Raw genomic sequence first — 115,343 nt, 5'->3', positions numbered from 1 at the left:
CGACACTGATAAACGCGCAGAACCTGGCTAAATTCAGTAAAAAAAGTCGTCGTCAACCCTGTAAATCGAACCAGTATTGCTCGCGCCTGTGGGTTATCCCATTTTTCTGTGGATAACTTGGTGTAAGATCCTGTTCATTGCCGGTGACTATCAGCAGCCAGGCCCAGGAGCGCATAAAGCCTCTCGCTCTGAAATAATAAAAAAATGCTATATTTCATGTAATTATTTATACCTGGCCTGCAATTTTTTCTGTGAGTAATTTTCCACTGAGTTAATTGCCTATTTTTCAACCTATCACAAGGCATGACATGACTGGCGATATGACTCTTTTCCCGCCACCGAAAAGTGAACAGGCGCTGCTTGAAAGAGCACAGGCGTTAGCCGGTTGCAGCATGGAAGAGCTGGCAACGCGGGCAGGCATTGCTATTCCGCGGGATCTACGCCGCGATAAAGGCTGGGTTGGTATGCTACTTGAGCTATGGCTGGGTGCTTGTGCCGGTAGTAAAGCGGAGCCTGATTTTGCTGATCTCGGCGTTGAGCTAAAAACCATTCCCATCGATGGCCAGGGTCGCCCGTTGGAAACCACGTTCGTCTGCGTTGCGCCGCTTACCGGCAACACTGGCGTAGTCTGGCAAACCAGTCATGTACGCCATAAACTCAGCCGGGTACTCTGGATGCCAGTTGAAGGCGATCGCGCTATTCCCCTGGCACAAAGGCGCATTGGTTCACCAATACTGTGGAGCCCGACTCCGGAAGAAGAACAGCTGTTGCAAAGAGACTGGGAAGAACTCATGGATTTTATCGTATTGGGTCAGATCGAACGTATAACTGCCCGTCATGGAGAGGTACTACAGCTACGACCTAAAGCTGCTAACAGTAAAGCCCTTACCAAAGCCATTGGTGAACATGGACAGCCGATTATGACGCTGCCGCGAGGCTTCTATTTAAAAAAAACCTTCACCGCTCCGCTGCTTGCTCGTCATTTTTTATTGTGAACATCGGCGGCAATGTTGCGTATAATCTCCGTTTAACTTTCATTTAGGGATCCATAACCCGCATGTTTGATTGGATTGCCGATCCTAATGCCTGGATGGCCTTAGGTACCCTGATCATTCTGGAGATCGTTCTCGGAATCGATAACATTATTTTTCTCTCGCTAGTGGTAGCTAAATTGCCAAAAAGGCAGCAAAACGGCGCTCGCCGCCTCGGTCTGCTGGCAGCGATGCTTATGCGACTAGGTCTGCTTGCATCAATTGCCTGGGTCGTTCACCTGACGACCCCACTGTTCAGTCTTTGGCAGCACTCTTTTTCGGCTCGTGACCTGATTTTACTGGCAGGTGGCCTGTTTCTTCTCTGGAAGTCGAGCGCAGAAATTCATGAAACCCTTGAAGGCAGCGCTGAAAGCGGACGAAAAACCAATGTGCACTCTTTTGCTGGCGCTATCGTGCAGATAATGTTGCTGGATATCATTTTTAGTCTCGATTCAGTGATTACAGCGGTTGGCTTATCCGACCATCTGATCATCATGATGGCGGCGGTGGTCATTGCCGTGCTGATGATGATGTTCGCTGCGAGGGCTATCGGCGAATTTGTTGATGCCCATCCGTCGGTCAAAATGCTGGCTCTGGCGTTTTTGATCCTGGTCGGTTTTACGCTGATACTGGAGAGCTTTTCAATTCATATATCGAAAGGCTATATCTATTTTGCCATGTTTTTCTCTATGGCCGTTGAAAGCCTGAATCTGCTACGTAATAAAAAAGATCGGCATAATGAAAAAGGTCAATAGCCATTTTTGAATTATGAAAATTTCAGACTGTTACTATTAATACGCAGGCCTTGATCGGCGATGCTACACTAATTTTTAAATTGTGTGCATTTAGTGGGAGAGTAACATGAAGTGGATCGTCCCCGGCTTAATAGCGACCTGTGCGCTATTTCTGAGTGCCTGTAGCAGCAATTATGTTATGACGACCAAAGACGGACAGATGATCATGACCAATGGTAAGCCATTGATTGACAGAGAAACGGGTCTTGTCAGTTACCGGGATGAAAGTGGCCATGAAAAGCAAATTAACGGCGATGAAGTCTCCTCTATGGTAGAGCGCTAACCGATTACGCGGTGTCACAACGCGGGTAAAATAATAGGCTGCCCGCTAACTTTCAATGACTTCCCTCTTCACCGATAAGCGATGGGAAGCTATAGTCAGATTCCTGACTACATTTGTCTAAATCGCCTGAGAAGAAAAGGAAGACGGCAATGCACTACCACCGCATCCCCCATAGCACCCTGGAAATCAGCACGTTGGGTCTGGGCACTATGACGTTTGGTGAGCAAAACAGTGAAGCCGACGCCCATGCACAATTAGACTACGCCCTTGAGCGCGGTATCAACCTTATCGACACCGCAGAAATGTATCCCGTCCCGCCATGGCCGCAGACTCAGGGTCGCACTGAACAATACATAGGTAGCTGGCTGAAAGCACGCGGCAACCGTGAAAAGCTGATCATCGCCTCCAAGGTCGCTGGCCCGGCACGTGGCAGTGATGCTTCAATTCGCCAGTGCCAATCGCTGGATCGTAAGAATATCCGCGAAGCGCTGGATGCCAGTCTCAAGCGTCTTAATACCGACTACATCGATCTCTATCAGCTACATTGGCCGCAGCGTCAGACTAACTATTTCGGCAAACTGAACTATCAGTACAGCGATAACAGCGAGCCAGTCACTCTGCTTGACACTCTTGTGGCGCTGAACGAACAAGTTCGTGCCGGTAAAATTCGTTATATCGGTGTTTCAAATGAAACGCCCTGGGGCGTCATGCGCTATTTGCAGCTGGCTGAAAAACATGATCTGCCGCGCATTGTTACCATCCAGAATCCTTATAGCCTGCTTAACCGCAGCTTTGAAGTCGGACTGGCCGAAATCAGTCATCATGAGGGCGTGGAGCTGCTGGCCTATTCGAGCCTGGCATTTGGCGTACTGAGCGGCAAATATCTTAATGGCGCCCAACCAGCCAGTGCACGTAATACCCTGTTTAGCCGTTTTACCCGCTACAGCGGTGAGCAGGCACAGGAGGCTACCGCAGAGTACGTCGCGCTGGCACGCCAGTATCATCTGGATCCCTCTCAGATGGCGCTGGCGTTCGTACGGCAGCAGCCGTTCGTTTGCAGCACCTTATTGGGTGCCACCACGCTGGAACAATTGAAAATTAATATCGACAGCTTTGATCTGACGCTGAGTGAAGAGCTCCTTGAAAGGCTTGAGGCAATCCACCGCCGCTACACCTTCCCCGCGCCTTGACTTAACAGAAGCAAAACCCTACGGCAGCGTAAAAAATCGCTTGCCAGTGCACAGAGCAGGCAAGCGAAAGCGCTACAGACCCAACGGCGCATACAACTCATTACAACGCTGGTATCACCGCGTTTAAAGGTGCGCAGACTGGCGCCGCCGCCACAGCCATAGACTACCCACTGTCAGCGTAAACAGCATACCGAAGCTGATGCCAGTGGCAACCGGCGGCACGCCCAGTTTAATCGCCAGCGAATAAAGCCCCAGCATCATCAGCATGGCGGTATTTTCACCCAGATTTTGCACGGCAATAGCATTACCCGCACCGACTTCATCTCTGCCTACTCCCTGTAATAGCGCATTAAGCGGCACAACGAAAAATCCACCTGAGATACCAATGATTAGCAGCAGCAGCCAGGCACCACAGGCCGTGGTTTGCAACGCAAAAATGCTTACCGCTACACCGATTAATATCCCTACAGGCATACATCCGGCAACGGTTCTCAGCGTAATCAGGCGCGCGGCTAACCAGGCCCCGGGAAGAATACCGATTGCGACCAGCGCATTCAGCAGGGTTGGCGTTTTGTTATCGCTGATGCCAAGCGCAACCGGCACCCAGAGAATCAGCAGAAAACGCAGGGTAACGCCAGCTCCCCAGAACATGCTGGTGTTAATCAGTGAGAAGCGACTCTGCCCATCCTGCCAAAGAACCTTGCAGGCATGAAAAAACTGCGCTGACATCGCCCAAGCCGCCATAAACAAGCCGGACGCGCAGCAAGCAGTCTGGGGATTAGGGTATTAGCTGCCAGGGCCATCCCGTAAGCGACGATACAAACCACCAGCGCGTTCAACACATTAATATCCGCCAGCGCACCTCCGGTGACAGATCCCAATAAAATCGCAGCAATGGTGGATGCCTCCATTAAACCATTCGCTTTCACCAGCAGCTCATCGCGTGTCAGTTCGTTCAGTATACCGTATTTGGCCGGTGAATATGCCGCTGCGCCAACGCCCACCAGGCAGTAGCCGAGAAACGGATTTGCACCATAGAAGATGATGAGTGCGCCAAAAAACTTCAGATTATTGGAGAGCATCATCCCCCGTCCTTTGCTAAAGCTGTCAGCAATTTGGCCGACAAAGGGGGCGAGCAGAATATAAGTGGCAACAAAAACGATCTGTAAAATGGGCTGGCTCCAGTCCGGCCAGAACTGCTGTTTTAGCAGTGCCAGGATGGCAAAAAGCAGCACATTATCACCGAATGCCGACATAAATTGCGCTATCATTACCGCCATCATCGGTCTGGAGGCCAATGAGATTTTAGCGTAATCGAAATCAGACATTAGCCTCCTCTCGCTTCTCCTGTGGTGTCTGCCATTGCCTTCAAAGTGATGAAATCAGGTTTACCGCTGCCTAGCTGCGGCAGCTGCTTGATATAGCGGATATCTCGCGGGATTGCCAACTCTGGCATCCCGCACTCTTTAGCGGCGCGTTGCAGCGCCTCACGACTGAGATTGGCGTCAGTGGTAAACAACACCAGTGCCTCACCGCGATAAGCATCTGACTTAACCGTAGCGGCGTGCTGTGTTTCGGCAGACGCTCTCAATGCCATCTGCTCGACAAGGTCGAGTGAAACCATCTCACCGGCAATTTTTGCAAAGCGCTTCACCCGCCCCTGGATCTGACAGAAGCCCTGGTCGTCAAAACAGACGATATCGCCAGTGTCATACCAGCCAGGCTCCATCTCTCCTTCGCCATTATTTGCCGCCGGGATTTCAAGAAAGCCTGGGCGCTCATAACGCAAATAGCCGTTCATAATATTAGGGCCGCGCAACTGCAAGCGGCCGCCCTCTTCAATGCCTGGCACTGAAATCAAGCGTGAATCCATCGCCGGTAGTATGCGCCCGACGGTGCCATTGCGTGCCGCCATTGGCACGTTAATCGCGACAACCGGTGCGCATTCGGTCACGCCATAGCCTTCCAGAACGCGAATACCAAACTTCTCAAACCAGATATTGCGGGTGGCATCCTGTAATTTTTCCGCACCGGCCACCACATAGCGCAAGCGGGCAAAATCATAAGGCTGAGCAAAACGCGCGTAGTGACCAAGAAAGGTTGAGGTGCCAAAAAGCACCGTGCAGTTACGATCATAGACCAGCTGGGGCACGATGCGATAATGCAGAGGACTGGGATAAAGAAAAGCTTGCGCGCCCGTCATCAGCGGGATGAACAAGCCAACGGTCAGGCCAAACGCATGAAATAAAGGCAGCGCAGACATAAAGCGATCACGCGGGGTGAAATCCGCAACCGTGCGGATCTGCTCAACGTTAGCCAGTAAGCTTTTATGGGAATGTACTACGCCCTTAGGCTTACCCTCCGAACCGGAAGTGAATAACACTATAGCGGCATCTTCAGCCTTTTGGGGCAGTTGGGCCATACGCGGAAATAGCAAACGGCTTATAATCCACAGCTTATCAGCAGTGGTAACGGTATCACGGAGATCTTCCAGATAAACCCAACGCACCTGATTGAGCGCCTCCGGCAGGTGCCAGAGTTTACCTTTGTCCAGGAACTGGCGTGAGGTGAATACCGTGCGCACCGCTGAGGCCATCAAGGCCGCCTCAAGACCATTAACACCAGCGCTATAATTTAGCATTGCCGGAACGCGACCACGCATAGTGGCACCAATAATAACCGCGGCGGTAACGTTAGCATTAGGCAGCAAGAGGCCAATGTACTCGCCCTGACGGGTATAGCGTTCGAGAATACGTCCCACCCCGAGTGATTTCTTCAGCAGGCTGCGATAGCTGTCCGGTTTTAAATTGATATCTTCAAGGCAGGGCTTAGTGCGCCCATAGCGGATACCGGCCGCGAGAAAGGCTTCAAACAGAGTTTCTCGCGGACGCACTGCCATACGCGCCTCCATCATAATATGATGCAGATGCTCACCCGCTAGTCGTCGACGATCACGAGCACGCGGCGCATCGGGCATAGGTATGCTCGTGGGAGGCAAAATACTCAGGGTAATACGGGGAAAAAGGCGGCATTTGAAAACGCCAGCCAGGCGACCAAAATAGGTGAATTCAGCCCCTTCTATACGCAAAGGTACCACTGTTGCCTGAGATTTAGCCGCCAGAAAGCCCGCTCCCTCATAAATCTTCATCAACGAGCCGGTCACCGTGATGCGCCCTTCAGGAAAAATAACAACCGGACGCCCCTCCCCTACTAACCGTACCAGATGTTTAATCGACATCGGGCGGGTAGGATCGAGAGGAACGAAATCGATTATCGACTTCAACCAGTTGATGTACCACTTTTCGCTGATGCTTGAGTAGATAGCAAATACCGGTTTAATGGGTAAAAATAGCGCCAGCAAAATGCCGTCAAGGAAGGAGACATGATTGGGGGTAATCAGCAATTTTTCCCGTTTGAGTACCGAGAGATCGCCGTGCAGGCTTACGCGAAACAGTATGCGCAACAGAGCGCGCAGTAGATTAATAAGCATGCCTAATCCTATAGCGAACAATAAATTGCTACAGGATGCATGTTGCAGCAACCATTAGCAATATGCGATTACCGCCCGGTCGTTTTTATGCTTTATTTTGCGCACGGGGCTCATAAGCCAGTGTAAAGATGACAGGAGATAACCACGAAGTTTAGAAGTCAAAAGGACGCAAGAAACGCGCCCTCAGACAAAAATAATACAAGCGTCAGCTGTGACCAAACAGAGCATCCGGTGGTACGTTCATATGTTTAAGTACCGGGCCCATGATTTTACCAAAAACCGGCGCCGCTACTGAGCCGCCATAGTGCTTCCCTGCGGTGGGATGATTGATCATAACCACCAACGCCACCTGCGGATTGCTGGCGGGTGCAACCCCGGCAGTGTAGTTGATATAGCCGCCATCATATTTGCCGTTCTTACCAATTTTCATTGCCGTTCCGGTTTTAATCGCCAGCCGATAGCCTGGCACTGCCGCCAGCTCGCCGCTGCCGCCCGGTAGTGCGTCACTTTCCATCATATGGATTACCTCACGAACCGTAGCAGCATCTGCCACCCTTGTCCCCAGCACGGGTGGTGTCACTTTCGTGATTGAAAGCGGACGATAGATGCCATAAGAACCAATAGTGGCGTATTCGCGAGCGAGCTGTAGTGGTGTAACGCGGAATCCATAGCCAAAAGCGAACGTTGCACGTTCAATATCCACCCAACGCTTACGATTAGCCGGGAAATAGCCGGTGCTTTCACCCGTCAGGCCTAATCCGGTTGGCTTGCCCAGGCCAAAGCTCTGATAGGTCTTCACTAATGCATCCGCCGGCATGGCCAGCGCAATATGTGAAACGCCAATATCACTCGATTTTTGTAATATGCCGGTTATCGACAGACGTGGCCAGTTGCCAACATCACGAATGAGATGGCCGTTGACACGATAAGGCGTGGTATCCAGTACTGAATCCGGCTGTATAAGGTGACGCTCCAGTCCTTCGATTATTACTAATGGTTTAACCGTTGATCCCGGCTCAAAGCTGTCGTTTATCGCCACGTTGTTCATCTGCGAAGGTGCCACATTGGCAAAATTATTCGGATTGAACGAAGGATAAGACGCCATACCGAGAACTTCACCGGTATCAATTTTTATCAGCACCGCTGCACCCGAATCGGCTTTATTCAGCAGCACGCCGTCGCGCAGGGCGCTGTAAAGCGTGTACTGATCGAACTTATCAATGCTGAGCTGCACTGTCGGTGGCTGTTCCGGCGGCTCGTAATTTATCATTGAGATGATATTACCTCGGCCATCCTGCCGGTACTGCTCCATGCCCGGGGTGCCACACAGCAGCTTATTGTAGCTACGCTCAAGCCCGGTCAATCCCTTGTTACTCGCACCGACAATACCGATTAACGGTGCCGACGCGTTACTCATCGGATAAAAACGGCTGTCATCATAAACCGAACCGATACCTGGCAAATGCAAGCTGCTAATGTCTTTGGCAATACCCAGCTCGATTTTATGACCCAGATAAAGAAAGCGCCGGTTCGGATCGGCACTTATCTGTTGTGCTATTGCGCTCGGGCGCTCTCCCAGCGCATTAGCCAGATATGTCCATTTAGGATCGGTAAAGTCAGGATGAGATTTCATCACTCGCAGCGGATCGGCGATGATATCGCGCGAAGGGACGCTGAGCGCCAGGGGAGCGCCGTTGCGGTCCACCAGCGTGCCACGATTAGTCGGCAACACTACGGTACGCATCGAACGTTCATTGGCTTGCTTTACCAGCATCGGTTGATTAATCAACTGTAAGTCCGCGACCCGTAACATCAAAACGACCATGCACAGCAAAACGCAGAGGCAAATCAGACGAAAACGCATGGGACGAAACGGAGATTTAGCCAATTTCTTAGTAAGAGTTTTTTTTAATCTGGGCATAGCTCTATCAGGATATTTAGCGGTTAATCTGCGGGGAGTTATACAAAAAACAGACTGATGTTAACAGCGAAACTGTGTATCAGTTCGTGAGAGAAATGGCAGAAAAAAAAACCTGCGCATCCGCGCAGGTTGGTGTAACACGTGTTGATGTTCACCTATCAATACCTCTGGGATCTAAAATGTAGCAACCAGACCACAGAGTCTTCTACCGATGATTCGCAACCAATCCCCGCAAAGTGTAACCAGCTATGAGATTCATCAATAAGGGTGCAAAGTTTACCGACGCCGAACCTGCACCAGGCAGCTCTGTGCATTTGGTCCCTGGGTCAGCGAAGACGTGCCAATATCCAGCGTTAGAACGTTTGGATTCCCGGCCCGATCATAGCTACACCACCTGCCGCCAAAGCCCGGATCAAACCAGGCGCCCGTGGCAATAGCGATAACCTGTGGCGTCAAGCCATCAGTTATCCGCACGCCTGCTAGCATGCGCCCCCGCGCGTTATACACCTCAACCACATCGCCATCCGTTATCTGACGCTGAGCGGCATCATCAGGGTGCATGTATAGCGTTTCATGTCCGGCTGTTTTTGCCGCCTGCACGGAGGGTGTTGCATCCATCTGGCTATGCAGACGATCGGCTGGCTCATGGAGATCATATGTAAGGGAAAGCCGAAACTTCCCGCGTTGCCGAGCCACTCCTGTGGCGGACGCCATTCGGGATGAGGAGCAAAATCCGCCAGCTTAAACGCGCCCAGCGTTTCGCAGTAAAGCTCAATTTTACCGCTGGCGGTACGCAAGGGATGTCCTTTGGGATCGGCCCGAAAGTCCGCCATGTAGATAAAAGGTTTTGTCGCCGCAGGCGCTTCAACGTAGCCTTGTTGCCAGAAGGTTTCAAAGTCAGGCCAATAAGCACCTTTTTGCTGATGCGCAGCTGCACTTTGCTGATAAAGCTGGCGTATCCACGCCATTTCGTCACGATTTTCCGTGAATGCGCTGCGATAGTTTAGACGCTCGGCAAGATCGGCAAAAATATCAAAGTCATTGCGTGCCTGATGCTGTGGCGCTATCGCCTGGTGCATTGCCAGAACATAGCGATCGCAGGAAGATCCGCCGATATCGTTACGTTCCAGGCTGCTTGTGGCGGGCAGAACGATATCCGCCATGCGTGCCGCTGCCGTCCAGACGATATCCTGCACAACCACCGTATCCGGGCGCTGCCAGCCCTCCACCAGCCGGTGCAGCTGCTGATGGTGATGAAACGGATTTCCACCCGCCCAGTGGATTAGATGAATTTCGGGATAGTGACGCTGCTGGCCGTTAAATTGATAGCCCTGACCGGGATTAAGTAGCATATCGCTAATGCGAGCGACCGGAATAGCCTGTAACGCCAGCGGATTAACGCCGGTGGGCATACCGGGAACCGCGGCCTCCAGCCGTGGATTACCCACACCGTTCATTGAACCATGACCGAATGAAAAGCCACCGCCTGCAAGGCCCGGCTGACCGAGCATCGAAGAGAGCGCGATCATCATCCAGTAAGGTTGCTCACCGCGATGCGCGCGCTGAACGGCATAAGCGCAAGTGAGGAAACTACGCCGCCCGGCGAGCTGCCGCGCCAGGCGAGTAATGCGTGCAGCCGGAATTCCGGTAATCGCAGCGGCCCATTGCGGCGTTTTGCGGACATCATCGCTTTTCCCCAGTAGATAGCGCCGTAGCTGTGGGTAGCCAACACAGTGAGAGGCCAAAAAATCATGGTCTACGAGCTGCTGCACCTCCAGCTCATAGCCGAGCGCCAGCATGAGAGCCACGTCGGTATTAGGCCGAATAGGTATCCACTCAGCATTGACAAAGGATGGACAATCATCGCGTAAGGGGCTGATATTAATAATCGGCGTCCCCTTACGCGCCAGCGCTTCCAGCGCTGGCTTGAGGCTATGCTCTCCCGCCCCACCGGAAGCCACCTGACCGTTTTTTAACGCCAGACCGCCGAAGGCAATGAACAATTCACTATGCTGAATAACTTCCGGCCAGTCTGTCACCCTACCGGTCAATGGTTTGTAGCTGCCGATAACGTAAGGAAGAAAAAATTGTGCGGCTCCCCAACTGTAGTTACCCTGCTGGTCAATACCGCCGCCCCCGGCGAAGTAAAAGCGACGTAGCAAAGTGCGGGCATGATGCACGCGTCCTGCGGAAGACCAGCCGTAAGATCCGTTAAATATGCCTTCCGCACCGTATCGTTCACGCACGCGGGTGACCTCATCTGCGACAAGGTCAAGTGCGGTATCCCAATCCACGTTAACAAAGTCTTCCCGCCCGCGCAGGCTGCGATCGCTACCTTCATGGTCACGCAGCCATGAGCGTCGCACCGCTGGCTGGTGAATACGCTGCGGTGAATAGACCAGTTCAGGCAGCGTTTGCAGCATCTTTGAAGGGTCACGGTCGGCAAAGAAAGGTTCACAGCGCAGTAGCCTTCCGTGGTCTACAACTGCATTGAATGCCCCCCAGTGAGCAAGATGTGGCACCTTTTTCATTCGCTACTCCGCTTGCCAGTCAATATTGCTCAAGAATAACAGCTTTAAGTGGTCAACTCCCTCCTGGCTGCTGATGAGATTTAACAATATTCTGTCAGCTTTGCGAGCTCACCGGCATTATATTGGCTTGAAGTGTATGGAATTTTCCGCAACACTGGCACAATGTAAACGTTTACCCAGGAACTGATTAGCGCATGGCTACGATTAAGGATGTTGCCAGACTTGCTGGGGTCTCGGTGGCAACGGTTTCCCGTGTCATTAACCACTCACCAAAAGCCAGTGAAAGCTCACGCCAGTCCGTATTGATCGCGATGGAGGCATTACAGTACCATCCTAATGCCAACGCCAGAGCGCTGGCTCAACAATCCTCTGAAAGTATGGGCCTGGTGGTATGCGACGTTTCGGACCCCTTCTTTGGCGCGATGGTTAAAGCCGTGGAACAGATTGCCTATCAGACCGGCAATTTTTTGCTAATCGGTAATGGTTACCACAATCAACAGAAAGAACATCAGGCGATTGAACAGCTCATCCGCCATCGTTGTGGTGCGCTTATTGTGCACGCAAAAAAAATTCCCGATGCCGAGCTTGTTCCCCTGATGACACAGATCCCCGGAATGGTATTGATAAACCGTGCGCTGCCGGGGTTTGAAAAACGCTGCATTGCCTTAGATGACCGCTACGGTGCCTGGCTGGCAACCCGCCATTTGATTCAAATGGGCCATCAAAACATCGCCTTTATCTGCTCTAATCACGCCATTTCCGACGCTGAGGATCGCCTGCAAGGGTATTACGATGCGCTTAAGGAACATCAGTTAAGCGATAATGAGCGGCTGGTAGCATTTGGCGAACCGGATGAAGTGGGTGGTGAGCAGGCAATGACCGAACTGCTGGAGCGAGGTAAAACCTTCAGCGCTGTCGCCTGCTACAACGACTCAATGGCAGCTGGCGCGCTGGCGGTAATGAGTGATAACGGTATCGCCGTACCGGAAAATATGTCGCTGATTGGCTTTGATGATGTGCTGGTATCACGCTATGTGCGTCCACGGCTGACAACCATCCGCTATCCGGTAGTTAATATGGCGCAGCAGGCGGCAGAACTGGCTCTGGCCCTGGCGAATAGTAAACCGTTGCCGGAGGTGACAAATTTGTTCAGCCCGACGCTGGTAAGACGCCATTCGGTAGGCGGGCCGGGCTGATTACAACCTGCAGTGCTTCTTGTTAGTTGGATAATCCAGCACTTCCTCCCTGATCCGCACAGCCAAAGGGCGCTTAGCAATCAGTAAAAGAGGCATGGAGAGCAAGGTACCGTTCCAAAGATCGAGTTGGAATGGCTTTTCATACTGACTGAAAGACGATCATGTCTTTGCTCATCAGACGCGTCGCTATACAAGGGGAATTAAGCCTGACCAGTGCGTAGTGCACGCATCCTGAGTCGTTAATTGTGACTTACGCCTTCTTTAATTATAGCCTCAGGATCATCATGATTACGTGTTTGAGATTGTTATAATGACGTTCAATAATATTGCTTCTCCATATGTACTATAGGTAACCCACGTCAGGTTGACAGCAGAGGGTTATTAACAAACCAAAAAAATCGCCTGTGTTTCACATCGTTCAAAATCACTCTCTGAAACGTGAATAGAGCTTTTCTATTTTTGTTGATATTAAAAGAGCTCTGCGCTAAAAAAAATGCTGCAAACGCCTTCTTTTTTGCATTGCGATCGCATCAGGCTTCACCCAACAACCGCGTAAACTCAGCTTGAAACTGAAATGCCGGGCCTGAGTATTTCTGTTGAAGTGCTTGATCGTTATCTGACTACGCGTCTGATATTAATACTTTACCCGGCGACGCTGGAAGATGTGATAAACCACGGTGTCACCGTACTAAAAATAAGTGAAGCGGGTACTGGCTGCAATCCTTGGGGACACTCAGGCTATCATTCTTACGCCTTACTTATTTAAAATTTTTACGTAATGTATCATCCGGTAACAACCGCAGCGAACGGTCAAGTAACACTTCTACGGAATAGAGGCTAATTTAACCCAACTCACAAGCCTTTGTGCTGCTGCCTGGGTATCACAGCCAGTAACTGCGAGTCGATGCAATGGAGGTAAAGTTAAAGGGCAATTGACTGGTGCAGTGGATCGATTTAACGAGGTTCCTATCCCAGTCATTATTGCCGCTAGGAAACAATTTGGACATAAGGATTATACCTGTTAGTTCATGCACACCCATGGTAACACACGCACACACATGCGATGCTGCAAGATAACGACTCTAACTCTACAGGTAGGCTACTTGATTGACAGATGTGAACATTGAATGCTGACAGCAGGCAAGCGATTAATGAAAATAAGCTAGCGTGTAATTTCGCATTTCCATGTGCGTAATTATTAATGCAAGAATTCTAATTAGGTTATTGATTTTTATAGTAAAAAAACCATTTAAAAACTACCAGCGGCGCTGAAAATCTGCTATAGACAAAAATAGCTTTGGTATCATCATCCTACTGAGAAACAATATCTAACAAAATGATTTTGATCATACCAATAAGCGCAACTAACATCAGGCGCACTGAAAACCTGAATGTTTTTTTTCAAGTCAGGGCGCAAAGTAAAAAAAGCGCACAGCTTTACTAACATTAGTAACCAAATCACGGTTTACTGTGTCCTTCCAAAGGAAAATGGTGGAACCCCTCAACTAATGTTACGAGAAGGTTATAAAAATACCTCTTTATTGTTTAAACCAGCATGCGCATAATCTGAGCTCTTCCTGGTATATATTTTCCCTTAAATGATATTATTGCTTTGTATATTATTAATATACAAATTTTTAAACATGAATTCTGAATACCTAAATTAATTTATTATTTTAACCAGGGCGCAGAGTAATGAGAAACATACGGGAGAACGGCCACATATAATTCAATCATGCTCTCCTGCCTTATGCGGATAAATTAGTGGCCCCCGTTCACTATTATTGCAGGATGCTAAAAACATATCTTTTAAAAGATAAAAAACCATCTTGGATCTTTTCGCTTTAATCTTACCATCTTAAAGATTGTGTGAGTTTTAAGAACTCCAACGTGCATTTTTATCAACAATTATCATGATGACATGCAAGCATTATTTCTCAAACCCAGGCGCAGAATAAATAGAGACGCACGGCTCTACTACAAACAGCAAAATAATGCCTTCCTTTCTCATACCAAAGGAATATTGGTGAATACACCATAGGCACACGATTTTTAAAGAATTTCTTATAAATCGGTATGGATATAAATATGGATTTTTTTTGGTATTTAGCATGTCACAAAAAAGGTGTGAGAAATTTTTTTTTGGCTCAGATGTTACTTGAAAACATGGAGGTTAAAAGTTTTACCCCCCTCGTTATTGATAAAAAAAAACGATGTGGTGAACTTAGATCTGCAATAAAAAGTTTATTCCCTGGCTATTTTTTTGTTTATTTCAATCCATTGAAACAAAGAATTAGAGACATAGAATCTGTTCCAGGCTTTAGTCATTTCGTAAAATTTGGCGTGGAGCTCAAACCATTGAGAAGTGAAGTAATAAATCAGGTTATGGAAATGCAAAGTGCCTTAACAGACGATTACTTGAAAAAAGAAAGAATACCAGATGAAATACCCAATGAACTAGTTAATATTTTCCATATGAACGACGAACATGAAAAATTTTTACACTTTTGTAAGTATGCAAAGATATATTAGAAATACGTTATTTAATAGGATTTTTAGTAGGATAAGGAGTTTAAATGAAAAGATTATATTTATTATTCTCACTTCTTTTTTTTATGAGCATTAATTCATGGGGAGCACCCTCTATTGTGAAAACCAATAGTAATCCAGATAAAAAAAACAATCTGAATTCATTAAATAGTAAAGATAAAACTTTGCAAAAAGAATTGGAGGAGTTTGAAGAAATACAGCGTGAAAGTGAATACCTTAAAATTCTGATTAAAAACAAAAATCTCATGAAGGAATTGGGCATAAAGGATAGAGACGATATTTTTGATAAAGAAAATAGAGACAGGGAAATAAAAGATATTTACCTCGTGTCTACATTCAAAGAAGGAATTGGTCCTGAAAAAGCCACGATTTTGATAGCTGGAAAAGGAATGAAAATACTAAAAAAAGGAGATTTAATAACAAGAAAAATAGAAGTAACGAGCATAAAAAAAGGGGATGTGAAAGTTACTTTTCTACCATCTGGTAATAGTTACGATCTCAACTGCTTAAATTATTGATAAGTTTAAAAGGGTTGCATTTATGGCAAAGTTTAAAATTGATAATATACTATACATCTTAATATTCATCTATTCTGGTTACGCTTGTGCAGAAGTTACTTTACAAGATCCCCTAATGACAGCTATAAACTCTCAAGAGCTGAGTAATGTAAAAAAGAAAAATAAAGAGGAGGTAAACACGATTATAGCTAATCTGTCTGAAATAAAGAATACAAGTGATTTTCCGAACAAGCCTAAAGGAGATGACGGAAATTCAAAAAAAGAGATGAGTAGCACTTCATCGACACAAGCACAGGTTTTTTCAGAGCAGAATTCAGAAAATAAAATTAACTCTTCTATAAATCGAAAAAACAGCCAATCTATAAGTTCAAAACTAAGTAATAACAAACAAGATGCAGAAGTTATTCAACAGCAACTGAACTTATTAGAGGAAAAAAATATAAAATTTGAAAAAGAATTAGATTCTTTGATTAACATACAAAAGCTTAATTATGAAAACAGCATTATCTCCAAGGAGATAGATAAAGAGAAGGAAATCGAATTAAGTCCCGAACTAAAATACATGAATACATTCATAAATGAAAAAGGTGTGAGGAAGGACTCAACAGGATTTTACTATCACGTAATAAAAACAGGTTATGATAAAATCATCGATGGAGATTTTATAAATTTAACCGTTACAGAAGAAACAGATAAATACCGAAAAATTAGCAATGTTAGAAACATAATGCTGAAGTACAGCGATAAGCTGCCCCCGATAGTATATTATTCATTGAAAAACATTGGCTTTGGCGGAGAAGTTAAAGCTGTAGCACTTGCTAGTTATGAATATCCTGGCGGAAATTATCCTAAAGGAATTACATCTGACACACCTCTTGTTTACTTAATAAGTATAGATAGAAAATAATGCATAGAGGTTTTCGATGATTAATATTAATGAAGGAAAAGTCATAGATGAAAAAAATGCATCTCATCTATTCTCCAAGAAATTGATAACCTTGTCGGATAAGCGATTTAAAGTACCAGATAATCTCAAAAGAATTTGCATATTATTTTCAGATGGTGACATCATTGTAGAAATCAATAACAAAAAAAACCTAACACTAATTTCATTTTTAACTACATGCAATAAACGAGGATTTAAAATTAAAGATATTTTTTTTGCAAATATGTCTTTAATCAGAAAAATATATGAGACTAACTCGTATTCAGAGAGAGAGAGAATTACAGATGAGCAGCCGATGGAGAAGTCTGCTTCTGAGCTATTGAAAAGAGCATGCCAAGTAAGAGCCAGTGATATTCATATAGAAGTTAAAGAGCACGAAGCCACTATTTTCTTCAGAATAAATGGGGATATGTATAAGATAGGCGAAATAGCTTCTGGAGAGGCCCACTCATTGCTCGCCTCATTATATAATGCTGCCGACAACTCTGATGCGACCTACAAATTATATGCTTTTCAATCCGCAAGAATTTTCAATGGCGGACGAATTTTGATGCCCGCAGAACTACAGTCACTACGTTTGCAATTTAATCCCCTGGCGTCAGGTGGAAGGTATATGGTTGCCAGATTGCTTTATGGTGAAAAAAAATGGTTGCAGCGTACAGACATGTCTGGGATGGGATTCCATGAGTCACAAGTCAGAATTATAAATGATTTAATGATGGAGCCAGAAGGAATAAATCTTGTTGCCGGGCCTACGGGATCAGGTAAATCCACAACACTGAAAATAATACTAGAGAATATGTATATAGAAAAAGAGCAAACAGTAAATATTATAAGTATAGAAGATCCTCCTGAATATGACATTGAAGGCACTACCCAATTATCAGTAACTAATGTTGAGACAGAAGAGGAAAGAGGGATGGCTTATAATAAAGCAATTGTAGCAGCTCTACGATCCGATCCCGATATTATCATGCCAGGGGAGGCCAGAGATGCCTCTGTAATAAAGCTAGTTTTCACTGCGGCTATGACAGGCCACCAGGTGTGGACATCTATACATGCTAACAGTGCAATCGCTGTGATAAGCAGACTTAGAGATCAGGGCGTAGAAGAGTACAAATTAACAGACCAAAAATTGCTAACTGGTATTATTTCTCAACGGCTTGTGAAAAGACTATGCAATAATTGCAAAAAAAATTTTTGCACGAGTGCAACAAACACCAGATTTGGAATAAAAAAAGAAAGTATACTTGAGTATCTAGGTGGATATACTAATCATGTTTTTATTAACAATCCTGACGGATGTAAATGCTGCAATAATGGATATAATGGTAGAATTGTTGTTGCTGAAACAATCAAAACAGATAACAAATTATTAAGGCTCATCTATGAGAATAAGATAGAAGAAGCATATAACTACTGGACCAATGAATTAGATGCTCTGACAATGTATGAGCATGGTTGGTTAAAGGTTATAGAAGGAGTTATCGATCCCTTTGATGCAAGATTGAGAATAGGAACTGGATATATTAGTGAGGAAAGAAAAGAAAGAATTAGAAATATGGAAAGAAATATTTCCTCTGAAAACTGATAGCCCATAGCTCATAGCCCACAAATTCATTCGATGAGAGAATATGAAAACCCTTATAAATTATCAGTTTTTTAATAGAATTCAATTAACCCTTACTAAGAGATCCAGGATATATAGTAAATTAGCAAGGTTCACAGAAAATGGTGTTCCTTTAAATTTAGCACTGGATACGTTGTATGAACATGTTTCAAGGAAAGGAAAAAAAATAAAGAAAATAGAGTCTGTTGCAATAATAGCATGGAGAAAAAAAATTCGGAATGGAAGTAGCTTTAGTGAAGCTATTGCAGATTGGATAAGCAAGGAGGAAGCCTCTCTAATTAATGCCGGTGAGATGTCAGGAAAGCTTAGTGAAGCTTTAACAAATGCTATTGAAATTGGAAAAGCTAAAAAGCAAATTAAAAAATCACTTTTTGGTGTAGCTTATCCAATAGTACTTATATGTTGCCTGGTGTTTTATCTTTTCATTTTTGGTGCAAAAGTAGTTCCTGCTTTTGAGAAAATACTTCCAGTCAAATACTGGCACGGAACTGGAAAACAGATGGCATATCTTTCTCGATTTATTATGAGTGATTTGATTTATTATATGGCAGGTTTGATAGTTTTAATTTTGGCTATATTTATTTCTCTTCCTCGATGGACTGGAAAGATAAGAAGTTATATTGATTGTGCGCCTATATATTCAACTTATAGAACGATTATTGGATGCCAGTTCTTAGTTTCATTTTGTTCATTGCTGCAAGCAGGAGTGCCTACTCCAGAAATCATCAATATATTAACAAAATATTCTTCGCCATGGTATAAAGAGAGATTAGTTAAGGCTCGGAAATTTTTACTAGGAGGAGCTGCGAATATTGGAGAGGCACTTAGTAAAACCGAATTGAAGTTTCCTAGTGAAGAAATCATCATTGATCTGCAGACATATGCAGCTTTGGATGGCTTCGAGATTATGCTATCTGATTTATCAAAACAATGGTTAGCTATATGCGTTGCTGATATCCAATTTCAAATGGAGATTTTCAAAAATATAGTAATTGTGTTAATTGGACTAACATTTATGTGGATAATTGATGGCATGTTTGCGCTACAACAACTTATCTCTAGCTCTGCAATGACTATTTAGTTTAAAAAAATTGTCTCGAAGTTAATCTGATAGATAATCTCATTAGACTTCAAGCGAAAAATAGATGAAATTTATGATGAAGGAAAATTCAGTTCATCTATCTGTCAAATATATATTATTGGCATTCATAGTTTTTAGACAAAATTTATTTTTTAAGCATAATTACTATAAAAAAAACTAACAAAGAATTAAAGTAAAGAGAATATAAAAAATACTAAAATATGAAAATTACTAAACTCAAGGTATACGCATGGATATAAATAAAAGCAAAATTAGAGATCTATCTTTTTCAGATCTAATATTGACTGATGAGAATAGATTTTTCTTACGCTATTTATCAGGCTCTACCAGTCCAATCATCGAGATTATCAATAATAAAGCATTATTAGAGGAAATAACTGAACTTAAATATAAATTAACAGTATCGAAAGAAAAAGAGTTTTTATTCTTATGGGATAATATACCTTTCAGAGTGACCAAAATTATCACAATAAAAGGCGAACATTTTTTTTTGAGAAGACCATTTTATCCCGTGCCGGATTTAGTTAATCTTGGATATTTGGAAAATCAGTTAGTTAAACTCAAATCGTTATGTGGAAAAAGTGGATTAGTATTGTTTTCTGGTGCAACTGGCAGTGGAAAAACTACTTCTATGTATTCATTAATGACTGATCTAGTGAAAAAAAACGGAGACATAGTTATTAGTATTGAAGATCCACCAGAAATACCAGTCGAAAGCATTTATGGTAATGAAGGTCATGGGCTTTGGTACCAGATTGACGCTCAGATGGTTGGTGGGTATGAAAAAGCAATGATTTCAGCCATGAGATATAATCCCAAATTTATAATGATGGGAGAAATCAGAAGTGCCGATGCGGCTAATCAAGCGGTAAGAGCGGCAGTTAATGGCCATTTAGTATTAACAACAATACACGGCTCATCAATACAGGGGGCAATACTCGCACTACAACAAATCGCTGCTGCAGGTATGCAGTCACAGGATCTTGCGAGAGCGATAATATCCGATGGATTGACTGGCGTTATTCATCAATGCTTAGTACGCGATAAAATCACAGGTAAAAGAACTATGAAATCAAGTAGCTTATTTATTGATGGTGATGACGGAATTAAAACTAAAATTAGAAATGGTAAGCTAGAATTATTAAGCACAGATATATACAATCAAAACATTGCGAGTCGAGTGAATTCATCTACATATGTATAAAAAATATTTTATTAGATATATATACTGCAGAGTAAGTTTATGTATTGCAGCTTCATATTTGGCATAGACATAATATTTCTGCGTGAATTTCAAACTCGAGGGTTAATATGGAGCATATATAGTGAAAAAGATAATTTTATATCTGTCAATATTATCTTTTCAAGTGAGTGGTGCTAATCTTGAAAACATTCTACAAACATTGTCCAGACAGGAAACAAGCAACGTAATTTTTAATACACCCAAAAATGAATTAAATATACCACGTGAAGTGGAATCAACTCAAAATAGTATTAAAGATGAAATCGACACATGGAAGGTGGAAAAGAATAAAACCCTAAATCAACTATTATACCTTTGGGCAAAGAAAGCAGAATGGAATTTGGTATGGAATACGCAATATGATTATTCAATATCAACTAACGCTACTATACATGGCGATTTTTGTAACGCAGTAAAGCAATTGTTCCTGTATACAGGCCAACTTAATCCACCGATTTTTGTATCGTTGTATGAAAAAAATCGGGTGCTTAAAATATCATCCAATAAATAAATGAAGGTTGATTTATGGACATTATAAATTATTTATCGCTTTTTTGGTTTACAGCGATACTTGTCAGCTTTCTCAACTGCATCATATATCGATACGTCACTGTAGAAAGCTGTCATCTTAGAGAGTTCATAAAAAGTTCTCACTGTGATTATTGTAAAGAAAAAATAAATATTCAGTATATCTTACCTATAATAGGTTACTTACTATCTACTGGTAAGTGCAAAAATTGCTCAAAAATTATTCCATTATACTACTTGATGAGTGAATGTATTTTAGCGCTCATGGCTTTATACGTTTATTATAAATTTAGTCTGTATGGTGTTGGATTTTATTACTTAGTAATGGTGCTAATATCAATAACATACATTGATATAAAGAAAAATATAATACCACTCATATTTACCATTCCATTAGCACTATCAGGTATAATATTTATGTCACTTAAATACCATAGTATGAGCTATATTTATGGTGCTATGTGTGGTTTTTTTTTAGTAACATTCACGATGCTATTCGTATCGTATATTAGAAAAGAAAACGTGATTGCTGGGGGCGACATTGCACTTATAACAAGTGCCGGATCTTGGTTAGGTATAGTTAATATGCCTATGTTCATAATATTAACGTCCATCCTATTTATCGTACATGCTTTACCCTTCCGACTTCGTGGTTCGATATATACTCCGATGGGGCCATCAATTAGTTTAGGTTTTCTATTATGCCTAGCCTTGCATCTACTTTACTAACTTATTGTTTGATAAATGCGAGTCATATTAATCATGTTCCTCCTGACATAGTTGCATCAATATTAGACATTGAAGGAGGAAAAAAGGGGAGCATTACTATTAACAATAATGGGTCAGAGGATTTAGGGCCTATGCAAATTAATAACAAAGTATGGCTGAATATAGTCAGCCGTGCATTATTTAAAGGAGACAGAGTAAAAGCCTATCACGCTCTTTTATTTGATCCTTGCATGAATATAGAAATTGGCACTTGGATACTTTCAATAAATTACAAAAATAACAAAGGTAATATATGGAAAGCTGTTGGAGAATATCACTCGAGGAATAGTCAGCTAGCTAAAGACTATATAAGAAAAGTACAAAATATTCATAGCAAGCTTTTTCCAGATGTGTAGAGCTTTATACTATTTTTTTTGGTGTAATAATTAAGAGCAAGATAACAAATGAATATTGTGGCAGGAAATAAATTAGTTAAAAAAGCTCAGCCTCCTGATTTCTTGATAATACATATTGGATTAAGTTTGCTCGAAGTTTCAGTGAGTATATTATTAGTTACAATAGTGTTCATTATTACAATGAACTATTATACAAAAAAAACAACTAATGAAGTCGTTCAATTAGCATCGAAACAGATTACATCAGAATTAGATGGGATAAGGAATTATGTTAACCTCAACGGTGATCGCGGACTCAATTTCAATAATAATTGCATCGCTCAGATCAGCAATGACCAGTTGGATAACGAGATTTTGAATGTCATTAGCTCCAAAACTATTTTAAATGAAGATAGTACTTTTTATATAAAGAAAAAAAAATGCCAGGATCCTGTAACGAACAAAGGAGCTTATGATGTTTTATTATTGTTAAAGGATAAAAAATCTACTGAAGGAAGAATAAGTAGTTCTTCTCTACTTGACCTGATGCAGAGTGTTGGCTTTGTGAGTGGATTTTATAATGTCTCAGATAATTGCCTTGATGGTCAGAAAAACAGCTGGTCTGTGAATCTATCAGACTGGGGGATAGAACCTGAACACTACCAGGCCGGGTTCTATGAGAGTTTCATAAGGAAAAGTGAAAAGCATTTCGGCGCAGCGTCATTATCCAGCATTGAACTACATGAATTTTATGACGGAATACTATCAAGTCAGAATATTTTTAAAATCACTTCAGATAATGACAGGATAGAAGTCATATGGCAAGGCGCTAAAATTCAACTCACCAAAATAGTGATATCATTAACAAACAAAAAAAATTATATTAAAAAAATTACTGCTGAAACTTTGAATGGATCATATGGAGGTGATTATTACTTTAATCCTTATAATTTACTGCCAATAAACGCAGCAGGAAACTATACTCTTACGGTAAATATATCTGTTGCAGGTAAGAATGGCGTAATGAGTGATGACGAAACTCGTACCATAGATATTTTAGTTAAGTAAATTAGTTGTTGTAATAAACGATAGTAGAAGTATTCTAACGTATTGGATATTTAACAAATCCTTCTCAACAGCTTTAAATCGATTGAAATTGTCTATAGATTATATTTCGATCTCCTTGAAAATTGATATTCATGCATTTATTTAGGTATCTTTAGGTCACATTATTTTTCTGTAAATAGAGCATCACCTGTTAACTTAAATATTCTTTGGGTAAAATCTATTAAATATTGATGGCAATTAGCTTTTATATATAAGTATATAATTTTGAATACTCTATAACAGAGAAAGTGAAATTTTAAATTTCTGACTAAAATAAATTATTATCATGAATGGCCTTGCAGGTTTTTATAAAATTCATATATGAAAAAAATCTAGCGATTTATTTCATAGCTTATCTCTCCTTTAAATTAATGGAGCTCATGCGTGATCCATAAAACTTCATATAAAAAATCAACCATCTTAATAACTCTGATGATTTCTTTATCAGCTTGTTCAACAGAATATAAAAAAACTCAAAAGGAAGTTGATGCACAAATAAATAAAACAACCGTTTTATTCAGGAACGCTAATAATGGAGAATTTAAAAAAAACTATAACATGGTAACTTTTCATAAAAATGGTCTATATATAGGACTCAAACCTTTTATCGCTAAACAAGGTGAATCATTACCAGTGAATGTAGAAGCTGATGGTGTAAAACTTTTCTCCTCAAGAAAAATGAGTTTGAACGATATCGCCAATTTGATAACTACCTTTACGGGTATACCTGCCAGTATTGATGAAGGTACAGTATCTACTGAAAGTCGCGATGGAACCGACACTGATATGTATAAAGAGTTGAATGAAGCAGTCAATAAATCTATAACTCCGCAACAACAAGTTAATCTTTATGATAATTTACCCGGTATGACAGTTGACTATAGTGGTGAGCTTTCAGGATTTTTAAAGTTAGTATCTTCGCATTTCAATGTCTCGTGGCAGTACAGAGACGGTATAATTTTCTTTTCGAAATATGCTGTTAAAACCTTCACTATAAATACATTGCCAGTCAAAACAACGTCACAATCCAAGATGGATATGGGGCTCACTGCTGGTGGTTCAGGTAGCTCTGGTGGTCAGGGGACGGGAAGTAATAGTGATAGCTCGGGTGGAGGTAGTAGTTCTAGTGGTGGTAGTACAAGTAATAGTCTTTCTGCTAGTGACTCATCTAAATCGTCTCTTAATTTAGATTTTTGGAAAGATATCACACAAAATCTTGATGTCATATTACATGGAAATGGTAGTGTGAGTGTGTCAGAGGGGCTTGCAAGTATAACAGTCAGTACCTCACCTGACATCATGGTAAATGTTGAAAACTACATTAATCAACTTAATAGAAGTTTAAGGCAAGAGATTGCCGTTAATGTAAGCATTTATAATGTAACTTTAAATGATGACTCAGACTGGAATTACTCACTAACATCAATGTTCAGTGCTTTAAAAGGCAGAATTAGTGGTCACTTATCATTATTTTCAAAAGACCCTGGTGATCCTGGAATTGAGGGTACGACAGAGAATAATTCATCATTCATAGTTAATATGCTCGATAATCAAGGTAAAGTTAGTGTTCTTAACTCTGCTAACGTAATTACAATGTCAGGACAACCAGTACCCTTACAGGTTTCCAATACTCGCGGCTATGTATCCTCAATAGGAACAACAGTTAATAATAATACCTCTCAAACAAATTTAGATGTATCTTTAATCGATACTGGTTTCTTTCTCAATGTTCTTCCTCGGGTATTGCGTGATGGAAAAATTATGCTTCAGTATTCAATTAGTCTGTCATCATTAGCGGGTAATGATAACGGTTTCGATTCATTCTCTGTTGATAAGAAAAAAATACAACTTCCTGATATTAATCAGCGATCTTTTATCGAGCAAAATATACTGAAAAATGATAACACATTAGTAGTTGCAGGCTATAAAACGTCCAATCTGAATTCTTATGATGCAGGTATAGGAAATCCCAAATTCAAATTACTAGGAGGAGATAGCTCAGGCAAAGGAAGTAAGGAAATCATTGTAATTTGCATCACACCTACGACTTTAAACTTAGGAGAAAATTGAAATTAACCAACAAAGTATTTGATATTTCTTTTATCAATTTTTTAATCACCTTTAAAATGGAAATACTATAATGTACTATATCAACTCATTCAACTTTTCAAGTCTTAACAAATTTCGGCACTACAAAGAAAAAGTTCAAAAGGGACTTTCTTTGATAGAGGCAGCTATGGTACTAGCTCTTTCAGCCATTGTTGTTGCCGGCGTGATTGCTTATTATCAGTCAGCGTCAGATAACCAGAAAACCGAGGCAACGATATCATCCTTAACAGATTTAATATCAGTTATCCATAGCGTTTATGCATCACAGCCTAACTACCAAGGAATAAGCGCTGAAGTAATTGCCAAGACAGGTTCATTACCAACTTCAATGGTTGACGAAAATAACAACTTATTTACTCCTGGAGGATCTAAAATCTCAATTGGTATGGGAACTTTTAAAGACAGTTCACTGCAGAATTATTTCAACATAAGTTTTGGTGTTTCTAATCAAATGTGCCCTATTATGGCAAGATTAGATTTAGGCAGCTCGTTATCTGGGTTCTTCATAGGTAGCTCCAGTGGTACGAAATACACTGGGCCTTTGAACGTTGCCGACTCTGAAAGTGCTTGTGAAAATGCTCCTCATGGTGACAGTACGAAAGACCAAACGACACTGGACTATGAATTTCATTGATCATCTTTACAATAGATATAAGATTAAGAGTAAACAGCCAATTTTGTAATTTACTCAGACAATGATATATTTAATTTGTAACGATACTATATAATAGCGACTTCCCATTAGTGAAGTTCTGAAGTAATAACCGGGTAAATAACACCCGGTTATTACTCAATACAAATAGGACAACAATATCCTCTTAAGCGGTCGTTTCAAAAGACTTTTCTATTGGTACAGTGTTAAGCATAAAAATTGTTCATCATCATTCTTTTCACGTTAGCTCATTAAAATTTCATATTCTCGTTCCATATCAGTACTCATCTCAAAGTTATAAGGAAAAAAATAAGCGATCAAAAATAAACAGAAAAAATTTTTATATTTTACGTTTTAATTAGAGTATAACATGATGAGTAAAGCCTTCACCTTCATATCATCTTTATGAAGATTTTTAAACTGTAGTGATTTTATATGTTTATTTTTCGGATATAAAACATGGATATTTCAATTGATCAAGATATAGGTGTGGTGACTGTTAAAGGAAAGAAGTATGCAGTAAATTTAATATGGAATATTGTTGAAAATGAAGAAGACTTCATTGAAGTTATCAAAGTTGAAACAGAGCAGCTTGGTTCTAATTTATTTTGTAAAATGGCTCATTTAGAGGGAGGTATTTGTTATGGTCTCGCAGATGTTTCATTAGGACACTCTTCAGGGATGTCTGTTTTGCCCGCAGTTATTTCATCCCTTTTTGATAGCTCTCTCATTGGTGCGTGGCATTTAGATAATGATGTGTGGTATATAATTGCGATTGATTCTACTCGAAGTATTCTTATAGATAAAGCGTTTTACAAAGAAGATGAAGCCTTTGATAAATTTAGCTCCATCCAAAATCATATGAGTTGCAGTGAAATAATTTGTCCCGCCTCATGGGATTGGGAAAATAGTAAAAGTAATTTCATCCTCGATAATCTGCCAGATAAGAAACAATATAAAATTATAAGCAGGAAACTCAATTTCCAATTTAAATTCTTGCTTTATATTTTGGCATTTTCGTTAGCAATAACTATTGCTTTTTATTTAAAATCGAATTTCCATATCAAAAAACCCAAGAAATATAACACCCATGAAGTGATCGAGAAATACAACCCGTTTCCTGCTGAGAATGATATTTTACCTCGATACTTCATAAAAAATTGTCAGAATACTATATTAGAGTACCTCCCTGTCGCTTTCTCTCTGCCAGGTTATAGGTTGAATGATGCCGCTGTTTGCACTGTTAAGTCTGTCAATTTCACACTTACCAGATTATTCGGCTCATCCGACTATATTCCTAAGAATATTAAAAGTTTCATTAAGAATCAAGATGGATACATAGATATTTCAGATGAAAATTTTGCTAAAATCACTCTCCCACTGCAAGGAAAAAAAATTGGAGATATTGATGATGCTAATATGTCGCTCTCATTAAATAACATTCATAAAATGTTTGATAATGCCTTTATTCGTATTCAGACATCAAACAAAAGACCTTGCGGCATAAAATCTGATTATAATACTGTCTATAACAGAAGTTTCGTTTGCGTAAAATTTCGAATAGCTACAAAGTACAACCCCGAGCTGTTAATTCCCATCTTCGATAAAAACAGGAACTTAACCATTAAAAAAATGAGCTACAATATATCAGCTTCTTCATGGCTGATTGAGGGAGTTTATTTTGGTATCGGACAGAAAAATCCGAATAATAATTGAGGTGCATTATGAATGGTGGATTATATTTAATAATAATGGTTATGATGTTTTCTATAACGCAATACTCTTTTTTTGGAGACTCTTGTAAATATTTCGCTGCTGAAAACAAGAAATTTGCGCATGAGATAATCAATCAACAACTCTTTTTAATTTCCTATTGCGATATTAAAAAAAATTGCAGTGATATAAATCATCAAAATGGATATATACCAAGATCATATTTTATGCCTGACATATTTCAAACTAATAACAGTTTTAGTTCTAAGTACCTTTTATCATGTTATATCAACAATCATATCTATACCTTTTATTATTCCCATAAAACATCAGGTAATGATTTACCTCTAATAAATTTAGCTCAAATATTCTCTTATGTTAAGGAGTTCACAGAAAATAGGTTTTTTTTGATTACGCCGTCATCAAATTTGTATAGTTCAATTCCTAATAACTTGTGTTCATTTAATGAAAAAATCATTAACAAAAAGAATATCCCGTTTTTTATCGTCAATTACAATAATTAACTCGTTTAAATTTCCCTTCTTACATGAATGAAGGCTCAGATAGCATTTACAATCACTTTCAAATATGAAAGATCACTCAGAACAGTATCCTTAAAAAATATCATAGCTATAACTGTTTCAAACACGCAATTAGCATAACTGCGAGCAGTTGAAATTATCAGGAAATAAAAATCCGATGCTAAATACTTATCCTGAAAAGGTAGCACTTAAATTTTCAAACTTATCAAAATACAATAAAGGTATTTCTTTGCTGGAGGTGTCTTATTTTCTTATTTTAATGACCGGTGTAATTTTATTCGTAAACAACTATTTTTTCTTGCAGAAAGAGAGTTGCGAGTCAACCTTTATTACTCAACAAATAAAAAAAGTCACGACTTCTCTAAACTTATACATTAAGAATCTTCCATTTTCAGCGGATCAATCATTTCCTTATGAGGTCACTACTTCAGAATTGATCGACCGCGGTTTCCTTTCGAAATCGATCAATACTAATTCCTCCTTAGTTGATCATGAAGATAATTACATTTTGAAGTTTCAAACCGGAGATAACAGTCAACACTATGTAATAGCTGGTCTAACATTTTTATGTATGGATCATTTAAGAACAAAATCCGCAATGATCTTGAATCAGTTAGGGTTCAGTGGTGGTAGTCTAACTGATGAGAACCCATCAACACTTGTTGGTGGCTCGGGGGCATGGCACATTAATTTAGATGACTATAAAAAAATATACTCCAACCCTTTGATCAGAAAATTTCATAGCTGTATATTTAGTATTTCTTCCTACGAACCTGTAGTTAACAAACGTGGTGATTTTCTTAAGCCTAATATATCCTCTGGTGATCTCAATATAGTCGGAATGAGTGCGAATATTGATGCATCTCTTAATGATGGAGGATCCTGGCAACCACTATTTGAAAGTGATGCCATTATCATTAACAACAACAGCAACATCAAAAACGTTATAATCGAAGTTTACACTAAAAACACTAATAAATTATTGTCGAGCAAATACTACTCAGGAAATGAAGACAAAATATTCGTTTCTAATAAATATTTAGATAGGAGCTTATATTTGAAAGTGATACCTGTCGACTCCAGTGGTCATAGAGGTGACCCTGTTACTCTTCCACAAAATGGATATAGTATTAACGTTACTCCTTATGAAGGTAATTTATTCAAGAAAATAAATTATCTGGTTCAAGCGGATATATATAATAAAGACTTCTCACTACCTTTGAATCCACGTAATGATACAAGAAGCGACGTAGGTCAGTGTGGGGTAAAAGGAGTCACCACGCCGGCAGGTATTGATATCAAAGACTTACAATTGAATCTTATAACATCCTATGATAACTCTGCTTATTTAAAACCACATACCTTTGCTCTTATGGTTAATGGGGTAAATATTTTAAGCCTTAAAGTTATAAACCCATCTTTAGCATTAACAAGTTTAATAACTCTAAAATCCTATGACATTAGAAAAAATCACATTCTAGTCGCACCTGGGCTAACAACTACTGGTAATGGTTTCTATCTCATAAATAAATCATGCCAAAAAAATGATAGTGAGAAAATACATTTTTCTATTAGCATTGACAATATCACTCATTTTGTTGATGCGATAAATTGGGTTGGTACGCAACCTTTGTGGAAACCTGATTCTATATGTATAACAGATGACTCAGTAGCCAATGGTATCTATCAATGAATAATATTTTTAACAAAGGAATTTCTTTACTGGAAGTATCATTTGTCATGCTACTTTCCATATTAACATGTACTTCCGGATGTCTATATTATCGGGCAGTTATTTTTGAAATAAAGAATGAAAAGACATTTACCATAGTTTCTGAGTTACAAACCGCATTAGCATCTTATATAAAATTAAATTCCGATAATATTAAATATCAGTTTTATAATAATGGAGGGAATCCATGGGAATTAAATGATTCAGACTTATTGAAATATTTAAATTCAAATACAAACATATTATCAAAAAATGGTTTCCATGATGGCTACGGTAACACTCTTGTTGTACTGATAACTGTTTACAAAAATAATTCTTATGGATTGATAGTCGATGATGGCAACATAACTGAAATTCCTGCTGACTTTTTAAGTAGGTTGAAAGTTTCAATAGGTACGTCTGCGGGTAATTATAATAAAGTAACTTCCAGTCTGGACGGAATTGGTGCCAGCTGGACATTCCCCATTACTCCCTGGAGTGTACCTGATGTGAACATCAAAAATGCTCCCTTTGTTGCTCTTAACTATAATAACGCGTTAAAAATAGAAGCATTCAGTAATCTTGACGCCAGTAAATCTGAAGCAGGTACAGTAACCGACATAACTGGACAAAACACTATTCACTGGAATCCAGTATTCAAAGAAGACAGGCTAAGTTTTTCTTATACTAAAAACCCAAGTATAGATTACATCCAATATGCCCTATCCTCACCGTCACAAGGCATTATAAATCAAGGTAATCTTTTCAGTGATACACTGCTGATTAACCCATCCCCACAATGGATAATAAATGGTGCTCAACTCATCCTTAGTATTAAAGGTCATTATAAAGTATCAAATACGTTCACAAACAGCATGACTATTGATATTCTTATTGACAAGAAAAACGCCCAGAAGTTCTATGGTAGTATTCTTAGTGGAGCTGATGTTTCTTACTCTGTTCATGCGCTAAAAATGGCCGGTGAAGATCAATTTATTCCCTCTTCATGTAAGACTCCTGCTGATATTCTTTTAGCAAAGATATTTCAAGTTACCTTACGATCTAACAATACTTATTCTGGTCATTTCCTTATCCCGTTAAGGTTAAAAATAACCTATAGCAATCCCTATTCTTCTAACAATCCACTTTACTACTTTTATGCAAATTCTCCTTCAGATGTATATTACGAAGATCCTGATATTCTTACACAATCAGCCGACATATCCTCTGGAGAATGCTCAATCACATCTTCAGCTGAGAGATATAGCGTTCTTACACTTTACATTAACTCCCTATCTAATAATAGTTACTCTAAGGTTACATCAAAAGAGATAAGTTGGAATATTACCGGTCAAGCACAAAGTGATATACGATGGAATAGTGATAGCGGTGGATAGGGCTCTGTACAATACAGTTTGAAATAGTGTTATGTCAACATAAATCACCTTTGCTTTAATTTATGCTACTCAGCATTATCGCTAAACAAGATAATTATATCTTATTTTTTCTATTATAAAATATCAAAAAACTTGTGAGACTATATTCCTCATCTTTAATTGAAAAATTTAATTTTACATTCCGAATGAAGCAGATCGATAATTTTTATAATTTATTGAGGTTTAAAATGAGTGAGAAAAAAATATTTAGTGTTAAAAATTACTGGGCAGGCGTCATATCAGGGGGAAGCGTTGGAGGATTAGCATTTTTTACTGGCTTTTTTCTCCTTATTTCAAGATCACCTCAAACAGCATTAGATATCATTAAAATTTTTAAACCTATCATCGGCCTGTGACTTTGGGTTGTTAGTCTCAATTATATTTATTTTATATTCAACAGGTGTTATTATGAAAGTTAATTCCTTATATTTACATGAATTCTTTATTGGTTTCATTGCTGGCGCTACATCAGTTTCGATTATATCCTTACTTTTTTTAGCTGAAATAACGTTTACACATCCGGCCTTTTTCCTGGAGTGTTTAGTTCATTCAATGCATATGTTGCGTTTATTTTAAATATACTCTTGATCGTATTAGAAATTCATCTATTTTCCTTTCGACGACTTTGCATGAATGTTCATGTCTTTTGAGACTTTACAATATTCAAGCAGCGATCAAATAAAATGAGCACTAGCCCGTCAACCAGTTTCGGCAGGCTATGCTCACGAATATGCCTCACAAGGAAAGTCATGCCTGCCATACTGGGTTGGTCGGTATTTACACCTTTTTGAGAGCCATGATAACCATCGCTATAGTCTTACCGCAGTGTTTTCTCTGTCTGAATCGGTTCATCAAACGCATCAAGCTACTGAGGGATTTACTAACATGGGCTGATCTTATCGATATGAATAAATGACTAAATTTGCCCAAGATATTTTAGTATGTCTTGACTCAGGTTGGCGGCGCATGAACACCACTACTATGTATATCAGAAGTAAGCTACATATTTTAGTTGAGTTTACTATTCAGCACTGTCAGATTGATGAGCTCACTCAACGTCCATGAGATAAAGTGAAAAAGCATTCCGCTCAATGCAGTGATATAAACGCTGAGGTTTTACTGACCTCACTGCTAAACGCCACAATCCTCTGTTTTATTTAATCTATTAGGGTATACACTCTTAAGTTATCTGAAGGAGAGTTTAGTAGTATCAGTCACGATACTGTTGCGTCTCATCTTCACGCTTTTGATTTGCTTCACGTTTTATCACTGGTACGTTAATTTATCGCAGCCGGACCGCTCAGCCAGATCCTTTTATCGTTTTGTCTGCTCAACAAATGGCCCCTGATGTGCTAAAAGATTGGTGGCATACTGAGTGCGGCTGTTCCCTGCGATAGATTATTGTATTATCGATACTGACGCTATTTTTTGAAAAATCGTTATCAACTCAGAGAGCTATTTCACTTCTGAACTGTCAGCTTCAGGCTGTGCTCAATTATTTTATCACTGGTTAAAAAGACAGCTTAAATTCATCATTTCTGCAATCATCGGGTTGAGCACAACCCAGTTAACCGCCTAGTCCGCCCCTGTTTCGTCCGCCCACCATAGTTGCCAAAAAATCACGCGAAGTTTCATCGCCACACCTACGCAATTGCCACTCTACTACCGTAAATCGATAGTGAGACCCGGCATTCAACGGCAAAATTTTCCAGCGCTGATCCGCCATAGCTACCCGCTTTGTTTTCATGCCCGGTCAAAAGGTTGTGGTGGTATCTGAAGCACAACCTGGTTGAACGTTCAGCGCTCAAGAGCCAGCAATTCATCAATGCTCTGACGCCGACGGATCTGGCGGACCTGGCCCTGATCAAATAAGACTTCGGGCAACAGTGGGCGGCTATTGTAATTCGAGGACATTGAGGCACCATAAGCGCCGGTATCATGGAAAATCAGATAATCCCCAGGACGCACCTCAGGCAATTTCCTGGTTTCGACTTTGCCACCCTCCTGCTGAGTGAAAACATCGCCTGATTCGCACAGTGGACCGGCAACCACCGTCTCCAGCTTATTCACTCCATCAAGCGGCCGACCGTCTCCCGCCAGCGCCGAAATATGATGATAGCTACCGTACATTGCCGGTCGCATCAGATCGTTGAAACCGGCATCGACCAGAACAAAATGGCGACGCCCCATCTGTTTTACCGCCCGCACCTGGCTTATCAACACGCCAGATTCCGCCACCAGAAAACGTCCTGGTTCGATCTCCAGTTTCACCGGATGACCCAGGTGGTCGGTAATGCGCTGCCGAGCGCTGTCCCACAGGTCAAAGTAGTGCCGGGTATCAATCGTTTCTCCGCCTGAAAGATAAGGGACAGACAAACCGCCGCCGGCGGAAATAGCTTCAATATCGTGACTGCTGACGATAACATGCTCGACCATCGCCTCACAGACCTGGGCCAGGTGCCGGTAATCAACCCCCGAGCCAATATGCATATGAAATCCGATCAGCTTCAGGTTATAACGGCGGATCGCATCCAACGCTATGGGCAGGTCCCGGTACCAGATACCATGTTTGCTGTTTTCACCACCGGTATTCGTTTTCTGACTGTGGCCGTGACCAAACCCGGGGTTGATTCGCAGCCAGACCCTATGGCCCTCAGAGACCGCGCCCAGCTGATGTAACATATCCACCGACCCGGTATTTAGCGGGATTTTCAACTGATTAACCCGGGTTAGCGTCGGCGCATCAAGCACATCGGCGGTGAAGACGATTTCATCACTTTGCGCACCAGCCTGATAACCCGCCGCCAGGGCGCGTTCAATTTCACCCGCAGAGACCGAATCGACCTTCACACCGGCCTCACGCATCAGCCGCAGAATATGCAAATTAGAGCAGGCTTTCTGGGCAAAACGGATGACATCAAATTGACGCAACTTATCGATTTGCTGACGAATAAGCTGCGCATCATAAGCCCATACAGGACCATCGTACTGCTGCGCCAGCATCAACAGATTATGTCGATTGAGCTGACTATTAACATCTTCTAGCGGGCGTGGCATAAAATCCTCCTGGAAACATAGCGCTATTACGCCATAAAGATTTAATATCTGAAAATATCCTTTTTATGCAATACTATTCATATTTGATATGGTAAAAAATGGCCAGCGTTAGCCACAGGCATATAGAAATTTTTCATGCAGTCATGACCGCCGGTAATGTCACGGCAGCGGCCGCTCTGTTAAACAGCTCGCAGCCGACAATCAGCCGCGAGCTGGCCCGGCTAGAAAAGCTGCTGGGTCTGCAACTGTTTACTCGCAGCAAAGGGCGCCTGTTTCCAACCGCTCAGGCGTTACAGCTCTTCGAAGAGGTACAACGTTCATGGTATGGGCTTGATCGGATCCTCAGCGCCGCCGAAGGGCTACGCGCCTTCCGCCAGGGGGAGCTGTCGCTGGTTTGCCTGCCGGTATTTTCTCAGTCTTTACTACCGCTGCTGTGCCCGTCGTTTATGGCACAGTATCCCGAAGTCAGTCTGAATATTATTTCGCAAGAGTCTCCACTGCTGGAGGAGTGGCTGTCTGCGCAGCGTTATGATTTAGGGCTAACTGAAACCATGCAGACACCGGTCGGGACGCAGCGCACACCGCTGTTTACCGGCAATGAGGTCTGCGTTCTTCCGCCAGGACATCCGCTTGCACATAAGGCCGAGCTGACCCCACAAGATTTTCACGCTCAGAACTATGTCAGCCTGTCGCGCCAGGACAGCTATCGCCATTTGCTGGATGATTTATTTCAGCAGCATCAAATACAGCGCCGGATGATTATGGAAACCCACAGCGCGGCATCGGTTTGTGCAATGGTTAAAGCAGGCATCGGTATTTCGGTGGTCAATCCGCTAACCGCACTTGATTATGCCGACAGCGGGCTGAGGGTCAGGCCCTTAAGCATAGCGGTACCTTTTACCGTCAGCCTGATCCATCCCTCGCATCGTCCAGCCTCAGCGCTGGTCACAACCTTCAGCAACCATTTACAAACGCATATCGGTGCCGTAGAGCAGCGGCTGAGGCAGCTACTTAGTCCGTGCAAGCCATCACCGTAGCATTACCGCCCTGCTTACGAAAAGTTAACAGACAAAGGAACAGCCCTATTAATGCCATTACCGCGGCGGCAACCGGCACCGCGGTCAGACCAACCCCCCCCCCTATTACCGCACCGCCAAGCCAGGCACCGAGGGCATTGCCGATATTAAATGCCGCAATGTTTAGTGTTGAGACGAGGTTAGGCGCATCGGCACCGTGTCGTACCACATTAATTTGTAGCCCCGGAACTGTCGCAAAGGTGGCCATTGCCCAAAGAAACAGCGTTATTTCCGCCAGCCAAAGGGCATGGCTGGTCCAGCTGAAGAGCAGTGAAAAAAACGTAATCAGTGAAAAGCTAAGTATCAGGCTGAATGACAGACGCCAGTCGGCCAATCTGCCCCCCAGGACGTTACCCGCCGTCAGTCCGGCACCAATCAGAAGCAGCGTCCAGCTGACGCCGCGATTGCTGACCCCGGTGACCTGCAACAGCAATGGCGCAATATAGCTAAACAAAGCAAACATCGCCGCGGCGAAAAACACGGTCATCAGCAGCGACAGCAATAATTTACCGTTGGCTAATGCGCGAATTTCCCTCGACAGTTCAAGCGGTTTTTCCTCACGATTAACCGGCAGGCTAATGAGCAAGGCAATAAACGCCAGCAAACCGATAGCCATCACCGCCCAGAACGTTGCTCGCCAGCCGTAAAGCTGACCAAACCAGGTCCCTAACGGAACGCCGAGCACATTTGCCAGCGTCAATCCGGTAAACATCAACGCCACCGCCTGCGCCTGTTTGTTGGGAGCAACCAGCCCGGCAGCAACCACGGCACCGATGCCAAAAAAAGCGCCGTGACAAAGTGCGGTGATCACTCTGGCCAGCATCAGCAAATGGTAGCTGTAAGCCAGGGCGCAGAGCATATTGCCGATGATAAAAATAGACATCAGCAGCAGCAGCGTACGCTTGCGCGGCAGGTTAGCGGTCAGCAATGCCATAATCGGCGCACCAATGGCGACGCCAAGCGCATAGCCGCTAATCAGCCAGCCAGCGGAAGGAATCGATACTGTTAAATCACTGGCAACCTGCGGTAGCAACCCCATAATGACAAATTCAGTGGTGCCAATGGCAAATGCACTTAGTGCTAACGCTAACAAAGAAACAGGCATCTGACACGCTCCAAATCAGGTTTAAGCAATACAACCAGGCAGCCTTAGTTGCATAAAGAACAATTGTTGAACATTCTTTTGATCTAAATCACATTCGACAGGGATTTAAACACAGGAATGGGATCGGTTACAGCACGTTCGCAGCAAGAAAGTGCTGTCCCGGAGGCAATAATCCGTCGCGTTGCCACCCTACCGGACGACGGCATACCGCGGAATTAAGGCTGATCAGATGCGGATATCGGCTTTATCAGGTTCGACGCCACCAGAATTGGCCTGATTATCACCTGACTGATGGGGGGATAGCAGATTCTGCCTTACACCGGTAAAGCGACAACATCACCGGTTTCCAAGCGTCCGAACAATGTGTCAATTCTTCTTATCGGCTATGTTCAGGGTGTAGCTGCGGGAGAGGTGTACATTCATGATGTTTTGCTCAGGCTATCGGTGTGAAACGCTCCGCAGGGCGAATGATATTTATCATCCGCTCGCCAGTGGCAGACATTCGCTGCGGAAATACATAGAAAAAGGGGGGGTAAAACCACCCCTTATCAGGTCAGCGTAAGCTTATTTACCCAGTGGACGCAGCGCCGGGAACAGGATGACATCGCGGATAGTATGGCTGTTGGTCAACAGCATCATCAGACGATCGATGCCGATGCCGAGACCTGCGGTCGGCGGCATACCGTGCTCCAGAGCCACAACGTAATCCTCGTCATAGAACATCGCTTCATCATCGCCAGCTTCCTTCGCATTCACCTGCTGCTGGAAACGCTCGGCCTGATCTTGTGCATCATTCAGCTCGGAGAAGCCGTTGCCGATTTCACGACCACCAATGAAGAACTCAAAACGGTCGGTAATTTCAGGATCCACATCATTACGCCGCGCCAGGGGAGAAACCTCGGCCGGATATTCGGTAATAAAAGTCGGCTGAATCAAATTAGCCTCAGCGGTCTCTTCAAAAATTTCGGTTACTACGCGACCCAGACCCCAGCTTTTTTCAACCTTGATACCCAGCGTCTGCGCAATAGCCACGGCCTTATCGAAGTTATCGAGATCGCTAAGTTCAGTTTCCGGGCGGTATTTTTTTATCGCTTCGCGCATGGTGAGCTTTTCAAACGGCTTGCCAAAATCGAAGAGGTAATCGCCGTAAGTAACCTGAGTTGAACCAAGTACATCTTGTGCCAGCGTGCGGAACAGGCTTTCAGTCAGCTCAATCAGGTCTTTATAATCTGCATACGCCATGTATAGCTCCATCATGGTGAATTCAGGATTATGACGCGGTGAAATACCTTCGTTGCGGAAGTTGCGGTTGATTTCAAATACCCGTTCAAAACCGCCAACCACAAGGCGTTTGAGGTAAAGTTCAGGCGCAATACGAAGGTACATATCGATATCCAGCGCATTGTGATGGGTGATGAAAGGACGCGCCGCTGCGCCGCCGGGGATAACCTGCATCATCGGGGTTTCAACTTCCATAAAGTCACGGCCAACCATGAAACTGCGGATTGCCGCCATGATTTTTGAACGAATTTTGAAAGTAGCGCGCGATTCATCGTTGGCAATCAGATCAAGATAACGCTGGCGATAGCGCGTTTCCTGGTCGGCCAAGCCGTGGAACTTATCCGGCAGCGGACGCAGGGCTTTGGTTAACAGACGAAGTTCACTACAGTGGATAGAAAGCTCACCGGTTTTTGTTTTGAACAATTTTCCACGGGCGCCGAGGATATCGCCGAGATCCCATTTTTTAAACTGGTCGTTGTACTCGCCTTCCGGCAGATCATCACGGGAAACATAGAGCTGAACCTGTCCGCCAACATCCTGTAGGGTAACGAAAGACGCCTTCCCCATAATACGGCGGGTCATCATGCGTCCGGCTACGCTGACTTCAATGCCCAGCGCTTCCAGCTCTTCGTTCTGCTTATCATCCCAGGCTGCATGCAGCTTATCTGAGGTGCTGTCGCGACGAAAATCATTGGGAAACGCAATGCCACCTTCACGCAGCACGCTCAGCTTCTCACGACGAGCTTTCAGTTCATTATTAAGATCGAGTGCGACATCAGCACCTTGCTGTTGTTGTTCAGACATATCGATTCCTTATAGCCCTGCTTTTAGACTTGCTTCAATAAAACGATCCAGGTCGCCATCCAGCACGCTCTGGGTATTACGGGTCTCCACGCCAGTGCGCAGGTCTTTAATGCGGGAATCATCCAGCACGTATGAGCGGATTTGGCTACCCCAACCGATATCGGATTTGGTGTCTTCCAGCGCCTGCTTTTCTGCGTTCTTTTTCTGCATTTCAAGCTCATAAAGCTTTGCTTTCATCTGCTTCATCGCTTGATCTTTGTTTTTATGCTGAGAACGGTCATTTTGACACTGGGTCACGGTGCCGGTAGGAACGTGGGTAATACGCACCGCAGACTCGGTACGGTTGACATGCTGACCACCGGCCCCGGAGGCGCGATAGACGTCAATACGCAGGTCAGCCGGATTAATCTCAATATCAATATCGTCATCCACTTCCGGATAAATAAATGCAGAGCTGAAAGAGGTATGACGCCGACCGCCTGAGTCGAACGGACTTTTACGAACCAGTCGGTGGACACCGGTTTCTGTGCGCAACCAGCCAAAGGCATAGTCACCCTGAATACGAATGGTCGCTGATTTTATGCCGGCGACTTCACCTTCAGACTCTTCAATAACTTCCGTTTTGAAGCCTTTATCCTCAGCCCAACGTAGATACATGCGCAGCAGCATATTGGCCCAGTCCTGCGCTTCGGTGCCGCCTGATCCAGCCTGGATATCCAGATAGCAATCCGCGCTGTCGTATTCACCGGAAAACATGCGACGGAATTCAAGCTCACCCAGTTTCTTCTCAAGGAGATCGAGTTCGGCAACCGCTTCGTTGAAGGTCTCTTCATCTTCTGCTTCCATCGCCAAATCCAACAGGCCGGAGACATCCTCCAGCCCCTGTTTCATCTGATCGAAGGTTTCGACAATCACTTCCAACGTTGAGCGCTCTTTTCCCAGCGCTTGCGCACGTTCAGGCTCATTCCATACGTCTGGCTGTTCCAGCTCGGCATTTACTTCTTCCAGACGCTCTTTCTTAGCATCGTAGTCAAAGATACCCCCTAAGAACGTCGGAGCGTTCAGTGAGGTCCTGGATGCGATATTTTACCGGATTAATTTCAAACATGACTTTGGGATCTTTTTTGATGGTCGTTATGACAATGAAGTAACCGGTGATTTTACCCCAAAGTAGCGCAGGATTGTAGCGTTCTCATCACCGCAGGCAGGCGATGTGACGTCCTGATACAAATGTTCTATTCCCTCGTTACTTATTCGGATACAGCGCACTAAAACTGAAATCAATCAGAAATTTTCAGATCTACTGGTAAATAATACGACACCCGATTTTCAGGGAAGTTGGATTGTTTTGATGACAATATATTGAGTTTTGAAAATTTATATGACAATGATGAGTGTCATATTATCACCTTTATAAATTCAAACAAAGACAATAAAATTCAATTAGATATATATATCAATAAAGAGTCAGACAAACCTGTTTCCTTTTATAATGATCATTTTAATTGTTAAGTGTAATCATGAGAGAGAAGGCAGCAGTAAACAGACAAACATTAAATTTTACAAAGTGCCAATAATTAGTCGAAAGCAGTAGCCTGCATCTATCCGTGACACCGCAACAATTTGCCTTATCGTTGATTACTCATTGATAACAGAAAGGGATTTCGTCATAACGCGACAGGCAAACTGAGCATCACCGTATTGCAGACGGCAGAAACCGTCTGCCGCCTGCACCTTAGTCGCTTACAACGCCCAGAGATGCTCAACAATCAGCTGAAGGTTGCGATTACCGCGAAACTCATTGATATCAAGCTTATAAGCCATCTCAGCCCGTTTTATGCTGGGGTCGGGCCAACACGCGGTATCAACGTTAAACGCTATACCGTCCAGTAGAGGACCACCAACAATGGGTTCAATCATCATTTTGAGATGACGCCCTCCCACCAGGCGCTGCTGTAATATTTTGAATTTACCGTCAAATATCGGCTCAGGAAAAGCTTGCCCCCAAGGACCGCCTTCGCGCAGTGATTCTGCGGTTGCCAGCGTCATTTCACTGGCGGATAACTCGCCATCTGACCAGATGACGCCTTGTAAAGCAGCGTCATCCAGCAGCTGCTGCATCAGCATGGAAAAATGATGACGGAAATCATTAAATTTAGCCGCATCCAGTGACAGTCCGGCCGCCATGGCATGACCACCAAACTTGATAATCAGACCGGGATTTAGCGTATCCAGCCGCTCCAGAGCGTCGCGCATGTGCAGGCCCTGAATGGAGCGGCCCGAGCCTTTCAGTATACCCTCCCCTGCTGGCGCAAAAGCGATCACCGGGCGATGAAACCGCTCCTTCAGACGCGAGGCCAGAATGCCGATGACGCCCTGGTGCCATTCCGGATGAAAAATAGCCAGCCCGAGCGGTAACGCTTCGCTGCTCCGCTCGATGCTGTTACATAGCGCCAGCGCTTCAGATTGCATCCCCTTTTCTATTTCTTTCCGCGTCTGATTTAGCGCGTCCAGCTCAGCCGCCAGCATGCGCGCTTCGGCAAGGTCTTCCGTTAGCAACAGCGATACGCCAATGGACATATCGTCGAGTCGCCCGGCGGCATTAAGGCGCGGGCCTAAAGCAAAACCCAAATCGCTGGCAACCAGCGAGCGCATATCGCGCCTTGCAATCTCAAGCAGGGCGCGAATTCCCGGCCGACACTGCCCGGCACGTATTCGACTCAATCCCTGCCAGACCAGAATGCGATTATTGGCGTCCAGCGGTACAACGTCCGCCACCGTGCCAAGTGCGACAAGATCGAGAAGTGCAGCGAGGTTAGGCAATGGGTTGACGCCGCTGTCGCGCAGGCGCGCACGCAAAGCCAGCATCAGATAGAACGCAACGCCAACGCCTGCCAGCGCCCGTGAAGGGAATTTGCACGCCTCAAGATTAGGATTAACAATCGCCGCCGCCGCTGGCAGGGTATCACCCGGCAGGTGATGGTCGGTTATCAGTACCGGAATGTCTTTTAGATTTGCACATTCAACGCCAGCATGAGAGGAAATACCGTTATCGACAGTGACAATCAATTGCGCGCCACGGGCGGCGGCCTGTTCCACCACCTCCGGACTAAGACCGTAACCGTCTTCAAAGCGATTGGGCACCAGAAACTGTACGTTACGCCCGCCCATGCTGCGCAGCGCCAGTACCATCAGAGCGGTACTGGTCGCACCGTCAGCATCAAAGTCGCCCACCACCATGATGTTGAGATTATCTACCAGAGCCTGTTGTAAAACGGTGCAGGCACGCTCTACACCATGAAGGCTATGGTAGGGATGTAGGAATTTAACGCCTCGCTCAAGCTCGCTGGGCTGGGTGACGCCCCGCTGGGCATACAAGCGATGAAGCAACGGAGGAAGCGACGTATTCTGCCATCTGGCCTCCGCCGCCTGACGACGGCGAAGCTGCTTAGTAAAACCATTTGTCATTCGCTGGCACTTTTCTGGCTATCAAGGAAAGTTTTGAGCGCCTGTGGCCCCTGATAACCGGGGATTAACGTCCCATTTTGTAGCAGGATCGCTGGCGTTCCCTGTATTCCATAGAGAATTCCGAGTCTGTACTGACGGGCGAGATCCAGATTGCAAGAGACCGGCTGTGGTTTTGCCCCCTTCATCGCCTCGTCAAAAACTTTATTACGATCGGCAGCGCACCAGATAGACTTCATCTCTTTTTCCACTTCACCGCCAAGTCCTTCGCGTGGAAAAGCCAGGTAGCGAACGGTGATACCCAGCGCGTTATAGTCGGCGATCTGCGAGTGCATTTTACGGCAATAGCCGCAAGTGATATCAGTAAATACCGTAATAACGTGCTGCTCCTTTGGCGCTTTATACACGATCATATCGGATTTCAGCGCTTCAACTTTTTTATCGAGCAGCTGATTAGTGACATTCACAGGCTGGCTACCACTGACGTTATACAGCGGCCCCTGTATGAAATATTTACCGTCATCAGAGACATAAAGCACCCCGCTATCCGATAATACCGTTTTCATTCCTCGCAGCGGAGAAGGTTGTATCTCGGTTTGCTTTAATCCCAACTTGTGCAGCGACTGCAGGATCGCGGCATCATCGGCGTGAGCGACGCCGCTGGTCATCGCCATAAGAAGAGAAAGCAGCAAATAAGGTTTTTTCATGGTGGTTCCTTTATTTATACCTATATCGTTCTTTTGCGGCACGTCCATGCGCGCTACGCTCGGGGATGATGTTGTTGATGTAACCGTCGCAGTCGCTCGGTGGCGACGTGCGTATAAATCTGGGTGGTTGACAGGTCACTGTGACCTAACAACATCTGTACAACGCGTAAATCAGCGCCATGATTCAATAAATGAGTGGCAAAAGCATGACGCAATACATGAGGTGAAAGTTTATCACCGTCAATGCTCGCCAGTGTGGCGTAATATTTAATCCGATGCCAGAAAGTTTGTCGCGTCATCTGCTGTGCACGCTTACTGGGGAAAAGCACATCAAGGGGTTGCCCGTTAAGCAATAAAGGGCGCCCGTATGCAATGAACTGTTCGATCCAATAAACCGCTTCTTCTCCCAGCGGCACCAGACGTTCTTTATTGCCCTTACCTATAATGCGCACCACGCCTTGGCGTAAACTAACATCACTCAGCGTCAACGCCACCAGCTCGCTAACTCGTAAACCGGTGGCGTAGAGCAATTCCAGCATAGCTTTATCACGCTGTTCAATGGGATCGTCACTGCCTGGAGCCTGTAGCAATCGTTCGACCTGCGCTTCACTGAGATCCTTCGGTAAACGCTGAGGAAGCTTAGGTGACGCCAGCAATGCACAGGGATCGTCATCGCGTATTTTTTCGCGCCACATATATTGAAATAAACGCCGCATGGCGCTCAGCTGACGTGCTGAGCTGGTGGCTTTATAGCCGCCCTCCAGGCGTTCAGCGAGAAAGAGTTGCAGCGTTGCACTGTCCACCTCATTAAGTGTATGGTTCTGATAGGCCAGCCAGTCGGTCAGCGTGCGCAAATCCTGGCGATAAGCCGCAAGCGTATTTTGCGCAAGGTTTCGCTCAATCCACATCGCGTCGAGAAACTGTTCAGTGAGCGCGCGATCGTCCATTTGCTTTCCTCTACTTTGGTTACCGCCCGCCATTACTGTGGCGACATTCGTGCGCATTATGCCTCAGAAGCACGCGATTCTGATACACTCGGCACAGGCGTATGATTTACAGAGTTGTTTTACCATGAAAATTGGTCTGTTTTACGGTTCGAGCACCTGTTATACCGAAATGGCTGCGGAGAAAATCCGCGATATTATTGGCGAAGAGCTGGTAACGTTGCACAATCTGAAAGACGATCCTCCCTCCCTGATGTCGCAATACGATTTACTGATTCTGGGTATCCCCACCTGGGATTTCGGTGAGTTGCAGGAGGATTGGGAGGCTATCTGGACAGAGATCCCAACCCTAAATTTACGCGGGAAAGTGGTTGCACTTTATGGAATGGGCGATCAGCTCGGCTATAGCGAATGGTTCCTTGACGCGCTCGGTATGCTTCACGATCTGCTGACGCCAATGGGCGTGCAGTTTATCGGTTACTGGCCAAATGAAGGCTATGAATTTATCAGTACGAAACCGTTAACGCCGGACGGTAAGCAGTTTGTCGGGCTGGCGCTCGACGATGTGAATCAGTATGACCTGAGTGATGAAAGGCTGGCAAGCTGGTGTGAGCAAATACTGACGCAAATGGCCGCAAAGCTGTAGTTTATTGCTTTGCGGATACATTAAGCAGCTGCATATGCAGCCGCCGCCAATCGCGCGTAGACATACTATCCTGCATCAGCCAGAGATGCTCGCGTTCACCGCTCTCGCTGCGTAGTGTCAGTAAGATCGCCTGCTGACCTACCCAAGGGCGACCTATTATATTCCACCGCTGATTACGCCAGTACAGCTGCCTGTCCAACAGCAGCGCAATAGCACCCTCACATCTGCTAATGCGGTACTGACTGCGAACCGACTCTCGCACCACCAGAATCAGCAGAACAATCCACACTAAGGTATAATGATTCGGCCAGGGGGCCAGCAGCAGTGCCATCATCGCAACGCCATGCAGCACCAGCGACAGCCGCTGCGCTTGCCAAGAGACACGAAGATCAGATTGCCACAGCACCACGTTGCTTATTTCGCTCCCGAATCAGACAGACGATGCGTTTAAGCCCGGGCTCATCCGGTTCACCATGATTCATCAGCCAATTAAACAGGTCCGGATCCGGATGTGCCAGAAGCTGGATAAACAGCTGCTTATCGCTATCACTTAGGCCGTCATATTCAAAGCGGAAGAAAGGCATAATGGATATATCCAGCTCCAGCATCCCGCGTCGACAGGCCCAATGAATTCGTGCTTTATCGTTAATATCCATAACCCGCAGACTCCTTTTATACAAAACGATTACCAAGTGTAGCGTGCTTTTATTCGCGCAATGCAGGACAATCCCCTCTTTGCGCAGCCGGTCGCAAAGACCATGCCATTTAACGGCCATCATGCTATGTGTGCCACAAAGTGGGGAAACTGGTTGCAATGGCAGTCGGCTATTTTACCATTAAAGTAGATTTTACTCGCTTCCGATTGATTCAGGATAACATCATGACCCGTATCGTCTTTCCTCCTCGTCACCCCACAACTTCGGCGCGTTTGTCTCTCACGCTCATCTCCCTGGACGGGTGGGCGCTGGTTAACGTCAGCGGGCCGGATGCTGCCAACTACCTGCAAGGACAATTGACACTTGACGTCGTTGCGCTGCAAAAAAATCAGCATCGTCCGGTGGCGCACTGTGATGCAAAAGGTAAGATGTGGAGCAATCTGCGTCTGTTCTGGCGTGGTGAATATCTCGCCTATCTGGTGCGTCGGAGCGTAGTGGAGAAGCAGATAGCGGAGCTGAAGAAGTATGCGATTTTCGCCAAAGTTACCATCGTGCCGGATGAAGGCGCCGTAGTTCTTGGTCTTGCTGGCTCCGGCGCTCGTGAAGCACTAAGCCAAATTTTCAGCTCACTGCCTGATGCAGAAAATCAGGTGGTCACCGACGACGAAACCACGCTGCTCTTTTTCAGTCAGCCTGACGAGCGCTTTCTGCTGATTCTTCCCGTACAAAAAGCCGAGGAGTTTCAGAAAATGTTGGGCAAAGAGGCCCAACTCAATGACAGCCAACAGTGGCTGGCACTGGATATCGAAGCCGGACTACCGGTACTCGATGCGGCGTCCAGCGAGCAATTTATCCCACAGGCGGTTAATTTACAGGCGCTGGATGCCATCAGTTTTAAGAAAGGCTGCTACACCGGACAGGAAATGGTGGCACGGGCTAAATATCGGGGAGCGAATAAACGCGCGCTGTACTGGTTGAGTGGACAAGCCAGCCGGGTTCCACAAGGCGGTGATGCGCTCGAGATGCAGATGGGTGAAAACTGGCGTCGTACCGGCACTATCCTGAGTGCAGTAAGACTGGAAGACGGTGAACTCTGGCTCCAGGCGGTGCTGAATAACGATTTGGAGGCTGATACTATCCTGCGTGTACAGGGTGATGAGGGCGGCGCTCTGCGGATCCAGCCTCTACCCTACAGTCTGTCTGAGAACAGCTGAAATAAATGCGGGAGGCGTTCTCCCGGTTTATTTGACGTAAAGATAGATAGCAAAGAAATGACTGGCGCTACCGCCCAGTACAAAGCCGTGCCAGATAGCATGGTTATAGGGTATTCGTTCAATCACGTAAAAAATAACGCCCAGCGAATAGATCACCCCGCCAATAGCCAGCAGCCATACGCTCCACGGCGGCAGCTTCATCGCCAGTTGATATATCATGACAAGCGACAACCAGCCCATCGCCAGGTAGGTCATTAGCGATAACGTTTTAAAGCGATGGACAAATACCATTTTAAAAATTATTCCCATCAGCGCCAGCAGCCACACCACCACCATCAGCGCATACGCCAGGGGGGATTTAAGACCAACCAATAGAAATGGGGTATAGGTACCGGCAATCAGCAGGTAAATTGCGCAGTGGTCTGCCTTTTTCAACCAGCATTTAGCCCGCTGACAGGGGATGCCGTGGTAAAGCGCTGATGCCAGAAACAACACAATGATGCTGCCCCCATAGAGCGAATAGCTGACGATAGCCGTGGTCCCCTCTTTGAGTTCAACCGCCTGCTTCAGCATCAGTACCAGTCCTATCATTCCCAGCACGCAACCAATGCCGTGACTGATGCTGTTGGCAATCTCTTCAGCCAGAGAATACTCCTCTCCCAGTACAGAACTTTCAGCCATACACATCATCTCCACTTGATAGATTACTACAGCGACTGCCTGCCCGACTTCTGGCAGCCACATGAGCGGAACGTTCAAAACTGAACCAGCTTATCCGAGCAGCATTTTAGTGTACACGTGTACGCTAAAAATAGATTGTAAGTTTTCGATGCTATCGCTAACGCAGATAAAAAGATAAACACATACCCGCGAGCAATCCTTCAGCAGCCACACGCACTATCGCAAAAAAAAAAGGGAGTAAGGTTCCCACCCAGGCCACCACGAGGGTTTACGATTTATTAAGCGATGAGACAGCATAAGAGGTTGCGCTGATACTGATAATCGAATTGTTGCGCGCAGCGTTCAGGATTTCAGCGAGTCACTGAAGAAAAAGTCACGCCTTTGTTCGCCAGTCTGTTAAGGTCTGTACCGCTTATCATTGGATAACTAAACTATTCAGGTAGGAGATTAAGTCATTAAAAAGCCCGGATAAACCGGGCTAAATAGTGAATCAGCGCTTACTGATAATCACTCATCGGCACACAGGCGCAGAACAGGTTACGGTCACCGAATACATCATCCAGACGCTTAACCGTCGGCCAGTATTTATTCTCACTGCCCGCCGGAAACACTGCGATTTCCCGGCTATAAGGATGCGGCCAGTCGCCAACGATCTCCATTTGAGTATGGGGTGCATTCACTAAAGGATTGTCCTCAAATGGCCACTCACCCGCCGCTACACGATCAATCTCCATGCGGATTGCCAGCATGGCATCAATAAAGCGATCGAGCTCAACTTTGCTTTCGGATTCGGTTGGCTCAACCATCAATGTCCCTGCTACCGGAAAGGACATCGTTGGCGCATGGAAACCATAGTCGATTAGGCGCTTGGCAATATCCAGTTCGCTGATGCCGGTGCTCTCTTTCAACGGCCGAATGTCGAGAATACATTCATGAGCGACACGCCCGTCCTGGCCGGTATAAAGTACAGGATAAGCGGAAGCCAGACGCGTCGCGATATAGTTGGCGTTAAGTATCGCGACCTGGCTGGCCTTCCTCAGCCCTTCAGCCCCCATCATGCGAATATACATCCAGCTGATCGGCAAAATAGACGCGCTGCCGAACGGCGCGGCAGACACCGCGCCCTGCTGCGTCAGCACACCGTCGATCTGTATCACGCTGTGGCCGGGTACAAAAGGTGCCAGGTGTGCCTTCACACCGATGGGGCCCATACCTGGGCCGCCGCCGCCGTGAGGTATGCAAAAAGTTTTATGCAGGTTCAAATGCGAAACGTCGGCACCAATATAGCCGGGCGTCGTGATGCCAACCTGAGCATTCATGTTGGCTCCATCAAGATAGACCTGACCGCCGTAGTGATGAACTATCTGGCAAACCTCGCGGATGGTCTCTTCATACACGCCGTGGGTGGAAGGATAAGTCACCATAATGCAGGAAAGTGCATCGCCAGCAGCTTCGGATTTCAGGCGCAGATCGTGCAGGTCAATGTTGCCCTGTTTATCACAAGCGACTACCACCACGCTCATGCCAGCCATCTGTGCCGAAGCCGGGTTCGTACCATGAGCGGAACTTGGTATCAGGCAGATATGACGCTGATCTTCATGGCGACTTTCATGATATCGACGGATTGCCAGCAGTCCGGCATATTCCCCTTGCGCGCCGGAATTTGGCTGCATGCAGAGCGCATCATAGCCCGTCAGCTGCACCAGCCACTGTGAAAGCTGGCCGATCATTTGCAAGTAACCTGCCGCCTGATTAGCCGGACAGAACGGATGAAGATCGGCGAACTCCGGCCAGGTAATCGGGATCATTTCCGCCGCCGCATTGAGCTTCATCGTGCAGGAGCCCAGCGGGATCATCGCCTGATTCAGGGCCAGATCTTTGCTCTCAAGACTGTGCATATAACGCATCATTTCGGTTTCGCTATGATAACGATTAAATACCGGATGAGTCAGTATTGCGTCCTGGCGAAGTAACGCAGCGGGGAGCGACGGGGTTGCTCTGAGTAGCTCTTCGTCAAGCGTATCAATATCAAGCCCGTGATTGTCTCCCAGCAAAATTGCAAACAGCCTCGCGATGTCTTCCCGGGTGGTCGTTTCATCAAGGGTAACCGCCACTGCTTGATGAATATCGGTGCGAAGGTTCACGCCGAAGTCGAGTGCCCGCCCCAAAACCGCCGATTTATCATCGACTTCAACGGTAAGCGTATCAAACCAACAGGCATGGCGCAGCGTCATGCCAGATTGCATCAAACCGGCAGCCAGAATAGCGGTCAAACGATGAATGCGGGCGGCAATGCGCTTCAGGCCGATCGGTCCATGATAGACCGCGTACAGTCCGGCGATATTGGCCAGCAGCACCTGAGATGTACAAATGTTAGAGTTCGCTTTTTCACGACGAATATGCTGCTCGCGTGTCTGCATTGCCATGCGCAATGCGGTGTTGCCAGCGGCATCGCGGGAGACGCCTATAATGCGTCCTGGCATCGAGCGCTTGTGCTCATCGCGTGCAGCGAAGAATGCGGCGTGCGGTCCGCCATAGCCCATCGGAACACCAAAACGCTGCGCGGAGCCAAAAACAATGTCTGCGCCCTGCTTGCCCGGAGCATCCAGCATCACCAGCGCCATAAAATCGGCAGCCACGCTGACCACCACTTTCCGCGCCTTCATATCAGCAATCAGCGAGCGATAGTCGTGCACTTCGCCGGTGGTACCAACCTGCTGCAGCAGCACACCAAACAGCTCCTGATGCTCGCGCGCTTTTTCCGCTTTATCGACCAAAAGCTCAAAACCGAAGGTGTGGGCGCGGGTACGCATGACATCCAGCGTCTGGGGATGCACATCATCAGCAATGAAAAATTTATTCGCCTCTTTCAACTTACTGATGCGTTTGGCCATCGCCATCGCTTCCGCGGCGGCCGTCGCCTCATCAAGCAACGAAGCCGAGGCAACATCAAGACCAGTCAGATCAATGGTGACCTGCTGAAAGTTAAGCAGCGCTTCAAGACGGCCCTGAGAAACCTCAGGCTGATAGGGTGTATAAGCGGTATACCAGCCAGGGTTTTCCAGCATATTGCGCAGGATAACTGGCGGTGTCAGTACCGGGGTATAACCCATGCCGATATAGGTTTTATAACGCTGGTTCTGACTGGCAATCGCTCTCAGTTCAGCCAGCGCCTGGTGCTCAGTCAACGCGTCGCCGATTGCGGCTGGCGCGGGAAGCTGAATATCTACCGGCACAATGCGGGCCGTCAGTTCATCGAGGGAGCGAGCGCCTGTAACCTGTAGCATTGCGGCCTGCTGCTCGGCAGAAGGACCAATATGGCGATCAATAAAGGCACCGTTATGTTCAAGCTGGCTGAGTGTCTGAGTCATTAGCGGTCAATCCTGATACGGGCTTGGGTACGATGAGTGGTCAATACACCGGGCTTTTGCACCCGGTGTGGCAATAAATCACGCGTCAATAGAGGCTTGATACGCATCCGCGTCCAGCAGCGTATCCAGCTCGTGTTCATCGCTGGCTTTAAGGCTAAACAGCCATCCTTCAGCGTAAGGCGCACTGTTAATCAGCTCTGGCTCGGCTTCAAGCGAATGATTAACGGCGACAACTTCGCCACTGATCGGTGCATAGATATCAGACGCAGCCTTTACCGACTCCGCTACGGCGCAATCATCACCAGCGCTGAAGGTCGCGCCAACGTCCGGGAGATCAACAAACACCATATCACCGAGCAGCTCCTGGGCGTGTTCAGTGATGCCTACGGTGAAAGTACCGTCCACTTCTTTACGGACCCATTCGTGACTTTCACGATATTTAAGTTCATTTGGCACATTGCTCATTGCCTGGCTTCTCCTAACAATAAAATTACTGGGCGACCGGCTTACCGGCACGAACAAAAACGGGTTTAGTCACTTTTACGGGTATTTCGCGATTGCGGATCTGAACGATGGCCTGTTGGCCAATGCCAGACGGAACGCGCGCCAGTGCAATACTGCAACCGAGCGTTGGTGAATAGGAGCCACTGGTAATTACGCCTTCCGCAGCGCGACCATCGTTAGCGATAAAGCGCACCGGCAGTTCATTACGCAGAACGCCTTTATCCGTCATGATTAAGCCAACCAGCAGCGGGGTTCCCTGCTCACGCTGGGTTTCTAAAGCGGTACGACCGATAAAATCGCGCGACTCAGGCTGCCAGGCAATGGTCCAGCCCATATTGGCTGCCAAGGGTGAAACGTTTTCATCCATTTCCTGACCGTAAAGATTCATTCCTGCTTCAAGACGCAGAGTGTCACGGGCACCGAGTCCAGCAGGCTTAACGCCAGCCGCTACCAGTTGTTGCCAGAGCGCTGCCGCCATCTGCTGCGGTAGCGCAATCTCGTAGCCTGACTCACCGGTATAACCGGTAGTAGCAATAAACAGATCGCCTGCCTGTACGCCGAAAAATGGCTTCATACCGGCAACGGTTTCGCGCTGGGCATCACTCAACAGAGTGCGCACTTTTTGCTGAGCGTTCGGCCCCTGCACGGCGATCAACGCCAGATCGTTGCGTTCAGTTAAGATGACACCATAGGCTTCAGCATGACTGCGGATCCAGACGAGATCTTTTTCCCGCGTTGCCGAGTTAACCACCAACCGAAAATAATCTTCGGTCATAAAATAAACGATGAGATCATCGATGACCCCACCCGAGGCATTCAGCATAGCGGTATAAAGCGCCTTACCTGGCTGCGTCAGCTTTGCCACGTCGTTTGCCAGCAGATAACGCAGAAATTCACGCGTGCGCGCACCATGTAGATCGACAATCGTCATATGAGAAACATCAAACATACCGGCGTCATTACGGACCGAGTGGTGCTCATCCATCTGTGAACCGTAGTGCAATGGCATCATCCAGCCATGAAAGTCCACCATGCGGGCGCCGCATATCTGATGCTGTTCGAACAGGGGAGTATGCTGAGTCATCGTCATTTCCATTAGCCAGGATTTTTTCAGCCGGGTTTGCGCTACGCAAACGTTACCTTTTCACTGACGTTACCATCGTTCACCGCGTATAACCATAAGATAAACGAGGGTGAGATGAGAAAACCGGACTCCCCCACGTACGCAATTCTTCAGGGTTTTCCACTGGGTTAGTGTGTTTTTATACGCATATAACATGGCACAGAGCCGTGATTGCAGACAATTGTTAAATCTAACGTCGTTAATAGCGAAAAAATGACTCCAGAGGCTGAATGGTCGCATTAAAAAATGTAATTCGAATTGACGAGTAAAATTAGATTATTTCAAATGAGCGCCTGGAATCAGAGATAAAAAAAGGCCTGCAATGCAGGCCTGATTAAATATGCTTTCCCTAACGCAGCCAGTCCGGCAGATCCTGTAACCCCATCGCCTGTTTAACCAGTTTTTGCTTTACACCAGGCAGCTTGTCTGCCAGTGTCAGACCGATATCACGAAACAGTTTTTTAGCTGGATTTTGACCAGCGAACAGCTCGCGAAAGCCCTGCATACTTGCCAGCATCAACGCCGCACTATGCTTGCGGCTGCGCTCGTAGCGCCGCAGATACAAATGTTCGCCAATATCCTTGCCTGCACGCTGCAAGCGACGCAGTTCACCAATAAGCTCGGCGGCATCCATAAAGCCAAGATTCACGCCCTGACCCGCCAGTGGATGGATGGTATGAGCCGCATCGCCGATTAATGCCAGTCTGTGCGCAGCAAAGCTTCGGGCAAAACGGCCCATTAGCGGGAAAACCTGGCGCTCGCTTTCCAGCTCACACAAGCCAAGACGCGTATCCAGGGTCACCGCCAGATGCTGGTTAAACAACGCTGCTGGCATTGCCTGCAAGCGGGCTGCCTCTTGTGGCGGCAGCGACCAGACGATAGAGCACAAATGTGGATCACTAAGAGGCAAAAACGCCAGAATACCGTCACCGTGAAAAACCTGACGGGCAACGGAGTGATGTGGTTCATCCGTTCGAATGGTTGCGACCAGCGCATGATGCTCGTAATCCCAAAACGACAGTGGAATGTCAGCTTGATCCCGTAGCCAGGAATGCGCACCGTCAGCGGCAATCATCAGCCGGGCGGTCATCATGTTACCATCCTGCAAGGTTAGAAAAGCTTCGTTATCGCCAAAGGCGACCTGCTGCAAACTGGCGCCTGCGACTAACGTCACATCGCTTAGCTGGCTGACGCGTTGCCACAACGCGTGGTGGATCACCTGATTTTCAATGATATGCCCAAGATGGCTGATCCCTTGATTATCATCATCGAAAACGATATGCCCGAAGCTGTCCTTATCCCATACGTCCATACCGTGATAGGGTGCCGCCCGCTGGGCGATGGCATCCCATACGCCCAGATGCTGCAACAGGCGCTCGCTGGCAGCATTAATCGCGGATACACGCAGCCGTGGTGTGGGATCACTAAGTGGCGCAGGCGCTTCATCACGCTCAAGAACCGCTATCCGTAACCCACCGCCCTGCAGTCCGCAGGCAACCGCCATGCCAACCATACCGCCACCGGCAATGACAACATCATAAGATTGCATAATCTCTCCTCAACGCTGAACCCAACCCAGCGTCCGGTCTGCCAGTCGGCGACGTAGCAGGGAAAAATGATCCATCGCCAGCAGCCCAAGATTGCGACCGACCACTAGCGGCAGATGATGATTGGCAAAAACACGTACCAGACTGTCAGTCAGACTGATGGTTGCATCAGCATCATTCTGACGCCGCTGATGATAGCGTTGCAATACGGCATAGCTGCCCGGATCTTCGCCGGCCCGCCAGGCGTCGGTGATCGTTTCCGCAAGTGACATTACGTCGCGTAGTCCGAGGTTAAAGCCTTGCCCGGCGATGGGATGTAAGGTTTGTGCAGCATTACCGACCAGCGCCAGCCGGTGCCCGATACGCTGCGAGGCACGTGATAGCGTCAGAGGATAACTGGCCCGCTGCCCTACGGCAGTAAAAGCACCCAGCCGCCAACCAAAAGTTTGCTGCAATTGGCGCAAAAAACGGCCATCACTCCAGGCATCCACCTGCTCACGATGGATCAGAGGATGACACCAGACAAGCGAACTACGTCCTTCTGACATCGGCAGTAGCGCCAGTGGGCCATGTTCAGTGAAGCGCTCGAAAGCCCGTCCACGATGCGATTCTGTACTGGTTACATTGGCGATGATTGCAACCTGATCGTAAGGTTGCTGCTGCCAGCCCAGACCGCAAGTCTCAGCGACAGCGGAACCGCTACCGTCAGCAGCGATGATCAGCGAACCGTTGACCACCCCACCGCTGTTCAGCGTGACCTTGACCTGTCTGGTGTCGCGTTCAATTTGAACGGCGCGATCCGGACAGCATAACAATACGCCACGGGCACGTCGCAGGAGACGAAACAGGCGCTGTCCGACTTCATGCAACTCTACAACCTGACCCAGTGCGCTGATGTCATACTCTTGCGCATTGAGTGTCACAAAACCCGCATGACCGCGATCGCTGACCTGCACTTCACGAATCGCAGTGGCCGCCGTTTGCAAATGCGGCCAAATATTTAGCGCCATCAACTGCTGACAGGTTCCTTCCGCCAACGCAATGGCCCGACCGTCATAGCCTGGATGGCGCCGTGAGTCCGGCTCACTGGCTTCAATCACTGTGACGGGCAGCGTTCCCTGAGAAAGGTGGGAAAGCGCCAGCGCCAATGTAGCGCCGGTCATACCGCCTCCGGCGATGATTACGCTCATATTATCTCGCTGCCGCCATTAGCGCCTCAATCTCTTCAGCTGTTTTAACCACCGTATCTGTCAGATTTTCATTACCATTAGCGGTAATAACGATGTCATCTTCAATACGAATACCGATACCACGATAGCGTTCGGGTACGTCTGCATCCGGCGCAATATACAATCCAGGTTCAACCGTGATCACCATGCCAGGCTCCAGCAAACGATCACGATCGATGCCATAGCGACCGACATCGTGAACATCAAGCCCCAGCCAGTGTGACAAACCATGCATATAAAACTCGCGGTATGCCTGTTCGGCAATGAGTGTTTCAATATCGCCCTTCAGGATACCGAGTTCAACCAGGCCGGTAACCATAATGCGCACCACCGCCTGATTGACGCTACGAATGCTGGTTCCAGGGGCATATAGCGCCAGCGCTTTATCGAGCGAAGCCAAAACAATGTTATAAATCTCACGTTGTGGCCCGCTGAATTTACCGTTGACCGGAAAGGTGCGTGTAATGTCGCCAGCATAACCGTAAAGTTCACAACCGGCATCGATTAACACCAGTTGACCATCCTGCAACCGACTTTCATTTTCGGTGTAATGCAAGATACAACCATTTTCTCCCCCACCGACGATGGTGTTATAGGACGGGAAGCGCGCTCCCTGACAATGAAACTCATGCAGAATTTCGCCTTCAAGTTGATATTCGAAGTGTCCGGGACGACATTTCTGCATGGCGCGTGTATGAGCCAGCGCACTTATACGACCGGCTTCGCGTAAAATCTCCAGTTCACCCGGCGATTTAAACAGACGCATTTCATGCACTATCGGACGCCAGTCCGTCATTGTCGACGGCGCTGCAAGGTTTTGCCGGCTCCCCCTGCGCAAGCGTTCAAACGTACCAAATACTGCAGTGTCAGCAAAATCGTAAAGTCCCTGAGCATGATAAACGACATCCAGGCCATTCAATAGCAGCGGCAGCTGCTGCTCCATCTCATCCCACGCCAGCGCCCGGTCCAGGTTCAGGCGCTCTGGTGCGGCCTGAAGGCCAAGCCGACGACCTGACCAGATCTCGGCGGTTAAATCCCGCACGCGATTAAACAGCACCGTATGACTGTGATGTTCAGCACTTTTGATAACCACTAGTAGCGCTTGCGGTTCGTTAAAGCCCGTCATATACCAGAAATCGCTATTCTGGCGGAACGGATATTCACTATCAGCATTGCGCGTTACTTCCGGTGCGGCAAAAAAGAGTGCGGCACTGGCCGGTGCCATCTGGTCAATCAACTGACGACGACGACGTACAAATTCTTGTGGTTGAATCATCACGACTCCTGAATCAATTTCTGAAATGCTGACACATCATTCAGTGCAGGGTGGGCCTGTTGATCTCTACCGCCTGTGGCTGCGGGTGACAAAAAGTTTCATGACAAAGCAAGGCAGCGACTCTCACATATTCGATCACTTCTTCCAGCGACTCTTCCAGCTCTTGCAGATCTTCATCTTCGTCATAGCCAAGCTGAGCAATAGTACGCAGATCGTCAATGGCTTCGCCGGTTTCACCGGTTACCTTATCCAGGTTAGGTTGCGTAACCCCAAGCCCCAGTAAAAAATTATTCACCCAACCGGCCAGTGCATCGGCACGATCGAATACCGTAACAACTTCGTCGTCTGGCAGCAGCAGCTGAAACTCAAAACTGTCATTAGCCAGGGTAGTAATTATCGTACGATGAAGCTGCTCAACAGGCTGTTTCAACGCTTGCGAAAACGCATTGCCTTCGTTGGTTAAATCGTAAATCAGTGTATACCAGCTGTTATCACGGTTACCGCCGCATATAATGCCGCTGATCAAACCGTGCATTTCCGCAGGCGTCATTCCTATCCCATGCTGACTTAAAGCGGAGGAGAGAGCGGCATAGGCCGGGACTATATTGGAAAGTGACATAGGTAATCATCATCGTTGACGGTTGGAGTTCGTGTTATGCTATCACTATGTGGCTTACGGATTCCAGAAAGGGGGGTTGTTTCTCCCCCCGGGGATATATATAGTGGCGTCCTTCGCAACCTATCGAGTGGACAGAGGTTAGCGGGCGCAGTAATCAGTCAGGAAGGTGGCATGTCTGCACAACCAGTAGATATACAGATTTTTGGCCGTTCTTTAAGAGTAAATTGTCCGCCTGAACAGCAGGATGCGTTAAACGCAGCGGCGGAAGATCTCAATCAACGGTTGCAAGATTTAAAAGTTCGCACTAGAGTCACAAATACTGAGCAACTGGTGTTCATTGCTGCGCTGAATCTTTGCTACGAACTGGCACAAGAAAAAGACAAAACGCGTGACTACGCGGCCAACATGGAGCAGCGAATACGTATGCTGCAACAGACAATTGAACAGGCGTTAGTTGAGCAAGGCCATATCACTCATCGCCAGGGTGCGAATTTCGAATAACACGGCATTGTCCATTGTAATACAGTGACAGTGTTGTCAACTTTCTCTGAGATGTTTGCAAGCGGGCCAGTCCCCTGAGCCGATATTTCAACAGCACAGAATGTGGCGCTCCGTGGTTTGTGCGCATGCCCGGTTAGTCCGGGAAGTCTGATAGCCACGACGACACATTCACCTTGAACCAAGGGTTCAAGGGTTACAGCCTGCAGCGGCATCTCGGAGATCCCTCTTATCCTGCTGGATATCTCATTCAAGTTGTTCTGAATCCCTATCAGAGCGTATTCTGTTCAGCATCAACGCTGAACAGGAGATCGGCATGTCAGTTGCTCTGCATAATCGTCAGGCTATCCGCACCCATATTCGTCATCTGCGTCGCGCTATAGGCGACGACCAGCAGCAGAAAGCGGCTGAGCTGGCAGCTGAGCATGCTCTGGCCCTCCCCCTGGTACAGCAGGCAAGGAATGTAGCCGTTTTTTTTTCCGTGGATGGCGAGATAAATACCCGCCCACTCATCGCACGACTGTGGCATGAAAAAAAACAGGTGTATCTACCGGTACTACACCCCTTCTCACCCGGGCAGCTCCTGTTTTTACGTTACGGTGTTGATACGCCACTGCGTTTTAATCGTCTGGGCATTCCGGAGCCACCGCTGGATATACAGTATCTGTTACCGCTGGATAACCTGGACGTACTGTTCGTTCCACTGGTCGCCTTCGACAGACTTGGACAGCGTCTCGGTATGGGCGGAGGTTTTTATGACAGGACGCTCCAGAACTGGCGTCAACATGGATTTTACCCGTTGGGACTCGCTCACGACTGCCAGTTTGTGGAACAACTGCCCAACGCCAGCTGGGATATTCCACTACCTGCGATAATTACACCGGCGAAGCTTTGGCAATGGGACCTGGCGAGCCAGGCTACATGACAGCCAGACTGCCGTTGCAGTCTGGCTGTTTTAACTTAATAAAGCAGTCGGGCTCTGATGGTACCGGGGATAGCTTTCATCAGCTTGATCGCTTTTTCTGCCTGCTCCTCTTCTGCATCAATATCAATAACGACGTAGCCCATCAGTGGGCTGGTCTGCAAGTACTGTGCGGCGATATTAATGCCCTGTTCGGCAAAAATTTGGTTAATGGCTGTCAACACACCGGGCCGGTTTTCATGGATATGTAATAGCCTGCTGACGGACTCACCGTGCATCGGCAAAGAAACTTCCGGAAAGTTGACGGCGGAAAGCGTTGAGCCGTTGTCAGAGTATTTGGACAGCTTACCGGCCACCTCAAAGCCAATATTTTCCTGGGCTTCCTGGGTTGAACCGCCAACGTGCGGCGTCAACAGGACGTTATCAAATTCGCACAGTGGCGAATTAAACGGATCGCTGTTGGTAGCAGGTTCGACAGGAAATACGTCAATCGCCGCACCAGAAAGATGCTTACTCGCCAGCGCCTGGCAGAGTGCGGGAATATCTACCACAGTGCCGCGAGATGCGTTAATCAGCAGCGCACCGGGCTTAATCATCGCCAGTTCCTGAGCAGCGATCATGTTTTGCGTCGATGGCGTTTCCGGCACGTGCAGACTGACCACATCGCTCATAGTTAATAAGTCGGACAGGTGCTGAACCTGGGTGGCATTACCCAGCGGCAGCTTGTTTTCGATATCGAAAAAGAAAACGTGCATCCCTAATGATTCTGCCAGTACCCCGAGCTGCATACCGATGTGGCCATAGCCAATGATGCCAAGCTTTTTCCCGCGCGCTTCATACGACCCTACCGCCTGCTTATTCCAGATGCCACGGTGCGCTTTAGCGTTCGCTTCAGGAATGCCGCGCAGCATCAATAGCAGCTCGCCGATGACAAGTTCAGCCACCGAACGGGTATTGGAAAAAGGGGCGTTGAATACCGGGATACCCCGTTTTGCCGCCGCATCAAGATCGACCTGATTGGTTCCGATACAGAAGCAACCCACCGCCACCAGCTTCTCCGCGGCGGCAAATATCTCTTCGCTCAGCTGAGTTCGCGAACGAATGCCAATAAAGTGCGCATCCCGCACCGCCGACTTAAGCGCTTCGCTGTCGAGCGCGCCTTTATGAAATTCAATGTTTGTATATCCTGCTGCACGCAGACTGTCCAGCGCACTGGTATGAACCCCTTCCACCAGCAGAAATTTAATTTTGTCTTTATCCAGTGATACTTTTGCCATTTCCCAACCCTATAAGCTGACTGCAAAAAAAGAGTGCTGGCCTCATCCGGCAATTTATTAAATTAAATAACCGCAATAATAAATCCTCGCCTTCTGTCAAAATAACAAAATTTTCGCTGTCATCAATATGGTCGCATGCCTGTCGTACCAGTAAGAAGCACTCAGATTAAGACCGTGAACAACAGATAATGATAATTTCAAGGCTACTGGCAGAAATTACCCACTGGGAAAAGCCTGGTTGTGACATAAGTCACCAAAATATGCCCGGCAATTAGAATATCTTTTTTTTGCAAAAAAAAGCGCCGAATACAATCCTCGCAGAAATCCTACAATTTGACACAAAGCGGATAAGGTCATTGAGTAAGAGTCTTTACGCCATCAGCGCTACCGATCAACGCCACATCAGCGGCACGCGTGGCGAACAGCCCAACGGTGACCACGCCAGGCAAAGCATTAATCGCAATCTCCAGCGCACAAGGATCGATGATGCTCAGATTATGCACGTCCAGGATAACGTTCCCATTATCTGTTACCACATGCTGACGGTATTCAGGCAAGCCGCCAAGCTTGACCAACTCCCTCGCAACATAAGAGCGCGCCATGGAAATAACTTCAACCGGCAGCGGAAACTTACCCAGTACTTGCACCTGTTTTGACGCATCAGCAATACAGATAAATTTATCGGCAACTGCGGCAATGATCTTTTCGCGGGTTAATGCCGCACCACCGCCTTTGATCATTTGCATCTGATCGTTGATTTCGTCAGCACCGTCAACATAAATCGCCAGCCGATCCACACTGTTGAGATCGAATACAGGAATACCCAGGCTTTTTAGTTTCTCGGTTGAAGCCTCGGAGCTGGAAACTGCCCCCTCGATCTGATGTTTTATTGACCCCAGCGCATCAATAAAATGCGCAGCCGTGCTGCCTGTACCAACACCCACGATCGTACCGGGGGTGACATAATCCAGTGCGGCCCAGCCGACAGCTTTTTTCAGTTCATCCTGCATCATCATCATTTACACCATGCTGCCCAGTAAAAGTGGTATCAGTATAAAGAAGCCCGCATCAAATTACCCGTCTGATAACACTAAATGCCTGTTACGCCACTCGCCTGTCGCTCAATAAGAAATAAAAACCCTTTATTCTAAAAAAAATAAAAAACTATGGCATAGTGATAAATTGTTTTGCCAGATCCCACCTGAAGGAGAAACTATTACCTCATGAAACGCCCGGATTATCGAACGCTTCAGGCGCTGGATGCTGTCATTCGTGAACGCGGGTTTGAACGCGCGGCGCAAAAGCTGTGTATCACCCAGTCAGCCGTATCACAGCGTATTAAGCAGCTGGAGACCATGTTTGGTCAGCCCTTGTTGGTTCGTACCATCCCCCCCCGCCCTACAGAACAAGGGCAAAAGCTACTGGCGTTACTGCATCAGGTTGAGCTGCTGGAAGAAGAGTGGCTGGGAGATGAAAACGGCAGCGGTACCAGGCCGCTGCTGCTGTCGCTGGCCGTGAATGCTGATAGCCTGGCGACCTGGCTGCTACCGGCACTCAAAAATGTGCTGCGCAGCGCCCCCATCAGGCTTAATTTACAGGTAGAAGATGAAAGTCGCACCCAGGAGCGACTACGCAGGGGCGAAGTCGTTGGCGCAGTCAGTATTCAGCCTCAGCCACTCCCAAGCTGCCTGGTCAGCCAGCTTGGGGCGCTGGATTATCTGTTCGTCAGCTCGCCGGAATTTGCCGCCCGCTACTTTCCCAACGGCGTCACCCGCTCAGCGCTGCTGAAAGCGCCGGTCGTTGCTTTCGATCATCTCGACGATATGCATCAGGCTTTTTTGCAGCAGAACTTCGATTTGTCTCCCGGCAGCGTTCCCTGCCACATCGTTAACTCATCTGAAGCCTTTGTTCAGCTGGCCCGGCAGGGAACAACCTGCAGCATGATCCCCCATCTGCAAATTGAAAAAGAGCTGGCTTGCGGCGAACTCATCGACCTGACGCCGGGTCTTTATCAACGCAGAATGCTTTACTGGCATCGTTTTGCGCCTGAAAGCCGCCTGATGCGCCAGGTGACTGATGCGCTGGTTGAGTATGGTCATCGCCAGCTGCGTCAGAGTGGTGACTGATAGAAAAAGGTGCCTGACGGCCCCTTCGCTCTCTGCTTAGCGTAAAGACCAGCGCATTTCACACTGGCCTTTAGTTGGTTACTGATTATTCAGTTCAAATACTACCTCTACCTGATCATCAAAGTGAATACTTTGCTGCTCATAGGTTTGTGCCGCAGAGGTCACCGCAGCGGAATCCGCCATTTTTAACATGCGCGTCATTGGTACCGGCTGATAGTTTGCTACGTGATAGCGAATGCTATAGACCGGTCCAAGCTTAACATGAAAACCTTTCGTCAACTCACCAGCCTGCTCAGTGGCATTGTTAATGGCTTCTGCACGGGCTTTATCGCGATACTGTTTTGGGTTGGCAACGCCAAGATCTACAGCCCGAATTTCATTCAGGCCGGATTTCAGTGCACTATCCAACAGATTATTGAGCTTATCCAGCTGACGCAAGGTCACACGCACCTGGCGCTCCGCCTGATAGCCTTTTAGCTGTGATCTACCATCCTTGAGGTAATCGTATTCCGGCTGAGTGCGCAGATTAGCCGCATCGATATCTTTATTATCAATTCCTTGCTGTTTCAGCAAATCAAAATATTGCTGCATGCGCAAATCGGCTTGCTTCTTAGCTTCTGCCGCCTCTTTGGCCGATACGCTCACTTCAATTGTCAATGTCGCGATATCCGGTGTGGCATCAACGCTTGCATACCCGGAAGTCACGAGATGGGGGCCATTTGGCAGCTCGCCTGCCAGGCCAATAGCAGGCATGATGTTCATAACCAGAATAGTGGCACATGACAGCGTTTTCATTTTCACTCAGAGCCTCCAGAAAGAGAATTATCAATCACGGTGGCCGTTAAGTTTGGCACTGCAGCCACTTATACAGTATGGGTGATGCTCTGAATTAATGCCGCATACAAAGTTTGGGCATTACTCCGCATTCACAGCATCGACATTCCCTGCTGACCAAGACGAAAGGCAATGAACCACATAATGGCACCAACCAGCAGGTTAATTATGCGCTGGGCTCGCTGAGAAGTCAGACAAGGTGCCAGTCTTGCAGCCAGCAATGCCAGACCGAAAAACCACAACACCGAGGCGCTAATTGTCCCCATAGCAAACCAGGTACGCTGTGCTGGGGGCAACTGGCCTCCCAGACTACCCAGCACCACGAAGGTATCCAGATAGACATGAGGATTCAGCCAGGTTACCGCCATCATCGTTACGATAATGCGCCAGCGGCTCTGGCGCAGAGACTTAACCTGTAGCATTTCAATCTCGCGGCTAAAAGCGGTCCGCAACGCCCCCCAGCCGTACCATATTAGAAAAGCAACTCCGCCCCAGGTAATTAAAGCCAGCAGCATGGTCGAACGGCTGAGCAACGCGCTGCCGCCGAAAACACCCGCGCAAATCAGCACAATATCGCTTAGCGTACAGAGGCTGGCCGTCATTAAATGATACTGGCGGCGGATCCCCTGATTCATGACAAATGCATTTTGGGGACCAAGCGGAAGAATTAATGCAGCGCCCAACATAATCCCTTGAAAATAAACGGATAGCATACATATTCCTTACAAATTTATCGGCGGGAGCAGTCTAAGTCGATATCATCATAAGATAAAATTGAAATTATTAATCTAACATTAGAATCGTTAATAAAAACCCTGCTTGAAGTAGAAAGGGCGCCAAAGCGCCCGTTTAATGAAGGTAAATGCTAAGGTTGATCAGCGTGTTTTTTCTGCTCCAATTTCGGTTTTATTCTGGCTTTGATCCGTAATTTGCCCATCTACCTCACCTCTCGTGTGGTACAAATGCACATCCATCTGTGGATAGGGAATACCAATATTCCTTGCATCGAGAGCACGTTTGAAGTTTTTCAGCAGATCCCAGTAGACCGCCTGCAGATCGTTGCTTTTACTCCAACAGCGCACCACGAAGTTCAGTGATGAAGCTGCCAGCTCATTCAGACCGATCTGGATACCCATATCCTGTAAAACGCGCTCATCAGCTTCAACTACACTGCGCAGCAACTCAATGACCTCATCGACATCGGCTTCGTAAGCAACACCAATAATAAATTCGTTGCGCCGTGCCGGTTCGCGAGAGTAGTTGACAATATTATTAGCAATAATTTTTCCGTTTGGCACCACCACGATTTTCGCATCTGACATTTTCAAAGTAGTCGAGAAAATTTGTACGTTAATGACGGTGCCTGCCACGCCGCCCAGGTCAACATACTCACCGGTGCGAAATGGTCGAAAGGTCACCAGCAATACCCCGGCAGCAAAGTTGGAAAGGGAGCCTTGCAGCGCGAGACCCACGGCCAGACCCGCAGCACCCAATACGGCGATAACCGATGTCGTCTGCACACCAATCCGCCCCAGCGCGGCGATTAGCGTAAAAGCGATAATGCCGTAGCGCACCAATGCAGAGAGAAAATCAGCAACAGTTTTATCGACGTTGCGCGTCATCAGCAGCTTACTGATACCGTTAGAAACGAGACGCGCAACGATCATCCCGACAATGATAATGGCAATCGCCGCGAGGATATTGACGGCAAAGCTCAGCAGTAATGCCTGATTGCGCACCAGCCAGCCACCGGCATGGTTAAGACTGCCAACAACGTTTAAATCATTCATTTTTGAATCCTGGTTGTATTCCCGCAGGGATAATATGCCAATTAATGAGATGGTTAGAGTTAAACCTGTTTAAGCCTAAGCACAAATAGATAATTCTGCCAGAGTGAGTGCCTTTTAATCCTGGTGATTGTTGAATATTCGACCGCTCACGATTTCAATACATAAAAAAGCCCGCGCAATGGCGGGCCGTCGTAAAACCAAACTGATACTTTACAGTACGTCGACCGCGTTCAGCTCTCTGAAGGCCTGCTCCAGACGCGTCACAATTGAAGACTGAGCATGACGCAGCCAGACGCGCGGATCGTAGTATTTTTTGTTCGGACTATCCGGACCTTCCGGGTTACCCAACTGAGCCTGTAGATAGCCTTCTTTCTGCTTGTAATACTGCAGTATGCCGTCCCAGGCTGCCCACTGGGTATCGGTATCGATGTTCATTTTAACCACACCGTAGCTGATAGACTCTTTGATCTCAGCAGCTGAGGAGCCAGAACCGCCGTGGAATACAAAGTTAAGCGCGTTATGTGGCAGGTTATGTTTTTTGCAAACATATTCCTGTGAATCACGCAGGATAGTTGGCGTCAGCTTGACGTTACCCGGCTTATAAACGCCGTGAACGTTACCAAATGAAGCCGCAATGGTAAAACGCGGGCTGATAGCGTTCAGTTTAGTGTAAGCGTAGTCAACATCTTCAGGCTGAGAGTAAAGCGCAGAGCTGTCAACGTGAGAATTATCGACACCGTCTTCTTCGCCACCGGTAACGCCCAGTTCAATTTCCAGCGTCATATTCAGTTTTGCCATGCGTTTCAGATACTTTCCGCACAGCTCGATGTTTTCTTCCAGTGACTCTTCTGACAGGTCGATCATGTGAGAAGAGAACAGTGGTTTACCGGTTGCTTTGAAATGCTCCTCGCCTGCATCCAACAGACCGTCGATCCACGGTAGCAATTTTTTAGCACAATGGTCGGTGTGCAGGATAACCGGTACGCCGTATTGTTCGGCCATCAGATGAACATGCTTAGCACCTGAAATCGCGCCGAGGATTGACGCGGCCTGCGGTTTGTCAGATTTATAGCCTTTACCGGCGATAAACGCTGCCCCGCCGTTTGAGAACTGCACGATCACGGGTGCTTTGACTTTCGCTGCTGCTTCCAGCACCGCATTGATAGAATCCGTGCCGACACAGTTAACTGCTGGCAGAGCGAATTTATTTTCTTTTGCTACCTGAAAAATTTTCTGTACGTCATCACCGGTGACAACGCCTGGTTTTACGAAATCAAAAATTTTAGACATGTTCTTGTGTCCTGTTTCGTCGGTCCTGAATCCCCTTTTTCTTTCAGTAGCAACCGAAAGTTATCGGGTCTTTACATTTCGCCCCTGGGGCGGACAAAGAGGGCGGTAACGCCCATCCTCAATATTTTTATTACTTAGCGCGCTCTTCAAGCATCGCCACAGCCGGCAGCTTTTTACCTTCCACAAACTCAAGAAATGCACCGCCGCCGGTTGAGATATAAGAGATTTTATCTTCAATACCAAAGATATCGATGGCAGCCAGGGTATCACCACCACCAGCGATTGAAAATGCATTGCTTTCGGCAATTGCCTTAGCCACTATCTCAGTGCCTTTGCGGAAATTAGGAAACTCAAATACCCCCACCGGACCATTCCACAGAATAGTTTTAGCTTCTTTCAGCAATTTAGCCATCGCCAGCGCGGTTTCATCGCCGAAGTCCATGATCTCTTCGTTATCAGCGACTTCGCTAACTTTTTTCACGGTCGATGGCGCAGTTTCAGAGAATTCCGTGCCAACACGAGAATCCGTAGGAACGGGAATATGGTACTCATCACGAAGCTTTTTCGCGGCGTCAACAAAATCCGGCTCATACAGGGATTTGCCCACATTATTATCAATCGCCACGAAGGTATTTGCGATACCGCCGCCGACAATCACCGTATCGGCAATTTTTACCAGTGAATTTAGTACGTCAAATTTAGTGGAAACCTTAGATCCACCCACCACCGCGACCATCGGGCGCGCCGGATTGGACAACGCTTTGCCCAGCGCTTCAAGCTCAGCGGCCAATAGCGGTCCGGCGCAGGCCACCGGCGCAAATTTGCCAACGCCATGCGTCGAAGCCTGGGCACGATGCGCGGTGCCGAAAGCGTCCATAACAAAAATATCGCATAGCGCTGCGTACTGTTTAGCAAGCGCTTCATCATCTTTCTTCTCGCCTTTGTTGAAGCGGACGTTTTCCAGCACGACCAGTTCACCTTCGGCAACGTCTACGCCATTGAGATAATCTTTCGCCAGGCGTACTGGCGCTGAGAGTTTGCTTTTCAGGTGGTTAACAACCGGCAGCAAAGAGAATTCTTCGTTGTATTCACCTTCGGTCGGACGACCCAGGTGGGATGTGACCATCACTTTTGCACCCTGCTTAAGCGCCGCTTCAATCGTTGGCAGCGAGGCGCGTATACGTGCATCAGACGTTACTTTTCCGTCTTTAACCGGCACGTTAAGATCGGCGCGGATAAGTACCCGTTTACCAGCCAAATCCAGTTCGTTCATCTTAATAACAGACATAGTGAACCCTCTCGTTGATTCTCTTCAATGTTCGCAGACGCAGACCGCGCCTTACCTGAAACCACTGGATGCCATTGCTAACGTCGTGTCGATCATCCGGTTAGCAAAGCCCCATTCGTTGTCGCACCAGACTAACGTTTTAATCAGGCGCCCTCCGCTGACCCGCGTTTGCGTACCGTCCACAATGGCACTGTGCGGATCATGGTTAAAATCAATTGAGACTAACGGCAATTCGGTATAGTCGACTATACCACTAAATGCTCCCTGCGCCGCACCACGCAGTAATTGATTGACCTCACAGGCCTGCACCTCTTTTTTCACGCTCACGCTCAGGTCAATAGCCGTCACATTTATCGTCGGCACACGTACGGCAATCGCTTCAAAACATTCGCTAAATTTAGGGAATATGCGGGCAATACCCGCCGCCAGACGCGTATCCACCGGAATGATTGACTGACTCGCCGCACGTGTTCGCCGCAAATCCTTGTGATAAGCATCGATCACCTGCTGATCATGCATCGCCGAATGAATGGTCGTCACGGTACCTGATTCAATGCAGAAGGCGTCATCAAGTAGCTTGATAATAGGAATAATGCAGTTAGTGGTACAAGAGGCATTTGAAACGATGTGATGCGTTGGCTGCAGCTGTAAATGATTAACACCAAAGACCACCGTCGCATCCAGATTGTTCGCGCCAGGATGCGAAAACAGAACCTTTTTCGCTCCGGCCTGTAGATGAGACTCGCCATCTGCCCGGCTGCCAAACACGCCGGTACAATCAAGCACGACATCAACTTGGAGCTCTTTCCAGGGCAGCTGAGCAATTTCCTGCTGATGAAGAATACGGATAGCATCATCGCCGACCTGCAACATGTCGCGCTCCTGGCGCACATCAAAGGCAAAGCGGCCGTGACTCGTATCGTACTTTAGTAAATGCGCCATTCCTGCTGAGTCGGCTAATTCGTTAATAGCGACAACGCTAATTTCAGCACGGCGGCCAGTCTCATAAAGCGCACGCAGTACGTTACGCCCAATACGGCCAAACCCATTGATGGCAATCCTAACTGTCATACCGCTCCTGCCAATTCCACCGAGTCATTATGCTGCCTAAGACTGAAGCCACCATCACTATTTGTACAGTAATTTTTACCTGAAAGCGCTCAGATAATGCCTCAACATAATCAGTAAAACCTATTACTGAAACGGTTCAGCAATAATAAAAGAATTAAGGAATAACTGGAATGGTTGTGGTCAAAAGCCCGACAATAATTAGATCTCTATCACAAAAGTAATCCAGCTAATCGAGAAGGAGAACTGCTGATCTCCTTCTCTCATCAACGAATTTAAGCTACCGCCAATACTATAAAACAGCTTTTGCCTGTGCGACGACGTTATCCACAGTGAAGCCGAACTGTTCAAACAGATTTCCAGCCGGTGCCGATTCGCCAAAAGTCGTCATGCCAACTACCGCACCCTCGAGGCCGGTATATTTGTACCAGTAATCGGCAATGCCAGCTTCAATTGCTACGCGGGCGCTGACGGCTTTCGGCAGCACGGACTCCCGGTAAGCAGCATCCTGCTTGTCAAAGGCATCAGTAGACGGCATGGAAACAACGCGTACTTTAACGCCCTCACCGCTTAATTTTTCCGCTGCCGCGACTGCCAGCTCTACTTCAGAACCGGTGGCGATAAGGATCAGCTGCGGTTGGCTCTCGCAATCTTTCAGCACATAGCCGCCGCGCGCCACATCAGACAACTGAGCTGGGGTACGTGGTTGCTGTGCGAGATTCTGACGGGAGAAAATCAGCGCTGTCGGGCCATCATGACGTTCAATCGCGTATTTCCATGCAACAGCCGACTCAACCTGATCGCACGGGCGCCAGGTGCTCATATTTGGCGTCACGCGCAGACTGGCAAGCTGCTCCACCGGCTGGTGCGTTGGACCATCTTCACCAAGGCCGATCGAATCGTGGGTATACACCATCACCTGGCGGATCTTCATCAGCGCCGCCATGCGCACCGCGTTACGGGCGTATTCGACAAACATCAGGAAGGTCGCCGTATAGGGCAGGAAGCCGCCATGTAAGGCGATACCATTGGCGATAGCGGTCATACCAAATTCGCGCACGCCGTAATGAATATAGTTACCGGCTGCATCGACATTTATCGGTTTCGAGCCTGACCACATGGTAAGGTTACTCGGTGCCAGATCGGCAGAGCCGCCTAAATACTCCGGCAGAATTTTACCAAAGGCCTCAATGATATTCTGCGACGCTTTACGGCTGGCGATTTTCGCCGGATTAGCCTGCATTTGCTCGATGAATTTCTGCGACTCGGCCTGCCAGTTATCAGGCAATTGATTGCTGGTACGACGTGTAAACTCAGCGGCCAGTTCCGGGTAAGCTCCGGCATAGGCGGCAAAGCGGGTGTCCCAGTCGGACTCTTTCGCCTGACCAGCCTCTTTGGCATCCCACTGAGCATAGATTTCAGACGGGATTTCAAACGGCCCGTAGTTCCACCCCAGCTGTTTACGCGTCAGCGCTATTTCATCATCGCCCAGCGGCGCGCCGTGGGAATCATGGGTGCCGGCTTTGTTGGGTGAACCGAAGCCGATAACCGTTTTACACATGATGAGCGCTGGCTTATCAGTTACGGCCTTCGCTTCCTCTATCGCTTTTTTAATGGCGGCCGCATCGTGACCGTCAACATTCCTGATGACATGCCAGTGATAGGATTCAAAGCGCTTCGCGGTATCGTCAGTAAACCAACCGTCGGTGTGCCCGTCAATCGAGATGCCGTTATCATCGTAGAAAGCGATAAGTTTGCCCAGTTTCAGCGTACCCGCTAACGAGCACACCTCATGGGAAATACCCTCCATCATGCAGCCATCACCCAGGAAAACATAAGTATGGTGATCGACAATTTCATGCTGAGGACGATTGAACTGCGCGGCCAGCGTACGCTCAGCAATCGCCATACCCACCGCGTTAGCAACGCCCTGCCCTAACGGGCCGGTAGTGGTTTCTACACCCGGTGTATAGCCGTATTCAGGATGACCCGGCGTTCTGGAATGAAGCTGACGGAAATTTTCCAGCTCTTTGATCGGCAGATCATAGCCAGTGAGATGCAGCAGGCTGTATATCAGCATTGAACCGTGGCCATTGGACAGCACAAAGCGGTCACGATTGGCCCAGTGCGGATTGACAGGATTATGATTGAGAAAATCACGCCATAGTACTTCAGCGATATCCGCCATACCCATCGGGGCACCCGGATGGCCAGATTTGGCTTTCTGAACAGCGTCCATACTTAATGCACGAATAGCGTTGGCAAGCTCTCTACGAGATGACATTTATAACTCCCGGTCAGATTTATCGCTTCGCCGTCCTTAACTTATTGATATCAGATAATTATCAGGCAAAGCTACAGAAGGTCGTTCAACAATGTACATGAAACCAGGGCTGGATGTACATGGAGCGAAGCGCTAAATCTGTGACGTGGAATGCCTATACGGATTGTCTCAACAAACTACAGGGGGAAAAACGCGTATCCTGTCTCTTCATTTCGCGTGCTCTCCCCTTATCTCCACGGCGAGCGGTGCGACAGCATCGATAAAAATGCGCAGATGCAGCCGGGCAGTCACGCATATCTGGCTATGTCGTTCAGCGAGGCCAGGGTTAAGGAGTTCAGGGATTAAGAGAGGTAAAAATGACGGGGCCGTTAGCGTGGCCCCTTGCAGACAGTTACTCGTCTTCCAGATAGGTATAGCCGTATAAACCGCTTTCAAATTCATCAAGAAATTGAGCGCGTAGCTCCTCATCAAGATCGGTTTGTTTTATCTGGTTACGGAAGTGGGTCAATAACTCATCAGGCCTCAACTGAACGTATTCCAGCATATCGGCAACTGTGTCACCCTCATCGGAAATCTGCACTTCCAGGCTACCATCCTGAAAAGCAAATACGTCCACGGCTTCAGTATCGCCGAACAGGTTGTGCATGTTGCCAAGAATTTCCTGATAAGCGCCGACCATAAAAAAACCAACCATGGGCGGATTTTGTGGGTCATATTCTGGCATTGGCATAGTGGTAGCAATGCCGTCACCATCAACATAGTGATCAATCGCTCCGTCAGAGTCACAAGTAATATCCAGCAGTACCGCACGGCGCTCCGGCGGCTTGTTCAGCCCCTCCAGCGGCATCACCGGGAATAGCTGATCGATCCCCCAGGCATCCGGCATCGACTGAAACAGGGAGAAATTGACGTACATCTTGTCCGCCATACGTTCCTGTAACTCATCAATTATCGGGCGGTGTGCACGATTACTGGGGTCAAGATGATGCTGAATGTAACTACAGATACTGAGATAAAGCTGCTCAGCCCATGCGCGCTGCAACAAATCGTAGTGCCCCTGCGAGTAGCCGGTATGAATATCAAACAAATCCATCTGGCTGTCATGCAACCATTCTCGCAGCGAGCGGCGATTATTAGGCTCGTGCATTTCTTGCCAGGTGTCCCACATGCTCAGCATCGGGCGTGGCGCATCCTCGTTTGGTGCCTGCGGCGTGCTGAACTCATTGCGCTCAACACCAATGATATTGGAAACCAGCACCGTATGATGAGCGGTAACCGCACGACCAGACTCCGTAATCACCGTCGGATGCGGCAGACCGTGCTCTTCACAGGCATCACCGATAGCCCAGATAACGTTATTGGCATATTCGTTCAGGCCATAATTGACCGAGCAATCAGACTGAGAGCGCGTTCCCTCGTAGTCAACGCCCAGACCGCCACCAACATCAAAACACTGGATATTAACCCCCAGTTTCGCCAGCTCGACGTAAAAACGGGCAGATTCGCGCACGCCGGTGGCGATATCCCGAATATTCGCCATTTGCGATCCCAGATGAAAATGCAGCAGCTGCAAGCTCTCCAGGCGCCCGGCCTGACGCATAATATCTACTAACTGTAATACCTGGGTGGCGGACAACCCAAATTTCGATTTTTCGCCGCCGCTGGACTGCCATTTACCGGAACCTTGTGAAGCAAGGCGCGCACGAATACCCAGGCGCGGTACCACGTTCAGCCTCTCAGCCTCGTCAAGTACCAGCTGAACCTCGGTCATTTTTTCCAGCACCAGATAGACTTTGTGTCCCATCTTTTCGCCTATCAGTGCTAGGCGGATATATTCACGATCTTTGTAGCCATTACAAACAATTACCGAGCGAGTCATACCAGCATGCGCCAGCACGGCCATCAACTCAGCTTTAGAACCCGCCTCCAGCCCAAGCGGCTCACCGGAATTAATCAGCGCTTCGATCACGCGCTTATGCTGGTTAACCTTAATGGGGTACACCAAAAAATAATCGCCGCGATAGCCGTAAGATTCACGCGCGCGCTTAAAAGCCAGGTTAATTGAGCGAAGACGATGCTGCAAAATTTGCGGAAAGCAAAACAGTGCTGGCAGACGCTGCCCCTGGGCCTCACGCTCTTTTACCAGTTTAGCCAGGTCAACGCGTGCTTCCGGCACATCCGGATCGGGGCAAACGCTGATATGCCCCAGCTCATTAACGTCATAATAGTTGTTACCCCACCAGGCTATGTTGTAAGTTCTGAGCATTCTGCTGGCACCTTCATCGTTCATCGCTACCTCCTGCATTGAGCGGAGTTCACCCTGTTCGCCAGCTGACAAACGCTTAATATTCTTTATTTCGTCAGACATCACGAACCTCTTATCTTATTATAAAACACGTCATCAGACTCGGTGGAGCCGTCAGGAAAGCCTATCGGAAATACTCCAGGTTTAGGCTATTTCATGAATATTGCAGCTAAAACCAGGCAAATATTAGCCTGCGCGCGTCGAGCCCGCCGCATCAATGCAGAGTGCAAATTACCTGAGAGACAATCAGAGAACAACAAAGGAAGAGCAATACAGAGCCGGTCGGTGTAACGGTCCAAAAGAGAAAGCGCTTGCTTCATTCTATTTATCACCTCCACACACGGCGGGGTATGCGGTCTGTAAACGGGTGAAAACTGGCTGGATATGCCAGCGTAAGACTGCGGAACTCTGTATACGCCGCAAGACTGCGGCGTTTATACCGCGAGCGATATTAAATTGCAAAAGCAAAATATGCCCTCCGCATCCGTAGGGAAAAACATCCTTTCAGACTCATCGGGTTACGATTGCGCCAGAAAAAATGCTGGCATTAAACTAACCGGGTCATTTAAAATAGCCGTCCGGAAGTTAATCCGTCCATATTGGTTAATCTCTGCGTGTTTTGAATTGGTACTGCTGCTGGCTTTGCCTTAGGGGGCATTGGCATCTTGCCATTTGCCGTGCAGTCTATTTATCACCCGTTTAAGCAAGGTAAAGAATTAATGGCTAAACATCTTTTCACCTCAGAGTCCGTATCAGAGGGGCACCCCGATAAAATCGCCGATCAGATTTCCGATGCTGTGCTGGATGCCATTCTGGCGCAGGATCCCAAAGCCCGCGTGGCCTGCGAAACTTACGTCAAAACGGGTATGGTGCTGGTGGGGGGCGAAATTACCACTACCGCATGGGTCGACATTGAAGAAATCGTCCGTAATACCGTGCGTGAAATCGGTTATGTACATTCTGATATGGGCTTCGACGCCAACTCCTGCGCGGTACTGAATGCCATCGGTAAACAGTCACCGGATATCAATCAGGGCGTAGATCGTGCCGATCCGCTGGAACAGGGTGCAGGCGATCAGGGTCTGATGTTTGGTTATGCCACAGATGAAACTGACGTACTGATGCCGGCCCCGATCACCTATGCCCATCGTCTGGTACAGCGTCAGGCTGAAGTACGCAAAAATGGCACCCTGCCCTGGCTTCGTCCTGACGCCAAAAGCCAGATTACCTTCCAGTATAATGACAACAAAATCGTTGGTATTGACGCTGTTGTGCTTTCAACCCAACATGCTGAAGAAATAAGCCAGAAAGCGCTGCAAGAAGCCGTAATGGAAGAAATTATCAAGCCAGTTCTACCAGCTGAATGGATTAATGCGGCAACGAAATATCATATTAACCCAACGGGTCGCTTTGTTATCGGCGGTCCAATGGGCGACTGTGGTCTGACCGGACGTAAAATTATCGTTGATACTTACGGCGGTATGGCGCGTCACGGCGGCGGTGCCTTTTCCGGTAAAGATCCGTCTAAAGTTGACCGCTCCGCAGCCTACGCAGCACGTTACGTGGCGAAAAATATTGTCGCCGCTGGCCTGGCCGAACGCTGTGAAATTCAGGTTTCTTACGCCATCGGCGTAGCAGAACCAACGTCCATCATGGTTGAAACTTTCGGTACCGGAAAACTTCCAAATGAGCAGCTGACCTTGTTGGTACGTGAATTCTTCGATCTGCGTCCGTATGGACTTATCAAGATGATGGATCTGCTGCATCCGATATATCGTGCCACGGCCGCCTATGGCCACTTTGGTCGCGACGCATTTCCATGGGAGAAAACCGACAAAGCTGAACAACTGCGTGAGGCTGCCGGGCTCTAAGCTTTATCTCTCTGTTAAAGGGCCGTCTCGTCACGGCCCTTCACTCCTGACCGGCAACCTTCCCTTACTTGTATGATGCATTTCGCTCTTTTACAGCGTTGCCAGGAATTTGCAGCAATCTAAACCCACCGCCTGGTGATACACCGCCAGTGATCAACAAACGCCTCTTTTAGCCCGAATATTTCTATTGTCATATACGACCCTATTTTCAGAAAGCATCTACACTTTATCTGGATTGCTTGTCGCAGATAGCAATGATTACAATAAGTAAGCTGATAATTTATCGTGACATTACTGATAGTTCAGAATAGTTTTAAACGTAATATTTCGTCATTTTAGCGCCATTTGATACGTGTCGGTGACAAAATCATTGGGTTAGTTATTTCGCACTGAAAAACAATTCCGAATGTAGAGAAAAATGCCTTCTCATGTTAGTTCACGGTGTGTAAACGATTACATTACTGTGATCCACCGCACTTTCTTTAATGAGAGTTTTTCCTACCATTGATAAAATAAGATGCCGTTTACTTACATGGAGACGTTATGCCTGACTATAAAAAGACAAGCAAAACATCGAACAAAGCGATGACCTTTTTTGTTTGTTTCCTCGCAGCATTAGCCGGTCTGTTATTCGGTTTAGATATTGGCGTAATCGCTGGCGCGTTACCCTTCATTGCGAAAGAGTTCACTGTCAATGCCCACCAGCAGGAATGGATAGTCAGCTCCATGATGTTTGGCGCAGCGGTAGGCGCGGTGGGTAGCGGCTGGATGTCATCACAGCTTGGCCGTAAAAAAAGCCTGATGGTGGGTGCCATTTTGTTCGTCATTGGCTCCTTGTGGTCGGCTATGGCACCTAATCCGGAAATGCTGATTGCCGCTCGTGTGCTCCTGGGCCTGGCCGTTGGCGTTGCCTCTTATACTGCACCGCTGTATCTGTCAGAAATCGCTCCGGAGAAAATTCGCGGTAGCATGATTTCTCTTTACCAGTTGATGATTACTATCGGGATTCTGGCCGCTTACCTGTCCGATACCGCGTTTAGCGCCTCCGGATCCTGGCGCTGGATGCTCGGTGTCATCATTATTCCGGCGATCCTGTTGCTGATTGGCGTTATTTTTCTGCCAAACAGCCCGCGCTGGCTGGCAGCAAAAGGCGACTTCCGCGACGCAAAGCGGGTGCTGGATCGTCTGCGCGATACCAGCGAACAGGCAAAGCGTGAGCTGGATGAAATTCGCGAAAGCCTGAAAATCAAACAGTCAGGCTGGCAGCTGTTCCAAAGTAATAGCAATTTTCGCCGCGCAGTTTTTCTCGGCGTGCTGTTACAGGTTATGCAGCAGTTCACCGGCATGAACGTTATCATGTACTATGCGCCGAAAATCTTCGAAATCGCAGGATTTACTAACACCACGGAACAGATGTGGGGAACGGTAATCGTCGGTCTTGTAAACGTACTGGCGACCTTTATTGCTATCGGGCTGGTTGACCGTTGGGGCCGGAAGCCAACGCTGACCCTGGGGTTTCTGGTTATGGCTGCAGGCATGGGTATTCTCGGCACGATGCTGCACGTTGGCATTCATTCAGCGGGCGCTCAATATTTTGCCATTGCCATGCTACTGATGTTTATTATTGGCTTCGCCATGAGTGCCGGCCCGCTTATCTGGGTTTTGTGCTCGGAGATCCAGCCATTGAAGGGTCGCGACTTCGGTATTACTGTCTCAACGGCGACCAACTGGATCGCCAATATGATCGTCGGTGCAACCTTCCTGACAATGCTGAACAACCTGGGCAATGCGCAAACTTTCTGGGTCTATGCTGGCCTGAACGTAGTGTTTATTCTGATCACCATCGCGCTGATCCCGGAAACTAAAAACATTACGCTTGAGCATATCGAACGTAACCTGATGAGCGGTAAAAAGCTGCGCGACATCGGTCAGCAGTAGTTCCTGGGCAGAGGCCGTAAAGGCGGCCTCTGCCGATTGTACTTCCTCCTCCTCAGACGTATCCTTGCCGCCATGAAACCTCAGCGACTCCCGATAGCAGTACAACAATCGGTCATGCGTGCGCTGCGCGAGAATTTACTGCGCGCTAATCAGCATCTGACTCGCGACTACCCGCTGCCTAATCTCATCTATAGCCAGCGCGGAACAGCGGCTGGCTCGGCGTGGGTGGAAAAGTGGGAGGTCCGCCTGAATCCAGTGCTACTGATGGAAAACCAGCAGGCATTCATTGAAGAGGTCGTGCCACACGAGCTTGCCCATTTACTGGTCTGGAAACACTTTGGCCGCGTCGCACCGCACGGTGGCGAGTGGAAATGGATGATGGAGTGTGTACTGAATGTTTCCGCCCGGCGCACCCACGCTTTCGAAGTGGCATCGGTACGTAGCCGAACCTTTCCCTATTTTTGTCGCTGCCAGCAGCATCAGTTAACGGTACGTCGTCATAATCGTATGATGCGCGGAGAAACCCTCTACCATTGCGTGCACTGCAGCAGTCAGCTTCAGCCGGGCCAGTTCAGCGCCGACTAACAAAACAGGCTACCCCGTTCGATAATGGATTGCGGCAACACTAACATCAGCACGGGCAGAAATCCCGCGGCAGAAAACGGCTTAAAAGCTAAACACTCGCGGTCACCCATCCGCACGCGTGCTGCGATCGCCCGCACATATTTCTACCTACGCAGCCTCTATTATCTGACATTATTCTCCGGCAAACCGGATTGTTTCAAACCTGGAACCTGTTTTATCCGTTGACGATCTGGGCGTGTAAACGGAATCTTCGTATCACCCTGACTCAGGGTAATAGTAATCCGTAGACGCAACAGGCTTGCCAGTAGTAAAACCCCTCCCCTACACTATGCACCAAAACCCATAAACAACCGCGCAGCGCGTGGTTTAACATTTCAGGATGACCATGCGAATACCGCGCATTTATCACCCCACCCCGCTGACACCAGGTGCAGAAATTATCTTAAGCGAAGATGCAGCTAATCACGTGGCTCGTGTACTGCGTATGCAGGCTGGTGGGATGCTGACCCTGTTTGATGGCACTAATATGACGTTTACAGCACAGATTACCCATGCGGATAAAAAACAGGTCAACGTACAGCTGCAAAGTGTACAGGAAGACGATCGCGAATCGCCATTGCACCTACATCTTGGGCAGGTGATGTCACGGGGTGAGAAGATGGAATTCACCATCCAGAAAGCCGTTGAGTTGGGCGTTAATATCATCACACCTCTGCTATCTGAACGCTGTGGGGTAAAGCTGGACGTTGAACGGCAAGAAAAAAAAGTTCAGCAATGGCGGAAGATCGCTATTGCGGCCTGTGAGCAGTGCGGCCGTAACCGGCTACCTGAAATACGCAATGTCATGGTACTGGAAAACTGGTGCGCTGAACCAGACACCGGCTTGAGGCTTAATTTGCATCCACGGGCCAAACATAGCATTAACACCCTGCCACTTCCGGTGAACCGGCTGCGACTGCTGATTGGCCCGGAAGGCGGGCTGAGCAAAGAGGAAATTAACCTGACATCGCATTATGATTTTACTGATATTTTATTAGGGCCACGGGTGTTACGCACTGAAACAACGGCATTAACCGCAATCACAGCCTTGCAGGTGCGCTTTGGAGACTTAGGCTGATTAACCATATTGTTCGTTGCACTCAACGCGAGCTGCGGCAAAAGGAGAACCACAATGATTAAGCTTGGCATCGTGATGGACCCCATCACCTCCATCAATATAAAAAAAGACTCCAGCTTTGCAATGCTGCTGGAGGCACAGCGCCGTGGTTATGAAATTCATTACATGGAGATGAACGATCTCTACTTACGCGGTGGCGTTGCCTGCTGCCGCACGCGTCGGCTACAAGTTGAACAGAACTATGACAAATGGTTCGAGTTTGGCGAAGAGCAAGATATGCCACTAGCCGATTTAAACGTCGTGCTGATGCGTAAAGATCCTCCCTTCGACACCGAGTTTATCTACGCCACCTATATCCTTGAACGTGCCGAGGAACAGGGAACCTTAATCGTTAACAAACCACAGAGCCTGCGCGATTGTAACGAAAAACTGTTCACCGCATGGTTTGCCGATTTAACGCCTGATACACTGGTGACCCGTGATGCCGAGCGCATACGCCAGTTCTGGCAGCAGCATGGCGATATCATTCTGAAACCGCTGGACGGTATGGGCGGCTCATCAATTTTCCGCGTTAAACAAGACGATCCCAACCTGTCTGTTATCATTGAAGGATTAACCAACCACGGTCAGTTCTACTGTATGGCGCAAAACTATCTGCCTGCGATCAAAGAGGGGGATAAGCGTATACTGGTGGTTAACGGTGAACCGGTTCCTTACTGCCTGGCTCGCATTCCTAAAAGCGGTGAAACACGAGGCAATCTGGCAGCGGGCGGGCGTGGCGAAGCCAGGCCATTGAGCGACAGTGACTGGAAAATCGCGCGTAGTGTCGGTCCAGCGCTGAAAGCCAGAGGACTAATTTTTGTCGGACTTGATGTTATTGGCGATAAACTGACGGAAATAAACGTCACCAGCCCCACCTGTATCAAAGAAATCGAAGCGGCATTTCCTGTCTCCATCACCGGTATGTTGATGGATGCAATTGAAAATCATCTGGCCGGTTGATAAAACAATTGGCCGCAGCGCCATCAATGGCCGCAAGCCTGATGGCGTCCCCAACTCGTGAAGACATGGTTTTGAGAATGAATTTACAGCATCACTTTTTAATCGCGATGCCTGCACTGCAGGACCCGATGTTTAAACGCTCGGTAGTTTATATCTGTGAACATAACGACGATGGTGCTATGGGCTTGATCGTTAACAAGCCGATGGACAATCTGACCATTGAAAAAATGCTGAAAAAGCTGAAGATCACCCCCGAACCGCGCGATGAAACAATCAGCCTCGACAAACCCGTATTTGTTGGCGGGCCGCTGGCCGAAGATCGTGGTTTTATTCTTCATTCAGCGCAGGGGGCTTTTGCCTCCAGTATTCGTGTTTCTGACAATACGATGATCACCAGCTCCCGCGACGTACTGGAAACCCTGGGAACGCCCAGACACCCCAATCAGGTACTGGTAACACTGGGATACTGCGCCTGGGAAAAGGATCAGCTGGAAGGTGAACTACTGGAAAATGCCTGGCTCACTACGCCGGCTAACAGTCAGATTCTGTTCCAGACGCCAATCGCCGAACGCTGGCGTGAAGCGGCGCGCAGCATTGGCGTCGATATTCATAATATAAACAGCGAGGCGGGCCACGCCTGACAACCGATGAGTATCCTACTGGCATTTGACTATGGCACCAAAAGCATTGGCGTCGCCGTCGGACAGACGTTGACCGGCACCGCCCGAGCCCTTTGCGCGTTAAAAGCACAGGACGGCACCCCTGACTGGGATAAAATAAAAACACTGCTCAAAGAGTGGCAACCGGACGCGGTAATTGTCGGGCTACCACTCAATATGGACGGCACCGAACAACCACTGAGCGCCAGGGCGCGAAAATTCGCTAACCGTTTGCACGGGCGCTTTGGTATTCGGGTTGAATTACAGGACGAACGTCTGAGCACCGTTGCAGCAAGAGCAGACTTATTTGCCCGTGGCGGCTATCGTGCACTCAGCAAAAGTAGCGTTGACTCTCAATCGGCAGTGATTATTCTTGAAGACTGGTTTGCCAGTCCCCCCTGAATCGCCACCAGCCCAGCCTTTTTTCGCTGAACAAGGCTTTGTTCAAACGTTTGCATTCCCCACTGTCCACCGGTTTGTAATTGTGCAGCTATCTGATGATTCTTCCCTTCACGGATCATACTGGCAATCGCCGGTGTGTTGATCAGCACTTCATACAACGCAATACGTCCCCCCCCCGCCGCCGTTTGCAGACGTTGAGCTATCACGGCCTGTAGGCTCGCTGCCAGTTGGCTTCTTACCTGTGACTTCTCCGCAGAGGAGAAGACGTCGGTTAAGCGCTCTATCGCACTGGCCGCACTGCGTGTATGCAGCGTTGCCAACACCAGATGACCGGTTTCGGCAGCGGTTAATGCCAGTCGGATGGTCTCTTCATCACGCAGCTCCCCCAGCAGAATAACGTCCGGGTCCTCACGCAAGGCCGCGCGCAGACCCGCCGCAAAGGAAGCGCAGTGCGTACCAATCTCACGCTGTTGTATAAGTGAATGCTGGCTGCAGTGGACAAACTCAATCGGATCCTCCAACGTCAGAATATGCTTTGAATGTTGATTGAGATGAGCAATCATCGCCGCAAGTGTCGTTGATTTACCACTGCCTGTTGCGCCAGTCACTAAAATCAGTCCGTGCTGGCATGTCGTCAACACCTCCAACGATGCAGGCGCGTACAGCTGCTGCAACGTTGGTGTTTCGCCAGCAATTCGGCGCAGCGCCAGCGAGAGCCCCGTACGCTGGCGAAAAAAATTGGCTCTCAGGCGAATACCGTCGGCAAGTGTAATTGCCAGATCCACTTGCCCCTGCAGTTCTAACTGTTGCCGCTGCTGGTCATTGAGCCAGTTTACGGCAAAGTTTTCCAGCTGCACGGAACTGAGTACAGGCAAAGCGTCAGCTTCAGCAAGTTTGCCTTCGCGCCGCCAGCGTGGTCGCTGCATGCTACAAAGGTGCAGATCAGAGGCATTTTGCTTTACACTAAGCGCCACGATTTCTTCAATTTCCATATTTACTCCTGACTATGACAGCAATTTCACACAATCTTGACCAGATACGGCAACGGATCACGCTTGCTGCGCAGCGATGCGGCCGCGATCCGTCAGAAATTACTCTACTTGCGGTCAGCAAAACTAAACCTGCGAGCGCTATCGCAGAAGCCGCGCTGGCAGGCCAGCAATGCTTTGGCGAAAATTACGTCCAGGAAGCAGTGGATAAAATTACCGTCTTGAAAAACCCTGCCTTGATCTGGCACTTTATCGGTCCACTACAATCCAACAAAAGTCGTCTGGTAGCGGAAAATTTTGCCTGGCTTCATACCCTGGACCGGCTGAAGCTGGCTACACGGCTCAACGAGCAGCGCCCGGAGCATCTGGACGCGCTAAATGTGCTGATTCAGGTAAATATCAGTGACGAAAACAGCAAATCCGGCATCATGCTAAAAGATATATCCGGGCTGGCGCTGCAAATAGCCAAACTTCCACGGTTGAGGCTGCGGGGACTCATGGCAATCCCGGCACCGGAAAGCGATTATCAGCGTCAGCTGGCGGTTTGTCAGCAGATGTCTGAAGCATTCGTGCTGTTGAGAGCCGATCACCCATCGGTCGATACACTTTCGCTGGGAATGAGCGATGATATGGAAGCCGCTATTGCCGCTGGCAGTACTATGGTGCGCATTGGCACCGCAATCTTTGGCGCGCGAAACTTCGCCTGAGCCAACACTACAATCATTGAGGAACCTCATGTTGCTGAAATTGTTAGACACCATCATTGGCCTGTATGTCATGGTGTTACTATTACGCGTCTGGATGCAGTGGGCCCGCTGCGATTTCTACAACCCGTTATCACAATCGGTGGTCAAACTGACTCAGCCGTTGGTAAAACCACTGCGTCGCATCCTGCCGCCGTTAGGCCCGATCGATACCGCATCTCTGCTGCTGGCGCTGATTATTTGTATCCTTAAATTTCCACTGCTATTGATGCTGCAGGAACACGTACTGTTCTTTGACAAAGTTTTCCTGTTAGCGGGCGGGCTGTCGCTGCTAAAAACCGCAGGTACCCTGATATTCTGGATCGTCATTGTTCGTTCACTGATGAGCTGGATAAGCCAGGGCCGCAGTCCGGTAGAGTATGTACTGATGCAGTTGACCGAACCGCTGATGGAGCCAATTCGCCGCATACTGCCAGCAATGGGCGGCATCGATTTCTCCGGAATGATCGTTATTTTGATCCTGTACATGCTGAACTATCTCGGGATGAATCTGTTTCCACTGATCTGGTTCCAGATCTGATCGCTTTAATTTACGTCTGGATACGCTATGCAAAAAGTGGTTCTTGCCACCGGTAACCCTGGTAAGGTGCGTGAGCTGGCCGACCTACTGGCTGACGTTGGCCTCCATGTGGTCGCGCAAACTGAGCTAAACGTCGACTCCGCTGAAGAAACCGGCCTGACCTTTATTGAAAATGCGCTGATCAAAGCACGTCATGCTGCGGCCGCTACCGGGTTACCCGCTATCGCCGATGATTCCGGTCTGGCGGTAGATGCCCTTGGCGGGGCACCGGGGATCTATTCAGCACGCTACGCAGGCTCAGATGCCAGTGATGAGCAGAATCTTCTGACACTGCTGGAGGCTCTGCAGCACGTACCCGACGGCCAGCGTCAGGCGCAATTTCACTGCGTTCTGGTTTATCTGCGACACGCTGAAGATCCGACACCGTTGATTTTTCAAGGTAGCTGGCAAGGAGAGATAACCCGCTCAGCCGTGGGCGCCGGTGGATTTGGTTACGATCCGATTTTCTTTGTGCCAGCGGTCGGCAAAACCGCCGCCGGGATGAGCAAAGCAGAAAAGCAGGCACTTTCTCATCGTGGTCAGGCGCTAAGGCGGTTACTGGAAGCGATGCACAATGGCTGATTTGCCACCGCTAAGCCTGTATATCCACATCCCCTGGTGCGTGCAGAAATGTCCTTACTGCGATTTCAATTCGCACGCCCTCAAAGGAGACGTCCCCCACGACGAATACGTGGCACATTTACTTCAAGATCTGGAGCAAGATCTCAGTTTGATCAACGGTCGTGAGGTGAGCACCCTTTTTATCGGTGGTGGAACGCCAAGTTTGCTGAGTGCTTCGGCGATGCAGAATTTGCTCGACGGGGTACGTTTGCGCGTCACGCTCGCATCCGATGCTGAAGTTACGATGGAGGCAAACCCCGGCACCGTTGAAGCTGACCGCTTCAGCGCTTATCAGCGCGCCGGGATCAATCGCATTTCCATTGGGGTACAGAGTTTCAGCCCAGCCAGGCTGCAACGGCTGGGGCGTATCCACGGCCCCCAGGAGGCTGAACGGGCCGCCGTACTGGCGGCCGCTCTCGGCCTGCGTAGTTTTAACCTCGATCTTATGCACGGTCTGCCGGATCAATCTCTGGAGGACGCGTTAGACGATTTGCGCCAGGCCATCGCACTTAATCCGCCTCACCTTTCCTGGTATCAGCTGACCATCGAACCTAATACGCTGTTTGGCTCGCAACCACCAGCGCTACCGGATGATGATGCGCTCTGGAATATTTTCGAACAGGGCCACCGTCTACTGACGGATGCAGGCTATGTTCAGTATGAGACATCGGCGTATGCTAAACTGGGATTTCGCTGCCAGCATAATCTCAACTACTGGCGTTTTGGCGACTACCTGGGTGTAGGATGCGGCGCTCATGGCAAGCTGACGCAGCCGGACGGTCGCATTATACGTACGGTTAAAACGCGCCACCCACGCGGTTTTATGCAGGGGAAATATCGCGATCGAGCCTATGAGGTTGCGCCTCAGGACAAACCATTTGAGTATTTTATGAACCGCTTCCGGCTACTGGAAGCAGCACCACGCAGTGAATTTAGCCGTTTCACTGGCCTCGATGAGGCCTGCGTGCGATCGCAAATTGATGAAGCGATCCGCCTTGGATATCTCAACGAAAACGCCAGCCACTGGCAAATAACTGAACGGGGCAAGCTGTTTCTCAATTCGCTACTGGAGCTGTTTCTTGACGAGGACTGATGTGTCAAAGGCGTCAGAAAAGCCGACTTCAATGATGAAAAAATAGCCTGAATCCGGCCCCTTACCTGAGATTAGGGGCTAGATTCAATGCTGACGAAGGGTTATTTAAGTGCGGTAAGCAGCTCTTTTCGCTGTTTTTCCAGCGACGTCACACGGTGACAAACCTCATGACCAAAGTTCTGAAAATCCTGCTCCTGATTACCCCATTCGGTTTGAATCGCCTGCTGTAAACCGCCGAGATTACCTAGCATCGCCTGCAGGGGATTATCACTGTGACTGGTCTGCCGGGTGCCAATTTCATTCAAGCTATCCTGTAAAACGCCACCCATTGCACTCTGCACCAGACGTTCGCCGTCCTTACTCACCTGTTCAATCGCCTGATAATGGAAAGTCAGCCCGTCATGGCGATGTTCAATAATACGGTTCATTTGCTGCCTGAGCTGCCTGTCCAGCGAGGTCAGACGCGAACGCACATTACTGTCAACCCCAAGCTTGTCAACAATGACTTTATCCAGCGCCTGACGCCCCTTTTCCAGGCGAGAGAGCGCACCGTTGTCTATCCATGACAGATCGCGGCGAAGTGCTGCCTGATAATCAATCGCTTTCTGACGTGTTGCCGCGTCTATCTTCTGCGGCTGACCGTTACGCTGTACGTCTCCCTGTGGGGAAATCAACAAATTGCCATTGGTACCGATAACCTGCACGTTCTGTGGTGAAATTATCACGTCATCCTGCGGATTCACGCTGCACCGGTAATCGGCTTGCGCCTGACCGGCGATCATCGCCAGCGCACCAAACAAGGCTGCTTTACCCCACATAATGGCTCCTTTTTACGCTGAATTCAGGCCCTGCCGACAAAGCAAGGGATCTGATTGATTAGTCCCACCATACGTCAAAAAGTTCGCTGGTCTTTACGGACTCCAGCTTTTGCTCTTTCAGCCATTCGCTGACCAGATCACGGTGCTCTTGTGTACATTTGCCAACCTGCTGCAGACAGATTAAACCTTCCCACTGGCGGTAGCCACTGCCGTCAAATGCCAGCCCGTTTGGCTCAATCACTTCCACGATCAGTGCATCTACGATGGCATCAATATCTTCTTCACTGGTCGTTTCCGGGAAGGTCCATGCAACAGAAAAACCCAGCTCCTGAAACTCATCGATATGCATTTTTTTACGTAGCCGACGACTGCGTTTAATAGCCATTATTTAACCCTCTCGAACATTAAATCCCAAACGCCATGACCAAGACGCTGCCCGCGCTGTTCAAACTTGGTGAGCGGACGTGAATCCGGTCGTGGCATATACGTCTGCGTAGCAGACTGATTACGGTAACCACCGATGGTGCTCATAACCATCAGCATGTGTTCTGCATAAGCTTGCCAGTCGGTCGCCATATGAAATACGCCGCCAAGTTTGAGCTTGCTCAAGACCAGTTCGGCAAAAGGTATCTGTACAATACGGCGCTTATTGTGACGCGCTTTATGCCAGGGATCGGGAAAAAACAGCTGGACCAGACGCAGACTGTTATCGGGGATCATTTTTTCCAGCACTTCAACGGCGTCGTGACACATTACGCGCAGGTTATTCACGCCAGCCTCATGGGCGGAGGCAAGACAAGCACCGACCCCAGGCGAATGTACTTCGATCCCGAGAAAATTTTGATGCGGGTGACTTTTTGCCATTGCTACCAGCGACGCCCCCATGCCAAAACCGATTTCCAGCACGACCGGCCCTTCATTACCGAACGTTTCGGCCAGATTAATCGGCTGCGGTGTAAACTCAACGCCGACCGTTGGCCAGTAGGTATCCAGCGCGTGCTGTTGCCCTTTAGTCAGACGCCCCTGACGACGAACAAAACTACGCACTTTACGCAGCGGACGACCGTTTTCGTCAAACTCCGGCGAAATGACATTATCAATCATGATTGAGCCTGTGGTAAGCGGTTAAGAAAAATGAGCATTATGCCTATCACCGGTCAAAACATAAAGGCTGCCTGACAAACCCTGCGGCCTCGCTTCCAGACTGATTAATTTCCGGCAAAAAATGTCATAGCTCCGGTCGCAAAATTGTAATGTAATTTTGTAACGCAAAGTTCCGGTTTACAGCGCCTCGCGCCTGTGCTGGAATTCCTGACTTATTTTCTGGTTACACAGGATAGTATTGATGATGCTTGCCCCTCAGTTCTCACAGCAGGTACTGGCCTGGTATCAGCTGTTCGGGCGCAAAACCTTACCCTGGCAGAGTGAAAAAACACCCTACAAAGTCTGGCTTTCCGAGGTGATGCTACAGCAAACCCAAGTTGCAACCGTTATCCCTTATTTTGAACGTTTTATGCATCGCTTTCCCACCATTAGCCATCTGGCAGCCGCACCGCTTGACGAGGTTTTACACTTGTGGACCGGTTTGGGTTATTACGCGCGAGCGCGCAATCTGCATAAAGCCGCTAAAACCGTCGCCGGGCAGCACGGCGGCGTTTTTCCGGAAACGTTTGATGAGGTTGCCGCGCTGCCTGGCGTAGGACGCTCAACCGCCGGGGCAATTTTGTCGCTGTCGCTGGGTCAGCACTATCCAATTCTTGACGGCAACGTAAAACGCGTACTGGCACGCTGCTACGCTGTTTCAGGCTGGCCCGGTAAAAAGGACGTAGAAAAGCGCTTGTGGCAACTGAGCGAGCAGTTAACGCCGTCAGAGGGCGTCAGTCAGTTTAACCAGGCAATGATGGATCTTGGCGCAATGGTGTGCACGCGATCGCGGCCAAAATGTGAAATTTGCCCGCTCAACGCGGGCTGCATTGCACGTAGCGAGGGGAACCCTGGCGCTTATCCGGGGAAGAAACCCAAACAGACCTTGCCCCAGCGCAGTGGCTGGATGCTACTAATGCAGCACGAGCAAAGCGTCTGGCTTGAGCAGCGACCGCCGGTTGGTCTGTGGGGTGGACTGTATTGCTTTCCGCAGTTTTCCAGCCGCGAAGCGCTGGCTGAGTGGATGACGCCACGAGGTTTGGATATTGATGACACGCAACAATTGATTTCTTTTCGTCACACCTTCAGCCATTTCCATTTAGATATCATTCCAATGTGGCTGAAACCTCGGGTTTACCCTGATGTCATGGATGAAGGTGCTGGTCTTTGGTATAACTTAGCGCAGCCGCCAGCAGTGGGGTTAGCCGCGCCAGTTGAGCGTCTGCTACAACAACTGCGTCAGCCTCAGCGCCTGGCGCTCACGACGCGGAAAACTTTTGAGGAGCAACAATGAGTCGAACTATTTTTTGTACTTTTCTGCAAAGGGATGCTCAGGGACAGGATTTTCAGCTGTATCCTGGCGATGTGGGCAAAAGGATCTATAACAATATTTCCAAAGAAGCGTGGCAGCAGTGGATGACCAAACAAACCATGCTAATCAATGAAAAAAAACTCAACATGATGAACCCTGATGATCGCAAGATGCTGGAGCGGGAGATGGTTAATTTTCTGTTTGAAGGCAAAGAGGTTCATATTGAAGGCTATACGCCACCAGAAAAGTAACCTTTGTGAGGCTCCGGGTTGGGGCCATTGAACCAGGCGACGCCCCGAAAGATGAAAAAATTACTCAGTCTGCTTATCATTGCACCCTTGTTAATCTCCTGTTCCAGCTCGTATAAAAAAGATCGCTATCATCCGGAATGGGTTAAAGATACCAACGGATTCGATATTCTGATGGGCCAGTTTGCCCATAACATCGAGAATATCTGGGGGATTAATGAAGTTCTGATTGCCGGTCCCAAAGACTATGTTAAATACAGCGATCAATACTACACCCGCAGCCATATTAACTTTGATGCGGGTACCGTCACTGTCGAGACCATTGCTGGCACCGATCCGATAAACAGACTGCGTCAGGCGATTATCCAGACGCTGCTTATCGGCGACAACCCAAGTAACGTCGATCTTTATTCCGACGCTAACGATATTCAGATAAGTAAAGAACCGATGCTTTACGGGCTGGTTCTGGATAACACCGGGCAGCCGATCCGCTGGAAGGGCCGTGCCACCGCTTTTGCCGACTACCTGATCAAGCATAAGCTACAAAAGCGGATGTCCGGTCTGCACGTTATCTGGTCAGTGACTATCCCGATGGTGCCCAATCACCTCGATAAACGGGCACACAGATACCTGCCAATTGTACGTGAAGCAGCGGAAAAATACGGTGTTGCTGAGTCACTTATTCTGGCGATCATGCAGACTGAATCAAGCTTTAACCCCTACGCTGTCAGCAACGCTGACGCCCTTGGCTTAATGCAAGTCGTGCAAAATACCGCGGGCGCAGACGTCTTCCGCATGCAAGGCAAATGGGGTACCCCCAGCCGTAGCTATCTGCTTAATCCGCAAAATAACATTAATACTGGCACCGCCTATCTGGCACTTTTGCAGGATAATTATCTGGCAGGTATTCGTAATCCAGCCTCACGTCGCTATGCCGTGATTACGGCTTATAACGGCGGCGCAGGTAGCGTACTGCGGGTCTTTTCGAGGGATAAAAACCGGGCGTTCAGCATCATCAACAAAATGTCGCCAGATCAGGTTTACCGGGCGTTACTGAACGACCATCCGTCTTCAGAATCACGCCGCTATCTGTATAAGGTCGCTGCGGCGCAGCGCAACTATAATCGTTACTGGTAACAACACCTCCCCAGCCATATGACTACCGGGGAGGTCTTTTACCCCGGCGTGTCAGACGTTAAAAACTACCGTGGTGGAAGTTAGCGCCAACGCGCCGGGCAGGTTCGTTACCGACATATTCATGCTGAAAAGGCGGGCTTTGCCCGTCTATTCAATCAGCATATTAGCAACAAGCCTGCTAACGCCCTCGTCGTCACTTTCAACGTACACGCCCTGTAACTCCGGTGAGAAACCTGGCAGCTGATTAATCCCCTCTTCGAGCGCCAGAAAGTAACGTTGCACCGCACCACCCCACTCTTCACCAGGGACCACACACAGCACACCAGGCGGATAGGGTAGCGCACCTTCGGCAGCGATACGACCCTGGGCGTCAGCAATCGGTACCAGTTCAACCTCGCCGCGTATGTAGGCGGTATGCGCGTCCTGCGGGTTCATCAAAACCTTTGGCAGACTTTGCTGGCGAAACATCGCCTTTTGCAAATCTTTTACCTCATAATTCACGTAGAGATTATGCATCTCCTGACACAGCCGCCGCAGCGTATAGCCTTCGTAACGGGCCTGATTTTTACGATATACCGTTGGCAGCACCTCACTTAGCAGCGCATCATCAATAACGTGCTGTTCAAACTGGCGCAGCATCGCCACCAAATGCGCCATTTTTTCTTCGCTTTCGGCTGGGGTCAGCAGAAACAAAATCGAGTTGAGATCGCATTTTTCCGGCACGATGCCGTTCTCACGCAGATAGTTAGCGAGAATAGCGGCCGGAATGCCGAAATGCGTATAGGCGCCGCTGGCAGCGTCAATGCCTGGCGTAGTCAGTAATAGCTTACAGGGATCGACGCGATACTGATCCTGAGCATAGCCGGAAAAACCGTGCCAGTGTGCATCCGGCTCAAAGCTAAAATAGCGGGCATCATTAGCAATTTTCTCGACCGGTGCCTCATGCCAGGGACGACCATCCACTACGTCAGGAATAAAAGGCCGGATCATTTCGCACTGATTAAGAATCGCTTTGCGCGTTTCAATTCCTAACAGGACGCACTCGTGCCAAAGCCGACGACCTGCCGGCCCCTGGTGTATCCTCGCATTGACGTCCAGCGCCGCAAACAGCGGATAAAATGGGCTGGTTGAAGCGTGTAGCATAAAAGCGTTATTCAGGCGCTTATGCGGACAAAATCGCTGCTGACCGCGAATATGATTATCTTTTTTATGTATCTGCGAAGTCTGAGAAAAGCCGGCCAGCTGTTTATGCACCGACTGAGTGACAAAGATCCCCGGATCCTGAGGGGAAAGGTCCAGCATCAGCGGCGAGCCATCCTCCAGCACGGGAATAAACTGCTCGTAGCCCACCCACGCCGAATCAAACAAAATATAGTCACAAAGATGACCAATGGTATCCACCACTTTGCGAGCGTTATAGACAGTACCATCATAGGTACCGAGCTGAATGATCGCCAGCCGGAACGGACGGGGCTCCAGCGCCCTCTCCGGCGCAGCCTCAGCGATGCGCTGGCGCAAATAGTCTTCATCAAAGCAGTGGGCATCGATGCCGCCAATAAAGCCAAATGGGTTACGTGCCGCTTCGAGATAAACCGGCATCGCGCCGGCCTGAATCAGCGCGCCATGATGATTGGATTTGTGATTATTGCGATCGAATAGCACCAGATCGCCCCGGGTGAGCAGCGCGTTAGTCACCACTTTATTGGCACTGGAGGTACCATTCAGCACAAAATAAGTTTTATCTGCGTTAAAGACCCGCGCGGCAAACTTCTGCGCATCCTTTGCCGATCCCTCGTGGATCAGCAAATCACCCAGTTTGACATCGGCATTACACATGTCGGATCGGAAAATATTTTCGCCATAAAAGTCATAAAACTGACGGCCGGCCGGATGTTTGCGGAAGAAAGCCCCGCCCTGATGGCCTGGACAGGCAAACGTGCTGTTATTCATCGAAACGTAGGTAGCCAACGTGCCAAAAAACGACGGCTGCAGTCCCAGCTCATATTCCGCAGCGGCGCGCTCTAATTCAGCTGCATCATCCTCATTGCCGCTCAGAACGCCGGTCACCTCTGGCGGATTTTCCTGCCGTTCACCCGCCTGCAGGGCGATAAACACGGGCAGGTTGAAGCCGGTGTATTTAAGCAGCGTCAGAATGCCGCTGTGCGAATCGGCTGCTGAAATGACCACCGCCGCAATGTCGGTAAAATCTGTGCTGTCGAGCGTAACAACCTGGCGGGCGGTCTGAAGACGCCAGGCCACGGTGACGCTGGCTGCAATTTTCAAAGGAGTCATGCACAAATCCCCTACTGTCAAGGATGAGTGAGTGGCAGAACCACGGCAATGGGAAGTAATCCCGATGAAAGTATTCCAATATTAGCAGTCAGCTAGCGGCAATCACTGTCAGGTGTAATTACAACTCACGTTAAGCCATCATCAGCAACAGCGAACCGCACCGAGCAGATAAATAATTTAAAAAACAAGCTGGTTTCATGCACAGCACTGACAGTGCTGGAGCGCATAAAAGGTCGGCGACATAAGCTGTCTGTTAACAGCATTCCATCCATTAGCTTGTCTTCAGTTCACAGCGAGAATCAAACAGAACGTCAAAAATTTGCGCAATGATGGCACTTTTTTTCACCAGCGACAAGACACGGCGCGACGCGATTTTGCGCTATGAATAGAGTGCACAAAACCGCTGAGACGTATGCACGCGCCCACCATTGACGGTTACACTAGCGCTATACATCGACAGAAGTCACCCTTCACTGCGTCTTATCAGCATCTGGCAGGAGGAAAAGAGTCAGCAACGCCTACCGCAGGCAGAGCTCGGCAGGTATCAGGCGCAAACGTAAGTATTTCACTTGCCCTGGGCTAACAACAGGAAATGGCGCTCTTCTCGGCGAGGTATGATTAAAACTGACGCTGTTAAGCGCTGCGCCATGAGCCTGATGTGTAGCGAATCAATCACAGATGGTGGAAAAGCGCGCTGTCAGGCACTATTTAGTCATAAAGCATTTGACGCCATACTTGCATTAGGGTTTAATGCGCCCCGTTGCCCGGATAGCTCAGTCGGTAGAGCAGGGGATTGAAAATCCCCGTGTCCGTGGTTCGATTCCGCGTCCGGGCACCATGCATCAAAGCACGTTGGTTAAGGAATAAGATCCTTAACGGGCGGTTAATTCGGAACCGATAGATAGATGTCAACGTGGTTTTCCCGGTACTTACACTCCGGCGTTGATATCAGGTTCCTTCGGAAAGGATGCCTGTGTAAAACCACAGGCATCCTTTACTCGATAGCTGTGAATTTTTACAGCTTGTTAACGTTATGTCAGTACGTGTCTGGCCTCTTCTTCACGTGTAGGAGTCAAATCCATATACAGTGACGTTTCGTCTTTCAACACTTGCCCGTTATCTTCAAATCCAGTTCGACCTATTCCAGGGTTGTGCTGACACTTCGATGCCCCAGCAATCTCTTTACCACTGCCAAATTACGGTCGGGTGATTTCATCAACTCATTCGCCAGAGTATGTCTGAACCGATGGGGGCCTACCTTAAAACCACACTCTTTCGTTAGTCGGGTAAAGAACGAACGGATTGTATCGCAGGTTCAGAACCAACCTTCCCCAACAGGTGCAGGAAAAGTTTCACATCAAAAAGATAATCCTCCGGTTAGGCTCCTTGCGCGACGGCGCGATCAACAAGTATTCGTATACGGTCGCTCAGGAAGTTGACTATTGGCACCAGCCATTCCCTGCGTGTTTTGCTTCCTTTTTTACATAATAAAATAGAGTTAGTTTCAAGATTGACGTCTTTTAAACGCAGGTGTAACAGCTGATTCTGTCGAACGCAGCACATCATACACCGTGCGCCAGTGCCTCGCAGGATAGATTGGGCAAGGCGGGAAGTGTTTCAGCCAGTGATTTTCGTGCTCTTTAAATTGCCCCAGCACCAGATTTACCATTATCAACCGATCCCGGCTGAGGGCTTTCTTAGGTTTACTTCCCGGTGGTACTGCGTTTCGTTTAGCGGATTCTCATTAAGAATGAGCCACTTTTTCTTTATCCCCTGGTTGTAGATTGCACCTGAATGGCGGACCTGATTATTCCACGTACTTGTTGTTATTCCCTCTCCCAGCTGGTCCCGACGCCACAAAATCAACTCTCGGCTCGTGACTTCATTCGGTAACATGTCATTCCCAACATATTTCCTGAAAACTGCGACCGCCCGGCGATAGCTCATCTCAGTTTCATGACGTAACGGCATAGGTTATATTTTCAACAGTAGCATCTCAAATAGTTGGAAAATTTGTCCTCTATTCTATCTTTTCAAGAATAATAAACCCTCTTTGCATACCGTCAGTACCAGGGCGACTCATTGCTTGATACAATTCAGATAAAGGGATCCATGGGTCATCTGGATATTTATAATTAGCGCACTCAATAAGATGAGCGAAAACATGTCCATTCTCATCTATCTTCATTTTATCTAAACAGGTGAAGTGCCCACCATTTCCTTCGAGACCATATAAAAATGAGGAACCAAAATTAATAACGCAACGTTTTCTTGGCTCAATAATGATTGAAATCTCTCAAGCGAGATGTCTGGTGTAGAATATGATGTGGATTTCCAATCACACTGAAATTTGTTAAAAGATCGATTTGCAATCTTTGACAACTCATAGAGACTTAACCCTTCTTTAAATAGTTTATCTCGCTCTGTTTGCGTTAGTACGTTGTCAATCATATACTCAAACTTTTCTTTGATTTTTAATTGTGGTTCCAATACGTGCCAAAATAAATCTTGTGTCGCCAATAGGAAAGAGGCCAAATTGCAGCTTCTTGCAGTAGGTTGTGTATGATCTTTGCTAACAACATCTTTTCCTTTAGATAAATATATCAGTTCTCCATTAGGTTCTTCCGAAAATCTTTTAGTGTGAGGATTTTCAAATTTCAGAAAGTCTTTACGTATAGTATTATACAATTTCTGATCTTTTCTCCAGAGAGCAGTGTCATCATATGGGCTCGAACTCGAATGTCCAGATAATTTTAAATTAGGTGTGGAGCGTGACATATTAGTGTTTTTCAAATTAGTTAAGTTAGAGAGTAACAGGCTGTTATTTGAAGATTTCTCATCCATATATTTTTCTGATGAAGATTTTTTTATAGCCATTGATGAACATCTACTGAGGGGGCTACTGTTGTATTAATCATTACTATCCTCGCTATAAGTTACATAATAATGGGTCTGCTTGCCCGGTTGTATTGGTAGAACTTGCCTTGTTGAATAAATCGAATGATTCATCTGCCCCATAAGCTACATCATCAGCTCACACCGATTATCATCCGCCGACACCGCTCTGTCATTCAGGAGACTGTTGCAAAGTTCGTGTAATAAACACAGCATTCCTACTTTTTAATCATGCATCATCATCACTAAATCATCTTGTAATACTATCAAAAAACACGAATACGTTTTTTTGGTAATGCCACCAATTAGTAGAACGTGTCTTCCGATAACGCATCGATGACTTTTTTATGGATGGCAACTGAGCGCGAGAAGCAGATCGTTTTACGGGCCAACCGCTTAATGCGCGTGCAGAGCGCCAGGTTTTTGTACTCAATACTTTGGGTGAATATTTTGCACGTCAGATGCTTATCTTTTGGCACGTCCCGGCCATAGCTGCCCCGGCTGTCGCTGGTGATCATGCCGATGGTAAGGACTCCAGTAGCGCTGGCAGTTCCCGGCAGGTTTCATCGGTGCGGGGACCAAAAGTGCAGGTCAGTTCACCGCCTGTTTTGGTGTTGTACGCATACCAGAGCCAGTGCTGCCGGGCTTCACTGCCCACGAAGCGCCATTGCTCATCGCGTTCACAGATAAGCGCCACATCAGCTTGGGCGACGGGCGAATACGTTAATCGCTTTGGCGCGAGTTTTTAAAGTCCGGATGACGGTATTAATGCCCATTTTGAGTGTTATGGCGGTATCGCGAACCTCAGCGCCATTCAAAACCATTTCGGTGATCTGCTCTTTAACCCCCGACTTGTGAGCTTTATAAGCGTAAGTGAGCTAAGACACGCGCTGGCAGTTATGGCAGCGATATCTGTCTGACTGGCCTATAGGGTTTTGACCATGCCAGTAAACTTAAGCAGACTGGCAATGAGGACAATCAACGTTAACGCTGGCCATAAGGTAACCTTAAAAGCCCATATTATACTTCATATACAACCAGTTAAAGGCATCACCCTGCAACCATTCGGTTATGTCTATCTTAGCCCTGTAGCGATTAACTGCTGCCGGATCAGATGAATTTTATAATTTTTATTGATAATCATTCTCATTTGATGGTAAAAGAAAATCGCCTCTTTTCTGCCAGTGAAGTGGGCTGTTCGGTCGCAGGGCCCGATCATGGCACTGTTAATGTGTTTAGATTTGCTGGCAGTGAATACGCTGACTTTATCAGGCGTCCGATAATTAATGCCGATCGGTTTTTGGGCTTGAAACAGACGTATCCGGTGGAAATCAGTGGCTGCGGTTGTGCCGTTGGAGCCAACGTCATGCGTAGTTGCACCAGCGCACTCCGGCTTCAATCGTCCCGACCTTGGATCGGACGCATCAGTAGCGCCCAACGGCGTTGATTCAGGCAGTTACAGACCAGAAAGAGAACAGGTCAGCGATTCATATCGCGATCAAAAAGCAACAAACGACCGTAGCGACGACGCCATCGTCTTATTTCTTCTTTAACGAAGGCACTTTTGATGGTCATTTATCAGAATTCAGGTTCAGGTTGATAACTGGCTGAGCTTGTCTGTCGCTACGCAATGAATTCAGTTGGAAGTTATCGCATCACAAAAAAAAGAGGCGCGACAGATGTTCGTTTGCAGAAAATCTTTATGTACGGCGCTGGTGTCAGGGATACCAGGTTTTATCATGCTGCTTAATGTCGCTGAGGCAGCGCCCAATTTCCCCCTGACCATTGAAAACTGTGGCTATCAGGAAACGTTCAATGATCCTCCACAGCGCGTCATAACGATCGGTCAGCATGAAACCGAGTTACTGCTGGCGCTGGGGCTGGAAAAAACCATCAAAGGCACTTCCGTATGGTTTGGCAAGCTTCCCGCCGATCTGACACCACGCGGTAAAGGCCTGGAAAAGCTTGCTGACAATACACCTGGTTTTGAAGCCGTCGTGGCGCGAACTCCAGACCTGGTCCTCGCGCAATATAGCTGGCATCTTGGCCCTCAGGGTGAAGTCGCCACACGAGAACAGTTTGAAAAACTCGGCATCAAAACCTGGCTTTCACCTGCCGATTGTATCAATAAATCCGTGACGGATAGTGCTAATGCAGATGGTGCCCGGACAGCCCCATTCTCAATCGACACTATCAAACAGGAAATCAACGAACTTGCACGTATTTTCAATATTGAAGCGCGGGGCGAGGCCCTGAACGAAACGCTGTCCAAACGCATTGCAAGCGCAATTAAGCGAGTCAAACAACCGCCTGCGACGCCGCTGAAAGTGGTGTTCTGGTTTTCCAGTAGTCGGCTGAATGGTGACCCTTGGGTCGCAGGCAGCAACGGTGTACCTGGCTGGATCAGTCGGACCCTGGGCCTGCAAAATATTATAAGCATCCGGGACGAATGGCCTGCCGTCAGCTGGGAGCACATTGTACGCTTACAGCCCGATCTCATTGTGTTTGCCGATATGGACCGTCGTTTATATCCGGCAGACGATGCAAAAATTAAGCGCCATTTTCTGCTTAATGACCCACTAACTCGTCAAATGCCAGCGGTGCAAAAAGACCATATCATTATTGTACCCGCCATGTCGCTTAACCCATCGTTACGCAACGTTGAGGCAGTTGAACTTCTCAGTCGCCATATCGCTACGTTAACGGGACACTCATGAGGCCCACGGGATTTCATTCAAAAAATGGTCTGACAGTCATTTTCACAGGAGTAATTAGTCTGCCGCTGATGCTGATTATCGCCGCTGCCAATGGCGATATGCCGGTGCCTTTCACCCACGCAGCGATGGCGTTGGCGAACGGCCTGGGGTTTAGTCACTTTCCTCTGCCGCCAATTGAGGAAGGCATCGTCTGGCAATATCGCGCCAGTCGCGCACTCATGGCGGCTTGTAGTGGCGGCGGCCTTGCCCTGTGCGGGCTGGTGCTACAAGCCCTGTTACGTAATGCGCTCGCCGAACCCTATCTGTTAGGGATTTCAGCCGGTGCTTCCACGGGCGCAGTGTTGGTAATGCTGATAGGCATTGGTGGGGGTATTCTGAGCGTCAGCGTCGGCGCATTCATCGGTGCCTGCGCCGCTTTCGCGCTCATCATGCTACTGGCACGGGGTATGCGCGATAGCGCAACGCGTATCATCCTGGCGGGTATCGCCGGCACGCAACTGTTTAATGCCTTGACCGCAAGCATTATCAGTACCTCCGCTAATGCTGAACAATCGCGTAGCGTGATGTTCTGGCTGCTTGGCAGCCTGAGCGGCGTTCGTTGGCCTGATGCGTTGTTAACGCTTTGTGTAACGCTAAGTGGGTTGCTGCTCACACTAAGTCTCGCGCGATCGTTGGATACGTTCACTTTTGGTGAAGAAATTTCGGCAACGTTGGGCACCCGCGTACAGTACGTGCGCATTGCTCTGCTACTGCTGACCGCCCTGCAAACTGCGGTCATCGTCAGTATCATTGGTGCGGTAGGCTTCGTCGGCCTGGTCATTCCCCATGTGGCGCGCATGATCGTCGGCTCCGGTCATTTAATATCGGTACCGATCTGCTTTATTATCGGCGCCCATTTTATGATCCTTGCCGACCTGTTATCCCGCACCTTGATGACACATCAGGTTATCCCTATCGGCGTAGTCACCGCGCTGGTTGGTGCGCCTGTTTTTTGCCTAATTCTTTACCGCTCGCGTGGGAAAACAGGATGAAAATTTCGGTCAACAACCTGTCCGTAATGCTGCAGAGACGACAAATTCTTCAGGATATCTGCTTTGAATCCGCCGCAGGCCAGACAACCGGATTGCTTGGCCCCAATGGCTCCGGCAAATCCACGTTGCTCAGATGCCTGGCAGGCTTGCCGCCAACGGGAGGGCGTGGCGTCATGCTTGACGATTCGGCACTGTTTACCATGAGCCAGCGCACACGCGCCCGTAAACTGGCATTTGTTGCCCAGCATGCAGACACCGAGGACAGCCTGCGGGTGGAGGAGATCGTCCGACTGGGACGTACACCGCATCGTAGCGCGTTTTCTCGTTGGCGCGCTGATGACCGTGCAGCGGTTGACAGAGCTATCGAACAGATGCATCTACAGGCGTTGGTCGACCGCTGCTGGCATCAACTATCCGGTGGCGAACGACAGCGTTGCCAGATAGCCAGAGCGCTGGCACAAAACCCCAGCATTCTGCTGCTTGATGAGCCAACAAACCATCTCGATATACAGCATCAGCTTGAGCTGATGCTACTGATCAGTGAACTGCCAGTCACGGTCGTAATAGCGTTGCACGACCTCAACCTGGCCGCCAATTATTGCCAGCAGCTGGTGGTACTCAACGCAGGAAAAATAGCCGCATGTGGAGCACCAGAAAACGTTTTGACACCCGCGTTAATTCAATCGACCTGGAATATTAACGCGACGGTGAGTGATCCCCTGGCGAGTAATATGTACATTCAGTTTAGCTATCGCCAGCGCCGTCCGCTACCCGATCGGCCTGTATCAACAGGTTAAGAAGATAAAGTTGTACCCTGTCATTATTGAGCAGTCTTTTTTGTAATGCCTGATTCTTGATTACTTTTCAGCAACAAAGTAATACATTTTTCATTATCTCAGGCGTGACAGGCATCACATCAAAATAGTGATGACTGGTTCAATAAGGACGGCATTTTCATTAACAGGCGTCATTTCATCTTGTTTTAACCGCCGTGCTTAATAAAAAATCACGCATTATACAATAAAATCTAACTATGACTCTTTTCGGACGCAGATCACAATCTCACATTACATTCACAGTATTTTAACGCATGTAGCTTTAGTCGCGCAGGCAACGAACAAAGATTACTGAGATGATTGCAGGCCATATGACGTTGAAAAATAGCGTCACGAGGGCCACAGGACGTCGTTATTGCCAATACCGTTCGCTGTCCGGTAGCCAACAAACTCAGAGAAACTGGCAACCCCGCCTGCCCTTAAGCTTAATGAATTCAGTAACAGGAGTTACAGATGGTTGATTATTTTCGTCGCGCTATCGAGGAAAACTTACCCTGGCTTTCCTCATTTGGCGCCGATCCCACCGGCGGTCTGACGCGTTTACTTTATTCTGCCGAGTGGCTTGCAGCCCAGCAGGCCTTAAAACAACGCATGGATCAGAGTGGGCTGGAAACCCGGTTCGATCAGGTTGGCAACCTTTATGGCCGACTGGAAGGTAGCCGTTTTCCACAGCAGGTTATTCTAAGCGGTTCACATATCGACAGCGTCGTCAATGGCGGTAATCTTGACGGACAGTTTGGCGTACTGGCGGCATGGCTTGCTATTAGCTGGTTAAAACAGACCTACGGGCAACCGCTGCGTTCGCTGGAGGTGGTCGCGATGGCTGAGGAGGAAGGCAGCCGTTTTCCCTATGCCTGTTGGGGAAGCAAAAATATCGTGGGAATTGCCAACCCGGCGGATGTCGCCACAATCCGCGACGCTCAGGGTGTTCGCTTTGTCGATGCAATGAAAGTCTGCGGTTTCAGCTTGCCCGTCGTGCCGCTGGCACCGCGTGAGGATATTAAAGCCTTTGTTGAGCTGCATATCGAACAGGGTAAGGTGCTGGAGACAAATCAGCAGTCGATCGGCGTAGTCGAGGCAATCGTCGGACAGCGCCGATATACCGTAACCCTGAACGGCGAGTCGAATCACGCCGGCACCACGCCGATGAACTATCGCCATGACACTATCTATGCTTTCAGCCGTATTTGCTGCGAATCCACTGCGAAAGCAAAAAATCTTGGCGACCCCCTGGTGCTCACCTTCGGTAAGGTTGAAGCATACCCCGGCATCGTTAACGTGGTTGCGGGAAAAACGATTTTTACTATTGATTGCCGCCACACCAACGCTGCCGAGCTCCATGCATTCAGCGAGGTACTGGAAGCCGATATGCGCCGTATCTGCGAGGAGTTGGGGGTAGATATTACGATTGACCTGTGGATGGACGAGGCACCCGCGCCAATGGATAAACGGCTGGTCAAACAGCTGATCTCCTTGTGCGAAAAGCAAGGGTTGAGTTTTCGCAGGATGCCCAGCGGTGCAGGCCATGACGCGCAAATTTTCGCTCCCCATGTACCGACCTGCATGATTTTCATACCGAGCATCAAGGGTATCAGCCACAACCCGGCAGAAAGTACTCATCCTGAAGACCTGGCTCAGGGAGTCAGAACACTCGCATTAATGCTGCATCAACTGGCCTGGACTGAATGAGGAAAGATTAATGGGATATTTAAATAACATCGTTGGCTATCGTGATGATTTACTGGCCAGCCGATCGATTGTACGCCATGGCAATTATGCAATCTTAACGCCTGACGGTCTGGTTAAAAATATCGTCCCGGGTTTTGAAAAATGCGATGTCACCATATTATCAACCCCGAAAATCGGCGCGTCCTTCGTCGACTATCTGGTCACCCTGCATCAAAATGGCGGCAATCTGCAAGGGATCGGCGGCGAAGGCATTGAAACTTTCCTGTACGTTATCGAAGGCAAGGTAACGGCACAAGTAGCAGGCGAGTCCTTTCATCTCACCCAGGGTGGCTACCTTTATGCCACGCCAGATGAACCTATGACATTTATCAACAACCAGCCCGCTGACAGCAAAGCTTTCCTCTACAAACGCCGCTATAAGCCAGCAGGAAATCTCGCCCCGCATATTGTCAGCGGCAATGCCGGCCAGCTGGAACGCATCCATTATGAAGGCATGGATGATGTTACTCTGGTCGATTTCCTGCCAAAAGACCCGGCATTTGATTTCAATATGCATATTCTCACCTTCGAGCCAGGCGCCAGCCACGGCTATATCGAAACACACGTACAGGAGCACGGCGCTTATATTCTTTCCGGTCAGGGTATGTATAACCTGGACAATAACTGGGTGCCGGTTAAAAAAGACGATTATATCTTTATGGGTGCATATGCACTTCAGGCAGGTTACGGAGTCGGTCGCGGCGAGCCTTTCAGCTATATCTATTCAAAAGACTGCAACCGCGACGTTGAACTTTAGGCTGTACTTAAAATCCGGGGCGTCTGAAATCCGGGTTAATCTTGAGTTATGTTGGACTTGCCACGGTGGAAACCGTGGCTTTTTTAATTGCCTCAGGCACCCGGACGCTGACGGGTTTTAAGGACGCTGGCAACAGAACAGATAACGATCGTGCTCGCTGCTGTCCAGCACGCCAGGATGCTGAATAACCCGTCGAAGATGGGCTGTTGAATACTCCCGGCTCCATCACCTAACGTGCCGACAATACCGGTCATCCCGATCTGGTGCTTTGTTTGCTATACCTTCAGACGAGAAAAAAACGCCTGTCGGATGATGGACGCTGAGAGCAATTACTGCGGCTGACGTTTGAGAATCAACTTGCCCATCGGTGTCGGCGCAAAGCCCTGCTCAAGATCATAAATGACTTCGTTACGCACCGGGGGCAGAACAAAAGCGCCGCCAACTGTCAGGAGCTGGCGCAGTGCATGCTGAAAAAAGTGGGGCTGAGTGACCGTGTGGATTACTACCCGTCAGGCCTCTCCTGCGGCCAGCAACAGCGCATGGACATTGTCCGCGAAGTGGGCGACCGCGTGGTGTTTATGCACCTGGGGAATGTCTGGGATCAAGGCGACAGCAAAACGCGGTTCGCCAACTCACAGACCACGGGACTGAAGCCGTTCATCCCCTTCGTGCGCGCCCTCAACTGATAGGACTGACAAATCAAATTTGGGATAACAGGATGGGCGATGATTTCTGTGGCGTGATTGAGATCGACACGCTTCATCAACGGTTCATACAAACCGTGGGGCTTCATTTTCCAGGAAGGAATGCTGCTTGCGGCAGGTTGGTCGTGGTCATAAGCGGTGAGAAAAGCCTTTTTTAGCTGCATCCGCAAGGAAGTCGGCAGGGCTGGCGTGTTGAGTGGATTTATCCTCTCCACCTTCGGTTGAAACCATAGGCACAACTTGAGTCCTGGTACTGTCATAAACAGTGGCGGTTTTTATGACAATATTTTCCATGTGTACACGCGAATAACGTCTCTTATGAGTACAAATTCGATGCAGAAACTAAATTAAATATGCGATCGATATACCGGTAAAAAGGGTGACTCGACAACAGCTGAATATCTTCCCCTCATCCTCCCCCTGTTATTTATATCTGTGCCTACCAGCCCTCTTATTTTCCAACTCAAGATGACTCAATGCTTCAAAGTTACTGAATAACCGTAACTGTTTTACTCCAGTAGAACAGTTACGGCTCAGCACGATACGACTTGATATTAACCTGATACTTCTCCAGCAGAAAAATAATGTCGTGCATTGTTAAAGCAAATGTTTTGTACCATCGCACCTAACACTTTTTCGTCCCGTGGAATTTCGCCATTTACAACCAAAGTACCAAGCATATTACATAGAATACGTCGAAAGTATTCATGACGAGTGTAAGATAGGAAACTGCGTGAATCCGTCAGCATACCCACAAATTGGCTTAACAACCCCAATTGAGATAACTGTTCCAGTTGTCGCTGCATACCATCTTTTTGATCGTTGAACCACCAGCCAGATCCAAACTGAATTTTCCCTGCTATTCCTCCGCCCTGGAAATTTCCTATCATCGTAGCAACAACTTCATTATCACGCGGGTTCAGGCAATAAATAATTGTTCTTGGTAGTTCATCTGTTTTATCCATTTCATCCAGTAAGCGTGAAAGTGGATAAGCTACGGGTGTATCACCGATCGAATCAAAACCGCTATCGGCGCCGAGTTGATGAAACATACGTGTATTATTATTACGTAGAGCGCCAATATGTAGCTGCATTACCCAATTATTTTTCGCATATTGTTTACCAAGCCAGACCAATACGGCTGTTGAGAATTGGGCTATTTCTTTTTCATTGGGCATTTCGCCCGTCAATCTTTTTTGCAGAATACGATCCAGCACCGATTCTTCGGGGAGCGGTTCATAACGCAATATTTCAATACCATGATCAGAAGCAATGCAACCATGTAAGGAGAAATACATTAATCGGTGTTCCAGAGCCGTGAGCAAATCACTGAAACGCTGAATATCAACATCGGCACACTGTCCGAGTTTATTCATATAGTCAGGAAAATCAGGCTGTTCAATTTTAAAAACACGGTCTGGTCGCCAGCTTGGCCTAACCTCAACATTAAAACTGCTATCTTGAGCAATTTTCTGATGATACTCCAGGGTGTCAGTGGGATCATCGGTAGTCCCGACCATTTGAACATTCATTTGCTTCATTATGCCACGGGCTGAAAACTCATCCTGGGTCAATTTTTCATTGGCTTCATGCCAGATCTCTTCCGCTGTCTCCGGATTTAATACTTTACCTGTGATACCAAAAGGACGACGTAATTCTAAATGTGTCCAATGATAGAGGGGATTACCGAGCGTCATAGGAACGGTTTCAGACCATGCTAAGAATTTGTCATAATCACTGCTATGCCCAGTGATAAGATTTTCAGAAATACCCGCTGATCGCATACCACGCCATTTATAATGGTCGCCTTCTAACCAAATTTGACTAAGGTTATCGAAACGTCGATTTTCTGCTATTTCTTTAGGACTCAGGTGGCAGTGATAGTCATATATTGGCATTGCTTCTGCGTAGCCATGATAAAGATGGCAAGCAATATCACTGTGCAGTAAAAAATCTTCACAAAGAAATGATTTCATAGGATCACCCAATTATAGTCTGGCAACAGATTGACTAGCGCCAATATCAAACAGCAGGAGTTTCTATTTTGAATAGAATGCGCGCTTAATACCCATCTCCATACCTCTAATTTCGGCAAGGCCTTTAAGGCGTCCAATTGCTGAATAGCCTGGATTGGTTTTCTTATTCAGATCATCCAGCATCTGGTGACCATGATCGGGGCGCATAGGGATAAGCGATGTATCCCCACTTTTATAACGACGATGTTCTTCAGCAGCGATCGCACAAATTACGCTATACATATCCACATCACCGGAAAGATGAGCTGCTTCATGGAAAGTATAAGGATTTTCTTCTCTGATGGTTGAGCGCAAATGCAAAAAATGAATTCGAGGCCCAAAAGTATTAACCATATTGACAAGATCATTATCTGCACGGACGCCATAAGAACCAGTGCACATTGTATAACCATTCGCATCACTGTTTACGGTATCAGCCATCCACTGCATATCTTCAATAGTAGAAACAATACGCGGAAGACCAAGGATCGGACGTGGCGGATCGTCGGGGTGTACCGCCATCTTAAGGCCGCACTCCTCAGCAACAGGAATGATTTCTTTCAGAAAATAGGTAAAATGCTCACGTAATTTCGCTTTATCAATATCAGCATAACGTTTCAACTGCTGACTGAATTGTGTCAGTGTATATCCCTCTTCAGCACCGGGAAGGCCTGCAATGATGTTATTAATTAATTTTTGTTTTTCATCATCACTCATAGTCTCAAATCGCGATTTTGCCTGTATACACTCTTCAGGCGTATAGTCTTTTTCAGCCCCTTCGCGCTTGAGTAAATAAATTTCGAATACAGCAAACTCAATTTGATCAAACCGTAGGGCTTTCGAACCGTTTGGTAGCTCATAGGCAAGATCAGTTCTGGTCCAATCAAGAACTGGCATGAAATTATAACATACCGTATAGATGCCACAGGCAGCCAGATTACGTAAAGACTGTTGATAATTAGCAATCCATTTTTCATAGTCTCCGGTCTGTGTTTTTATATCTTCATGAATAGGTACACTTTCTACCACACTCCATTCCAGATTATTGGCTTCAATCAGGTCTTTTCTCTTTTGGATTTCTTCGATAGTCCAGACTTCACCGTTAGGGATGTGATGCAGTGCGGTTACGATGCCCGTTGCATCTGCCTGACGGATATCAGATAGAGTCACCGGATCTGCAGGTCCATACCAACGCCAAGTTTGTTTCATGAGTAACTCCTAGAAATAATAATAAAATCTTCTGGTCATCCAGGAATGGTATATTTATCGTTTTATATTAAGTTAAGTAACTGATAATGAAGTAATAAAATTCATACTTGGCTATAATGTGATCCCATCTAAATTTGGTCAACCAATCTATGCCAGGAAAGTTAAACTGATCACATATTTTCAATAAATTGATCGCCCAATCATAAAAGTATGGTCTAAATCACAATGCTATTTTTTTATCTATAAATAATGATTTACATGGAGTTATTAGCGATATGGAACAGTTTGGTTTACCAATTACATCATTACGAGATACATGGATAGATATATAAAAAACTTATTTCCGGAGTGAAATCATGAGCCAAGGGTTAAATTCTATTCCTACTGGCGTAGAGAAAAAGAAGCGCATCATCCCTAAGTTAAGGTGGTGGATGCTGGCTTTATTTTTGCTTGGCGTTACAGTTAATTATATTACGCGTAATTCTTTAGGTATTCTTGCTCCTGAGCTAAAAGTCGACCTCCACATTAGCACTGAACAATACTCATGGATCGTTGGCGCGTTTCAATTAGCTTATACAATTTTCCAACCTATATGTGGTTGGTTGATTGATGTCATTGGCTTGAAGTTAGGTTTTCTCATTTGTGCAGTGATATGGGCATTAGCCTGTATGTTCCATGCGGGGGCCAGTAATTATATTCAATTGTTAGTTTTGCGATTTATTATGGGGGGGGCTGAGTCAGCAGCAACGCCTGCAAATGCAAAAACGATTGGCGAATGGTTTCCGAAAAAAGAACGCCCCATCGCTGCCGGCTGGGCTGGGGTAGGTTTCTCTGTGGGTGCAATGTTAGCACCGCCCATCATTTACTTTGCCCATTCATTATTGGGTTGGCAAGGTGCGTTTATATTTACAGGTGGAATTGCATTAGTTTGGGTAGCTTTATGGTGGATATTTTATAATTCACCAGATAAACACACTAATCTCAGTAAAAAAGAACTATCATTTATTCAGCAAGATAATGAAGCACCTGCGGTTAAATTGCCTTTCTTTACAGCATTGAAAATAGTTGCCAAAAACAAGCGTTTCTATGGGATTGCCATACCGGCATTTATGGCTGAACCGGCCTGGGCAGTAATGAGTTTCTGGGTACCATTATATTTAGCCCAGGAATATGGTATGAACCTAAAAGAAATCGTGATATTTATATGGCTACCATTTCTTTGCGCTGATTTGGGTAGTATATTCAGTGGATATTTAACTCGCATCTATATACGTATTTTCGGTTTCAGTCAAATAAACTCTATTGTCGCAAGCTCTGTTACCGGTGCATTCTTAATGCTTTCCTTGGCTATCATTGCGATTACACGAGACCCTTATATTGCTATTGTTCTTATCTCTATTGGCGGCTTTGGTCATCAAATTATTTCTTGTATGCTAAGCGCTTTAGTTGTTGAATCTTTCGATAAGGGTCAAATGGCAACCGTCAATGGTATGAGAGGTTCTTGTGCCTGGATCGCTAGTTTCATCTTTTCTCTCATCATTGGCGTGACTGCAGATAAAATCGGCTTTAATCCTCTATTTATTGCAATGGGATTCTTTGATTTAATCGGTGCTATTTTCTTGATTGCTTTTATTGCCGACAGAAAATGCAATAAAATAAAACTCTGAACCAGAAGGTTAATTTTCAATGAAGAAATTAAAAAAATGGGAATTAAAAAACAAAGGTAGTCATAAAATTGAGATTCTTGTTGAAGATAAACATATATTTTATATTTCAGTTTTGGATGAGAAACTATTTCGTGTGAACGTTAAGGTGAATGGCGAATCTAGTTTAGACAGAACCTGGAGTATTGATCCCAGTAATGATATACCCTGGGAAGGTCGGCTAAGAGATGATTACAGTGGTTTTGAATTGCCTGAATTTACACTTGAGGAGTTTGATGATCATCTTATAATATCAACTAATCTGATGCGTGTTACTGTTCATCAACCTCTTTGGCTAGAATGGTCATACCGGAATGATGCAAATGATAGCTGGTCTTTCCTGACAAAAGATAGAACAACAAGTGCTTATTTATTAGATACACAGGGTAATGGTGCGGCGCATTATCAAAGTAGATATAAAGATGAAAGATATTACGGATTAGGCGAAAAAACCGGCCCACTCTTGCGAAACGGCAACCGTTACGAGATGAGAAATTTAGATGCTATGGGTTATAATGCCTTTAGTACAGACCCATTATACAAACACGTTCCTTTTATTATTACTCAGCGTGAAAATATCAGCTTTGGTATTTTTTATGACAATTTAAGCAGCTGCTGGATCGATTTGGGTAATGAGTTAGACAACTATCACAAGCCTTATCGTCGTTGGCAAAGTGAATCTGGCGATATTGATTACTATATATTCTCCGGTAGTAAAATTCTTGATATTACCAAAAGATTTGTCAGACTCACCGGAAAAACAATTTTTGGACCAAAATGGAGTTTAGGGTACAGTGGGTCAACAATGCATTATACTGATGCCCCTGATGCTCAACAGCAACTTCTTAAATTTATCGAGTTATGCGAAAAGCATGCAATACCTTGCGACTCTTTCCAGTTATCTTCAGGTTATACATCGATCAAAGATAAAAGATATGTGTTTAATTGGAATTATGATAAAGTTCCCAACCCTAAATTAATGACAAAATCATTCCATGATGCAGGGTTTAAGCTCGCGGCAAACATTAAACCCTGCTTGTTACAAGACCATCCAAGATATCAAGAAGTTGCTGACAATAGTTTATTTATTATCGATTCAGAAGAAAATAAACCTGAAATTTCTTGCTTCTGGGATGATGAGGGTTCCCATTTAGATTTTACTAACCCTGCGACAATATTCTGGTGGAAAAGTAATGTTAAAACTCAATTGTTAGATATGGGAATAGATTCAACCTGGAATGACAATAATGAGTATGAAGTATGGGATGGTGAAGCACGTTGTTTTGGATTTGGTAAGCCAATAGCAATAAAACATATTCGACCTGTCATGCCATTATTAATGATGCGTGCTTCTATGGAAGCCCAGATCGAATCATCACCAGAAAAAAGGCCTTATCTGATATCACGCTCTGGCTGTGCTGGTATGCAGAGATATGTCCAAACCTGGAGTGGTGATAACCGTACAAATTGGGATACGCTGCGCTATAATATTCGCATGGGTCTGGGTATGAGTTTATCTGGTTTGTTTAACGTCGGCCATGATGTCGGCGGATTTTCAGGTGATAGGCCAGATGCAGAACTGTTTGTACGCTGGGTACAAAATGGCGTCATGCATCCACGTTTCACGATACATTCATGGAATGATGATAAAACCGTAAATGAACCCTGGATGTATCCTTCCGTCATCGATTCGATTCGTTCAGCTATACAGTTACGCTATCGTATAATGCCTTATTTATATACATTATTATGGCAAGCACATTCCGATGATGAACCCATTTTACGTCCAACATTCTTAGATCATCAATATGATGAGCAGACATTTGCAGAGTGTGATGAATTCTTATTAGGACGTGATCTGCTTGTTGCCAGTGTTGTCGAACCTAATGCTCGCACTCGTTCATTATGGTTACCTGAAAATGACCATGGATGGTATGAATATGACAGTGAAACTTGGTATAGTGGTGGTCAATGGGTTAACGTTGATGCACCATTAGAAAAATTACCGTTATTTGTCAGGGCTGGAAGCGGCATACCTGTTTCAGCATATTTGCAATCAGTAAATCCGCATCTTGATAATAGTCGTGAGCTATTATTATTTCCCACATTAGGTCAAAGCACCTCTAATGGAGTAATTTTTGAAGATGATGGTGAATCCTGGGGTTATTTAAAAAACAATGCCCGGTGGATTAATTGGAGGCTTGAAGTTACACCGCGGAAGTTATCACTATCCATCTCGTCAAGAGGTGATTACATCCCTTCCTGGAAGGAAATTATTGTTACTTTACCTAAAAAAGAGAAACGCCCTCTATATATTAATGGCACATTATCCCATCAGTGGAAACTAAACTAATTAGTTTATAAATCTTCAGAGAAGCAAAATACCTCTTTCGGTATTTTGCTTCTCTATAATATTTACTGGATAGATTAAGCCAGAATTCTCAAAGCTACAATGAAGTGGCTGTGATTGGTTTTTCTGCTTTATCATCTTCTGTAGTTCATATAGACAATAGCCATCTATTCAAAAAAAGATAATTAACATCGTAAAAATAGTAATTCAACTCTTAATTCAGGCTGTACCTTAAAACCGGAGCGCCTGAAACTCCGGTTAATCTCTAGTTATGCTGGACTTGCCACGGTGGAAACCGTGGATTTTTAATTGCCTCAGGCACCCGGACGCTGACGGATTTTAAGGGTGCTGACAACAGAACAGACAACGATCGTGCGCGATGCTGTCCAGCACGCCAGATGCTGAACATTCCGTCGCAGTTGTGATAATGAACACTCCCGGCCCCATCACCTAACGTGCCGGCAATAACGGTCATCCCTATCTGATACTTTATTTGCTATACCTTCAGACGAGAAAAAACGCCCGTCGGGTGATGGACGCAGAGGGAAATTACTGTGGCTGACTTTTGATAATAAACTTGCCCGTCGGGGTCGGTGCAAAACCCTGCTCAGAATCATAAATGACTTCGCCACGCAGCACTGTTCTGACAATACGCGCCCCGATGCTCCAGCCAATGTAAGGGCTGACTTTATGGCGATACTCCAGATCTTCGGCTTTCAGCACATAGTGACTGTCAGGCTGAATAAAGACCAGGTCGGCATCTTTTCCGGGCGCAATCCGACCCTTCTGCTGCAGGCCAAATATATCCGCAGCGTTAGTTGACATCAGCCTGGCAAACTGCGCCAGCGGCATGCCCCGTTTTTGAACCGCTGCGTCAAACATCATATCCATGCTACTTTGCAGGCCAGCAATACCGCCCCATGCTTGCATGATGTCACCCTCTTTCATTTCCGGTGGGCAGGGCGAATGGTCGGAGACAATGCAATCAATTTCACCCTTAAACAGTTTGTCCCACAGACCCTGCTGATTTTTTGCATCACGGATCGGCGGCGAGCATTTCGCCAGCGTGCCAATTTCTGCAAAGCGGTCGGTGTCCATCAGGAAATAATGCGGGCAGGATTCACAGGTTACCGCCTGACCTTCACGACGGGCACGCGTGACTTCATCAACACCTTCCGGGCTGCTGACGTGGCAAATATGCAGCCTGCAGCCGGCGACTTTAGCGAGGTAAATCACCCGACGAATGGCTTCAACTTCGGTAAACACCGGCCGGGATGCGACATAATCATGGGCCGTTAAACGCCCTTCCTCCCGTGCTTTATCACCTAAACCATCGCAAATCAGCGCATTTTCACAGTGGACCAGCAGAATATGATCTTTTTCAGCCAGCTGCCGGGCCCCTTCATAAAATTGCCAGTCATTGACTTCGCGAAAATCATTATCGATACCGCGATCGCCACAGGTTGCCACAAAGCACTTGAAGCCAATCACACCGGCTTCATCCAGTTCATGCAGTCGATCCAGGTTATAAGGCACCAGCCCCCCGTACATGCCAACATCGACCGAAAGTTTTCCTTTTGCTGCATCGAATTTAAGCGCCACCGTTTTACGGTCAACGGTTGCAGGCAGCTGGTTTAGCGGCATTTCTATCATGGTGGTGATACCCCCTCTCGCCGCAGCACGTGTTGCGGTAGCGTAACCCTCCCAGTGTGTTCGACCCGGCTCGGAAATATGGGTATGCGAATCCACCATTCCCGGCGCAATAATCATCCCATTCGCATCCATAACTTTATGCGCCTTCCCTAAGTTTTCGCCAATTGCCACTATTTTCCCGGCGTTAATGGCAATATCGATAATCCGGGCTTCATTTTCTAAAATGACGGTGCCATTTTTGATAATCAAATCAAACGACATAGTGATTCTCCAGAGTGATTGCGGAGTTCTTTATCCTCATACTTGAGATAAAACATCATTTTGTAGAATTAATAACTTCGGTTTGTTGCTCCAGAGCTAGCCGTACTAAGTAGAGGTTTTTTCTCTTCAGGATTGCATAGGCGCAGAAAGCAAAAATACTCCCAACAAACCAGGATATGCGACTTAAGAATTCAAGCTGAGGAATAAAATTCCCGCTGATAGAAACGATGACTGCAACCACCGTGACGGAAAAAGCCGTTGCGTTAAAGGCATTATGGCGATGCTTCTTACAATGCATTTCGGTATAAAGTTCATCGAGATCAATCTGGCAGCGCAGCACAATAAAATAGTGCGCCATCATCACTCCGATTACCGGACCTAATATCCCGCCAATAATATCAAGGAAGAGATAGATACTGTGCTGGTCCTCCATCAGCTTCCATGGGCAAATTAATAGGCTAATGATACTGGCAATGATTATGCCAATTTTATAGTTGAGTTTACTGGGAGCAAGCGCCGCGATTTGATAGCCAGCAGGAATAATATTACCAGCCGCATTCGTTGAGATGGTGGTCATCAGAATGACCACTATGGCGAAAATGGTCGCAAACATGCTGTCCCATTTCTGTACAATATCAAGCACGTTCCAGGTATCTGCGCCGAAATGAATGCTGGCTCCGGCGATAATACAGACGCCTGCCACGGCAAACAGCACGTAAGCCACCAGCAAACCCAGCGTTTGTCCCAGTGCCAGACTACGGAAAGAATGAGCGTTTTGTGTAAAGTCAGCAGCGTTCACCGCTGGCGCTGCCCAAACAGCCACCACCGCGTTCATCACGATCAGAAACAGGAAGCCATCGTGGTGAACTTTATTTACACCTTTAGGCAAATAATCAAAGATCGGCCCGATACCTACCAGCGAAATGGCCCAAACAGCCATGCCGCCAAAGACGATATAAATACAGGGATTGAGAATAGCCGTAAATTTATTTAAAACTTTTCCGCCACCCAGTCCTATTAAGACGTTTAACATCCAAAAGATGACAAAGGCAATGAATTCTGGCAGTGACAGGCCCAGCAGTTTGAAATCGCCTCCGAGGGTCAAAAAAGCAGGCCACACTTTTCCCAGCAAGACTAAGAATGCAAGCGAGCCTGCGTAGCACTGCAGCCCAAACCACATAATTGCGGCAATGCCACCTCTCAAAATTCCTGGTAGCAATGCCCCCCCTACTCCATAAGATGCACGCAGCAACATAGAAAATGGGACGCCATATTTACTTCCCGCCGCACCATTTAATATCATCACCAGTGCGATAACAAAGGCGCTCATTACAATGGCCATAACAATGCTCAGACTGGATAATCCAAGAATAAAAAAACCACCGACCATCACATAATTTGGAACGTTATGTACTGAACCCATCCATAACGTGAAGTAATTAAACGTTTTCCAGTTTCGTTGCGATGCATCCTTTGGTAATAGATCCTCACTATAGCCTCGTTGACGATATAACGCTCTATGTTGTTCCATAAAACCCTCTTCACACGTATCGGATTACGTTTCTACAGATTTAGCCATGAGGAACAATTAATATTACTTATTTTTATAATTTTATAAAAAGCACTCTTCCATTAGGAATTATAATTGACAACATTAAAAAAACGCTCGCAAATCTAATGCCAGCGATATTCTTCTCGTAACATTATCGTCGCCAAATTCATCTGCCACAGACAAAATACTATAACCAGACAATGAATTCCGATGCATAGTATTTAACTATTTTTCAATCGGCCAATATTGTGATTTACCCTTATCACCTTTACATGAATAGGCCCAGACTGATAAAGGACGCTATCCTCCTCCCGCGGGCTACAGTGGCCACATCACGGCTGGCACGCTGTCGGGAACTGTGTAAAAATAATGCCAGACAGACCGGCAACCTGCTCTGCCGTTCCAAACGATTTATCCCCCACGTGAAAGTAACGCAGCAGGCATTGCATCGCCAGAGGTTACCTGTAATTCATGTCTCGCTTGAGCCCGCCGCTGCGCCACCGGGACGCCACAAATGTCAGGTTCAATAAATTCAGGTTCCATCATGTTCTTCCTGTATCCGCCTGCTATTGAGGGATTTTTCAGGCAATAAATTCCCGTCACACCAGGCGGAAAAAATTAATGCCCAATAATGTCTGAAAATTAACGATAGCGATTAAGCCATTGCAAACCTGCGTCAGTGGTTGCCAGCGGTTTATATTCGCAACCCACCCAGCCGTCATAATCTGATTGCGCAATAATCCTGAACAGGAAGTCGTAATTAATTTCGCCACTGCCTGGTTCACCGCGCTTAGGATTATCCGCCACCTGCAAATGACCGATACTGCTGGCGTAGGTTTGCATGGTTTGCGTCAACTCACCTTCCATGCGCTGCATGTGGTAAATATCGTACTGAATCTTAAGATTTTCACTGCCAACGTCCTCAATCAGCGACAGCGCCTGCCGGGTACCGCAGAGATGGAAACCAGGCATATCGAAGGTATTTATCGGCTCGATCAACAGCAAAATGTTCTCTTTTGCCAGTTCGCATGCTGCATAACGCAGATTTTCCACCAGAGTTGAATGGATTTGATGCGCGCTGAATCCGGACGGTGTTTTGCCCACAAGGCAGTTAATTTTGTGATTACCCAGCGCTTTTGCATAGCGCAGCGCCTCGCTGACGCCCTGGCGAAACTCCTGCTCACGGCCGGGAATACAGGCCACGCCGCGCTCGCCGTCGGCCCAGTCACCGGCGGGTAAATTATGCAGAGTATGCTCAACACCACTGGCGCTGATTGTTTGTTTTAAAACGTCTATTTCATAGTCATAGGGAAACATAAACTCCACGCCGCGAAAGCCGCTGGCTGCGGCCCTGTCAAAGCGATCAAGAAAGTCGTACTCCTGAAACAACATCGAAAGATTGGCTGAAAAACGCAACATATTTCACCTCACTGATGAATACTTCATGAAACAGGTTTCGGTTGGCGCGTCCTGCGCATTCTCGGTGGTTTCTTCAAACTCTGTGACGTTATCCAGCTCAGTGCCCATCGAGATGTTAGTCACTCTTTCGAGGATAATTTCCACCACCACTGGAACACGGTACTGTTTCATCCATGCCTGAGCCTGTTCAAACGCTGGCGCAATATCCTGCGGTTTAAACACCCGGATCGCTTTACAGCCAAGTCCCTCAATGACTTTCACATGATCAACACCGTAACCATTGATGTCGCTACTGTTGATATTTTCAAACGCCAGCTGTACGCAGTAATCCATCTCGAACGCCCGCTGCGACTGACGGATAAGGCCGAGGTAAGCATTGTTTACCAGCACGTGGAGGTAAGGAATATTGAACTGCGCACCCACCGCCAGCTCTTCGATCATAAACTGGAAGTCGTAGTCGCCGGAGATCGCGACGACCTTACGCGCAGGATCGGCGATGCAGACGCCGAGAGCAGCCGGGATTGTCCAGCCCAGTGGACCTGCCTGACCACAGTTAATCCAGTGACGATCGTGGAATATGTGCAGCATTTGCGCAGCGGCAATTTGTGACAAGCCGATGGTTGAGACATAGCAAACATCGCGCCCAAATGCTTTGTTCATCTCTTCGTAAACCCGCTGCGGCTTGACCGGCTGTTCATTGAAATGGGTTTTACGTAGTAAGGTATGCTTGCGCTGCTGGCAGGCGGTTAGCCAGGCCTCCCGGCAGGGCAAACGTCCTTCAGACTGCATACGCTGCGCGGTGTCAACCAGCAACGTTAATGCCGCTTTAGCGTCGGATACGATGCCCAGATCCGGACTGATCACCCGGCCGATCTGCGTCGCTTCGATATCAATATGGATAATTTTTCGCCCCTGCGTATATTTCTCCACCGACCCTGTATGGCGGTTAGCAAAACGATTACCGATGCCGAAAACCAAATCTGAAGCCAACAGCGTGGCGTTGCCGTAACGATGGGCAGTCTGTAAGCCAACCATGCCTGCCATCAACTCATGGTCGTCAGGGATACACCCCCAGCCCATCAGGGTTGGGATCACCGGCACCTGCGTAATCTCAGCAAATTTTTGCAGTAGTGTAGAAGCATCAGCATTAATAATACCGCCGCCGGCGACGATCACTGGCCGCTCAGCCTGGAGCAACATAGTCAGAGCTTTTTCAATCTGTGCCTGGGTGGCTGCCGGTTTAAACGCGGGTAACGGCGCATAGAGCTCAGGATCAAATTCAATTTCAGCGACCTGAACGTCAAAAGGGAGATCAATCAATACCGGTCCCGGACGCCCGGATCGCATGACGTGGAACGCTTGCTGAAACACACCCGGCACCAGCGCCGGTTCACGCACGGTAACGGCCATTTTGGTCACCGGTTTGGCGATGGATTCGATATCTACCGCCTGAAAATCTTCTTTATACAGGCGCGCCCGCGGGGCCTGCCCAGTGATGCATAAAATAGGGATTGAATCGGCAGAGGCGGAGTAAAGCCCGGTGATCATATCGGTTCCTGCCGGCCCGGAAGTACCAATACACACGCCGATGTTACCGGCAGCAGTTCGCGTATAGCCTTCAGCCATATGCGAAGCGCCTTCAACATGACG

The 115,343-nt window shown here is 47.3% G+C and carries 95 protein-coding genes, 1 tRNA gene, 1 other RNA gene and 3 pseudogenes (1 of these 100 only partly in view); 53 read left to right on the top strand and 47 right to left on the bottom strand.

Going from position 1 to position 115,343, the window contains the following annotated elements; genetic code table 11:
- Window positions 1–308 precede the first annotated feature (308 nt).
- The 4 genes from mutH (at window position 309) to BM191_RS04925 (ending at window position 3,298) form a co-directional block, all read left to right on the top strand.
- A complete protein-coding gene (gene mutH / locus BM191_RS04940; RefSeq protein WP_092875736.1) occupies window positions 309–995 on the top strand; it encodes a DNA mismatch repair endonuclease MutH in 687 nt (228 codons plus the stop codon).
- 62 nt (window positions 996–1,057) lie between these two features.
- Window positions 1,058–1,786: a TerC family protein gene (locus BM191_RS04935; protein ID WP_092875734.1), complete on the top strand. Its 729-nt coding sequence runs from the start codon at window positions 1,058–1,060 to the stop codon at window positions 1,784–1,786.
- A gap of 106 nt (window positions 1,787–1,892) precedes the next feature.
- A complete protein-coding gene (locus tag BM191_RS04930; RefSeq protein ID WP_092875732.1) occupies window positions 1,893–2,108 on the top strand; it encodes a YgdI/YgdR family lipoprotein in 216 nt (71 codons plus the stop codon).
- A 149-nt stretch (window positions 2,109–2,257) separates the two neighbouring features.
- On the top strand, window positions 2,258–3,298 hold the full coding sequence (locus BM191_RS04925; RefSeq protein ID WP_092875730.1) for an NADP(H)-dependent aldo-keto reductase: 1,041 nt from the start codon (window positions 2,258–2,260) through the stop codon (window positions 3,296–3,298).
- 123 nt (window positions 3,299–3,421) lie between these two features.
- Here BM191_RS04925 and lplT read toward each other — a convergent pair.
- The 4 genes and pseudogenes from lplT to BM191_RS04905 all read right to left on the bottom strand — a co-directional run bounded on the left by lplT (window position 3,422) and on the right by BM191_RS04905 (window position 11,240).
- Window positions 3,422–4,626: pseudogene (lplT, locus tag BM191_RS04920) on the bottom strand (lysophospholipid transporter LplT).
- Window positions 4,626–6,788, bottom strand: coding sequence for a bifunctional acyl-ACP--phospholipid O-acyltransferase/long-chain-fatty-acid--ACP ligase (gene aas, locus BM191_RS04915; protein WP_092875728.1), 2,163 nt, complete (start codon window positions 6,786–6,788; stop codon window positions 4,626–4,628). The pseudogene lplT and the gene aas overlap by 1 nt, the downstream one beginning before the upstream one ends.
- A gap of 205 nt (window positions 6,789–6,993) precedes the next feature.
- The gene (locus tag BM191_RS04910; protein WP_092875726.1) at window positions 6,994–8,709 is read right to left on the bottom strand and encodes a penicillin-binding transpeptidase domain-containing protein; all 1,716 of its coding nucleotides are present in this window, start codon (window positions 8,707–8,709) and stop codon (window positions 6,994–6,996) included.
- Window positions 8,710–8,985: 276 nt separating this feature from the next.
- Window positions 8,986–11,240 (bottom strand): annotated as a pseudogene (locus tag BM191_RS04905) (molybdopterin-dependent oxidoreductase).
- Window positions 11,241–11,434: 194 nt separating this feature from the next.
- Here BM191_RS04905 and galR point away from each other — a divergent pair.
- The 18 genes from galR to BM191_RS16750 all read left to right on the top strand — a co-directional run bounded on the left by galR (window position 11,435) and on the right by BM191_RS16750 (window position 31,682).
- Entirely contained in the window at window positions 11,435–12,436 is a 1,002-nt protein-coding gene (galR, locus tag BM191_RS04900; RefSeq protein ID WP_092875724.1) for an HTH-type transcriptional regulator GalR, read from the top strand.
- A 574-nt stretch (window positions 12,437–13,010) separates the two neighbouring features.
- Complete coding sequence (locus tag BM191_RS04895) at window positions 13,011–13,202, top strand: hypothetical protein (protein WP_092875722.1); 192 nt, start codon at window positions 13,011–13,013, stop codon at window positions 13,200–13,202.
- Window positions 13,203–14,524: 1,322 nt separating this feature from the next.
- Window positions 14,525–14,968: a transcription termination/antitermination NusG family protein gene (locus tag BM191_RS04890; protein WP_177203295.1), complete on the top strand. Its 444-nt coding sequence runs from the start codon at window positions 14,525–14,527 to the stop codon at window positions 14,966–14,968.
- A 44-nt stretch (window positions 14,969–15,012) separates the two neighbouring features.
- Window positions 15,013–15,504, top strand: a complete 492-nt coding sequence (locus tag BM191_RS04885; protein WP_092875718.1) for a hypothetical protein — start codon at window positions 15,013–15,015, stop codon at window positions 15,502–15,504.
- A gap of 22 nt (window positions 15,505–15,526) precedes the next feature.
- Window positions 15,527–16,411: a hypothetical protein gene (locus tag BM191_RS04880; RefSeq protein WP_092875716.1), complete on the top strand. Its 885-nt coding sequence runs from the start codon at window positions 15,527–15,529 to the stop codon at window positions 16,409–16,411.
- 16 nt (window positions 16,412–16,427) lie between these two features.
- Window positions 16,428–18,041 (top strand): GspE/PulE family protein, encoded by a 1,614-nt coding sequence (locus BM191_RS04875; RefSeq protein WP_092875714.1) that lies wholly within the window; start codon window positions 16,428–16,430, stop codon window positions 18,039–18,041.
- Between the two features lie 43 nt (window positions 18,042–18,084).
- Complete coding sequence (locus BM191_RS04870) at window positions 18,085–19,161, top strand: type II secretion system F family protein (RefSeq protein ID WP_092875712.1); 1,077 nt, start codon at window positions 18,085–18,087, stop codon at window positions 19,159–19,161.
- A gap of 250 nt (window positions 19,162–19,411) precedes the next feature.
- The gene (locus BM191_RS04865) at window positions 19,412–20,386 is read left to right on the top strand and encodes an ATPase, T2SS/T4P/T4SS family (RefSeq protein ID WP_092875710.1); all 975 of its coding nucleotides are present in this window, start codon (window positions 19,412–19,414) and stop codon (window positions 20,384–20,386) included.
- 121 nt (window positions 20,387–20,507) lie between these two features.
- Window positions 20,508–20,936 carry a toxin co-regulated pilus biosynthesis Q family protein gene (locus BM191_RS04860; RefSeq protein ID WP_177203294.1) on the top strand — a complete coding sequence of 143 codons (429 nt, stop codon included), beginning with the start codon at window positions 20,508–20,510 and terminating at the stop codon, window positions 20,934–20,936.
- Window positions 20,937–20,950: 14 nt separating this feature from the next.
- Window positions 20,951–21,682, top strand: coding sequence for a prepilin peptidase (locus BM191_RS17490; protein ID WP_092875706.1), 732 nt, complete (start codon window positions 20,951–20,953; stop codon window positions 21,680–21,682).
- Window positions 21,655–22,077, top strand: a complete 423-nt coding sequence (locus tag BM191_RS04850; RefSeq protein WP_092875704.1) for a lytic transglycosylase domain-containing protein — start codon at window positions 21,655–21,657, stop codon at window positions 22,075–22,077. Before BM191_RS17490 ends, BM191_RS04850 begins: the two co-directional genes overlap by 28 nt.
- A gap of 48 nt (window positions 22,078–22,125) precedes the next feature.
- Window positions 22,126–23,124, top strand: coding sequence for a hypothetical protein (locus tag BM191_RS04845; RefSeq protein WP_092875702.1), 999 nt, complete (start codon window positions 22,126–22,128; stop codon window positions 23,122–23,124).
- Window positions 23,125–23,547: 423 nt separating this feature from the next.
- Window positions 23,548–25,233: a secretin N-terminal domain-containing protein gene (locus BM191_RS04840; protein ID WP_092875700.1), complete on the top strand. Its 1,686-nt coding sequence runs from the start codon at window positions 23,548–23,550 to the stop codon at window positions 25,231–25,233.
- 70 nt (window positions 25,234–25,303) lie between these two features.
- Entirely contained in the window at window positions 25,304–25,906 is a 603-nt protein-coding gene (locus BM191_RS04835; protein ID WP_092875698.1) for a type 4 pilus major pilin, read from the top strand.
- A 477-nt stretch (window positions 25,907–26,383) separates the two neighbouring features.
- Window positions 26,384–27,640 carry a hypothetical protein gene (locus BM191_RS04830; RefSeq protein ID WP_092875696.1) on the top strand — a complete coding sequence of 419 codons (1,257 nt, stop codon included), beginning with the start codon at window positions 26,384–26,386 and terminating at the stop codon, window positions 27,638–27,640.
- Between the two features lie 696 nt (window positions 27,641–28,336).
- Window positions 28,337–29,872 (top strand): hypothetical protein, encoded by a 1,536-nt coding sequence (locus BM191_RS04820; protein ID WP_092875692.1) that lies wholly within the window; start codon window positions 28,337–28,339, stop codon window positions 29,870–29,872.
- Window positions 29,869–31,287 carry a hypothetical protein gene (locus BM191_RS04815; RefSeq protein WP_092875690.1) on the top strand — a complete coding sequence of 473 codons (1,419 nt, stop codon included), beginning with the start codon at window positions 29,869–29,871 and terminating at the stop codon, window positions 31,285–31,287. Before BM191_RS04820 ends, BM191_RS04815 begins: the two co-directional genes overlap by 4 nt.
- Window positions 31,288–31,514: 227 nt before the next feature.
- Window positions 31,515–31,682, top strand: a complete 168-nt coding sequence (locus tag BM191_RS16750; protein ID WP_177203293.1) for a hypothetical protein — start codon at window positions 31,515–31,517, stop codon at window positions 31,680–31,682.
- A gap of 1,441 nt (window positions 31,683–33,123) precedes the next feature.
- On the opposite strand, the gene lysA is transcribed toward BM191_RS16750, so the two are convergent.
- Window positions 33,124–34,383 (bottom strand): diaminopimelate decarboxylase, encoded by a 1,260-nt coding sequence (lysA, locus tag BM191_RS04805; RefSeq protein WP_092875686.1) that lies wholly within the window; start codon window positions 34,381–34,383, stop codon window positions 33,124–33,126.
- Between the two features lie 98 nt (window positions 34,384–34,481).
- Between lysA and BM191_RS04800 the strand changes: the two genes are divergently transcribed.
- Window positions 34,482–35,420: a LysR family transcriptional regulator gene (locus tag BM191_RS04800; RefSeq protein ID WP_092875684.1), complete on the top strand. Its 939-nt coding sequence runs from the start codon at window positions 34,482–34,484 to the stop codon at window positions 35,418–35,420.
- On the opposite strand, the gene BM191_RS04795 is transcribed toward BM191_RS04800, so the two are convergent.
- The 6 genes from BM191_RS04795 to xerD form a co-directional block, all read right to left on the bottom strand.
- A complete protein-coding gene (locus BM191_RS04795) occupies window positions 35,395–36,564 on the bottom strand; it encodes an MFS transporter (RefSeq protein WP_092875682.1) in 1,170 nt (389 codons plus the stop codon). The two genes, BM191_RS04800 and BM191_RS04795, sit on opposite strands and share 26 nt — an antisense overlap.
- Window positions 36,565–37,128: 564 nt before the next feature.
- The gene (lysS, locus tag BM191_RS04790) at window positions 37,129–38,649 is read right to left on the bottom strand and encodes a lysine--tRNA ligase (protein WP_092875680.1); all 1,521 of its coding nucleotides are present in this window, start codon (window positions 38,647–38,649) and stop codon (window positions 37,129–37,131) included.
- 9 nt (window positions 38,650–38,658) lie between these two features.
- Window positions 38,659–39,757 (bottom strand): peptide chain release factor 2 gene (gene prfB / locus BM191_RS04785; RefSeq protein WP_143088789.1). Its coding sequence is split into 2 segments (ribosomal slippage): window positions 38,659–39,681 and window positions 39,683–39,757, totalling 1,098 coding nucleotides; the frame shifts between segments, so codons are not numbered across the junction.
- Window positions 39,758–40,392: 635 nt separating this feature from the next.
- Complete coding sequence (gene recJ, locus BM191_RS04780; RefSeq protein WP_092875678.1) at window positions 40,393–42,117, bottom strand: single-stranded-DNA-specific exonuclease RecJ; 1,725 nt, start codon at window positions 42,115–42,117, stop codon at window positions 40,393–40,395.
- Complete coding sequence (dsbC, locus tag BM191_RS04775) at window positions 42,114–42,821, bottom strand: bifunctional protein-disulfide isomerase/oxidoreductase DsbC (protein ID WP_092875675.1); 708 nt, start codon at window positions 42,819–42,821, stop codon at window positions 42,114–42,116. The genes recJ and dsbC overlap by 4 nt, the downstream gene beginning before the upstream one ends.
- A gap of 53 nt (window positions 42,822–42,874) precedes the next feature.
- The gene (gene xerD, locus BM191_RS04770) at window positions 42,875–43,768 is read right to left on the bottom strand and encodes a site-specific tyrosine recombinase XerD (protein WP_092875673.1); all 894 of its coding nucleotides are present in this window, start codon (window positions 43,766–43,768) and stop codon (window positions 42,875–42,877) included.
- A 124-nt stretch (window positions 43,769–43,892) separates the two neighbouring features.
- On the opposite strand from xerD, the gene fldB reads away from it, so the two are divergent.
- Window positions 43,893–44,411: a flavodoxin FldB gene (gene fldB, locus BM191_RS04765; RefSeq protein ID WP_092875671.1), complete on the top strand. Its 519-nt coding sequence runs from the start codon at window positions 43,893–43,895 to the stop codon at window positions 44,409–44,411.
- Window position 44,412: 1 nt separating this feature from the next.
- Here the strand turns inward: fldB and BM191_RS04760 are convergent, their stop codons facing one another.
- Window positions 44,413–44,820 carry a protein YgfX gene (locus BM191_RS04760; RefSeq protein ID WP_092875669.1) on the bottom strand — a complete coding sequence of 136 codons (408 nt, stop codon included), beginning with the start codon at window positions 44,818–44,820 and terminating at the stop codon, window positions 44,413–44,415.
- The gene (gene sdhE / locus BM191_RS04755) at window positions 44,801–45,067 is read right to left on the bottom strand and encodes an FAD assembly factor SdhE (protein WP_092875667.1); all 267 of its coding nucleotides are present in this window, start codon (window positions 45,065–45,067) and stop codon (window positions 44,801–44,803) included. The genes BM191_RS04760 and sdhE overlap by 20 nt, the downstream gene beginning before the upstream one ends.
- A 224-nt stretch (window positions 45,068–45,291) precedes the next feature.
- Here sdhE and ygfZ point away from each other — a divergent pair, with 224 nt between their 5' ends.
- Window positions 45,292–46,281 carry a tRNA-modifying protein YgfZ gene (ygfZ, locus tag BM191_RS04750; RefSeq protein ID WP_092876167.1) on the top strand — a complete coding sequence of 330 codons (990 nt, stop codon included), beginning with the start codon at window positions 45,292–45,294 and terminating at the stop codon, window positions 46,279–46,281.
- Between the two features lie 27 nt (window positions 46,282–46,308).
- On the opposite strand, the gene trhA is transcribed toward ygfZ, so the two are convergent.
- From trhA to BM191_RS04710, 8 genes are all read right to left on the bottom strand, one after another.
- On the bottom strand, window positions 46,309–46,962 hold the full coding sequence (gene trhA, locus BM191_RS04745) for a PAQR family membrane homeostasis protein TrhA (protein WP_092876165.1): 654 nt from the start codon (window positions 46,960–46,962) through the stop codon (window positions 46,309–46,311).
- 497 nt (window positions 46,963–47,459) lie between these two features.
- A complete protein-coding gene (gcvP, locus tag BM191_RS04740) occupies window positions 47,460–50,333 on the bottom strand; it encodes an aminomethyl-transferring glycine dehydrogenase (protein WP_092875665.1) in 2,874 nt (957 codons plus the stop codon).
- A gap of 78 nt (window positions 50,334–50,411) precedes the next feature.
- Window positions 50,412–50,798 (bottom strand): glycine cleavage system protein GcvH, encoded by a 387-nt coding sequence (gene gcvH, locus BM191_RS04735; RefSeq protein ID WP_092875663.1) that lies wholly within the window; start codon window positions 50,796–50,798, stop codon window positions 50,412–50,414.
- A gap of 25 nt (window positions 50,799–50,823) precedes the next feature.
- A complete protein-coding gene (gene gcvT / locus BM191_RS04730; protein ID WP_092875661.1) occupies window positions 50,824–51,921 on the bottom strand; it encodes a glycine cleavage system aminomethyltransferase GcvT in 1,098 nt (365 codons plus the stop codon).
- A 388-nt stretch (window positions 51,922–52,309) separates the two neighbouring features.
- Entirely contained in the window at window positions 52,310–53,509 is a 1,200-nt protein-coding gene (ubiI, locus tag BM191_RS04725; RefSeq protein WP_092875659.1) for an FAD-dependent 2-octaprenylphenol hydroxylase, read from the bottom strand.
- A 9-nt stretch (window positions 53,510–53,518) separates the two neighbouring features.
- Window positions 53,519–54,697 carry a 2-octaprenyl-6-methoxyphenyl hydroxylase gene (ubiH, locus tag BM191_RS04720; protein ID WP_092875657.1) on the bottom strand — a complete coding sequence of 393 codons (1,179 nt, stop codon included), beginning with the start codon at window positions 54,695–54,697 and terminating at the stop codon, window positions 53,519–53,521.
- Between the two features lies 1 nt (window position 54,698).
- Window positions 54,699–56,012, bottom strand: a complete 1,314-nt coding sequence (pepP, locus tag BM191_RS04715) for a Xaa-Pro aminopeptidase (protein WP_177203292.1) — start codon at window positions 56,010–56,012, stop codon at window positions 54,699–54,701.
- Window positions 56,013–56,052: 40 nt separating this feature from the next.
- Window positions 56,053–56,631, bottom strand: coding sequence for a YecA/YgfB family protein (locus tag BM191_RS04710; RefSeq protein WP_092875655.1), 579 nt, complete (start codon window positions 56,629–56,631; stop codon window positions 56,053–56,055).
- A 171-nt stretch (window positions 56,632–56,802) separates the two neighbouring features.
- On the opposite strand from BM191_RS04710, the gene zapA reads away from it, so the two are divergent.
- The 3 genes from zapA (at window position 56,803) to BM191_RS04695 (ending at window position 58,054) form a co-directional block, all read left to right on the top strand.
- A complete protein-coding gene (gene zapA / locus BM191_RS04705; RefSeq protein ID WP_092875653.1) occupies window positions 56,803–57,132 on the top strand; it encodes a cell division protein ZapA in 330 nt (109 codons plus the stop codon).
- Window positions 57,133–57,172: 40 nt separating this feature from the next.
- A non-coding RNA gene (gene ssrS, locus BM191_RS04700) (6S RNA) lies at window positions 57,173–57,356 on the top strand.
- 89 nt (window positions 57,357–57,445) lie between these two features.
- Window positions 57,446–58,054: a 5-formyltetrahydrofolate cyclo-ligase gene (locus tag BM191_RS04695; protein WP_092875651.1), complete on the top strand. Its 609-nt coding sequence runs from the start codon at window positions 57,446–57,448 to the stop codon at window positions 58,052–58,054.
- A 35-nt stretch (window positions 58,055–58,089) separates the two neighbouring features.
- On the opposite strand, the gene serA is transcribed toward BM191_RS04695, so the two are convergent.
- A complete protein-coding gene (gene serA, locus BM191_RS04690) occupies window positions 58,090–59,328 on the bottom strand; it encodes a phosphoglycerate dehydrogenase (RefSeq protein WP_092875649.1) in 1,239 nt (412 codons plus the stop codon).
- A gap of 353 nt (window positions 59,329–59,681) precedes the next feature.
- Window positions 59,682–60,341: a ribose-5-phosphate isomerase RpiA gene (rpiA, locus tag BM191_RS04685; RefSeq protein ID WP_092876161.1), complete on the bottom strand. Its 660-nt coding sequence runs from the start codon at window positions 60,339–60,341 to the stop codon at window positions 59,682–59,684.
- Between the two features lie 210 nt (window positions 60,342–60,551).
- On the opposite strand from rpiA, the gene BM191_RS04680 reads away from it, so the two are divergent.
- Window positions 60,552–61,454 carry a LysR family transcriptional regulator ArgP gene (locus tag BM191_RS04680; protein WP_092875647.1) on the top strand — a complete coding sequence of 301 codons (903 nt, stop codon included), beginning with the start codon at window positions 60,552–60,554 and terminating at the stop codon, window positions 61,452–61,454.
- Window positions 61,455–61,532: 78 nt separating this feature from the next.
- On the opposite strand, the gene BM191_RS04675 is transcribed toward BM191_RS04680, so the two are convergent.
- From BM191_RS04675 to speA, 8 genes are all read right to left on the bottom strand, one after another.
- Window positions 61,533–62,249, bottom strand: a complete 717-nt coding sequence (locus BM191_RS04675) for an oxidative stress defense protein (protein ID WP_407927857.1) — start codon at window positions 62,247–62,249, stop codon at window positions 61,533–61,535.
- A 131-nt stretch (window positions 62,250–62,380) separates the two neighbouring features.
- A complete protein-coding gene (gene argO / locus BM191_RS04670; RefSeq protein WP_092875643.1) occupies window positions 62,381–63,001 on the bottom strand; it encodes an arginine exporter ArgO in 621 nt (206 codons plus the stop codon).
- A 162-nt stretch (window positions 63,002–63,163) separates the two neighbouring features.
- Entirely contained in the window at window positions 63,164–64,078 is a 915-nt protein-coding gene (gene mscS, locus BM191_RS04665; protein WP_092875641.1) for a small-conductance mechanosensitive channel MscS, read from the bottom strand.
- Window positions 64,079–64,288: 210 nt separating this feature from the next.
- On the bottom strand, window positions 64,289–65,368 hold the full coding sequence (gene fbaA, locus BM191_RS04660) for a class II fructose-bisphosphate aldolase (protein ID WP_092875639.1): 1,080 nt from the start codon (window positions 65,366–65,368) through the stop codon (window positions 64,289–64,291).
- 130 nt (window positions 65,369–65,498) lie between these two features.
- Complete coding sequence (gene pgk / locus BM191_RS04655) at window positions 65,499–66,656, bottom strand: phosphoglycerate kinase (protein ID WP_092875637.1); 1,158 nt, start codon at window positions 66,654–66,656, stop codon at window positions 65,499–65,501.
- Between the two features lie 51 nt (window positions 66,657–66,707).
- Window positions 66,708–67,727 (bottom strand): erythrose-4-phosphate dehydrogenase, encoded by a 1,020-nt coding sequence (epd, locus tag BM191_RS04650; RefSeq protein ID WP_092875634.1) that lies wholly within the window; start codon window positions 67,725–67,727, stop codon window positions 66,708–66,710.
- A 289-nt stretch (window positions 67,728–68,016) separates the two neighbouring features.
- Complete coding sequence (tkt, locus tag BM191_RS04645) at window positions 68,017–70,008, bottom strand: transketolase (RefSeq protein WP_092875632.1); 1,992 nt, start codon at window positions 70,006–70,008, stop codon at window positions 68,017–68,019.
- Window positions 70,009–70,399: 391 nt separating this feature from the next.
- Window positions 70,400–72,376: a biosynthetic arginine decarboxylase gene (gene speA / locus BM191_RS04640; RefSeq protein ID WP_092875630.1), complete on the bottom strand. Its 1,977-nt coding sequence runs from the start codon at window positions 72,374–72,376 to the stop codon at window positions 70,400–70,402.
- 656 nt (window positions 72,377–73,032) lie between these two features.
- Between speA and metK the strand changes: the two genes are divergently transcribed.
- The 7 genes from metK (at window position 73,033) to ruvX (ending at window position 79,887) form a co-directional block, all read left to right on the top strand.
- A complete protein-coding gene (metK, locus tag BM191_RS04635) occupies window positions 73,033–74,184 on the top strand; it encodes a methionine adenosyltransferase (protein WP_092875628.1) in 1,152 nt (383 codons plus the stop codon).
- A 543-nt stretch (window positions 74,185–74,727) separates the two neighbouring features.
- Complete coding sequence (locus BM191_RS04630) at window positions 74,728–76,122, top strand: sugar porter family MFS transporter (protein ID WP_092875627.1); 1,395 nt, start codon at window positions 74,728–74,730, stop codon at window positions 76,120–76,122.
- A gap of 72 nt (window positions 76,123–76,194) precedes the next feature.
- A complete protein-coding gene (locus tag BM191_RS04625) occupies window positions 76,195–76,707 on the top strand; it encodes a SprT family zinc-dependent metalloprotease (RefSeq protein WP_092875626.1) in 513 nt (170 codons plus the stop codon).
- A gap of 385 nt (window positions 76,708–77,092) precedes the next feature.
- Complete coding sequence (gene rsmE, locus BM191_RS04620; protein ID WP_092875625.1) at window positions 77,093–77,824, top strand: 16S rRNA (uracil(1498)-N(3))-methyltransferase; 732 nt, start codon at window positions 77,093–77,095, stop codon at window positions 77,822–77,824.
- A gap of 54 nt (window positions 77,825–77,878) precedes the next feature.
- On the top strand, window positions 77,879–78,826 hold the full coding sequence (gene gshB / locus BM191_RS04615) for a glutathione synthase (protein WP_092875623.1): 948 nt from the start codon (window positions 77,879–77,881) through the stop codon (window positions 78,824–78,826).
- Window positions 78,827–78,903: 77 nt separating this feature from the next.
- Entirely contained in the window at window positions 78,904–79,467 is a 564-nt protein-coding gene (locus tag BM191_RS04610; protein ID WP_092876159.1) for a YqgE/AlgH family protein, read from the top strand.
- 6 nt (window positions 79,468–79,473) lie between these two features.
- Complete coding sequence (ruvX, locus tag BM191_RS04605; protein ID WP_092875621.1) at window positions 79,474–79,887, top strand: Holliday junction resolvase RuvX; 414 nt, start codon at window positions 79,474–79,476, stop codon at window positions 79,885–79,887.
- On the opposite strand, the gene BM191_RS04600 is transcribed toward ruvX, so the two are convergent.
- Window positions 79,839–80,879 carry a type IV pilus twitching motility protein PilT gene (locus tag BM191_RS04600; protein WP_092875619.1) on the bottom strand — a complete coding sequence of 347 codons (1,041 nt, stop codon included), beginning with the start codon at window positions 80,877–80,879 and terminating at the stop codon, window positions 79,839–79,841. The genes ruvX and BM191_RS04600 overlap by 49 nt on opposite strands.
- A 14-nt stretch (window positions 80,880–80,893) precedes the next feature.
- Here BM191_RS04600 and BM191_RS04595 point away from each other — a divergent pair, with 14 nt between their 5' ends.
- Genes BM191_RS04595 through hemW form a run of 4 tightly spaced genes read left to right on the top strand, consistent with a single transcriptional unit; the run spans window position 80,894 to window position 83,913 of the window.
- Window positions 80,894–81,583, top strand: coding sequence for a YggS family pyridoxal phosphate-dependent enzyme (locus BM191_RS04595; protein ID WP_092875617.1), 690 nt, complete (start codon window positions 80,894–80,896; stop codon window positions 81,581–81,583).
- 28 nt (window positions 81,584–81,611) lie between these two features.
- Window positions 81,612–82,160, top strand: a complete 549-nt coding sequence (locus BM191_RS04590; RefSeq protein WP_092875615.1) for a YggT family protein — start codon at window positions 81,612–81,614, stop codon at window positions 82,158–82,160.
- Window positions 82,161–82,187: 27 nt separating this feature from the next.
- Window positions 82,188–82,781 (top strand): RdgB/HAM1 family non-canonical purine NTP pyrophosphatase, encoded by a 594-nt coding sequence (rdgB, locus tag BM191_RS04585; RefSeq protein WP_092875613.1) that lies wholly within the window; start codon window positions 82,188–82,190, stop codon window positions 82,779–82,781.
- Entirely contained in the window at window positions 82,774–83,913 is a 1,140-nt protein-coding gene (hemW, locus tag BM191_RS04580) for a radical SAM family heme chaperone HemW (protein WP_092875611.1), read from the top strand. The genes rdgB and hemW overlap by 8 nt, the downstream gene beginning before the upstream one ends.
- A gap of 101 nt (window positions 83,914–84,014) precedes the next feature.
- Here the strand turns inward: hemW and BM191_RS04575 are convergent, their stop codons facing one another.
- From BM191_RS04575 to trmB, 3 genes are read right to left on the bottom strand one after another with little or no spacing between them, the layout of a single operon-like run.
- Complete coding sequence (locus BM191_RS04575) at window positions 84,015–84,731, bottom strand: YggN family protein (protein WP_092875608.1); 717 nt, start codon at window positions 84,729–84,731, stop codon at window positions 84,015–84,017.
- Between the two features lie 58 nt (window positions 84,732–84,789).
- Entirely contained in the window at window positions 84,790–85,116 is a 327-nt protein-coding gene (locus BM191_RS04570; RefSeq protein ID WP_092875606.1) for a YggL family protein, read from the bottom strand.
- The gene (gene trmB, locus BM191_RS04565; RefSeq protein WP_092875604.1) at window positions 85,116–85,835 is read right to left on the bottom strand and encodes a tRNA (guanosine(46)-N7)-methyltransferase TrmB; all 720 of its coding nucleotides are present in this window, start codon (window positions 85,833–85,835) and stop codon (window positions 85,116–85,118) included. Before trmB ends, BM191_RS04570 begins: the two co-directional genes overlap by 1 nt.
- A 244-nt stretch (window positions 85,836–86,079) precedes the next feature.
- Between trmB and mutY the strand changes: the two genes are divergently transcribed.
- Genes mutY through mltC form a run of 3 tightly spaced genes read left to right on the top strand, consistent with a single transcriptional unit; the run spans window position 86,080 to window position 88,571 of the window.
- Window positions 86,080–87,168 (top strand): A/G-specific adenine glycosylase, encoded by a 1,089-nt coding sequence (mutY, locus tag BM191_RS04560; protein ID WP_177203300.1) that lies wholly within the window; start codon window positions 86,080–86,082, stop codon window positions 87,166–87,168.
- Complete coding sequence (locus BM191_RS04555) at window positions 87,165–87,437, top strand: oxidative damage protection protein (protein ID WP_092875600.1); 273 nt, start codon at window positions 87,165–87,167, stop codon at window positions 87,435–87,437. Before mutY ends, BM191_RS04555 begins: the two co-directional genes overlap by 4 nt.
- Before the next feature lie 51 nt (window positions 87,438–87,488).
- The gene (mltC, locus tag BM191_RS04550; protein WP_092875598.1) at window positions 87,489–88,571 is read left to right on the top strand and encodes a membrane-bound lytic murein transglycosylase MltC; all 1,083 of its coding nucleotides are present in this window, start codon (window positions 87,489–87,491) and stop codon (window positions 88,569–88,571) included.
- A 147-nt stretch (window positions 88,572–88,718) separates the two neighbouring features.
- On the opposite strand, the gene BM191_RS04545 is transcribed toward mltC, so the two are convergent.
- Window positions 88,719–90,863, bottom strand: a complete 2,145-nt coding sequence (locus BM191_RS04545; RefSeq protein WP_092875596.1) for an ornithine decarboxylase — start codon at window positions 90,861–90,863, stop codon at window positions 88,719–88,721.
- Window positions 90,864–91,625: 762 nt separating this feature from the next.
- On the opposite strand from BM191_RS04545, the gene BM191_RS04535 reads away from it, so the two are divergent.
- Window positions 91,626–91,701: transfer RNA gene (locus tag BM191_RS04535), tRNA-Phe, on the top strand.
- Between the two features lie 300 nt (window positions 91,702–92,001).
- Here BM191_RS04535 and BM191_RS17055 read toward each other — a convergent pair.
- From BM191_RS17055 to BM191_RS04520, 3 genes and pseudogenes are all read right to left on the bottom strand, one after another.
- The gene (locus BM191_RS17055) at window positions 92,002–92,166 is read right to left on the bottom strand and encodes a site-specific integrase (RefSeq protein ID WP_230479529.1); all 165 of its coding nucleotides are present in this window, start codon (window positions 92,164–92,166) and stop codon (window positions 92,002–92,004) included.
- 890 nt (window positions 92,167–93,056) lie between these two features.
- On the bottom strand, window positions 93,057–93,740 hold the full coding sequence (locus tag BM191_RS04525; protein ID WP_143088788.1) for a hypothetical protein: 684 nt from the start codon (window positions 93,738–93,740) through the stop codon (window positions 93,057–93,059).
- Between the two features lie 323 nt (window positions 93,741–94,063).
- A pseudogene (locus tag BM191_RS04520) lies at window positions 94,064–94,756 on the bottom strand (IS1 family transposase).
- A gap of 741 nt (window positions 94,757–95,497) precedes the next feature.
- Here BM191_RS04520 and BM191_RS04510 point away from each other — a divergent pair.
- The 7 genes from BM191_RS04510 (at window position 95,498) to BM191_RS04485 (ending at window position 101,513) form a co-directional block, all read left to right on the top strand.
- Complete coding sequence (locus BM191_RS04510; RefSeq protein WP_092875588.1) at window positions 95,498–96,475, top strand: ABC transporter substrate-binding protein; 978 nt, start codon at window positions 95,498–95,500, stop codon at window positions 96,473–96,475.
- The gene (locus BM191_RS04505) at window positions 96,472–97,506 is read left to right on the top strand and encodes a FecCD family ABC transporter permease (protein WP_092875586.1); all 1,035 of its coding nucleotides are present in this window, start codon (window positions 96,472–96,474) and stop codon (window positions 97,504–97,506) included. The genes BM191_RS04510 and BM191_RS04505 overlap by 4 nt, the downstream gene beginning before the upstream one ends.
- Window positions 97,503–98,303 (top strand): ABC transporter ATP-binding protein, encoded by an 801-nt coding sequence (locus BM191_RS04500; protein ID WP_092875584.1) that lies wholly within the window; start codon window positions 97,503–97,505, stop codon window positions 98,301–98,303. The genes BM191_RS04505 and BM191_RS04500 overlap by 4 nt, the downstream gene beginning before the upstream one ends.
- A gap of 492 nt (window positions 98,304–98,795) precedes the next feature.
- Window positions 98,796–100,031, top strand: coding sequence for an allantoate deiminase (gene allC, locus BM191_RS04495; RefSeq protein ID WP_092875582.1), 1,236 nt, complete (start codon window positions 98,796–98,798; stop codon window positions 100,029–100,031).
- A 10-nt stretch (window positions 100,032–100,041) separates the two neighbouring features.
- A complete protein-coding gene (gene allE / locus BM191_RS04490; RefSeq protein WP_092875580.1) occupies window positions 100,042–100,827 on the top strand; it encodes a (S)-ureidoglycine aminohydrolase in 786 nt (261 codons plus the stop codon).
- Window positions 100,828–100,868: 41 nt separating this feature from the next.
- Entirely contained in the window at window positions 100,869–101,015 is a 147-nt protein-coding gene (locus BM191_RS16745) for a hypothetical protein (protein ID WP_177203291.1), read from the top strand.
- Window positions 101,016–101,291: 276 nt separating this feature from the next.
- On the top strand, window positions 101,292–101,513 hold the full coding sequence (locus tag BM191_RS04485; RefSeq protein WP_407927855.1) for a hypothetical protein: 222 nt from the start codon (window positions 101,292–101,294) through the stop codon (window positions 101,511–101,513).
- Window positions 101,514–101,660: 147 nt separating this feature from the next.
- Here BM191_RS04485 and BM191_RS16740 read toward each other — a convergent pair whose 3' ends face one another.
- The 3 genes from BM191_RS16740 to uxuA all read right to left on the bottom strand — a co-directional run bounded on the left by BM191_RS16740 (window position 101,661) and on the right by uxuA (window position 104,755).
- Window positions 101,661–101,825 (bottom strand): hypothetical protein, encoded by a 165-nt coding sequence (locus BM191_RS16740; protein WP_177203290.1) that lies wholly within the window; start codon window positions 101,823–101,825, stop codon window positions 101,661–101,663.
- A gap of 260 nt (window positions 101,826–102,085) precedes the next feature.
- A complete protein-coding gene (gene uxaC / locus BM191_RS04480) occupies window positions 102,086–103,507 on the bottom strand; it encodes a glucuronate isomerase (protein ID WP_092875578.1) in 1,422 nt (473 codons plus the stop codon).
- A gap of 63 nt (window positions 103,508–103,570) precedes the next feature.
- Entirely contained in the window at window positions 103,571–104,755 is a 1,185-nt protein-coding gene (uxuA, locus tag BM191_RS04475; RefSeq protein WP_092875576.1) for a mannonate dehydratase, read from the bottom strand.
- Window positions 104,756–105,111: 356 nt separating this feature from the next.
- Between uxuA and BM191_RS04470 the strand changes: the two genes are divergently transcribed.
- Together BM191_RS04470 and BM191_RS04465 are read left to right on the top strand one after the other, a co-directional pair.
- Window positions 105,112–106,422: an MFS transporter gene (locus BM191_RS04470; RefSeq protein ID WP_092875574.1), complete on the top strand. Its 1,311-nt coding sequence runs from the start codon at window positions 105,112–105,114 to the stop codon at window positions 106,420–106,422.
- Between the two features lie 19 nt (window positions 106,423–106,441).
- Window positions 106,442–108,811 (top strand): glycoside hydrolase family 31 protein, encoded by a 2,370-nt coding sequence (locus BM191_RS04465; RefSeq protein WP_092875572.1) that lies wholly within the window; start codon window positions 106,442–106,444, stop codon window positions 108,809–108,811.
- 546 nt (window positions 108,812–109,357) lie between these two features.
- Here BM191_RS04465 and allB read toward each other — a convergent pair.
- The 5 genes from allB to gcl all read right to left on the bottom strand — a co-directional run.
- A complete protein-coding gene (gene allB / locus BM191_RS04460) occupies window positions 109,358–110,722 on the bottom strand; it encodes an allantoinase AllB (protein ID WP_092875570.1) in 1,365 nt (454 codons plus the stop codon).
- Window positions 110,723–110,777: 55 nt separating this feature from the next.
- Window positions 110,778–112,253, bottom strand: coding sequence for an allantoin transporter (locus tag BM191_RS04455; RefSeq protein ID WP_092875568.1), 1,476 nt, complete (start codon window positions 112,251–112,253; stop codon window positions 110,778–110,780).
- Between the two features lie 432 nt (window positions 112,254–112,685).
- Entirely contained in the window at window positions 112,686–112,820 is a 135-nt protein-coding gene (locus BM191_RS17370; RefSeq protein WP_269017618.1) for a hypothetical protein, read from the bottom strand.
- A gap of 96 nt (window positions 112,821–112,916) precedes the next feature.
- Window positions 112,917–113,693 (bottom strand): hydroxypyruvate isomerase, encoded by a 777-nt coding sequence (hyi, locus tag BM191_RS04450; RefSeq protein WP_092875566.1) that lies wholly within the window; start codon window positions 113,691–113,693, stop codon window positions 112,917–112,919.
- 3 nt (window positions 113,694–113,696) lie between these two features.
- On the bottom strand, window positions 113,697–115,343 hold the 3' portion of the coding sequence (gcl, locus tag BM191_RS04445; RefSeq protein WP_092875564.1) for a glyoxylate carboligase. It continues 144 nt past the right edge of the window; 1,647 of the gene's 1,791 nt are visible here — the last part of the coding sequence; its start codon lies beyond the right edge, outside the window — the gene reads right to left on this strand; the stop codon is at window positions 113,697–113,699.

Origin of the sequence: Izhakiella capsodis (genome assembly GCF_900115045.1) — a bacterium.
In the GTDB taxonomy this organism is placed as follows: Bacteria; Pseudomonadota; Gammaproteobacteria; order Enterobacterales; family Enterobacteriaceae; genus Izhakiella; species Izhakiella capsodis.
Note: the sequence above shows the minus strand (reverse complement) of the source record. Positions and strands in the feature narration are given on the sequence as shown.

Bases quoted from the DNA above. Each gene is read 5' to 3' on its own strand.
- BM191_RS04465 (WP_092875572.1), top strand. From the start codon at position 106,442: ATGAAGAAATTAAAAAAATGGGAATTAAAAAACAAAGGTAGTCATAAA.
- gcvP (WP_092875665.1), bottom strand. From the start codon at position 50,333: ATGACTCAGACACTCAGCCAGCTTGAACATAACGGTGCCTTTATTGAT.
- BM191_RS04555 (WP_092875600.1), top strand. From the start codon at position 87,165: ATGAGTCGAACTATTTTTTGTACTTTTCTGCAAAGGGATGCTCAGGGA.
- gcvT (WP_092875661.1), bottom strand. From the start codon at position 51,921: ATGACTCAGCATACTCCCCTGTTCGAACAGCATCAGATATGCGGCGCC.
- gcvH (WP_092875663.1), bottom strand. From the start codon at position 50,798: ATGAGCAATGTGCCAAATGAACTTAAATATCGTGAAAGTCACGAATGG.
- BM191_RS04610 (WP_092876159.1), top strand. From the start codon at position 78,904: ATGAATTTACAGCATCACTTTTTAATCGCGATGCCTGCACTGCAGGAC.
- ubiI (WP_092875659.1), bottom strand. From the start codon at position 53,509: ATGCAATCTTATGATGTTGTCATTGCCGGTGGCGGTATGGTTGGCATG.
- hemW (WP_092875611.1), top strand. From the start codon at position 82,774: ATGGCTGATTTGCCACCGCTAAGCCTGTATATCCACATCCCCTGGTGC.
- pgk (WP_092875637.1), bottom strand. From the start codon at position 66,656: ATGTCTGTTATTAAGATGAACGAACTGGATTTGGCTGGTAAACGGGTA.
- lysS (WP_092875680.1), bottom strand. From the start codon at position 38,649: ATGTCTGAACAACAACAGCAAGGTGCTGATGTCGCACTCGATCTTAAT.
- mltC (WP_092875598.1), top strand. From the start codon at position 87,489: ATGAAAAAATTACTCAGTCTGCTTATCATTGCACCCTTGTTAATCTCC.
- fbaA (WP_092875639.1), bottom strand. From the start codon at position 65,368: ATGTCTAAAATTTTTGATTTCGTAAAACCAGGCGTTGTCACCGGTGAT.
- BM191_RS04835 (WP_092875698.1), top strand. From the start codon at position 25,304: ATGTACTATATCAACTCATTCAACTTTTCAAGTCTTAACAAATTTCGG.
- BM191_RS04570 (WP_092875606.1), bottom strand. From the start codon at position 85,116: ATGGCTATTAAACGCAGTCGTCGGCTACGTAAAAAAATGCATATCGAT.
- dsbC (WP_092875675.1), bottom strand. From the start codon at position 42,821: ATGAAAAAACCTTATTTGCTGCTTTCTCTTCTTATGGCGATGACCAGC.
- uxaC (WP_092875578.1), bottom strand. From the start codon at position 103,507: ATGAAATCATTTCTTTGTGAAGATTTTTTACTGCACAGTGATATTGCT.
- BM191_RS04830 (WP_092875696.1), top strand. From the start codon at position 26,384: ATGGATATTTCAATTGATCAAGATATAGGTGTGGTGACTGTTAAAGGA.
- BM191_RS04875 (WP_092875714.1), top strand. From the start codon at position 16,428: ATGATTAATATTAATGAAGGAAAAGTCATAGATGAAAAAAATGCATCT.
- BM191_RS04935 (WP_092875734.1), top strand. From the start codon at position 1,058: ATGTTTGATTGGATTGCCGATCCTAATGCCTGGATGGCCTTAGGTACC.
- BM191_RS04795 (WP_092875682.1), bottom strand. From the start codon at position 36,564: ATGCCTGTTTCTTTGTTAGCGTTAGCACTAAGTGCATTTGCCATTGGC.
- BM191_RS04600 (WP_092875619.1), bottom strand. From the start codon at position 80,879: ATGGAAATTGAAGAAATCGTGGCGCTTAGTGTAAAGCAAAATGCCTCT.
- BM191_RS04695 (WP_092875651.1), top strand. From the start codon at position 57,446: ATGTCAGTTGCTCTGCATAATCGTCAGGCTATCCGCACCCATATTCGT.
- zapA (WP_092875653.1), top strand. From the start codon at position 56,803: ATGTCTGCACAACCAGTAGATATACAGATTTTTGGCCGTTCTTTAAGA.
- mscS (WP_092875641.1), bottom strand. From the start codon at position 64,078: ATGAATGATTTAAACGTTGTTGGCAGTCTTAACCATGCCGGTGGCTGG.
- BM191_RS04815 (WP_092875690.1), top strand. From the start codon at position 29,869: ATGAATAATATTTTTAACAAAGGAATTTCTTTACTGGAAGTATCATTT.
- BM191_RS04500 (WP_092875584.1), top strand. From the start codon at position 97,503: ATGAAAATTTCGGTCAACAACCTGTCCGTAATGCTGCAGAGACGACAA.
- ubiH (WP_092875657.1), bottom strand. From the start codon at position 54,697: ATGAGCGTAATCATCGCCGGAGGCGGTATGACCGGCGCTACATTGGCG.
- BM191_RS04455 (WP_092875568.1), bottom strand. From the start codon at position 112,253: ATGGAACAACATAGAGCGTTATATCGTCAACGAGGCTATAGTGAGGAT.
- BM191_RS04575 (WP_092875608.1), bottom strand. From the start codon at position 84,731: ATGTGGGGTAAAGCAGCCTTGTTTGGTGCGCTGGCGATGATCGCCGGT.
- BM191_RS04800 (WP_092875684.1), top strand. From the start codon at position 34,482: ATGGCCAGCGTTAGCCACAGGCATATAGAAATTTTTCATGCAGTCATG.
- BM191_RS17490 (WP_092875706.1), top strand. From the start codon at position 20,951: ATGGACATTATAAATTATTTATCGCTTTTTTGGTTTACAGCGATACTT.
- BM191_RS04845 (WP_092875702.1), top strand. From the start codon at position 22,126: ATGAATATTGTGGCAGGAAATAAATTAGTTAAAAAAGCTCAGCCTCCT.
- BM191_RS17370 (WP_269017618.1), bottom strand. From the start codon at position 112,820: ATGATGGAACCTGAATTTATTGAACCTGACATTTGTGGCGTCCCGGTG.
- BM191_RS04630 (WP_092875627.1), top strand. From the start codon at position 74,728: ATGCCTGACTATAAAAAGACAAGCAAAACATCGAACAAAGCGATGACC.
- BM191_RS04590 (WP_092875615.1), top strand. From the start codon at position 81,612: ATGTTGCTGAAATTGTTAGACACCATCATTGGCCTGTATGTCATGGTG.
- aas (WP_092875728.1), bottom strand. From the start codon at position 6,788: ATGCTTATTAATCTACTGCGCGCTCTGTTGCGCATACTGTTTCGCGTA.
- allC (WP_092875582.1), top strand. From the start codon at position 98,796: ATGGTTGATTATTTTCGTCGCGCTATCGAGGAAAACTTACCCTGGCTT.
- BM191_RS04710 (WP_092875655.1), bottom strand. From the start codon at position 56,631: ATGTCACTTTCCAATATAGTCCCGGCCTATGCCGCTCTCTCCTCCGCT.
- rsmE (WP_092875625.1), top strand. From the start codon at position 77,093: ATGCGAATACCGCGCATTTATCACCCCACCCCGCTGACACCAGGTGCA.
- BM191_RS16740 (WP_177203290.1), bottom strand. From the start codon at position 101,825: ATGGAAAATATTGTCATAAAAACCGCCACTGTTTATGACAGTACCAGG.
- argO (WP_092875643.1), bottom strand. From the start codon at position 63,001: ATGCTATCCGTTTATTTTCAAGGGATTATGTTGGGCGCTGCATTAATT.
- BM191_RS04930 (WP_092875732.1), top strand. From the start codon at position 1,893: ATGAAGTGGATCGTCCCCGGCTTAATAGCGACCTGTGCGCTATTTCTG.
- galR (WP_092875724.1), top strand. From the start codon at position 11,435: ATGGCTACGATTAAGGATGTTGCCAGACTTGCTGGGGTCTCGGTGGCA.
- BM191_RS04680 (WP_092875647.1), top strand. From the start codon at position 60,552: ATGAAACGCCCGGATTATCGAACGCTTCAGGCGCTGGATGCTGTCATT.
- BM191_RS04910 (WP_092875726.1), bottom strand. From the start codon at position 8,709: ATGCCCAGATTAAAAAAAACTCTTACTAAGAAATTGGCTAAATCTCCG.
- BM191_RS04545 (WP_092875596.1), bottom strand. From the start codon at position 90,863: ATGACTCCTTTGAAAATTGCAGCCAGCGTCACCGTGGCCTGGCGTCTT.
- BM191_RS04505 (WP_092875586.1), top strand. From the start codon at position 96,472: ATGAGGCCCACGGGATTTCATTCAAAAAATGGTCTGACAGTCATTTTC.
- BM191_RS16750 (WP_177203293.1), top strand. From the start codon at position 31,515: ATGAGTGAGAAAAAAATATTTAGTGTTAAAAATTACTGGGCAGGCGTC.
- BM191_RS04890 (WP_177203295.1), top strand. From the start codon at position 14,525: ATGGATTTTTTTTGGTATTTAGCATGTCACAAAAAAGGTGTGAGAAAT.
- allE (WP_092875580.1), top strand. From the start codon at position 100,042: ATGGGATATTTAAATAACATCGTTGGCTATCGTGATGATTTACTGGCC.
- recJ (WP_092875678.1), bottom strand. From the start codon at position 42,117: ATGACAAATGGTTTTACTAAGCAGCTTCGCCGTCGTCAGGCGGCGGAG.
- mutH (WP_092875736.1), top strand. From the start codon at position 309: ATGACTGGCGATATGACTCTTTTCCCGCCACCGAAAAGTGAACAGGCG.
- trmB (WP_092875604.1), bottom strand. From the start codon at position 85,835: ATGATTGATAATGTCATTTCGCCGGAGTTTGACGAAAACGGTCGTCCG.
- BM191_RS04850 (WP_092875704.1), top strand. From the start codon at position 21,655: ATGCCTAGCCTTGCATCTACTTTACTAACTTATTGTTTGATAAATGCG.
- mutY (WP_177203300.1), top strand. From the start codon at position 86,080: ATGCTTGCCCCTCAGTTCTCACAGCAGGTACTGGCCTGGTATCAGCTG.
- allB (WP_092875570.1), bottom strand. From the start codon at position 110,722: ATGTCGTTTGATTTGATTATCAAAAATGGCACCGTCATTTTAGAAAAT.
- BM191_RS04895 (WP_092875722.1), top strand. From the start codon at position 13,011: ATGCCGGGCCTGAGTATTTCTGTTGAAGTGCTTGATCGTTATCTGACT.
- pepP (WP_177203292.1), bottom strand. From the start codon at position 56,012: ATGATTCAACCACAAGAATTTGTACGTCGTCGTCGTCAGTTGATTGAC.
- BM191_RS04595 (WP_092875617.1), top strand. From the start codon at position 80,894: ATGACAGCAATTTCACACAATCTTGACCAGATACGGCAACGGATCACG.
- BM191_RS04820 (WP_092875692.1), top strand. From the start codon at position 28,337: ATGCTAAATACTTATCCTGAAAAGGTAGCACTTAAATTTTCAAACTTA.
- BM191_RS04885 (WP_092875718.1), top strand. From the start codon at position 15,013: ATGAAAAGATTATATTTATTATTCTCACTTCTTTTTTTTATGAGCATT.
- BM191_RS04870 (WP_092875712.1), top strand. From the start codon at position 18,085: ATGAAAACCCTTATAAATTATCAGTTTTTTAATAGAATTCAATTAACC.
- tkt (WP_092875632.1), bottom strand. From the start codon at position 70,008: ATGTCATCTCGTAGAGAGCTTGCCAACGCTATTCGTGCATTAAGTATG.
- lysA (WP_092875686.1), bottom strand. From the start codon at position 34,383: ATGCCACGCCCGCTAGAAGATGTTAATAGTCAGCTCAATCGACATAAT.
- BM191_RS04525 (WP_143088788.1), bottom strand. From the start codon at position 93,740: ATGGCTATAAAAAAATCTTCATCAGAAAAATATATGGATGAGAAATCT.
- ruvX (WP_092875621.1), top strand. From the start codon at position 79,474: ATGAGTATCCTACTGGCATTTGACTATGGCACCAAAAGCATTGGCGTC.
- xerD (WP_092875673.1), bottom strand. From the start codon at position 43,768: ATGGACGATCGCGCGCTCACTGAACAGTTTCTCGACGCGATGTGGATT.
- metK (WP_092875628.1), top strand. From the start codon at position 73,033: ATGGCTAAACATCTTTTCACCTCAGAGTCCGTATCAGAGGGGCACCCC.
- BM191_RS04675 (WP_407927857.1), bottom strand. From the start codon at position 62,249: ATGAAAACGCTGTCATGTGCCACTATTCTGGTTATGAACATCATGCCT.
- BM191_RS04510 (WP_092875588.1), top strand. From the start codon at position 95,498: ATGCTGCTTAATGTCGCTGAGGCAGCGCCCAATTTCCCCCTGACCATT.
- hyi (WP_092875566.1), bottom strand. From the start codon at position 113,693: ATGTTGCGTTTTTCAGCCAATCTTTCGATGTTGTTTCAGGAGTACGAC.
- BM191_RS04625 (WP_092875626.1), top strand. From the start codon at position 76,195: ATGAAACCTCAGCGACTCCCGATAGCAGTACAACAATCGGTCATGCGT.
- epd (WP_092875634.1), bottom strand. From the start codon at position 67,727: ATGACAGTTAGGATTGCCATCAATGGGTTTGGCCGTATTGGGCGTAAC.
- serA (WP_092875649.1), bottom strand. From the start codon at position 59,328: ATGGCAAAAGTATCACTGGATAAAGACAAAATTAAATTTCTGCTGGTG.
- ygfZ (WP_092876167.1), top strand. From the start codon at position 45,292: ATGACCCGTATCGTCTTTCCTCCTCGTCACCCCACAACTTCGGCGCGT.
- fldB (WP_092875671.1), top strand. From the start codon at position 43,893: ATGAAAATTGGTCTGTTTTACGGTTCGAGCACCTGTTATACCGAAATG.
- BM191_RS04485 (WP_407927855.1), top strand. From the start codon at position 101,292: ATGCTGAAAAAAGTGGGGCTGAGTGACCGTGTGGATTACTACCCGTCA.
- rdgB (WP_092875613.1), top strand. From the start codon at position 82,188: ATGCAAAAAGTGGTTCTTGCCACCGGTAACCCTGGTAAGGTGCGTGAG.
- BM191_RS04880 (WP_092875716.1), top strand. From the start codon at position 15,527: ATGGCAAAGTTTAAAATTGATAATATACTATACATCTTAATATTCATC.
- rpiA (WP_092876161.1), bottom strand. From the start codon at position 60,341: ATGATGCAGGATGAACTGAAAAAAGCTGTCGGCTGGGCCGCACTGGAT.
- gshB (WP_092875623.1), top strand. From the start codon at position 77,879: ATGATTAAGCTTGGCATCGTGATGGACCCCATCACCTCCATCAATATA.
- BM191_RS04865 (WP_092875710.1), top strand. From the start codon at position 19,412: ATGGATATAAATAAAAGCAAAATTAGAGATCTATCTTTTTCAGATCTA.
- uxuA (WP_092875576.1), bottom strand. From the start codon at position 104,755: ATGAAACAAACTTGGCGTTGGTATGGACCTGCAGATCCGGTGACTCTA.
- BM191_RS04470 (WP_092875574.1), top strand. From the start codon at position 105,112: ATGAGCCAAGGGTTAAATTCTATTCCTACTGGCGTAGAGAAAAAGAAG.
- speA (WP_092875630.1), bottom strand. From the start codon at position 72,376: ATGTCTGACGAAATAAAGAATATTAAGCGTTTGTCAGCTGGCGAACAG.
- sdhE (WP_092875667.1), bottom strand. From the start codon at position 45,067: ATGGATATTAACGATAAAGCACGAATTCATTGGGCCTGTCGACGCGGG.
- BM191_RS04925 (WP_092875730.1), top strand. From the start codon at position 2,258: ATGCACTACCACCGCATCCCCCATAGCACCCTGGAAATCAGCACGTTG.
- trhA (WP_092876165.1), bottom strand. From the start codon at position 46,962: ATGGCTGAAAGTTCTGTACTGGGAGAGGAGTATTCTCTGGCTGAAGAG.